Here is a 99,814-nt window from a genome sequence, read left to right as displayed (position 1 = left end):
TTACTTAGATCAACCTAAGAGATTAACGACGAAGCAGCCATTTTTTGTTACGGCATCAAGTGCCAAAAAGAACCTCGGCTTTGCTTCGCTACCACTTTATCAAAAAAATGGTGAATCCTAGCTCCGTTGAGTTTTGGATTCACCATTTATCTTAGTAAGTTTTTGTTGACGATGAGTTTGATTTCAGTCAGACTGATGATAAGAAATCGAGTGAAAGAGGGATATGTATGGGACTCACAGTTGATTTATTCAATGATATTTCATCACGAAAAAAGGGAGCCAAAAATTTAATTACGGATGTACCAGGTGTAAAAGTCGGCCAGATAACCTACGACGACGGAACGACTCATACTGGAGTAACGACAATTATTCCGGCACCAGGTAATTTATTTCGGGAAAAATTACCAGCAGCATCTTATGTCATTAACGGGTTTGGTAAGAGTATTGGTTTGGTGCAAATTGATGAACTTGGAACGCTGGAAACCCCAATTATATTAACGAACACGTTCGCCGTTGGAACGGCGCTGAATTTTCTGACTAAACAAATGCTGGTTGAAAATCCGGAAATTGGTGATAGCACCAGTACTGTTAATCCAGTGGTTGCCGAGTGTAATGATGGCGATGTGTCTAGCATTAGAGATATGAAACTCACTGAAAAGCAGTTTTCTGAAAGCATGGCAAACGTGGCTGATACGTTTGAAGAGGGAGCTGTCGGAGCTGGTAGAGGGATGATGTGCTACGACCTCAAGGGTGGTATCGGGTCATCTTCTAGACTGGTGGAGTTTGGTGATAAACAATTTACGGTCGGCACGCTCACAATGACTAACTACGGGTTCCTCACGGATCTGATTATCAAGGGGATCCCAATCGGCGAACCATTAGCAAAAATGATCAAAGCGGATAAAGAGAAAGAGGAGAAAGGATCAATTATCACCGTTATTGCTACGGATGCCCCACTTAACTCTCGCCAGCTTAAGCGTCTTGCCAAACGGGCGACGGTTGGAATTAACAGAACGGGTGGTTATATCGGCAACGGTAGCGGAGAAATCGTCTTTGCCTTTTCAACTGCTAATCGAGTTGCTCACTTTACTAAGGACGATTTTGACACGGTTACTCGGTTCAACGACAACAATATTGATAAGTTTTTCCGAGCGGTCAGTGCCTGTGTTGATGAATCAGTTCTTAGTTCGCTGGTTCATGCTGATTCTGTGGTTGATCGCAAGTGTAGAAATCGACTATCATTCATCGATGCTTGCAATAAGTTGGTTAAAGACCAGCCTGAGTATCAAGAGATGGTTAATCAAGTATTTCAAGAACTTGGGGTGAGCCAATGATTTTACCAACGCCACATATTGATCAAAATGCGTGGGGAGCAATTAACGGTTGTGAGGCGGCAAGCTTATTGATGGGATTGCATTTCAGGCAAGCAACGACGTTAAATTATGGCCAGTTTTTAAAATTGATGCCAATTAGCGAAAATGCAAATCCAAACGAAGGTTTTGGTGGCTCGCCTTATAAAAACCAACACGGCAAATTTGAAGCGATTTTTATTGACCCATTATCACAGTGGGCAGCTAAATACGTAAATGTAAGGAAATATTCCACTTCCGAAAAAAACTTTAGCTTTAACTCACTTTACGCCGACGTGGCAGCTGGAAATCCGGTGGTTGTCTTTGTGACCGTTCATTTCGAAGAACCAGAGTACGAAGTGTATCCCTTTGGTAACGTGGCAATCAATAATCATGCCGTATTACTAGACGGGGTCGATGATGACTGGGTTCATGTTAATGATCCAATTGATGGATGTTACAAATTGCCAAAGGAAAAGTTCGAGCGAATCGCTGGCGCCAGGGGGATGGCTCTTGCTCTGACTGAGTGACACTGAACCGTCAACTTATTATTACAAAGCGATTAAAAAATGGTTAGAATAATAGTGACGTTTTCTCATTCTTGTGATAGATTATCTAACATAAACAAAATCTATTGGGATATTGGAGTGAGAGTTTATGAGAAAATGGCATTTTATTTCTTTGACGGCGTTACTGGCTTTGTCAGTGGCGGGATTAGCTGGTTGTAGTAATCCATCGGGCAGTGCGAAAAAGCAGGTCTTGAACACGGAAACTGATACGGATCTTTCAACCGTGACTTATCCAAAACGACCGCTGTTGCTTCGTTCAATGTTTTGAATAACGTTGATGAAGGGTTAGTTCGACTGGGTAAGAATAGTAAAGTTGAACCTGGAATCTCTAAAAATTATACGGTTTCCAAAGATGGTAAACAGTACACCTTCAATTTGCGTCATGATGCTAAATGGAGCAATGGTGACAAAGTTACTGCCCATGATTTCGTATATTCATGGCAACGGACCCTTGATCCTAAGACTGCATCTCAGTATGGCTACTTATTCTCGGGCATCAAAAATGCAGATAAGATCCAGGCGAAGAAGGCAAAGGTTAGTTCGCTTGGTATCAAAGCTGATGGCGATTACAAATTGGTCGTTACTCTCGAACAACGAATCCCTTATTTCAAGTTATTGATGGGATTCCCGGTGTTCTTCCCACAAAATCAAAAAGTGGTAGAAAAGTATGGCAGCAAGTACGCTACTACCGCAAAAACGCAAGTATATAACGGTCCGTTTGCGCTTAAAAACTGGAACGGTACCAATACCACGTTTGACCTGGTAAAGAACAGTGATTACTGGGATAAGAAGAGCGTTAAGCTAGACAAAATCAATTTCCAAGTTATCAAGGATCAGTCAACTGGATTTAATATGTATCAGGATAAAAAGCTTGATATGACTGGTTTGTCGGCATCTCAAGCTAAACAAATGGTGAACAACAAGGATCTCGTTTCACGACCACAATCTTCAGCGTTTTATCTAGCCCTGAACCAAAAGATGAAGGTTTTCCAAAACAAGAAAATCAGACAAGCAATTTCAATGGCTATTGACCGGAATATGATGGTCAAGAAGGTTGTTGGTGGTGGGGCAATTGCCAATACTAAGTTTGTGTCTGAAGGGCTGGCCAAGTCGCCGATCAACGGGAATGACTTTACAAAGGATGTAACCGCACCCGATACGATGAGCTATAATCCAACTGAGGCCAAGAAGTTGTTTAAAGAAGGGCTGAAGGAAGTTGGTAAGAGTTCGCTTAGCTTTACGATTATGGGTGGCGATACCTATGATTCAAAGCAGCTAGGTGAATACCTTCAAAGCACGCTTGAAAAGAACCTTCCGGGATTGAAAGTGTCATTGACGAATATTCCAGCTCGGGTTGTGTTGTCACGGCAGACTGATCACCAATTCCAGGCAACGGTTGCGGACTGGTTCGCTGATTTTTCAGACCCAATCACATTCTTGAACATTTTGCAGTCTGATAACCCATCGAACAATTCGGTTTGGAAGAATAAGAGTTACGATGAGCTGATCAAGAAGTCTAACACTACGGATTCAAGTGATCCTGATAAGCGGTGGGATGATATGGTTAAGGCTCAGAATATTGCGTTGAAGGAACAAGCAATTGTGCCGCTGTTCCAGTCAAGTGAGCAATGGTTGATAAATCCAAAGGTTAAGGGGATCGTTTACAATTCAGCTGGTCCTAACTATAACTACAAGGAAGCATATATTAAGTAACATTTGAATAATGGTTATCTCTTTAGCATGATATTTACAGGGATGGGTGACAAAAGTGTATTTAGTAGCTTTGCCCCAACCGTTAAATATCATGCTTTTTAGGTGGAGATCTCTAAATAGGCGCTTTTTACGATCGAATATGAAATGAGCATTAAAATCAGCATAGCTAGATTCTCATTTTTATGCTAAATTAGAATGTATAAGTAATAAATATTTTCATTGGGAGTGAACAAATATGGGGATTTCACGCAAAACTGCGTTATCTACTGGAATTGCAATGACCGCACTATTATTAGCAGGGTGTGGTAGTTCCGGTAATAGTTCCAAAAAACAAGTGTTAACTACTTCAACTGATACAGAGCTATCGACCGTTGATTTGTCTAAAACAACTTCGGTCAGTGCTTTTAATGTGTTGAACAACGTTGATGAGGGGTTATTTAGATTAGGAAAGAATAGTAAGGTAGAACCAGGAATTGCTAAGTCGTCTACGGTTTCAAAGGATGGTAAAACATACACATTCAACTTACGAAAGAATGCAAAGTGGAGTAACGGTGATCCAGTAACCGCTCAGGACTTTGTCTATTCATGGCGGCGAACGCTTGACCCTAAGACCGCATCACAATATGGCTACTTATTCTCTGGGGTTAAGAATGCTGATAAAATCCAAGCTAAAAAAGCTAAACCAAGTACGCTTGGGATTAAGGCAGATGGCAAGTACAAATTAGTAGTTAACTTGGAACAACGGATTCCTTACTTCAAGCTATTATTAGGATTCCCAGTATTCTTCCCACAAGATTCTAAGGCTGTTTCTAAGTATGGCAGTGATTACGGAACTACATCCAGCAAACAAGTTTATAACGGTCCATTCACTTTGACTAAGTGGAACGGGACTAACTTGAACTGGACACTGAAGAAGAACAAAGATTATTGGGACAAGAGCAATGTTAAACTCGACGAAATCAAGTTTAGCGTTGTTAAGGATCCATCAACAGGGCTCAATCTTTATGATCAAAAGAAACTCAACATGGTTCAATTGTCAGCAACTCAATCCAAGCAGATGAAGAATAGTAAGGATCGGGTCAACCGCCCACAATCGTCTGCTTATTACTTAGCTTTCAACCAAAAGAAGAAGGCGTTTGCTAACGAAAACATCCGTAAGGCTATTTCGATGGCAATTAACCGACCAACAATGACTAACAAAGTTGTTGGTGGTGGTGCTGTCCTTAACGATAAGTTCGTTTCAAAGGGATTAGCTTACTCGCCATCTGGAAATAAGGACTTTACCAGTGAAGTAAAAGCCCCATCAAGTTTGGATTACAACCCAACAGAGGCTAAGAAGTTATTCAAGAAGGGACTTCAGGAAATCGGTAAGAAGTCATTGAGCTTCACGTTACTAAACGTTGATACTTATGACCAAAAACAATTAAGTGAATATCTCCAAAGTACCCTTGAAAAGAACTTGCCTGGGTTGAAAGTATCTCTTAATAACATCCCTGGCCGGACGGTACTATCACGTCAAGCTGACCATGAGTTCCAAGTTACGGTTGCTAACTGGTTTGCTGATTTCTCTGATCCAGTAACGTTCCTTAACATTTTGACTAGTGATAATCCAAGTAACATTTCCCAGTGGAAGAATTCTGAGTATGATTCACTCATCAAGAAGTCGAATGGATCAGATGCTCAAAACGCTGACAAACGTTGGCAAGATATGGTTTCAGCTCAAGAGCTTGCCCTTAACAAACAAGCAATTGTTCCTCTTTATCAATCAGGTGAACAATGGTTGATCAATTCAAAAGTTAAGGGAGTCGTTTACAACTCAGCTGGTGCCAACTACAATTATAAAGACGCATCAATCAAGTAGGAGAGATATTTTTTGATTCCAAAAATCGAGAAAATTGAAACGTTCAAAGCCGCGGTACCACTAAAGGAACCGTTTAAAACAGCATTGAGAACTGTGACAACTGCAACAACCGTTATTGTTAAGGTGACTGCATCTAACGGAATGGTCGGATTTGGTGAGGCTGCCCCAACTCCAGTGATTACTGGTGATACAACGAGTAGTATTATCGAAGCGGTCGAGCAGATAATTGGTCCTAAAATCGTGGGGGAATCATTGCTCGCTGCTGATAATATCAAGCAAATTATTGATCAGGCGATGGTGCATAATTCTAGCCCCAAGGCAGCTTTGAACATTGCGGTAAATGACCTGCTTGGTCAAATTGCAGGGCTACCACTTTACCAATTGCTGGGTGGTGCTCGTGATCAAATTACGACTGACTATACGGTTAGTGTTGGAACAACCGATTCGATGATTAAGCATGCCAAGCGGTTAATTACTGATGGCTTTACGACCTTAAAAATCAAAGTGGGAAGTAAAAGTGAAGCGGAAGATCTCCAGACGGTCGTTGCTTTGCGGAAGGCGGTTGGACCTGACATTAATATTCGGTTGGATGCTAATCAAGGTTGGCATCCGAAACAGGCGATTGCTGCGATTAGAAAAATGGAACAACTTGATTTGAATATTGAATTGGTGGAGCAACCAGTGCCTGCTGCTGACTTTGATGGTTTGGCATCAGTTACCAATAATGTGCTCACACCAATCATGGCTGACGAGGGAGTTTTCTCAGTCGGTGATGCGTTGCGTTTGATTGAGATGAAGGGTTGTGACATTATCAACCTTAAGCTGATGAAGGCTGGCGGAATCGATAACGCGTTGAAGATCAATGCCATTGCAGAGGCTGCCGGAGTCAAGTGTATGGTTGGCAGTATGATTGAATCGTCAGTATCGGTCACGGCTGCTGCTCATTTAGCCGCTGCAAAGCAAAATATTCAATTCGTTGACCTTGATGCAGCAATGATGTTTACGAAAAATCCGGTTGATGGTGGAATTCTCAATGATGGAAATATCATTAAGTTTTCTGAAAAACCGGGATTAGGTTTCTAGGATAAAAGGGGAGTCGGATTGTCGGCTCTTTTTTTAATTCAATCATAATTTGGTGATTAACGTTTGCGGTTCGGCTAAATTAGGGAATGTTTTTAATGATTCATGTTAATATGTTTTTAGATAGAATAGAGGGTGAGCTAATGAATACAAAAAGAGTAATCGTTCCCGTTGCAACCGTCTGGTCAACTAATCATTCTAATCGGGATGTTGACAAAGCGGCTATTGACGGTGATGTTAAACAATGGGTTCAGGATATGAGTGACGAGCAGAGTGTTGATTTGAGCGACAATAGTCGAGTAGTAACTCAGGCTCTATTCAATGACGAAGTAATCGTTGATGATATTGTTGGTGACTGGGCCAAAGTATTTGTTCCAAGTCAGCGGGATGACTCTGATGGTCGGGGATATCCCGGGTGGATTCCCGTTAAATTGCTTAGTGATAAGGATACTAACTATTCAAACACTACTGCTACGGTCAGAATTGCAACTAAGTTTGCCACACTCTACGATGCGGACAAAAAACCAGTGATGGAGCTGAGCCTAGGGACAGTTTTGAATCAAATTGCCACTGAAGGTGACTGGATCAAGGTGATTACTCCGCTTGGTGAAAATTATATAAAGGCTGATGCAATCAAGATTCCGTTTGATGAACAAAACGCTGGCCAGGTAATGGTCGATATGGCCAAACAATATATGGGGATGCGTTATCTCTGGGCCGGCATTAGCTCGGACGGTTTCGATTGCTCTGGACTTGTGTACACGATGCATAGGGTGCTTGGTTTCGATATCCCTCGTGATGCGGATGACCAGCAGGCTTCCGGGATGCCAGTTGCTCCCGAAGATATTCAACCCGGTGATTTAGTTTTCTTTGCATATGACCATGGCGAAGGTTACGTTCATCACGTTGGTATGTATATTGGCAACGGTAAGATGATTGAGTCACGGACTCCTGGTAAACAAGTTGATATTGCTGACTTAACCGAATTGAAGTTTGCTTCAGAATTCGCTGGTTTTAGGAGATATTGGCGATGAAAGTAACGACGATCGATTCGATTAGGAGTCTGCTAGCAAATATCGATGCGGACGTTGCTTGCCTCGTGGAAGACGATGAAGGCAAAGAAGTGGCCGTTAATCCTAACGAAGAATTTCGTTCTGCTTCACTTATCAAACTGGCAATATACGACTACGCCTTTTCTAAAGGGGCTGATCTCACTAAGCAGATTGAGATTAACGAAAAAGATATTGTTGGTGGCGCTGGGGTCATCCAAACCTTATCTCAACGGATTTGGAGCCTTGGCGATTTGATGAGGCTGATGATCAGTGTTTCGGATAATACCGCGACTAATGCCGTTATTCGCGAATTTACGATGGCTAGCATTAATGACTGGTTACAAACTAACGGGTACAAGCAAACTAGGCTACAGCGCTTTTTAATGGATACTGAGGCACCGTTAAGGGGTAAGGATAATTTTATTTCTGCGTTGGAAGCGGTTAGACTTATGAACTTAGCAGTTGAGTATGACCGGACCCCGTTTATGAACCAGCAAGTTAGGTTTAAGTTGCCGGGGAGTTTTGATGAAACTAGGGATGACGTCCTGGTTGCAAACAAAACTGGTGAGGGTGCAAGCCTCGATCATGATGTTGCTAGGTTTGAAAAAAACGGTCGCTTTGTGAACATTGCTTTACTAACTGATAATGGCCCAGATAGGCCAAGGGTTTTAAATTCTTTTCAGAAAATTGGTCAGTTGATTTATGATGATCTTGCTGATAATTAACAAATGTTAAAGATTGTTGGTAATTATTAAATAAAGCTACTTCAAAATGAAGTGGCTTTTTTTTAATGGTAAAATGACGTTAGAACATGAAAAGGGGTATTTAAAAATGAAAATCAAACGGTTGTTAGTATTCGGATTACTCTGTTTCGCTGCAATCTTTGGCCTTGGAGCAGTGGCGTCACATGCTGCTGGAACTGACGATGGTTCGGTCCAATCAAAAGCATTATCAAAACCATATGTAGTGTACGGTGCTGGTTTGGCAAGCGAGGATAAGAATCAAATCAACCAGACGCTAGGCGTTAAGTCAAACTATGAATCACTGACTGTTGGCGGTCAGGATTATGCTCAGTACATCAATTCAGCTGGAACGTCAGATGCAAGTATGATCAGTTGTGTGGCATTAGCACCAGCTGACCCAGGTACTGGGGTTAAGGTTAACATTGAGAATTACGATGGTAAGAATAATATTACTCAAGTAACCTCACAGCAATATTCAATGGTTGCCACGATGGCCGGAGTTAAGGACGTTATCATTACGGTTACGGCTGACAAGGCCGTTTCCGGTGAATCAGCCCTTACTGGAGTATACAAGGCTTTGGCAACTGATGGCATTACTCTTAATCAGCAAAATACTCAAGCTGCTAACGGGGTTCTTGATGCAACCCAACCTGCCATCAATGAAAATAGCGATGACAAGAGCTATCCAGGTAAGTTAATGGCTGCAATCGGTGATGTTTCGTCACAGCTTGCTGAACTGAAACAGAAACAAGATCAACTTGCTACTAAAGAAGATATCCAAAATATGCTTAACGAAGCACTACAAAAGCAGGGGATTGATGGCAAGACTTCTCAAACGGTCATCAATAATATCGTTATCTCGTTAAGCCAGGTTCAAAAGGCGCCAATTTCTGATGCAAGTTCTTATATTGATAATGCTAAATCAATGGCTAGTGACTTAGCGGATTCAGTTGGTGATAAGATGGCTGATTTAAAGGACTTTGCAAAAAGTGCAGATGCAAAAAAGGCAGAAGGATTCTTTGCAAAGATTTGGCAGGCAATTGTGGACTTTTTCTCTAATTTATTTTAACTAGCAAAGTAAAAACACCAGCGAATCTCAAATGAGAATCGTTGGTGTTTTTGTCTGTCATTATGCCCCGAGCAGCATTCGAACCTGCACACGATTGCTTAATTGCTTTCGTTATACTTATCAAGCTTACTTTCAATTGATGCTACTTGCTCAAAACAAGTTGCTTTCTCTTCATCAGTTAAACCAAGCACATCCATACAGCTGTTTACTCGGTTGAATACCTCGTTTTTTGTGTTCTTTGCTTTATTAGTCAGGTCGATTTGTACCGAGCGCTCATCGCTTTCGCTGCGTTCGCGAGTAATCCATTCGTTTGCTTCAAGGCGCTTGAGTAGAGGAGTTAAAGTCCCACTATCAAGGTTTAAATAGCTACCCAACTGTTTGACGGAAAGGGGAGCGTACTCCCAAAGGGTCAGTAATGCGATATACTGAGGGTATGTTAATGAGTATGGTCTTAGTGCATCTTGGTAGAAATGATTGAATTTTTTATTAGCTGAATAGACTTGAAAACAAAGCTGATCCTCTAGTCTGATTGGTGTAGTTTTTTCCATGTATGAAAACCTCGTTTTTAAAATTACGTTAAATCCATCGTTGTTTAAATTGCGTATAATGATATTGTAAGATAATGAAAAGTAAAAGCAAGTTTTATAAAAGTGCAGGTCATGTCATGCTTTTACAATTGGAGGGGGAAACTTATGAAATTAAGGCAGTTACGGTTTAGCACCTGGCTATGTATTATTAACGTGATATCAATGATAGCCTATCTGGGCTATTTTGGGTACTTATATTTTAGCGGCAAGCCAGCATTTAAAGACCAGGCACTACTGTTGATTGAAGTTGCATCAGGAATCATATTAGTATTGTTACCGTTTTTGATTGAAAAAATTGGTAACTTTTACTTCCCGCAGATTGAACTCATCTTCTACTATATTTTTATCTTTATGGCCATCTTTCTCGGATCTGGTTTGCAGATGTACGGCGTTCCACTTTGGGATAAGTATGAACATGTGCTTGCGGGCTTAATGTTGGCTGGCCTTGGATTTTCAATCTTTGAAGGCTTATCAGTTAGTCGGGACAACGAGAGAACTAATCCCGGGTTAATGTCACTATTTTCATTTTGTTTCGGAATGACTTGCGGTGTTTTCTGGGAGTTTTACGAATTTTTAGCTGATACGTTTGCAGGCCTAAATCTTCAGCGGTATATGCAGGCTGGCCATATGCTAGTTGGTCGGGCAGCCCTTTACGATACGATGGGAGATTTATGTGCGGATTTTATTGGTGCATTATTAATGGCTCTCATTGCCTACCTAATGATGAGAAGTAATCCTAACCTCAGTAAATACTTAGTTTTTAAGTCAAAACGGAAAACGTACTTTTCAGGAATGTATTTTTAGTGTAAAATAACATGTGTTGCATGCTGTTGCCCCGATGGCGGAACTGGCAGACGCGCAGCGTTCAGGTCGCTGTTCAAGCAATTGAGTACAGGTTCGAATCCTGCTCGGGGCATGAAGACAGACAAAAAACACCAACGATTCTCATTTGAGATTCGCTGGTGTTTTTTAGTCGTTAACTAAAATTTTAATTCCAATTACCAAATTATAGATAAACAATACAAAGTCCACTAAAAGTAGCACAGATACCAGACCGATTGTCACAAATCCAGTTGCAGCACCACTATTTGTTAGTAATCCAGTCGTCCCGATAATAAACAGGGCAATAATCGTAAGAATTACCGGAGCAATGTGTAGAAACGTCGCCTTGCGGGCGTTTTGTATGGTGCTATCATCATTACTCAGAATCCAAACGATAATTGGAAAAATAATTGGGGCAAAGAATATTGAGAGGTATGATAATGAGCTCAATATTTTTTTATCCATGAGACATCCCACCTTATATTGTCGAATTGATAATTGCTAAATTTTACTTACCAAAGATACCCTTGATTTTATCAACGATACCGTCAGCACCACCACCAAGCATATCCTTTGCTTTGTCGTAGTAATCTCCCAGATCATCCTTGTGGTCTTCGATGAATTGTTTTGCGTCGTCCATCTTACCATCACCAACAAGCCCCTTGATCTTTTCGATAATTTCGTCTTTATTCATAAAAAATCCTCCCCATAAAAATTTTGGAGCCGATAAAACTCCAACTCAAGTATAGCAAAGAATGAAAAATAGGTAATTTTAAAGCTTTGATTTACAAACATTTTGTTTGCAATTATGTGAAATTTTTACCATTATTAAGACATACAGACAAAGGGGGAATTATTATGTTCAAGAAGATTTTGGTGCCGATGGACGGTAGTGAACGTTCAAAAGAGGCACTAGACATGGCAATCGATTTGGCACTGCAATTCAAGTCAGAAATCCACATCGTGTCGGTCGTTAACGAGGCTGGTATCTACTTTATGAGTGGTCGCCCGGGAGTTACAGCCAACTTCCTCGAAGAACAGCGAGAAGCCGCTTCGAAAATTGTTGAAGACGCTAAAACATACGCAGGAATGAAAGGGGTTACAGCCACAACTGAAGTTACCAAGGGAATGGCTAAACAAGTTATTGCTGAGGATTATACGCGTGAAAATGGCTATGATTTAATAGTCATTGGTAAATCAGGTGCTGATGCGATTAACCGGATCATGATGGGTTCAACAACGGCGTATGTTGTTAGAAACGCAAAAACGAGTGTGTTTGTTGTTTAATCAACAATATGTATTAAAAAAGCTAGTAGCCGAGAAAATCGGTTACTAGCTTTTTGTTATAGTTTGTCAGAAACCTCATACGGTTCTGATCCCTTTTCATTATCGTGGCTGACTTTGTCGTCTTCGAAGAAGATATCAAAGGTTTTGTTATCTTTTCCGTGAACCACTAAGACATTCTTATTTTCAGTGTCTTTTTCTTTATAAATTTGGGCTGTTTTAACCGCCTCATTATGATCATGGAACTTGCCGATCGAATCCCCCGGGTTGAAAAATACAGTGTCATCCATTGATATCATTCCTCTCAATCTTTTCTATAAATTTAGTATAGTCCAAACAATAGTTAAAACAAAATAAGAAGGTCCCAGACTCGCAAAGTAGCGGGATTTGTTAAGAAAACGTTATGGGTACTGGTCGGGGTCTTATTAATCTGCTAAAATATAAATCGTTATGTTTAACTATAACTAGGTTAAGCAACTGAAAAATGGATTTTCGTCAAAGAGGGGAAATTTTATGTGTGGATTTGTTGGTTTTGTAAACCAAAAAGATGTTCCTGCTGACACAATTAATAATATGGCTGATCGTATCAAGCATCGTGGTCCTGATGACGAAGCTTATTTCAGCGACGACAAGGTTTCAATGGGATTCCGACGTCTATCGATTATTGACTTGGCTCACGGCCGTCAGCCGATGAAAAATACCGATGGGTCAAAAGTGTTGACCTTTAACGGTGAAATTTACAATTACAAAGAAATTCGTGAAGAATTAAAAGAATTAGGTTATGAATTCAGAACTGACGTAGACTCCGAAGTTTTGATCCATGGTTATGATGCATGGGGTCCAGATTTGCTGCAAAAGCTTCGTGGAATGTTTGCTTTCGCTATTTACGATAGCAAAACGGGTGAAGTCTTTGGTGCCAGAGACCACTTTGGAATTAAGCCACTTTATTACTATGACGACGGTGACACATTCTTATGGGCATCAGAAATCAAAGCCTTTTTGGAGCATCCAAACTTTAAAAAGCAATTGAACGTTGCGTTATTACCAATTCACTTGAGTTTTGAGTTTATTCCATCTCGGGAAACTATGTTCAAGAACGTATTCAAGTTACTCCCAGGTCAGTACTTCCTTCACAAAAACGGTAAGACTGAGACCCACTTGTATTACAAATTCAACTACGATCACATTGATGAAAGCCAAACAATTGAGGAAGATGCTGACAAGATTGAAAAGTTAGTTGATGATTCAGTTAGTGCTCACATGATTGCCGATGTTGAAGTTGGTAGTTTCTTATCCAGTGGTATCGATTCAAGTTATGTGTTGAATGAAGCCGCTAAATTAAAACCAATTCAATCATTCTCAATTGGATTTAAGCATTCAAAATATAGTGAGTTAAGTTGGTCAACTGAGTTTGCCAAGGAAATCAAACAAAAGAACACACCAATCTACATGAATGGTGATGATTACTTTGATATTTTGCCAACCATGATGTACTACATGGATGAACCACTTTCAAACCCAGCCGCAATTCAACTTTACTACCTAACTAAGAGAACTTCTCAAAGCGTTAAGGTTGCATTGTCTGGTGAAGGTGCGGATGAGTTCTTCGGTGGTTACAATACTTACCTTGAAGCAATTCCGTTTGATCGTTACCAAAAATTTGTGCCAAAGCCAATCCGAAAGGGACTGGCTGCCGTTGCTAGAAGAATGCCTCGTTTCCACGGTAAACGATTCTTAGTTCGTGGTGCTCAGCCATTGAGCGAAAGATATTACCGGGTAAATTACGTATTTAACTACGATGACAGAAATAAAGTATTGAAGGATCCAACTATTAACCGTGATTCTGGTGCCTACACTCAGCACATCTTTGATGATGTTAAGGGTAAGGACGAGATGACTCAAATGCAGTACTTCGATATCAACACATGGTTACCTTATGATATTTTGCATAAGGCTGATCGAATGAGTATGGCTAATTCCCTTGAAGTTCGGGTGCCATTGGTTGATAAGAAGGTAGCTGAGTTTGCTTCAACTATGCCAGTTAAGACTAGAATTACAACCGATGAAACGAAAATCTCACTTAGAACTGCCGCTCAAAGACAATTGCCTAAGAAGACAGCTCTTAAAGAGAAGCTCGGATTCCCATCCCCAATTGCTAGCTGGATCAACGACCCTAAGTATCACGAAAGAATTGTTAATACATTCCATTCGGATACAGGTCGTAAGTTCTTCAACGTCGATGAACTTGATCGTTTGCTCGAGGAACACGCAAACGGTAAATCTAACATGCAAAAAATCTTTACCATTTACACATTCATTCTCTGGTACCAGGTCTACTTCCCAGAAGATACTCAAGAAAAGACCGTCGAATTAGTTCACAGAACTCAAATCTAACTAAAGGAAGGTGCATATTTTGGCAAGAATTTCAATTGCAGAAATTATGCAGTTATTATCGGAACATAACTTGCTTGTGTCGGTTGATAATACCGTTAGCCCTTCTTTAACGTTTGATGGGATCTCCTATAATTCGAAGGCTGTGTCTGATAATTCACTCTTCTTTTGTAAGGGGAATTTCAAGGCTGAGTATTTAGGCGAGGCGGAGAAAAATGGTGCGATTGCCTACATGGCGGAAGAACACTATTCTCATGCTGAATTACCTGGCATCATCGTTATTAATATCCAAAAATCAATGTCGCTCATTAGTGCGGCATTTTTTGGCTTTCCACAAAACAAGTTAGCAACAATTGCTTTTACAGGAACTAAGGGGAAGACAACTTCCTCATACTTAACTAAGTCGATTTTGGATAAGCAGTTCAACGGCCAAGTTGGTCTGTTTTCAACTATCAATACTGTCGTTGGTCCGAACCCAGACGAAGACTTTAAATCTCACTTAACAACCCCTGAATCATTGGACTTATTTACTAATATGGACAGGGTGGCAAGTAATGGTTGGCAACATCTAGTGATGGAGGTCTCGTCACAAGCTTATAAGAAAAACCGGGTTTATGGCCTTCACTATGATATTGGAGTGTTTCTAAACATCTCACCCGATCACATTGGTAGAAATGAACACCCAACGTTTGCGGATTACTTACTGTGTAAGGAACAACTAATCGTTAATTCTGATCAGGTGATTTTGAACGCTGACGACGATCACATTCTGGATACTTTTATGACTGCCAAAGCCACGACTCAACCTGAAAAGATTTATTTGATGGGTCGTAAGGGTGTCGATCGGACTGATAGTCTGGAGATTGATTTCGAATTTGAAACCTTATCCGATACCCTAAAGGAAAACCGAATCTCGTTAGCTGCCGTTTCTGATAAGGCTAAAAAGTTATCAATTGATGGTGAATACGAGATTGGTATTAGTGGCGACTATAACGAGTACAATGGCGTAGCTGCTGCTATCGCTAGTTCACTATTGGGAGTTAATAAAACCAATATCAGTTCGGGGTTAGCTAATATCGTTATTCCTGGCCGGATGGAAAGCTATCAGGCTGCTAATCACGGGGACGTTTATGTTGACTATGCCCACAACTATGCAAGCATGGATGCTGTCCTTAAGTTTTTAAAAACGCAGGATAGCAATGGTAAGGTATTTGTTGTTACAGGTAGTGCGGGTGATAAGGGAATCGATCGCCGACCTGGACTTGGAAAGGCGATTTCAGAAGGTGCAGATATTGCGTACTTAACCTCGGATGATCCAGGATTTGAGAATCCTGAGGATATTGCTGCTACAATTAGGGACAACATCGATGAAATGAAAGTAACTGTTAACTACATTGAAGATAGAGAAACGGCAATTAAAGCGGCCATTGATGCCAGTCACCCTGGTGATATTGTGCTTGTAGCAGGTAAGGGACGTGACCCTTACCAAAAAATCAAAGGTGTCGACACCCACTATGATGGGGATTCAAAAATTGTTGAAAATTATACTAAGGGGATGGAGTAATGAGCGACAGTAAGACTGAGTTCACTCCAATATTATTGGGAAGTGACTTTAACGCATATGGGATGGCAAGATCCTTATACGAGGTTTATGGTCGGCCGGTAAAAGCAATTGCTGAGGCTGAGCTTGCACCAACTAGGTTTACTAAAATCGTTGATCTTGAACTAATTGACGGCTTCAGTGAGGACCCTACATGGATTGAATCAATGCGCAAAATTAAGGAACGCTACCGGAACCATGATAAACCAGTTATCTTAATTGGTTGTGGTGATGGATATGCTGAATTGATTTCCAAACATAAAGCGGAACTAGAGGACGTTTTTGTCTGCCCATACATTGACTACGATTTATTAAAGCAGTTAAACGACAAAGAAAACTTTTACAAGATGTGTGACAAGTACGATCTACCTTATCCAAGTACTCGGATTATTACTAAGGATGAGTACGGGTCTGGTGAGCAAATTGAACAACCATTTGACTATCCAGTTGCTTTAAAACCAGCTAATAGTGTTGAGTGGCTCGATATTCACTTTGAGGGGCGTAAAAAAGCCTTCACGATTCACGATGAAGCCGAGTTTAGAGACATAGTGGGTAAAATTTATGACAACGGCTATACATCTGATTTAATTTTGCAGGACTTCATTCCTGGCGATGACAGTAACATGCGGGTGCTTAACGCATACGTTGATAAGAATCATAAAGTTAAATTGATGTGCATGGGTCACCCATTACTTGAGGACCCAGCTCCATCTGCCATTGGTAACTACGTTGCTATCATTCCTGAATACAATCAGGACATTTACGACCGAATCAAGACTTTTTTGGAAGAAATCAACTTTACTGGCTATGCAAACTTTGATATTAAGTTTGACACTCGTGATAATTCATATAAGCTGTTTGAAATCAATCTAAGAACTGGTAGAAGTAGTTTCTTCGTTACCCTTAATGGGCACAAGTTGGCCGATTGGGTAGTTCAAGACTATGTATTTGATTCTTTGAAGGATCAACCAACTGAGTTTGCTAATAAGGACACCAGTAACTACTTCTTGTGGTTAGGGGTGACCCCACAAATCTTCAAGAAGTACGCTAAGGACAACGATATAAAGCGGAAAGCTGAAGAACTCATTAACGAACACCGGTACGGGGATACTTTCTGGTATGATCAGGATAAGAACGTTAAGCGGTTTGCTCTCTACAAGTGGATGATGCATAATTACGCTAAGAACTTTAAGAAGTACTTTGTTGAAAAGTAAGGGGATTTAACATGGATCACTTTTTCACGATTATCGGCGGAATGGGAACTGAAGCCACCGAGACATTTGTGCACATTTTAAATGAACACACTGATGCAAGTAAGGATCAGGATTATTTAAATTACGTTTTGGTTAATGACGCAGCGGTTCCAGATAGAACGGACTATATTTTGGATCACTCTAAACCAAATCCGTTTGTTCCACTCAAAAAAGATATTGAGATGTATTCGAACATGAATCCGGATTTCTTTGTGATTCCATGTAACACGGCCCACTATTTCTATGATGATCTAGTCAAGTTAACAACAAAACCAATTTTGCATATGCCCAGAATGACGGTGGCCGCTATTCCAAAATATATCAAAAAGGCTCGTAAAATCGGCTTGATTGCTACTAGAGGGACGCTCCATGACGGAATCTACGATAAGGAAATCTTGGATGTTGGGTATGATTTAGTCAAACCTACAGAAGAGATTGCGGATGAGACAATGGAGCTGATTTACGATGACATCAAGGAAAAGAATTATGTCGATGCCGATTTGTACCACAAGATTCTTGATCAAATGGTTAATGAACTTGGGTGCGATGTTGTGATTTTAGGGTGTACTGAATTATCCGTTGCAGAACAAAGGGCATCTAACCACGATTATCCCGTGATTGATGCCCAAACGGTGTTAGCTGATGAAACAATTAAGTTAGCTCGAGAAACCCAGCCTAAAAATTAATCAAGGTCTGGCCTAAAGCGCCAGCGATAATAAAAAATATTAAAACAAGTGAGTCGGCATCAAACCTGGTGCCGTCTTGTTTTTTACCCAGAACAACTTCAAACAATACGATTGCTACAAAAGTAATAATTGCAGCTCCGATAGTGTACCCAGGGTGGCGACTGATTGACCTGATTGAGATAACGGCCTGAGAAATAATTATTAGGAAGTACAGGAGTCGTCCCCACATCATTGATTGGATGACGCGTTTTTTAGTTTCTCTTGTAATCCCAATAAGTGCAACGATTAAATATAATAGCCATACTATGTAATTAAATGTGACCCACATGAATTTCACCTCTATAAATAAGTATCAGTTAGGCCGTTTTAAAATGCAATTAAAAATAACTACTAAAATTTGTAGTTGCTGAAACGTTAGGAAGCGTTGTATAATACTAACGTTGTGCGGGTATAGTTTAGTGGTAAAATCCAAGCTCCCCAAGCTTGTGTCGCGGGTCCGATTCCCGTTACCCGCTTCCCGACGATTAGTCGGCGAACAATTCAATGATAAAAGAGTAGTAGTTAGAGCAATTGCTTAACAGCGATTCCGGGATGGTGGTAGCCGGAAAGGTAATTCTAACGAACGTGCTTTTTAGAATAACTAATATTAATAATGAGCGGATATTTGATATCAACTAGAGTGGTACCGCGGGTTTTCTCGTCTCTTGCCTTTATTGAGCAAGAGTTTTTTTATACATTTTTTTACGGAGGAATACAGAATGGACTATAAAGCACAGGTAACAAACGCACTATACACTGCACTAGACGGCGAACTTTCTTCAGCTGAAATTTATCAAAAATTGGAAAGACCGAAGGACTTTTCAATGGGTGATCTCGCATTTCCTGCCTTTACCTTAGCAAAGATGATGCACAAGGCCCCAAATATCATTGCTGCAGAGTTAGTAGAAAAAATTGATAAATCATCATTCGAAAATGTAGAGGTTAAGGGTGCTTACGTTAACTTCTTCCTTGACAAAATGGCAGTTAGCAACGAGGTGTTAACTACTATTCTTGAAGAAGGCGCAGCATATGGTCAAAATGATTCTGGTAAGGGTGGCAATGTACCAATCGACATGTCATCTCCTAACATCGCTAAGCCAATCTCAATGGGTCATTTGCGGTCAACCGTTATTGGTAACTCCATTGCTAAAATTTTGGAGAAGAATGGTTACCATCCAATCAAAGATAATCATTTGGGTGATTGGGGAACTCAATTTGGTAAGCTGATCACTGCATACAAACTTTGGGGTAATGAGGATGATGTTAAGGCTGATCCAATCAATAACCTAGTTAAATACTACGTTAAGTTCCATAAGGAAGACGTGGAGCATCCTGAACTTGACGACGAAGCCCGCGAGTGGTTTAAAAAACTTGAAGATGGTGATGAAGAAGCAACCAGTCTTTGGAAATGGTTCAGAGATGAGTCTTTGAAAGCCTTCAACAAGATTTATGACAAACTTGGAGTTTCATTTGATACTTACAATGGTGAAGCTTTCTACAATGATAAGATGCAGGAAGGTATCGATATCCTTAAGGAGAAGAATCTTCTACAAGAATCTCAGGGAGCTCAAGTTGTTATGCTCGATAAGTATAATTTGAATCCTGCATTGATCTTAAAGAGTGATGGTGCCACTTTATACATCACGCGGGATATCGCAACCGCTATTTATCGGGATAAGACTTACAAGCCTGCTATGAACCTATATGTAGTTGGTTCTGAACAAACCAACTATTTTGAGCAACTTAAGGCAGTATTACTTGAGATGGGCGTTAATTCAGCTAATGATTTACATCACATTCCATTTGGCTTAATTACCGTTAACGGTAAGAAATTGTCAACTCGTTCTGGCCGAATCATCTTGCTTGATGAGGTTCTTGATGATGCAATCGAACTTGCTCAAAAACAAATTGAAGAAAAGAACCCTGATTTACCTAATAAAGACGAAGTTGCTAACCAGGTTGGGGTAGGAGCAATCATTTTCGGTGACCTTAAGAACGAACGGATCAACAACATTGATTTTGTTCTTGAAGATCAGTTGAAATTTGAAGGTGAAACTGGCCCATACGTTCAATACTCACATGCTAGAGCTGAAAGTATTTTACGAAAAGCTGGTAAGCAAGAGCTCAAGCCGACAGACAAGCATTTGGACGATTCTGCTGCATGGGAAACTATTAGAATGCTTCAAGACTTCCCAGAAATCGTCAAGAGTGCATGCCAAGACTTTGAACCATCAGAAATAGCTAAATACTCGTTGCGGCTTGCTAAGGCATTTAACAAGTATTACGCACACTCAAAGATTTTGGTTGAGGATGAGAACTTAAGCGCAAGACTTTCATTAGTCAAATCAGTTTCAATCGTATTAAAAGAATCATTGAATCTTTTGGGTGTTCAGGCACCGGATGAGATGTAGTTCATAACAAATTAAATAAATTTGAAAAAAGCCCTCAAAATCGTGGTTGGTATTCCGCGGTTTTAAGGCTTTTTGTGAATTTTTTATGAATTTTTTTAGGCATAATTGTGTTCCAACCGTAAGGTGTATGTTAGTATGTTTAAGGGATACATATGCTAATAAGTTATTCAGAATTGTGACTGAAGCTCTAGATTACTGCATTACTTATTTATTTCTGAGCATGGTATCACATTCTAACGTTCGGTGATTAGGGTGAAAATCATAGGACTTTGATTAGTATGTGTAAACCAATACATTTATTTATTTTATTTGGAGGGATTTTTTTATGAAGAGAAATACAATAAAGAAGGCAGCCTCAATGCTTATTGCATCAGCTGCACTCGCTGGCTTTGCTACTTTGGGGTCGGCACAGCCCGCTAAAGCATTTGGTAGTTACGCACCACAATCAACAACTTCAATAGCAAGTCAAAAGATTGGTACTAACTTATCTTCTGGTACTACAAATTTAAGCAGTGCTACTGATACTGCTGGCCAAGATGGGACTAACGCTGTTGCTTACAAGAACTTTACACCTAAAACTTCTACTGGTACTTCAAAATTCAACAGTGAAGGTTATGCAGCATTAACTCAAGGTTCAAAGAATGAAGTTGGATATGTCACTTCAAACCAAAAATTAAACTTTGAACACGATTGGACAATTACTGGAAATGCTTATTTTGGATCACGTGACGGATCGTATCCTAACTTAAAGGGTGGTCCCGCTGGTGATGGATTTAACTTCTTGTTTAGTTCAGAAAACCCGCAAGAAGTGTTTGCTGGTCGTGAAAGTTCAGCGGCTGGTGGCTACCTTGGCATGCAAGGATTAAGTAACGCATTTGGACTTGCATTTGATGAACATTACAACACTCAAGACCAAATGGGAGACTTCCGTAATCAGCTCTTTGGTCCAGGGATGGTGAGAACACCGACAGGCGTTACATCTTGGAGGACCACTAGTCCAGAAGGAAACTTGAATTCAAACGCACGTATCCTTAACTGGGGTCTAGTTGATGCTGCACGTTCGAAAGATCCTAACGCTCAAGTAGTTTCAATGAATCCTAGCTTGATGGATGGTAAGGGACACATGTTCGTCATAAACTACAATGCCGAAACAAGCACTATTACTGTTACCGTTCCTGACAACCTTTATAATTTTGGATGGAAGTGGAACGCCCAAAACATTTATAAGAATACTGGTGCTATCAACGGTGGTACTTGGACTCGTACTGTATCCAGTCAAGACAAGAAAGATGGTCTTTACCTTTCATTCACTGGTACAACTGGTGACAAAGCTTACAACAACTTTGGCGTTCAAGTTAGAACCGCAGCTAACATTTACTAAAAGCACACTAAATAAAAAAACATCTTAGAGATAGGATGCTTTTTTTGTAATTTTTTGTAAATGCTGTGTTTCTTTTTTTGACAGTGAGTAGCCTTTAACCTATAACAAATAAGCGTGTAAAATTAAAAGTTGAAATGCAAGTTTTATGATTTTATATGCTTTCTTTATATTAGTTGTGTGTTATAATAAAATTCGTACTAAGGTTACATTTGAAACAAATAGGGGGAAATATAAATGAAGAAAGACTCTTCGAACAATAAGAATGAAAACAATTCTTCTAAGAGATACTCAAAGAAGGTTGCTTCTATGCTTTTGTTTTCTGCTGGTCTAGCTGCAACTACATCAGTTGGTGTTTCGGAAGTTAATGTTCCAAATACCAATAACGGTGTAGATGCTCACGCTGCTGTGATTGAAGGCATTGATTGGGATAAAGTTGGTGACGTTAGTGGTATTAGCAGTACCGCTAGAAATGATTTTACTAACCAAACTAATACTGGTACTTCATCAATTAATGATGAAGGTTACGCAGCCTTAACTCAAGGCTCACCTAACACATATGGCTATTTGACGTCTAAATACAAGATGGACTTTAAGCACGATTTCTCGTTTACTGGTAATGCTAAATTTGGTAGTCAAAAGAACGGAATTCTTAATAACAATAAAGCAGGGGATGCATTTAACTTCCTGTTTAGTTCAACTCGTCCTGGTGATAGCTTTCCAGGAATGAAGCCAGATGGTGGATTTCTTGGTATGAATGGTTTGGCTAATGCCTTTGGATTGGTATTTGATGAACACTACAACGATAACCAGTTATATGGTGATTTCAGGAACCAATTGCTCGGTCCTGGCCAAATTAACGTTCCGTCTGAGGTTGTTAGCTGGAGAACAACTAGTCCTGAAGGTAATTTAAATTCTAATGAACGAGTTCCTCAGTGGGGTATTGTTGATGCTGCTGGTTCTAAAGATCCAAATGCCCAAGTTGTTTCGATGAATACTGACTTGATGGATGGTAAAGAACATACTTATCGTGTTGATTATAATGCAGAGACAAGTGTTCTTACCGTTACCGTTGATGACAACGCTTATGGTCCATCATTAAGTCATCCATATCCACAAAACATTTACAAGAACACTGGTGCATTTAGCGGTTCTCAGTGGACACGTCAAATCACGGGTGCTGATAAGGCCAATGGTGGTATGTACCTTACACTTGCTGGTGTTTCTGGTGATACTGCAACCAATGATTTTGGTGCTCGAGTTCGTGAATACCACTACAACTCAATTGAAAAGACTAAAGACTACGCTAACAATTTAATTGATAACTTACCTAACTTGACTAATTCTCAAAAGAATGATTACAAGGACAAGGTAAATAACCAAACGACTAGCGATGGTGTCGGTCAAGTTTATAGCGATGCTAAGAAACAAAGTGATAAACAAGCGGTTGATCTTACTCAAGCTAAGAAAGACGCAAAGAACACCATTGATAAGTTGGAAAACTTAACTCCAGCTCAAAAGACCGCTTTCGAGAAGGATGTTGACAATGCCAACACCAAGGAAGCAATCGATCAAGTTGTTTCTAACGCCATCGCCCAAGACGCAATCAACAAAGCCAACAAAGATACACAAGCTTTGCAAGATGCTAAGGACAAGGCTAAAGATGCAATTGACGACATGACTGACCTTACTGATCAACAAAAAGATGATTATAAGAAGGCTATTGATGAAGCAACGTCAGGTAGCGAGATTCAAAACGTTATCGACCAAGCTAACGCTCAAAATGAAATTAACAAGGCAAACAACGATAAGGGCAACCAAGACGCCCTAAATGATGCTAAAGATGCTGGTAAGAAAGCTATCGATAGTATGCCTTACCTATCACAGGATCAAAAGAATGCCTACAAGAAGGGCGTTGACGCAGCTACTGATGCTGATGGAGTTAAAGCAGTTGTTGACCAAGCAAACGCTCAAAACGAAATTAACAAGGCAAACCAGAATCCTACTGATACTTCATTGCAAAAGGCTAAGGATGCTGCTAAGAAGGCAGTTGATAGCTTAACTCACCTTAGCCAAGCCGCAAAAGACAATTACAAAGACCTTATTGCCAAGTCAGCTGACGTGCCAGAGGTTAATGAACATCTCAATGACGCCTATTTGGAAGATATGTATCAAGCTACCAAAGATGGAGATGCTAAGGCATTACAAGCTCTTAAGGATCAAGCTATTCAAGGCATTAAAGATATGTCGTATCTTACAGCTGCAGGCAAGCAAAATGCTATTAACAACGTAAATGCTGCAACTGATAGAGATGGTGTATCTCAAGCATTTGGGGAAGCTAATACACTAAATAATCAGAACAGGCAAAACTTAGAAAAGGCCAAGGCTAACGCTAAGGACATTGTTAATGGTTTGACTGACCTTACTGATGCCCAAAAAGATGCTTATAATGGAATGATTGATGCATCAACTAGTCAACCTGAAATTGATTCAGCTGTTGCTAAGGCTAGAGCACAAGATGCTGTCAACAAAGCTTCTAAGAACCCAACTTCTGACACATTGCGTCAAGCTAAGGATAGTGCCAAGGAAGCAATCAATGCATTGCCTTACTTGAGTGATGCTGAAAAAGCTAAATTCAACGATGCTGTTGAAAGTGCAACTACTACTGCTGGTATTGCTGACGCATTGAACCAAGCAAATGCTCAAAACGCAATCAACAAAGCAAAGCAAGATTCTTCAGCAAGTGCGCTTAACGATGCTAAGCAAAATGCTAAGAACGCTATTGACAGCATGCAAGGTTTGACACCTAGTCAAAAAGCTGACTACAAGTCACAAGTTGACGCTGCAGATACACCAGAAGAAGTTGCTGATGCATTTAAGGCTGCTCAAGATCAAGCTGCTAAGAACCAAGAAGGTTTGGCACAAGCTAAGAAAGATGCCATTAATACTATTAATGACCTCAAAGATCTTACTCAAACCCAAAAAGATGCATTCCAGAAGCAAGTTCAAGCAGCAAACACTACTGACGAAGTAGCAAATGTTGTTAAACAAGCTCAAGCACAAGATGCAGTTAATAAGGCTGGTAAGGATGCTTCTCAACTTAACAATGCCAAGAATGCTGCTAAGGAATTCATCAACACATTGCCTAACTTATCAGCTGATGAAAAAGCTCAATTTATCGCTGATGTAAACAATGCTAAGACTGCTCCTGAAGTTCAAAATGCAATTGATCAAGCTAAGGCCCAAGATACGATCAACAAGGCTAAGAATGATGCTACAGCATTGCAAGATGCTAAGAATGCTGCTAAAGACGCTGTTGATAGCATGAGCAACCTTACTGATGCTCAAAAGGATGCCTATAAGAAGGGTATCGATGCTGCTACTAACGGTGCTGGTGTTCAAGCGGTTCTTGATCAAGCTAAGGCTCAAGATGCAATCAACAAGTCAAACGCTGATGCTAACAGTTCACAAGCTTTAACTGATGCTAAGAACTCTGCCAAGAAGGCAGTTGACAGCATGGAAAACTTGACTCAAGCTCAAAAGGACGCATACAAGAACCAAATCGATGCTGCCAAAGATGGTAAAGAAGTTCAAGCTATCCTTAATGATGCTAAGACTCAAGACGCTGTTAATAAGGCAAACAACTCAACTGGAGACGAACAGGCTAAGGCTCTTCAAGATGCCAAGAACGCTGCTAAAGATACAGTTGATAGTTTGACTCACTTAACAAATGATGAGAAGAAAGACTTCAACCAAAAGATTGACGATGCTAAAGATGCTAATTCAGTTATGAGTGTTGTTACTGATGCTAAGGCTCAAGATAGTATCAACGAAAAGACTCTTGCAAAGAACAAGCAAGATGCTAAGAACACTATCGATAGTTTGGCATACTTGACTGATCAACAAAAGACTGATGCTAAGAATGCAATTGACTCAGCAACTAACCAGAGTCAAATTGATTCCGTAGTTAAGACAGCAACTACTCAAAACGAAATCAACAAGTACAATAGCGACAATTCTTCTACTACTCTCAAAAACATTAAAGACAAGGCTAAAGACGCAGTTAACTCAATGAACTTAACTGACGAACAAAAGGCCGCATACGAGAAACAAATCGATAATGCTAAGAGTGTTAGTGAAGTTCAAGACGTCTTGTCAGATGCTAAGTCGCAGAGTTCTACTAATGACGCTAAGACTGACAGTTCTAAGCTTAACGAAGCTAAAGAAGATGCCAAGAACGCCGTTGAGAACATGTCTTCATTGACTGACGCTCAAAAGAAGGATTACCAGAACCAAATCAACAATGCTAAGAACGCAAACGACGTTCAAAACATTGTTGACCAAGCTCGAGTTCAAGACGCTATCAACAAGGCTGTTAATACTAACAACCAAGCAAACTTTGATAACGCTAAGAACACTGCTAAGAATGCTGTCGATAACATGACAACTCTTACTGATAAAGAAAAGCAAGACTACAAAGACCGAATTGACGAAGCTAAGACCACTGATGATATTCAGAATATTATCAACGAAGCTACTCAAAAAGATCTTTCTAACAAGTACAACAACAACACTAGTGATAACAACATTCTTGACCAACTTAAAGACATCACCAAGAAGATTATTGATCAAATGACTTCATTGACTGATGCTCAAAAGGAAGCATACAAGAAGGCTATCGATAGTGCCACTAATACTGACACTCTTGATAAGATCACTACTGATGCTAACAACCAAAACACAACCAACAAGGAAAATGTTGATAAGTCTAAGAGCGACAGTCAGAGTCAAATCGATCGGATGGACAGTCTTACTCAAGAACAAAAAGAGTATTACAAGAAGTTAATCGAGAACTCTACTACTACTGAAGAAATTAATAGAATTATCAACGAAGCTACGACTCAGAACAAGATCAACGAGTCGAAGAACGATTCTACTAATACTCAAAAGCTCAATGACGCTAAGAACAGTGCCAAGAACTCTGTAAGTGACATGAGTGACTTGACTGATCAACAAAAGAAGGATTACCAAAACAGAATTGATAACGCTAAGAGTGCTGAAGAAGTTCAACAAATCATTGACGAAGCACGTACTCAAAACGCTGTCAACAATGCAAAGAACAATTCTACAAGTTCTGAAGCCTTCAAGAACGCTCAAGACACTGCAACTAATGTTGTTAATGGTCTTGACAGTTTGACTAAGGAACAACGTGATGAGTACAACAAGCGTATTGCAGATGCCAAGTCCGCTGATGAAATTAGCAACATTGTTAAGGACGCCGTTAACCAAAACGCCATTAACAAGTCAACTAACAACACCAGCAGCACTGAGTATCTTAACAACGCTAAGTCAACTGCCAACAATGTTGTTGATACTTTGAGTAACTTGTCGAGTTCAGAGAAGAGTGATTACAAGAACCGAATCAACAATGCTAAGACTGCTGAAGAAGTTCAATCAATCATCAATGAAGCCAAGACAACTGATGCTCTTAACGCATTGAAGAAGGAAAACACTGAAGAAACCCTTAACAATGCTAAGAACACTGCCAAGAACTCAGTTGACGATATGAATTACTTGACTGATCAACAAAAGAAAGATTACAAGGATCGTCTTGACAAAGCTACGAATGCTTCAGATATTGAAAACATCATGAAGGAAGCTAACCAGACTAACAATTCTGTTAAGAACGAGCTTACTAACACCAAGACTGATGCTAAGAAGACCGTTAATAATCTTTCAGACTTGACTACTGAGCAGAAGAACGACTTCAACAGTCGAATTGATAACGCCAAGAGCAAGGAAGAGGTTCAATCAATTATTGATCAAGCCCAAGCTCAAAATGCAATCAACAAGGCTAAGAATGATCAGACTTCAACTACCTTGACTGAAGCTAAGAACTCTGCAAAGAATGCTGTTAACAACATGAGCAGTTTGTCACAAACTGAAAAGGATAACTTTAACAAGTTGATCGATTCAGCTACGACTGCTGAACAAGTTGAAGACGCATTGAGTCAAGCAAGAGCTCAAAACGATATCAACAAGTCAAAGAATGATTCTCGTGCATTGCAAGATGCTAAGAACTCAGCTAAGAACGCTGTTGATGGTTTGGACTACTTGTCACAAACTGAAAAGGATAACTTCAAGAAGCAAATTGATAACGCCAGTGATACTGCCGGTGTTCAAAATGCTCTTGATCAAGCCAATACTCAAAACGCAGTTAACAAGGCTAACCAAGCATCTGACGCTGACAAGGCTAAGGCATTGCAAGATGCTAAGGATGAAGCTAACAAAGCAATTGATAATTTAGCTAACTTGAGTAATGCTGAAAAAGAAGCTGCTAAGAACAAAGTTAACAGCGCAACAAACGCTAACGATGTTCAATCAGCTCTTAATGATGCAAAGGCATTGGATGCTATCAACAAAGCAACTAATGACAAGAGTGCTCAAGCATTGCAAGATGCTAAGAACGCTGCTAACGACGCCATTGATAAGTTGGCATACTTGACTCCTGCACAAAAGGACGCTGCTAAGAAAGAAGTTAATGCTGCAACTGATGCTGCCGGTGTTAAGGATGCATTGACTAAGGCACAAGATGCTAACAATACTGGTAAGCAAGCTCTTGATCAACAAAAGACAAACGCTAAGAACACTATTAGTGGACTTAACGACTTGACTCCAGAACAAAAGACTAACTACATTAATCAAATTGATGCAGCTACTAATAAAGCTCAAATCGATTCAACTGTTGCCAACGCTCAAGCTCAGAACGATTTAAACGCTGCTGCTAAGGATCCTCAGAACCCTGATAGTTTGGCCAAGGCTAAGACTGCTGCTAATAATGCAATCGATGCTATGACTGGTTTGTCAGCAACTGAAAAGAGCGACTTCAAGGCACAAGTTAACAAGCAAACATCTGTTGATGGTGTAATCACTGTATTGAACAATGCAAGATTACAAGATGCTATCAACCGTGCTAAGACTGATTCTTCAGCATTGCCTGACGTTAAGGATGCCGGAAAAGACGTTGTTGATACCACTCCTGGTTTTACAGACGGTGATAAAGACAACATCAAGAAGGATATCGATAATGCTAAGACTCCTGATGAAGTTCAAAAGATTATCGACGATGCTAAGGCACTTGGTGACGCCAAGACTGATGGTAAGAAGACAGTTGATGGACTTGACAACTTAACTCCAGATCAAAAGAACGAATACAAGAATAGAATCGACAACGCTTCTACTCCTGACGCTGTTCAAAAGATCGTTGATGAAGCTAAGAAGGAAAGTAGCACACCAACAGACTTGACTGCTGCTAAGAAGACTGCTAAGGAAACTATTGATAACTTAGCTAACCTTTCTAACGCACAAAAGGATGCCTACAAGCAATCTGTTGACGCTTCAACTAGTCAAGCACAAATTGACGCTGCTGTTGCTGCTGCCAAGGCTCAAGATGCAATCGAAGCTGCAAACAAAGATAACGGCAAGTTACCAGCTGCCAAGACTGCTGCTAAGGATGCTATCGACAAGTTAGTAAATCTTTCTTCAGATCAAAAGGCCGCTTACAAGAAGGCTGTTGATGCCGCTACTGATGCTGACGGTGTTGAAAATGCATTGAAGCAAGCCCAAGCACAAGATGCAATCAACAAGGAAAACAGTGACAAGCAAAACGCTGAAGCATTACAAAAAGCTAAGAATGCTGGTCGTGATGCCATCGACGCTATGCCTTACTTGACTGACGCACAGAAGAAAGCATATAAGGATGCTCTTGACAATGCCAAGACCCCTGATGATGTTGCAACTGTCGTTAACGAAGCTGCTGCTAGAGATGCAATCAACAAGGCTAACGCAGATCAAGATGCTGCAAGTCTTGCTGCTGCTAAGGACGCTGCAACTAAGGCAATTAACGCATTACCTAACTTAACTGATGCTCACAAGGCGGACTTTGTAAACAAGGTTAAGGATGCTAAGACCTCTGGTGATGTTCAAGCAATTCTCATCCAAGCTATCGCTCAAGATGCCTTGGACAAGAAGGATCCTTCAGCAGACGATTTGGCTAAGGCTAAGGAAAGTGCAAAGAACGCTATCGATGCAATGCCTTACTTGACCCAAACTGATAAGGATGCTGCCAAGAAGGCTGTTGATGACGCTAAGGATGCTGCCGGTGTAACTACTGCCTTGGAAAACGCAGCTGCTAAGAACGAAGCCAACAAGAATGGTTCAGCTCTTACAGACGCCAAGACTAAGGGTAAAGCTGACATTGCTGAATTAGGTAACTTGACTCAAGATCAGCGAGATGCATACAACAAGTTAATTGATGCTGCTACAACTCCTGCTCAAATTGACTCGATCGTTGCTAACGCCAAGGCTCAAGATGCTGTTGAAGCACAGAAGAAGAACCCAAGTTCAGATAACTTGAAGAAGGCTAAGGACGCTGTTGTTGATGCAATCAACAAGTTGACTGGATTATCAGCTGACGAAAAGGCTAAGTTTGGTAAGCAAGCTAACGATGCTACTAACATCGATGGTGTTCTTCAAGCACTTAGTGATGCTAGATTACAAGATGCTTTGAACCGTGCCGGTAAGGGTGATTCAAGTGCCTTGAATGACGCTAAGGATGCTGGTAAAGACGCTATTGATGCAAATCCTAACTTGACTCCTGATCAAAAGGAAGATATCAAGAAGGACATTGACAACGCTAAGACTCCTGAAGAAGTTGACCAAATCGTTAAGGATGCTCAAGACTTCAACAAGACTAAGCAAGAAGCCAAGGATACCATTGATGGCCTTGATAACTTGACTAACAGTCAAAAACAAGGTTACAAGGATAGAATTGACAAAGCTAAGACTCCTAGTGATGTTAAGGCAATCGTTGACGAAGCTACAAAGGCTAACGATGATGCTCAAGCAACAACTCTTGATGAAATCAAGAAGGACGCTAAGAACACCATCAACAACTTGAAGAACTTAAGCGATGCTGAGAAGCAAACTTATCTCGATAGGGTTGATGCTGCTACAACTAAGGCTGATGTAAACAAGGCGGTTGCTGATGCTAAGACTGCTGATGCCAACAAGGGTCAAGCTGACTTAGCTGCTGCTAAGAAGGACGCTAAGGATACTGTTAACGCCTTGACTGACTTGAGTGACGCTGAGAAGAAGGCATTTAACGATAAGATTGATGCCGCTACTGACAAAGATCAAGTTAACCAAGTTGTAACTCAAGCTCAAGCTCAAGACGCAGCAAACAAGGCTGATAATGACGCTAGTCAACTTCAAGCAGCTAAGGATGCTGGTAAAAAAGCCATCGACGCAATGCCTTACTTGAGTACTGCTGAGAAGGATGCTTACAAGACTGCTATTGACAGTGCCAAGGATGGTAAAGATGTTGCAAGTATCGTTAAGAATGCTACCGCTATTAACGATGCTAACAAGGCTGCTCAAGACGCAACTGACGCAGCTCTTAAGACTGCTAAGGACTCCGCTAAGGATGCCGTTAACGGTTTGAAGAGCTTGAGTGACAGTCAGAAAGAAGACTTCCTCAAGCAAATTGATGATGCTTCAACTCCTAAGGAAGTTGCCGCAATTGCTAAGCAAGCTCAAGCACAGGATGCTTTGGAATACGCTAAGCAAAACGCTTCTGATAAGGAAGCCCTTCAAAAGGCTAAAGACGATGCTAAGGCAGCTATCGATGCAATGCCTAACTTGACTAAGAAAGACAAAGATGACGCCAAGACTGCTGTTGACCAATCTCAAACTGTCAATGATGTCAAAACTGCTTTGGATAACGCAAAGCAGAAGAACGATGACAACGCCAAGACTCTTGACACTGCCAAGAAGGACGCTACCGACAAGGTTGATAATCTTACTAACTTATCAACTGACGAAAAGAACGCCTTCAAGGATAAGATCAACAAGGCAACAAGCACTGATCAGATTGACTCAATCGTTGCTAACGCTACAGCTCAAGACTCAGCTAATGCTTCTAAGAAGGATCCAACCGATACTTCTAAGTTAGACAAGGCTAAGGAAGATGCTAAGAAGGCTGTTGACGCAATGCCTAACTTGACTGACAAGCAAAAGACAGACTTCAAGGCTGATATCGATAGTGCCAAGGATGCCGCTGAAGTTCAAAACATTGTTGATCAAGCTAAGGTTCAAGATGCTGCCAACCGTGGTACTAGCGACCCTGATGCAACTAATGATGCTAAGGAAGCTGGTAAAGACGTAGTTGATAACACCCCAGGTCTTACTGATAATGACAAGAAGGATATCAACGACAAGATTAACGATGCCAAGACTCCTGACGAAGTTAACAAGATTGTTGAAGAGGCTAAGGAATTAGGTAAAGATAAGACTGACGGCAAAGAAACAGTTAATAACACTGACGGTCTTACTGATCAAGATAAGAAGGACATCAATAGCAAGATTGATGATGCCAAGACTTCTGATGAAGTTAAGGAAATCATCAAGGAAGCTCAAGACTTAGGTGAATCTAAAGTCAAGGGTAAGGATACCATTGATGACCTCAACAACTTGACACCTAGTCAAAAGCAAGAATACAAGGACAGAATCGACAATGCTAAGACTGCCGACGAAGTTCAGTCTATTCTTACTGAAGCAACTAACGCTAACGGTGGTTCAGGTAACCAAGGTGGTAACACTACTGGTAACGGAACTGTTTCTGGCGGAAGCTCATTAGTAAGTGTTGTTCCTGGTGGTTCTTCAGATACTAACTCAGGTTCTGGATCAAACACTGGTAACACTGGTAATGAAACTAAACCAGATGCCGCAGTTGGTGAAGTTGTTTACGCAACCAACAAGATCTACTTGTACGAGAACCCAACATTCAACAAGTCACAACGTCTTGCAGGATACAGCAAGAAGCCTAGAATCAACAGACCAATGTTTGTTGTTACTGGCACTGACAAGTCGAAGAATGGTGTTCTTAGATACAAGGTTCGTGATGTAAACCACAAGAGTGCTACTGCTGGTAAGACTGGTTACATTACAGCCAACGACAAGTACGTTGTTCCTGTATACTACAAGAGCGTTCCAAGCAACAAGACAATTACTGTTATTGCTGCCAAGGGTGCAAATGGATACAGAACTTCAGGCTTGACTGGCAAGATCAAGAACTACAAGCAAGGTACTGTTCTTAAGATTAAGGGTGTTGAGAAGCGCGGTATGGCTTACAGATACATTCTTAACGACGGTAGCTACATTACCGCCAACAAGAAGCTTGTGGCTGTTGGTAAGTTAGTACAACCAGTAACTATCAAGACTAAGAAGGGTATCAAGCTCTACAAGGATGTTAACTTGAGTAAAGTTAAGTCAAACATCAAGAAGGGCAAGACTCTCAAGGTTAAGTACTACGCATACTCAAGAGAAAACTCAAACACTACCCACGGTACTAAGCGTTACGCTGTTGCAGGTGGATTCGTAACTGGAAACAGTAAATTCGTATCAATCACTAAGACAGCTAACTAACATTTGAATTTTTGAATGATGATGTTTAGTCAGAAAAAGGCAATCCTAACAGGGTTGCCTTTTTTGTACATAATTTTAAAGCGATAGTTAAGATTCGTGTGGTATGCGATTGCTAAACAATGCATATGGTACAATGATTGGGAACTTATAAAGGAGATTTTGTATGAAAAGCAATTCTTCCGGTTTTTGGAAGTCATTTCTTAACTGGTACCGACCAATAAGAAAAAAGATGAAAAGATTCAACCGAAAACATCATATTGTCAAAATATTATTTATATTAATGTTGTTCTTTGGTCTATTATTGAGTGGTTATCTAACATATGTAGCCAAAACCTCTCACGTTAAGAACTTGGAGTCCTCGTTAGCTAAGACAACTGAGATATTTGATCAGAGTAACAATAAAGCAGGAGAACTCTACGCCCAAAAGGGGACCTACGTTGGCCTCAGTAAAATTTCCAGTAATGTTCCTAAAGCGGTGTTGTCTACTGAGGACCGTAATTTTTACCATGAATACGGGTTTTCAGTGAAGGGTATCGCAAGAGCATTTGTTCTATTGCTGAAAAATAAATTATTGGGTCGTGACTACATCAGTGGTGGTGGTAGTACCTTAACGCAACAGTTGGTTAAGAATGCGTATCTGTCACAAGAGCAAACTGTCTCTCGAAAGCTGAAGGAATTGTTCCTTTCAATTCAGGTAGAGAATGATTATTCGAAGAATGAGATTCTGACCATGTATCTAAATAATGCCTACTTTGGAAATGGTGTTTGGGGTGTTCAAGATGCAGCCAGAAAGTACTTTGGGGTGGATGCTGTGAACTTGACGGTACCGGATTCTGCGGTGCTAGCAGGAATGTTGACTAACCCTAGTGGTTTCAACCCAATCGATCACCCAGTTGCGGCCAAGGAACGACGCAATGTGGTGTTGCAACTAATGGTCGAAAACGGGAAGTTGACGCAATCACAGGCAAATTACTACAAGTCAACACCAATCAACGTTCAAGACACATACGTTCGTAAGGATGGGTATCGATACCCTTATTACTTTGACGCGGTAATCGACGAAGCCATTAGTAAGTATGGGTTAACCGAATCAGAGATTATGAACAAAGGTTACCGAATTTATACCAACCTTAATCAAAATCAACAGCAAGCAATGCAACAGAACTTTGATAATGATTCATTGTTCCCAGCAAACGCGTCTGACGGCACCAAGGTCCAAGCATCATCAATCGCGGTCTCGCCATCAACGGGTGGTGTAAGTGCAGTTGTCGGTGGTCGTGGTCAACATGTGTTCCGGGGTTATAATCGGGCTACTCAAATCAAGAGACAACCAGGATCCACTATGAAACCCTTGGCTGTTTATACACCGGCCTTAAAAGCAGGGTATAAGTATGATTCGATGCTTGTAGACAAAAAGAAGTCCTACGGAACAAATGGTTATACACCAAAGAACTACAACAACCAATACCAAGGTAGTGTTCCAATGTACGAGGCACTCGCACAGTCAATGAATGCCCCAGCGGTTTGGCTGTTGAACCAAATTGGAGTTGACGAGGGTTATAACTCAGTTAAAAACTTCAATATTCCGGTAAGCAAAAAGGATAAGAACTTGGCCCTTGCTTTAGGTGGCCTTTCGTCCGGAGTTTCTCCTCAGCAAATGGCTGGTGCTTATACCGCGTTTGCAAACGGTGGTAAGGTGATGAAGCCATTCTATATCAGAAAAATTGTCGATTCGACTGGTAAAGTCCTTGTCGATAACACTGAGAAACAGAATGGTCGCCAGATTATGTCTAAGTCAGTCGCTAACCAGATGACTTCAATGATGCTCGGAGTATTTAACAGTGGTACGGGTGTTGATGCTAAGCCTTATGGTTATCAAGTAGCCGGTAAGACTGGTAGTACGGAGGCAGATAACACTGGATCAGCTGACGCAACGAAGGATAAGTGGATCATTGGGTACACGCCAGACTTGGTGGTTGCGACTTGGGAAGGCTTTGATAGTACCAACAAGGCTCACCATTTGGAAAATCTGAGTGGTACTGGGGTTGGCAGCCTGTTTAGGAATGAAATGCAGACAATGCTGCCATATACTAAGAACGATAGCTTTGATACTCAAGATGCCCAGACGTTGGCTCAGGGCAAGAAGAGTGATTCTGGTAGTGATGTTTGGAATCAGATTGAAGATAAAGCTAGTGAAGCTGGTGATTACATCAAGAAGAAGGCGTCTGACTTAATTGACGATGCAAAGAGTCTCTTCGGTGATTAATCGTATTGTTAGCTGGTCATTTATGTTAAACTTTAAATAGCTTAATAATAAGGAGATTTTTATGGCTGACAAAATTACAGATTTAGCAAACGAATTACAAGCTGAAGTTCAAAAAACAAATGAATTTGACGCTCTTAAGGAAGCATATGGCAAGTTGAAAGCAGACAAGGAAGCATTTGAATTGTTTGAAAACTTCCAACAAGCCCAAGTTTCATTGCAACAAAAGCAAATGACTGGTGAACAACCAACTGAAGATGAAATCAACAGTGCCCAGTCAATGGCCCAACAAATGGGAAGCAACGAAATTATCGGTGACCTTATGACAAAAGAGCGCGATTTAAACCAAGTGCTTTCAAACGTAAATCAAATTGTAACTCAACCAATCGTTGAATTATATAGAAACTAAGATGAGCGCCGAAATTAGTGGAGACTAATCTTCGGTGCTTTTTCGTACATAAATATTAGGGGCGATAAAATGAAATTTATTCATGCTGCGGACATCCATTTGGATAGTCCGTTTAGTGGGCTGTTGGCTGGTGATACTCTGCCTGCAGAACTAACTAAAAAAATTACCGATTCAACATTTGATTCGTTTAAGAATGTTGTTAATACAGCAATTGATGATAGAGTCGATTTTGTCCTATTAGCAGGGGATCTATTTGACCGAAATGAAAAGAGTGTCTCGGCCGCTGCGTTTTTAACTGATCAGTTAAACCGTCTGAATGATGCAAATATCAAAGTGTTCATTATTTTTGGTAATCATGATTATTTAAGTATGAATCAAGATAGCTCGAGTTTGGGATATCCAGATAATGTATATGTATTTCCAAACGATGTGACAACCACTCAGTTTACCCTGGAAGAAGGAAAAACGGTTGCCATAACCGGATTTAGCTTTGGTACTCAGTGGATAAATGATTCCGTAATCAACGATTATCCTACTAGAACTAGTGCTGATTTCCAAATTGGAATGCTTCATGGGAGTGCTGATTCGGTGGATTCACCCGAAGCTAACTACGCTCCGTTTACATTATCAGATCTAAAGGCAAAGAATTATGATTACTGGGCGTTGGGGCATATTCACAAACGACAAGATTTGGATGATAGCGGAGTTATCAACTATTCTGGTAATACTCAGGGAAGAAGTATCAATGAATCAGGAGATAAGGGATTCTATGAGGTTACTGAGCAAGCTGGTAAGTTAACCAAGAACTTTATTGCTTCTTCAGTAATTAACTGGGAGCGCATGGCAATTGATTTATCGGGAACGTCAATTAGCAATGTTAATGACGTTGTTTTTGGTGAGTTACAGAACGCTCAATTTAATAAACTGACATTGGTTAGGTTGATGGTTACAGTTGATGGCAACACTGATAGTGAAGTGCTTGATGCCCTCAATAGTGGAGAGCTGTTGGCAACGGTTCAGAGCCGTTTAGCCAGGAATTGGCAGGAATTGAATGCTTATGTAACGTCCCTGAAGGTTACCATGAAGCAGTCTAAAATCAATAGCCCACTTGATCAGGCATTCTTTGACCAAGCAAGTGACGAAATCCTGAATCCCGAAATGGTTGCCCAATTTGCTTCAGAACTACGGGGCAAAGATTTTATTACGGAAAGTCTCCACGACGAAGAATTTGCAAATCAAATTATCGAGCAGGCAAAGTTGGCACTGAGTGAGAAACTAAATTACGGTAACGGGAGTGACGAACAATGAGAATTACGAAACTGAATATCTATGGTTTTGGAAAGTGGGTCGACCAGTCATTTGATATTGATGATCACCTGCAAATCGTTACCGGAGCCAACGAAGCTGGTAAAACAACGATTATTGAGTTTATCAAGTCAGTTTTCTTTGGCTTTCTCGACAAACGGCAAGCTCGCCACGGTCAGTACGTACCAAAAGAAACGAGTTCCTACGGTGGTGAAATCGAATTTACTCATGATGGGAAGCACTATCGGGTAAAAAGAACGGAATTGACTAAGGGCGGAAAGGTTGAATTGTTTGACCTTGACTCTGACACTCAGTTAACTCGGGAAGATTTTGAAACACTAATTTCGCCAATGGACCGGCAGACGTTTGATAATTTGTATTACTTCTCCAAATTCAATGAGGATAGTTTTTACAAACTGAGTGAAGAAGAATTACGCCAGCAAATCCAACAAGTCGGTGTCATTGGAGCAGACAAGTTATTTGCGCTGTCAAAGGACTATGAGAAGCAAGCAAGCGCTTATTATCTTCCCCGTGGTCGGAAGCAAGTGATCATTAAGCAATTGCATGAGTATGATGATTTGGCGGCTAGAGTTGATGATGCTAAGAACAATTTTGGTGAATATCAAGAGCTAAGTAGTAGGGAATTAGAATTACAAACTAGCAAGAAACAAATTGATGATAAACTAAAAAAAGTTCAGACAAATCATCAGCAATTGAGTGATCAAGCAGGGGTAATCCCGCTGATCAATAGTCTAAATGAGTTGCCAAAATATACGGAAGCTGATTTTCGGGAGGGATTTCAGCAAGCAGATATGGAAAAAATGACTGCTTTACGAACCGAAGTTAGTCACACAAGCACTGAAGTGGAAAATAGCCGTCAAAAATTGGCAGGGATGACTGTTGAGGAAACACCCGCTGCGAAATTTTATAATCAAAATCAGGATCAGATCGTTCAGCTACTTGATAAATTACCATCAGTTGAGCAACAAGCTAATCGAGTTGATTATTTAAATAGCGATGTCGCTCAGTTGACTGAACAGAGGGGCCAAATTCTAAGTGAATTGAATTTGGGTGAAACTTCCCCAGCTCCTATCGCATTTAATAACGATGATATAAACCGAGTTAATCAATTGCTCAATCAACGGGAATTAGCGAAGCAGGCTGAAGAACGAAAACGGAGTCAACCAGAACCTGATGTCAAACCCGCAAAAACAGTTAAAAGTCCAATATTGCTCGGGGTTGGTGCGGTTGCGTTGATCCTGGGAATTGTCATGACAAAGTGGTGGTTAGCTGGAATTGCTTTGGTACCGATTATCGCTGCGTTTCTTATCGAGTTTCCTAGTCAACCTGAGCAACAGGCAGAGCCTCAAAATGTTGAACCAGAAATTGATTTAGGTTCAGTAGAGCGTCAGTTAGCTGAAATCAGGGAACAATATCACCTTGATTCGATTCCAGCTGAAGAATGGATTCAAGCTCAATCATCTATTTCGCGGTTGAAAGACACGACTGCTAAGTTACAGCAAACCCGTACTGATGCAGAGCAGACCGTTAATGGGGTTATCGAATATTTAAATCAGTGGCAATTTGCGGCTGATTGGATTCCGATGAAGAAGACGACTTCTAGTTTGACCAGTGACCTTGATGGAATCAAGAGCAGAACGAACAAATGGCACGATGAGTCAATCAAAGTGCAGGAGCAGAAGAAACAATTGGTTGATCGCCAAACTTCATTAAGTGAGAAAACTGACCGATTGAAAAAGTTGCAACAGCAACTAAGTCAATTCTTGGCTGATCGCCAGCTAGTGAAGGAAGCTGATTTTCAGACTGTTTATGAAGAACAAAATAAGATTCATAATGTTGTGAACCAACGCCAAATGTTAGAACAGCGAATCAAATCCACCAACGTGGTAGTGCCAAAGGATGCAAGGCTAGAAGAAATCCAAGCCAAGATGAATGAAGACAAGATTGAAATCAGTAAATTACAGTCTGAATCTCATCAAGTCGACAGCGAATTGACTAACACCGGAATTAGAATCAAGCAATTGATCAAAAATGGTGAGTACCATGATTTACGCCAGCAGCAGGCAAACTTGAAATCAGAAATTTTGGATAGTGTCTCACGTTATGTAGCCCTTAGTCTTAGTCAAAAGTTTATTATCAAGGTGCTGGATATTGCGTCAAAGGGCAGACTGCCAAGGGTTTTGAATGACGCCCAAAAGTATTTTGCAATTTTGACTAATCACAATTACAAAGAAATTAAATTCGGCGATAAAAAAATCACGGTAACTAGGTCTGATAACACAAAGTTTGAAATCAATGAGTTATCTAGAGGGACGTTAGCTCAGTTGTACATGGCTTTGGTCCTAGCACTGGCAATTAACTTTAGTGACCAGTACCCAATGCCAATGATTATTGACGATGGGTTTGTTGACTTTGATCAAAGTAGAACTAAGGCAGCCTATGAATTGATTTCTGAGCTGGCAAAGTCCACACAGGTTCTGTACTTTACAACTCGAACGATTGAGAATGAATTTACCCAACAAACTTTAAATTTAGATGAATTACAGGAAGAAAATTAGGAGGATTGATTATGGTCAAAACGTTAGCAGAGCTTGGTGAGAACGAAGATTTTGAGATGTTTTTACTACTAAAAAAGTCCGAAAAGCGGGTTGCAAAAAATGGTAAACCATTTTTAGCGATGTCGTTTGCGGATAAGTCTACTGAAATCGGAGGAATGTTATGGGATACCAACGATAACGATGTTGAGAAGTTTAAACCAGGGGTGGTTGTGGATGTAAAAGGAAAACGCGAAAGCTATCTCAATCGGCCCCAAATTAAAATTTCGTCTATCCGACTGGCAGTTGAGGGCGAGCCAAACGATCCTGCCGACTATGTTAAGCGTGCTCCAATGAAGGCAGATGAGATGAAAGCTGAACTTGACCAAGTAATCTTTCAAATTACCAATGCTACGTACAGTAGAATCGTGAGAGCGCTGCTTGCTAAACATGCCACTGAGTTTTTTGATTTTCCGGCTGCCAAATCAAATCACCATGATTTTGAAGGGGGCCTTGCATTCCATACTCTTTCGATCATCAGACTTGCGGAGCACATTGTTGACCAATATGATGGCATAGATGCCCCGTTATTGTACGCAGGAGCCATTTTGCATGACTTGGGTAAAACGATAGAGTTAAGTGGTCCAATAGGCACTACGTACACGGTAGAGGGTAATTTACTAGGCCATTTAAGCATCATTGACGCTGAGATTGTTGAGGCGGCTGATAAACTAGGCATTGATAAGGAATCAGAAGAAGTGATCTTATTGAGACATATGGTATTGGCTCATCATGGGCTTCTAGAGTATGGCTCGCCAGAACGGCCACAGTTGCTTGAAGCTGAGATTTTGCATGATCTTGATGAACTTGATGCATCAATCATGATGATTCAAGGTGGTTTGAAGAACGTAGCGCCAGGTGAATTTTCAGATCGAATCTTCGGTTTGGATAATCGAAGATTTTATAAGCCAGAGGACAACGAATAAGTAATTGATAGCATAACAAAAAGCCAACCACGCTTGTGGTTGGCTTTTTTACTCTTAATGAGTAATTAGATTACTTCTTGCTTGAGCTTGATGAAAGGTAATCAGAAAGAACGTTTTGAAGATCCTTATCTTGGATGTTAACGTTACCCTTCTTAAGAACCTTAGATACTACTGAACGAACAGTTGAACTATCTTGGAGCTTATCAGTAACGATTTGATCCTTAAGTTCTGACTTGTGGTCCTTGTAAGTACCCTTGTCTGGGTGGTTTACCATTTGAATAACTTGGTAACCGTATTGAGTCTTAACAGGTTTCTTAGTGTATTCACCGTTCTTCAACTTGAAGGCAGCTTCCTTGAAGTCTGAATCCAATGAGGTGTTTGTGTTATCGAATGGTGAAATTCGACCACCCTTGTTCTTAGTAGCAGAATCAGTTGAGTACTTCTTAGCTAGGCTTGAGAAACTCTTGCCTTTCTTAAGTTGACTAATAACGGTTTCTGCAGTTGATTTCTTAGATACTAAGATTTGGTTAACAGTAACTTTTGGTTGGTAAGACTTGAATTGTTTTTGAAGATCCTTGTCAGTTACCTTGATATTATCTCTAACGGCTTCTTGAAGAAGGAGGTTAGAACGAATATCTTTCTTAAGTCCTGCGGCAGTCATACCATTTTGTTGCAATACTGAGTTAAATGATGAACCGTATTGCTTCTTGTACTTGTTGAACTCAGCGTTAACCTTTGAGTCCTTAACTTTCTTTCCGTATTGATCTTGAAGCACAGTGTTCAAAATCATTTGTTGGAGAACTTGCTTACCAGATGAAGTACTCTTCAAGCTGCTGTAATAAGCACTCTCCGTAATCTTACCACCATCAGTTGTGGCAACAGTTTTGCTACCACAAGCAACTAAGGTAAAACTTAGTAATACACCGGCTAAAGCGATTAGCCATTTCTTCATATCGAAAACACATCCATTTCTCTGTAGTTTGTTCACAAAAATGTAAACTTTCTATTTAATAATAACATACAATCTCATAACGTCAGTAATGAGCACTAATCTTTATTAAAAATTCAGAAGTTTGTTAGTGTTCTTTTGTGATATCATCCGCAAATTTCTTGATTTCATCTAGTCGAGGGTTGATTTGGAACATGGCTTCCTCAACGTCACGTTGAATTCCGTTAACGACCTTATTAACCTCAGGTAACTGCTCTTTGAGGTTTGCTAAACTAGTTTGAAAATTTTCGTAAGCTTCCTTTGTGCTTTCAACGGCATGCTTCTTTTCGAGAAACTTTTCTTTGGTTTCATCAAAAAATTCTTTTGGCGTTTGTTTTCTGCTTGCCAGAAAAATGCCACCCAGGGCAGCTGTTCCCGCAATAACTTTAAAAAATGACTTCATAAAATTAATCTCCCATCTTTGCAACGATTGATTCTTGAATAGCTTTTAATTGATCAGCATCATACTTGTTTGAGTTGTCTTTAAAGGTCATGCCGAAGTCGTCGTTAGCGGTATAGCGGGGAACTAAGTGGAAGTGAGAGTGGAAAACCGACTGGTATGCGATTTGGCCATTATTGTTAACAATGTTCATTCCCTGAATATCTGGATTGGATTCTTTAACCGCCCGGGCAATTTTAGGAATCCGGGAGAATACTTGAGCAGCTAGTTCTTCGTCGTATTCAAAGATGTTAGGCACATGCTTCTTTGGTATAACAAGCGTATGGCCTGGGGTTCCCTGTGAAATATCAAGGAAGGCCTTTACAACATCGTCTTCATATACTGTGTAACTTGGAATCTCACCAGCAACGATTTTACAAAAAATACAATCTTTCATGAAAGTTCCTTCTTTCGCTATTTTTATGATAATTATACCATTCATCTGGGTGATGACTAATTCAAACATTTGTTTCCTATGTTATAATCTTCATGTAAATTTTGAACGATTGGAAGTGGCAAGGTGACTCTTAAAGTCAAAAATTTAGTTGGCGGTTATTCCGCCGTGCCAGTATTAAAGGATGTAAATTTCGATATTAAAGATGGCGAATTGGTTGGCCTAATTGGGCTCAACGGTGCCGGAAAATCGACAACGATCAATCACATTATTGGACTGCTCCAACCTTTTTCAGGTTCGATTGCAATTAACGAAACAACGATTGACCAAGATGTCAAAAAATATAAGGGCCAAATCGCATATATCCCAGAATCACCAATTGTTTATAAAGAACTTACCTTAAAGGAACATTTGGAGATGACGATGCTTGCCTATGATTTAGATTTAGATAAAGCATGGGAACGGGCAAATAAATTATTAACAACATTTAGGCTTGATAACAAACTGGATTGGTTCCCTGATAACTTTTCAAAGGGGATGCGCCAAAAGGTAATGATTGTGTGTGCATTCTTAACTGATGCAAAACTGTTTATTATCGATGAACCTTTTTTGGGATTGGATCCACTGGCAGTTAACGATTTGTTGGATCTAATTACAGAACGAAAAAAACAGGGAGCAAGTATTCTGATGTCAACTCACGTCCTTGACACCGCTCAGCGCTATTGTGACCGGTTTGTTCTTCTACATGATGGTCAAGTTAGAACAGAAGGAACTTTGTCAGAATTAAAGGCTGAATTTCCTGAAGCAGGTGATTCACTTAACGACATTTATCTATCCCTGGCAAGGCAGGGTGGTCGGAAATGACGGATTTATTCAAAAAAAGACTTTCATCGCACCTAGCAGAGATGCTAAAGTATTTAAGACTAGTTTTTACTGACTATTTTGTTTTGGCTATCTTATTTATGATTGGTGCTGTTGGATATTATTATTCACAAAATCTAAATCGGCTTCAAATGCATATTTGGTGGGCACCCATTGTTGCTACCATCTATTTTGTATTGGTAAGTCAGCTTGGAAGGTTAGCCACATTAGTTGCTGATCCGGATGCCGTGTTTTTACTCCCACGAGAAGCTGAAATGCCGGCATATTTCATGCGGGGATTTAGATATAGCATAATTTTAGCTGAGGTAATTCAAATTGTCCTTTGGTTTGTTAGTATTCCATTTCTTCAAAGGACACTGGGCTTTGGTCAAATTGATTTTGGAGCTCTGTTGGTGGCGGTTATTGCTACTAAAGTTTTCTGGTTACTAGGTGATGTAATCAGAAAATTTAGGCTTAGTTCGTTTGGCTTCGAAAAACGAGTCGTGCATCGATTCTGTTTACCGCTACTGATTTTTGCCGTTATATTTTGGGGTAATTCAGTAGTTGGGGCAGCTGGTGCGATTTTCTTACTGGCCATTTTTGCTGTGTTGGTAAGAAATATTAATAACCACCCAGTTGTCAATTGGCATATTGCAATTGATGATGAGAATTCGCGGATGCACAGTTTATACACGTTTTTCAATCTATTTACAGATGTGCCAATGATTCAAAGCACGGTTAAACGCCGGCGTTATCTAGATATCATTACTGACAGAATTCAACTTAAATCTAAAAATAGTTTTTTGTTCCTGTACGCTCACGGCCTTAGTCGGGATACTGAAATGAGCGGCCTGTTTATTAGGCTTACCGTATTAGGAGCGGTGGTTCTTGCATTCATCAAGAATGGCTGGCTACCAATTGTCTTGCCGTTGGTATTCATATATCTGATTGGTTTTCAATTGATTCCGTTCTATTTTCATTTTGATGATAATGCTTTTGTTCACATTTATCCGTTTGATAATCGGAACCAAGTGGTTAGTTTTCAAAAGGTGATCTTGATGATGTTGATTTTTGTCGCGGTTATAATGGCCGTCGTGGTCACAATCGTCAACTTCAACAATTTGGCAACGGTAGGCATTTTAATTGTCCTAGAAGCAGTCGAAATTTGGTTGTTTGTTTATGGGTATCTACCACGAAGAATTAACAAATCCATCAATAGTCGTAACTAATTATTTAAGGAGAAACATATATGAGAGTAAGAAAAAAGCCTTGGGCTAGACCATACATTGAGGACCACCAAGACTATATCGTTACCGACCCTGACAGCTACCTGGGAAAGTGGCAGGAGCGATTTGTTAAGGAACAGCCACTTCACGTGGAGATTGGGACTGGTAAGGGCCAATTTATCATTCAGATGGCAAAAAAATATCCCGATGTTAATTTCATCGGGATCGAATTGCAAGAGTCTGTTATTGCTACGGCTCTTAGGACGTTCATGGAAGAACCGCTACCTAATCTTCAGTTTGTTTTGACTGATGGAGCTGATGTGGATGAGTTTTTCAAACCCCATGAGTTGGCCAAAATATACCTTAACTTTTCTGATCCATGGCCCAAGACTCGTCATGAGAAGAGGAGACTAACCTCAAAACGGTTCTTAGAAACGTATCAAAAAGTATTATCAGAAGACGGGACAATCGAATTTAAGACGGACAACCGTGGCTTGTTTGAATTCAGCCTGATCAGTTTTAATAACTACCCAATGGAATTTGAGTACGTTAGTCTAGATCTTCATAACTCGCCAGAGAATGAGGACAATATCGAAACTGAATATGAGCACAAATTTAGCCCTAAAGGCCCAATTTATAAGTTGATTGCTCACTTTATCAATGAGTAATTACTTGATGACTGGTGATTTGGCCAGTGTTGTCAGCAAAAAATTCATGAATTAGCGTCTGTTTATCCTTGTTTTCGTAGTCAAGTCCAAAGTGAAAGGCGTTAGGTTGCTTATCATTTCGCTCAAACCAACTTCCGATAAAGGACAATTCAGATTCGTCAATTGTTGGCTTTACCTTATTGATTAGTCGGTTTTCAAGCTCCGTGGTCAGTTCAGCCTCTTTTTGAGAATTTCCGCGCCTGTTTGCGATAAAAATTGCAAATGACAGGGCTGCAAGTGATAAACTATAAAAAAGAGATTTAGTTTGCATCTTTTTCCCCCGTGTGTATTATTGATATTTATATTATAGCTTTTGATTTGCTAATGTAAATTTAGAAGCCCATTTAATTTTAGATTGGAGACATTGCTATGCAAATGTTAGAAAAGACAAGTTACGACAAGATGATTGAAAATTATAGCGATGGCAAATACATGCTGTTCTTTACTGCCGACTGGTGCCCAGATTGCCGGTTTATCAAACCAGTCATGCCTGAAATTGAGAAGGAATTCTCCGATTACACTTGGGTCACTGTTGACCGTGACGAAAACATTGATTTGGTAATGGAAATGGGAATCATGGGAATTCCTAGTTTTGTTGCTCTTGATAATGGTAAAGAAATTGGTCGTTTTAATAACGGCGACCGGAAGACACGAAAAGAAGTAGAGGATTTTGTTAATTCTCTGAACTAAATTATTGTTGCGGAAAGGTTTTTTAGAATGTTAATTGCAAGTTATAACCCCAAAGGAACTGGTGACACGCTTGTTGTCATTTTGGGCCAAGATGTTGATGATCAGAGTACTGAGGTCCATGATGGCGTTGCCAGAATCTTTGATGATAAGACTGGAAACACCTTAGGCTACAACTTTTTAAAGGCAAGTAGTCTTATCAATCGGTTGAAGTCCGAGAATGGTCAGGTATTTCTAACCAGTCATGAAGTAGCCACCCTAAATGACTACTTAGCTGCTAACGGATTTCCAGCTGATTTGTCCGTTGATGATACCCCAAAGTTTGTTATCGGATATGTTGAGAAAATGGAGGACCATCCAAACTCAGATCATTTGAAGGTGACAACGACGAAAGTTGATGATGGTAACAAACTTCAAATTGTTTCGGGGTCACCTAACATGCAGGCAGACATCAAGGTGGTTGTTGCAAAGATTGGGGCAATGATGCCTGATGGCTTGATTATTTGGCCAGGAGCCTTGCGGGGAGTTGAAAGTGATGGGATGATCGTATCTGGTCGCGAATTACACCTTAAGAATGCTCCTCAAAAGAAAGGGGCATTGATTTTACCAGATGATTTTGGTGAGGTCGGTGAACCATTTGACTTTGAAAAGGGTCAACACATCTTTGATTAATTACAGTAAAGTGGGATTACGTTATGAAAGATTATGATGGACCAGCCTTTTACAAACGACGGCGGTCAGAAAAAGAACAGAATACTGAACGGAAGAATGTCAAGAAGCCAGTCATCCAAAAGGCAACTAAGCGAGGAGTGGCCTCTATTGTTCGCCAAAATTCTAAAGATTCCGTTCATGCACCAAAAGTGTCGATTTCTGAAGACCTTCATAATCGGTTAATCAAAAGGCAAAACGTTTCCCGAAATTACTTTATCAGTCAACGAAAACGACGAGCAACGTACTACGGCATTTTAAAAGCAGAACTCAAAATTAGTGATAATGATTTGATTTTGCTAGCAAATGATGACGGTACGACTATGCGGTCAGAGCAAGAATCAGCTCAAAAAGCTGACTTTGTTGAATTATCGACTAGTGGGGACTCGCCGGTTGATAATGTTGCCAAAAAAGATGAGAATGGAAACGAGGATTTTTCCTTGCAGACCATTCTTACATACATAGCGGGTCAAAAGTATTTTTCCGAGTCAATTGTTAAGCAAAAATTTGGCCTTGCAGATGATGAATTTAGCGAATTAGAGGATTTTTTGGTAAAAAAACGCTATATCTCTAAAAAACATGGTGCAAAACCACAAGTAGTTTATTACCATGAAAGTAAGTAAATAATTTTTAGTTAGGAAGAGTAATATGGATTCAGAAACGACATACCATTTTGTTGGGATTAAGGGAACAGGGATGAGTGCTATGGCACTTATCCTCTCAGATAGAGGCTTAAAGGTTCAAGGTTCAGATATTGAACAATACACCTTTACGCAACGGGGATTGGAAAAGGCTGGAATTAAAGTGATGCCTTTTGATGAAAGTAACATTCATGAGGGATTAACGGTAATTGCAGGAAACTCATTCAATGACGATCATCCTGAAATCAAGAAAGCTCGGGAAATGGGACTCACGGTTTATCGTTATCATGATTTTCTTGGTAAGATGATCAAAGGTAAGACTAGCATTGGAGTTGCGGGTGCCCATGGTAAGACTAGTACCACTGGATTATTAGCTCATGTGTTATCTGAAATCGCTCCAAGTGACTATCTGATTGGTGACGGTACCGGTAAGGGGGTTCCTAACGCCCGGTTCTTCGTTTACGAAGCTGATGAATACAGAAGACATTTCTTGGCCACTCACCCAGATTACGCCATTATGACTAACATCGATTTTGATCACCCTGATTATTACGAAAGTATTGACGATGTATTTGATGCATTTGAAACTTTCGCTCACCAAGTTCAAAAAGGAATTTTTGCTTGGGGTGACGATAAAAACTTGAAGCGCCTAAAAGCCGATGTCCCAATTTATTACTATGGTCTTAACGAAAGTGATGACTTTAGGGCGGTCGACGTAAAGAGAACGACTAGTGGGTCGACGTTCAGAGTTACTTATCACGACGAAGATCTCGGCGAGTTTAGTGTGCCACTGTTTGGTGAGCATAACGTCTTGAATTCACTTGCAGTTATCGCTGTGTCGTACTTTGAAAAGGTTGATTTGGCAGAAATCAGACGTGAGTTAATGACGTTTAAGGGAGTTAAGCGTCGGTTCTCAGAGCGAAAAGTTGCCGATATGACAATCATTGATGACTACGCTCATCATCCATCAGAGATCAAAGCTACGCTGGATGCAGCTAGACAGGAGTACCCAAGTAAACAAATCGTGGTTGTATTCCAACCACATACGTTTAGTAGAACGATTGCCTTAATGGATGACTTTGTTAAGAGCCTAGACTTAGCTGATAAAGTATTCTTAACTGATATTTACAGTTCGCCGCGTGAGCATTCGGGTGACGTTTCTAGTCAAGATATGGCTAATAAGTTAACTAAGGGTGGAGAAATCCTTAAAGTTGAGAACATGTCACCACTGTTAGACTATGATAATGACGTTGTGATTTTCATGGGAGCTGGGGACATTCAAAAGTACGAGCAAGCGTATGAAGATCTCTTGAGTCACTTAAGTAACAAAATTAATTAATAAAATCTTATAATTGCCGTTAGTTAAGCATTAGTGCTTGATTAATGGCTTTTATTTGTTACAATTATCTAAACTAAAAGAAAAAGGGGACCATAAATGAACAATTATCCAAATGAGCAAAGTGCTCGAAAAGTTGTTAATGATGTCGCTGGTTTGAACTCGTTTCTAACTAAAATGTACGGTTGGATGACACTTGCTGTTTTAGTGTCAGCTGGGGTAGCTTACTTCACGATTACTGCAGGCAATGGTTTGTTTGTCCAATCAGTTCTTCAAAATCCTCTTCTGTACTGGGGATCATTTATTGTTTGGTTCATCGTTCCATTCGTTGTTACATTCCAAGCACTTAAGCGACCAACAGCTAGTTTCGTAATGCTGATGTTGTACGCTGCTTTGACGGGTTTTGTATTTTCAACAATCGTTATCCGTTATACTGGCGCTCAAGTCACAGCTGCTTTCCTAAGTGCAGCAATTGTCTTTATAACAATGGCAATCATTGGAATTACCACTAAGCGCAACATGGATAAGATTGGAACCCACGCCACTGCTGCATTGATTGGATTAATCGTGGCAATGGTAATTAATATGTTTCTTCACAGTAGTGCAATTACATTCTTCTTGTCGGCTGCTGCTGTTATTATTTTCTCAATTTTAACTGCTTACGACTCAGCCAAGATGAAGCAATTGTATATGCAAAACTCCGGTGAGTTATCAATTACTGGACTTGCAGTTTTTGGAGCAATGCAATTGTACTTGGATTTTGTTAATTTGTTCTTGCAATTACTACAATTGTTTGGATTCAGTGATAACAATTAATAGCAAATATCGCTTTAAGGTTCAGATATCAATTAAAGATATTTGAACTTTTTTTGTTTTTTCACAAGTTTCAAAAAATGATCAAATGATTTTGAGTTCTGTCGTTAACGCTGACGTGTTAAAATTAATAGTAGAATTCAATTTACCGTTTTAGGAGAAAAACATGCCAAAAAAATTAGTCTTGATAGATGGAAACAGTATCGCGTTTAAAGCCTTCTATGCACTTTATCAATCAATGGATAGATTTGTTAACTCCCAAGGATTGCATACAAGCGCTATTTTCGGGTTTAATCGCATGCTTGACAAAGTACTTGAAACTGAAAAGCCAACTAACGTGCTGGTTGCTTTTGATGCGGGGAAAACCACGTTTAGAACAAAGATGTACGATGATTACAAGGGTGGTCGGTCAAAGACACCAACAGAGCTTTCAGAACAATTTCCGCATTTGAAGGACTTACTGACAGCTAGAGGGATCAAATCATATGATCTTCCCGATTATGAGGCTGATGATATCATTGGGACTATGGCAAGAAAAGCTGAGCAATCTGGCGATTATAAAGTCGTTGTGGTTACCGGTGATCGTGATTTGACCCAATTAACTTCAGATAAGACAACTGTTCAGGTTTCAAAGAAAGGGGTTACCGAGCTTGAAACTTATACCCCAAAGTATGTAGAGGAAAAGCTCGGCGTTAAACCGGATCAAATTATCGAAATAAAAGGCCTCCGGGGTGATAATTCTGATAATTATCCAGGAGTTCAAAAGGTCGGTGAGAAAACGGCTCTCAAACTCATTCAAGAGTATGGAACGATTGACAATTTGTACGACAATCTTGATAAGGTTTCTGGCAAAAAATTGAAGGAACACCTTGTTGAGGATAAAGATAAGGCGATGCTTGCTAGGACATTAGCAACTATCAATCGGGATGCACCAATTACGATTGGTTTGGAGGACGTCATCTATGATGGGGATGATAGTGACAAACTGATTGCGTTTTACGAAAGCATGAACTTTAAATCATTTCTTGAAGACGTTGAGGACAGCAAGCAGGTCAGTACGCCGATTGAATACACAACATTGACTGAGGATAATCTAAGTGAATTGTCACAGTTTACGGATGAGGTGTCAGTTCACGTTGAGATGGATGGGGACAATTACCATACTGCTGAAATTGTGGGTTTTGCCTTAGGTTCGGGTGATAAGTGGTATGCATCAAATAACGCGGATCTTTTAATTAGTCCAGAAGTCAAGAGCATTCTAGAAAGTGAATCGATTTCAAAAAATGTATTCGATGTTAAGAAGACTGTTGTCCTTTTAAACCGGGTTGGGATTGAACTAGCTAACGTTGATTTCGATATGTTGTTAGTATCCTATTTGCTTAATACAAGTAACAATAGTAATGATGTTGCCACATTGGCTAAAACGTATGGTTATCGAAACGTTAAGACTGATGAAGAAGTATATGGTAAGGGTGCCAAGCGTTCTATCCCAGTTGATAAGCCCGAGTTTTTGGCACATCTAGTTCATAAAGTTAGTGCAATTGATCAACTGCATGACAAAATGTTCGAACAGTTAGAAGAGCATAACCAGACTAAGTTGTATCGTGAAATTGAAATAAAATTGGCATTTGTATTAGCCAAGATGGAAATTGCTGGAATCAAAGTTAGTCCTGATAAACTAGAACAGATGGGCAGTAAGTTCAAAGAACGGCTTAGTGAACTTGAATTGGAGATTTTTAATCAAGCAGGCGAAGAATTTAATATTGGCTCACCAAAGCAGCTCGGCAAAATTTTATTTGAAAAGATGAAGTTACCAGTTATCAAGAAGACCAAGACGGGTTATTCAACTTCAGTTGACGTTTTGGAAAAATTGGCACCGGATGCCCCGATTGTCCAATATATTTTAGATTATCGGCAACTATCAAAGCTGCTATCAACTTATGTTGATGGGTTACTTAAGGTTATCCATAAGGACGATTCAAAGGTTCACACGAGGTATTTGCAAACCTTGACGGCAACTGGTCGACTCTCGTCAGTGGATCCTAATTTGCAGAACATTCCAGTTAGGACTGAAGAGGGTAAGCGTATTCGAGAAGCGTTTGTTCCTAGTCAACCGGGGTGGCAGATGTTTTCGTCTGATTACTCTCAAATTGAATTGAGAGTCCTAGCCTCCGTAACTGGTGATAAGAATATGCAGGCGGCCTTTAAGGCAGGCGAGGATATTCATGCTGAAACTGCCCGGAGAATATTCCATCTTGATTCAAACGAAGATGTTACGCCAAATTTACGGCGCCAGGCAAAGGCAGTCAACTTTGGAATTGTCTACGGTATTTCATCTTACGGGTTAGCCAATAACACTGGGATCAGTCGGAAACAAGCGGCTGAGTTCATCGACCGGTATTTTGAAGAATACCCAGGAGTAAAGAAGTATACTGAAGACATTGTTAAATTTGCCCGTGAAAACGGTTATGTTGAAACGGTTTCTAACCGTCGTCGCTATTTACCGGATATTAATTCTAAGAGCTTTAATCTGAGATCATTTGCGGAGCGAACTGCCATGAATACTCCGATTCAAGGAAGCGCTGCTGATATAATTAAAATTGCCATGATTCGGATGGATGAAGCGCTGAAAGCAATGAAAACTAAGATGTTACTCCAAGTTCACGATGAATTGATTTTCGAAGTGCCGGATGATGAGCTGGAGGAAGTTCAACAATTGATTCCAAAAATAATGGATTCGGCCTTCAAACTAGAGGTACCGTTGAAGGTTGAAAGTCACTACGGCAAGACGTGGTTTGACGCAAAATAAACGGGATAAAGGAATGAGTGAAAATGCCTGAATTACCAGAAGTTGAAACAGTTCGCAGAGGGTTGACCGAGCTTGTTCAAAACAGCAAGATTACTAAGGTCGACGTTTTATACCCAAAAATGATTAACCTTGATCCCGATGATTTCAAAAAAGGGGTCGAGAATACGACCCTTGAGGAAATTGGTCGTCGCGGAAAGTATTTGTTTTTACGGTTAAGTAATGGCTTGACTATCGTTTCTCACTTGAGAATGGAAGGCAATTATGATGTTGTGGCTGAAGGGGATGCTCTCAGTAAGCATACCCACATTGTGTTCCACTTATCAGATGGTCGAATGCTTAGATATAACGATACTCGTAAGTTTGGCAGGATGAATCTAGTTGATCGTAAGGATGAGCTCAGTGTAGCTGGATTAAAAACGATTGGTCCTGAGCCCACCGAAGATGGGTTGAAGCTGGATTACATGGTTAAAATATTTGCTAAGAGTAAAAAAGAAATCAAACCATTTTTACTAGACCAAAGTAAAATTGCTGGTCTTGGCAACATTTACGTTGACGAAGTGCTGTGGATGAGTAAAATTCACCCAACGCAACCAGCCAATACATTAGCGGAATCTGAGTTAAAAGAGCTTAGAAAAAATATCATTTTAGAGATTAAAAAGGCGATTGCCGGTCACGGGACAACAGTACATTCGTATTCAAACGCCTATGGGGAGGCAGGTAGTTTTCAAAACCACCTCAATGTCTATGGCCGTAAGGGAGAACCTTGTCTTAGGTGTGGGACGCCAATTGAAAAAATTAAGCTTGCCCAGCGGGGAACCCATTTTTGTCCACATTGCCAGGTACTTAGAGAAGGGTGATTTAGATGCCAAAAGTAATCGGGTTGACCGGAGGGATTGCAACTGGAAAATCAACAGTTTCAGATTACTTAGCCCAAAAAGGAATTCGAATAATTGACGCTGACCTTGTAACCCGAAAAGTCCAATCAAAAGGTACGCCGGGGCTAACAGCCATTGAGAATGCTTTTGGGGCTGAAGTTATCAACGATGAAGGCGAGTTGAATCGAAAAAGGCTGGGAAACATTGTTTTTGGTGACAATGAACAACTTACAAAGCTGGTTCGGATAATTAACCCATTTATTTCTAATGAAGTGTATAATCAAATTAATTTAGCAAGCAATGAGGAGCTAGTCGTATTCGATGCTCCAACGTTGTTTGAAAATGGATTTGCTAATATGGTTGATGAAATTGTGATGGTTACGACAGATAGTCGTACTCAAATGACTAGACTAATCAATAGAAATAGTCTCGACGTAGCAACTGCTAGCAAGAGGATTGGCAGTCAGTGGCCACTTAGAGTTAAGCAAGAATTATCAAATTATATTATTTACAATAATTCCAACTTAGTCGGCTTGTATTATCAAGTTGATAAATGGTTGGAGAAAGAGAAGAACGGCGAGGTGTAAGCATGCATTGTCCACATTGTGGTCATAACGGCTCCAAGGTTATTGATAGTCGGCCGACTGATGATAATCGGGTGATTAGAAGACGGCGTGAGTGTGAAAATTGTGGTTTTAGATTTACAACGTTTGAGCGGATTGAAATGACCCCACTTTTGGTCATCAAAAAGAACGGCACCCGTCAAGAATTTAACCGGGAAAAGCTGTTAAAGGGAATCGTTAGGTCTGCTGAGAAACGACCGGTTTCAATGAATTCCATTACCAACTTGGTGGATAAGGTTGAAAACCGACTCAGGTCAACGGGAGATAGTGAAGTGACAAGTCGCCAGATTGGGGAATATGTCATGGAAGAGCTAGTCTCACTTGATCAAATTGCGTATATTCGGTTTGCTTCCGTTTATCGTCAATTTAAAGATATGTCCGTCTTTTACAAAGAATTAAAGGAAATGATGGAAAAGGGTACCAATTCAAAGAACGAGGATGATTAATATTGGCTATTGATAAATTAACTGCTGATACTAAGTTTGTGGTGACGGCAGATGAAATCAATCAAGAAGTTAATATCGGTGTGCTGACTAATTTGTATTTACCAATAATTGGTCGGGACGCTTTTTCGTTGTATAACGTAATCTATCGACTTGCGGAAGCTGATTTGAACAATTTAGAAGTTCATCAACATTACGAACTTCAGAGTATTCTCAGTATCTCCCCTGCTGAGTTACATAAAGCCCGCCAAAAGTTGGAGGCGGTTGACCTTTTAAACACCACCGTGTCTAAAAACATTAAAGAAACGCTGATTTATTTGGTTCACCAGCCGCTTTCGGTTAACGAATTCTTGAAAACTGATTTGTTAGCAGTGATGTTGTTGGGAAAAGTTGGTCAAAAAACATTTGATCAAATAATGCGAAGAGTCGGCAATAAACGGGAGGTTCTCGCTAACCAAACTGATATTTCTTCGTCATTATTAGCGGTTTATGATATTCCTAGCCATTTGGTGACTGACACTCCGACTGATGTGAAGAAAGCTCAAAATGGAATTAAATCGACGGATGATAACCTGGTTAAAGCAATGGATGAGGGAAACAGTAGTTTTGATTTCAACTTACTGTTAAATTTGCTTGGTAATAGTTTTGTTGATCAAAAAAGCGTCAAAGCTGCGGTTGAGTTAATTACTTCGGAGCACATGATGTATGGAATCGATGAGATTCAAATGAGTACTCTGATTTCTAAGGCTACTAACCTAGCCACTAATCAACTGGATCAAAAACTATTAAAACAGCTGATTGCAAAAGAATTTAGTCTTAGGCCAATAAAGACTGAAAGTGTGAATGTTGAAACTGGTTCAGATGAATCAGCGACAGTTAATTCTAAACAAACTGGTCAAAAGGCAACTTTATTGGATATTGTTAAAAGCACACCACCAATGCTGTTTTTGGGCCAAATTAAATCACAGAAAAAAGGATTTGTTTCTTCTTCAGAGCAGAGAAATGTGGATGAGCTTATTGGTCGCCATATTTTTCCAAGTGAAGTGATCAACATCATGGTTTACTACATTTTGGTAGTTCAGAAACTGGGGACCATCAATAAGAATTTCCTTGATGCTATTGCTAACGACTGGGCGCAAAGAGGAGTAAATACTGTCGAGAAAGCGTTGGCAGCTATTGAAGATCGAAAAAAAGAAGCAAATACCCCTAAAAAGCGCGCCCCTCAGCGTAATTCAAATTACAGACGCAAAACGATTAAGGAAACATTGCCTGATTGGGCAAAGGAAGAAAACCAGATTAAGAAGGACAAAGCAATGAGTCCTGAACAGAAAAAGATATTAGATGAAAAAATGAAAAAATTAAATGAAGGAAAGTAGGTGAGTATAGTGAGTGATTCAGAATCTGGAATGGAGAACATTTCTAAATCATTTCGTGAGATGATGGCAGATAGAAATTGGAACAAAAATTTCAGTACGATTATCGGTACGTTAAAGCGAGATCGAGATATCCGTTCGTTTTTCGTAAAGAATAAGGACAAACTTGATGCAAATGCCTTTGAAAAATCAATCTCTAAATTGTACGAATTTCATAATGTCAAAAAGATGATGAAAGATGGCAAGAAGACGTTTGCTCCGGGGTATCAACCCAGGCTGGTCGTCAATGGTGGATTGGTCGATATCTCATATCAACCATCTCCGGAGACCATAGCTGCTCAAGAGTTAAAAGCCCAGGAGAAAATGATTCGAACGATATCGATGCCCAAAGATATTCGTAGTGCCGATATGGACAAGGTTGATAGAGTTGATGGCCGGTTTGATGCTATGGCAATGGCATATGATTTCTTATCGAGGATAGGTGATGAGGACTTTACACCAGGACTATATCTTAGTGGACCTCTTGGTGTGGGGAAAACGTATATGTTGGGGGCAATTGCTAATCGGTTAGCTGGAAAAAAGATTCAGACAATTATGGTTCATTTTCCAACTTTCTCTGTTGAAATGAAGAATTCCATCGCCGATAACTCAGTGAGTCGGAAAATCGATTCGGTAAAAAAGACACCTGTTCTGATGCTAGATGACATCGGAGCAGAGTCGATGTCGCCTTGGGTCAGGGATGAAGTGTTAGGAGTTATTCTTGAATATCGGATGCAGCAACAGTTACCAACTTTCTTTAGTTCTAATCTAACGATGGACAAATTTGAAGAACATCTCATATTTAGTAAGCAGGGTGACGAAGAACCCCTAAAAGCAAAGCGGATTATGGAACGAGTCAAATTTTTATCTCGTGAAGTTGAAATGAGCGGGGCTAATCGAAGGCCAAAATAAAGTGCCAGCAAGTGTTGACTTTCAGTAGACACGTGTTTATACTGAGTTTGTTATCAAAAAGACATGATCATTATGATTCATCACAGGGAGAGCTGCTCTAGCCTGGAAGGCAGTTTGTTAGGATTGTAGTTGGTTACCACTTTTTGAATCGGATTGCGGAAATGCTTTCCCGGACTGGTCCCGTTAGCAACCACTTGAGTGCTCGAAGCATTTATTTTGTTTTGGGTAAAATGGGTGGAACCGCGCTAAATGCGTCCCTAGTGTACTGTTATTTGTACACTAGGGACTTTTTTTGTGGTTTCGAATAAAAAAGGAGAATAGAGATATGTCAGAACTTTCATTTGAATTTCCAGACGGTAGCGTAAAGCAATTTGCTGACGCTTCAACTGGTGAAGATATTGCAAAATCAATTTCAATTAGTTTAGCCAAGAAATCAGTAGCTGCTAAGATTGATGGGGAAATGCTATCATTAACAGAACCATTACATAAGGGTGGCAAGGTAGAAATTGTTACCAAGGATAGCGAAGACGGGTTAAAAGTTCTCCGTCAGACTGCTTCTCAAGTTTTGAAAAAAGCAATCAGTCAAGAATTCAAAAACGTTAAATTTGGTGAAGCAACCGCTGATGAGGATGGTTTCTTTATTGACACTGACAAGCCAGATACTCAAATTAGCGTTGATGAGCTTGAAGGTTTGGAAAAAGCCATGAAGAAAATTATTTCTGATGCTGAACCAATTGAAATCGTTGAACTTTCAGTTGCTGATGCTAAGAAGGAAGTTGGCGAGGATCCATACCAAAGCCAACTTATCGATGAAAAAGCCGTTGATGGCAAGGTTAAATTCAACCAAATCGGAGAATTCAAATCATTGAACGAAGGCGCTGTTCTGGCTAAGACTAGTGGCGTTAAGATTTTCAAATTGATCTCTGTTGCTGGTGCTTATTGGGAAGGAAAGTCATCAAACCCAATGCTTCAAAGAATTTACGCAACTGCGTTTGAAAAGCAAGCTGAACTTGATGAAGATCTCAAGAAACGTCAAGAAGCTAAAGAACGTGATCACCGAGTTATCGGTAACCAACTTGACTTATTCTTTGTTGATCCTAAGGTTGGTGCTGGTTTACCATACTGGATGCCAAACGGTGCCACTATCAGAAGAACGATTGAACGTTACATCATTGACCGTGAAGTAGCAAACGGTTACCAACACGTCTACACACCAGTGTTAGCAAACCTAGATCTTTATAAGCAATCAGGTCACTGGGATCACTACCGTGAGGATATGTTCCCACCAATGGACATGGGTGACGGTGAAATGCTTGAATTACGGCCAATGAACTGTCCTTCACATATTCAAGTTTACAAGCATCACATTCGTTCATACCGTGAATTACCACTTAGAATTGCTGAACTTGGTATGATGCACCGTTATGAAAAATCTGGTGCCCTTTCCGGTTTGCAACGAGTTCGTGAAATGACCCTTAATGATGGTCACACATTCGTAACTCTTGACCAAATCCAAGAGGAATTCCAAAATATTTTGAAGCTCATGGTTTCTGTATACCACGATTTTGATATTAACGATTACACATTCAGATTGAGTTATCGTGATCCTGAAAATACTGAAAAGTACTTCGATGATGATGAAATGTGGAACAGAGCTCAATCAATGTTGAAGGGTGCCATGGATGAACTTGGATTGGATTACGTTGAGGCAGAAGGTGAAGCCGCATTCTACGGTCCAAAGCTTGATGTTCAAACTAAGACAGCCCTTGGTAACGAAGAAACATTGTCAACTATTCAATTAGACTTCATGTTGCCAGAAAGATTTGACCTTCACTATGTTGGTGAAGATGGTAAGGAACACCGTCCAGTTATGATTCACCGTGGTTTGGTTTCTACTATGGAAAGATTTACTGCTTACCTTACTGAAATTTATAAGGGAGCATTCCCAACTTGGTTAGCACCAAAGCAAGTTAAAATCATTCCAGTCAGCCAGGATAAGCATGGCGAATACGCTGAAAAGGTTAACCAAAAACTTCGTAATCTTAATATTCGTTCAGAAGTTGATGAAAGAGCTGAAAAGATGGGTTACTTAATCCGGGATGCTCAAACTCATAAGATTCCATACACTCTTGTTGTTGGTGATGACGAAGTTAATGGTAACAGCGTTTCCGTTCGTAAGTACGGTGAGGATGATACCAATTCTAAGTCAGTTGATGAATTTGTTGATCAAATTGAGAAGGATATCCAATCATACTCACGCGAAGAGAACTAAGTTTAATAGAACTCTTGACAGTAGTTTATCTGGATGGTATTCTTTAATAGTTGTGAAATTAAAGCAGGAGCACCCGCTTCTCGCCTAAGGAAATTTCTAAATTTGCTGGGCATGATATCGAGTAGGTTCACTTAGGTGAATCTTTAAACGAGCGGGCACTGTTGTGTCCGCTTTTTTCTGCTTTTTGACTAATCTTGGAGGTGAAGTACCATAGCTAAAGATATGATGGTTAATGATGGAATCCGAGCTCGTGAAGTACGTCTGATCGGTGCTAACGGTGACCAATTGGGTGTTAAGACAAAGTCCGAAGCGTTACAGCTTGCTGAAGATGCTGATCTTGACTTAGTTTTAGTCGCACCGAAAGCAAAACCACCAGTTGCTAAGATTCTAGATTACGGAAAGTACCGGTTTGAACAACAAAAGAAGGACCGGGAATCACGCAAGAAACAAAAAGTTGTTAACGTTAAGGAAGTTAGACTTAGTCCAACAATTGATGTTAATGATTTCAACACTAAGCTTAAGAACGCTAAAAAGTTCTTGGCAAAGGGTGAAAAAGTTCGGGTATCAATTCGGTTTAAGGGTCGTGCCATTACTCATAAGGATATTGGTCGCGAAGTTCTTGAACGAATGGCTAAAGAAACAGAAGATGTTGCTACTGTTGAACAACGTCCAAAGATGGACGGTAGAAGCATGTTCTTGATGTTAGCGCCAAAAGAAGAAAACAAATAGTTTTTAATACTTTAGGAGGAACAATAATGCCAAAACAAAAAACAAACCGCGCTGCTGCAAAGCGTTTTAAGAAGACAGCAAACGGCGGATTCAAGAGTGGAGCTGCTTACACTAGTCACCGTTTCCACGGTAAGACTAAGAAGCAACGTCGTCAACTTCGTGGTACTCACATGATGGACGCAACTAACGTTAAGAATTACAAGAAGTTATTACCTTACATTTAATTTAAAACTTTTCATAATCATTAGGAGGAATTCAACATGCCACGAGTAAAAGGCGGAACAGTCACACATGCACGTCGTAAACGTGTTTTAAAATTAGCTAAGGGATACCGCGGTGGAAAGCACGCATTATTCAAGACAGCTAAAGATCAAGTAATGAAGTCACAAACATATGCTTTCCGTGACCGTCGTGCAAACAAGGGTAACTTCAGAAAGCTCTGGATTGCCAGAATCAATGCTGCTGCTAGATTGAATGATATTTCATATAGCCAATTAATGCATGGTTTAAAGCTTGCTAACATTGACATGAACAGAAAGATGCTTGCAGACTTGGCCGTAAACGATGCTGATGCATTTAAGTCACTTACTGACGAAGCCAAAAAAGCTCTTAAGTAATTCACATTTAAAACGACTTTCACTGTAAAAGGTGGAAGTTTTTTTAAAATAGAAAACAATTAAGGAGTTCCAATGTTAGCAAAGTTTAAACCTACGTGGTTACGTAATAGCATCTATGATGTTACCCCAGCTTTTCTGCTGGCAAACCACATCACTCATATCTTTACAGACCTTGATAACACATTGATGCCTTGGAACCTATCTGAGGGAGACGCGAAACTTCAGTCATGGATCAATGAAATGAAGAAGAACGGAATCAAAGTTGTTGTTGTTTCAAATAATAGTGAGAAACGAATAAAAAAGGCAGTTAGCAGTCTCAACGTTCCTTTTGTTTCGAGAGCACTAAAGCCCTTGACAGTTGGGATTGATAAGACACGGCGCCAATTCCACGTTGATCGTGAGTCAGTAGTGATGATTGGCGATCAATTAATGACCGATGTGTTTGGTGCAAATAATGCACGAGTTCGTAGTATACTGGTAAAGCCAATTGTGACGAATGATGCTTGGAACACTAAATTGAATCGATTGTTAGAAAAGGGTATTTTTAATCAACTTTCAAAGAAATATCCTGACACGAAATGGCACTAGGAGGAATTTATGGTACAAAATGAAGTTATGGTTGATGGTGAAGTATTACATTGTATTGGCTGTGGAGCAGCGATTCAGACCGAGGATAAAACCGCACCTGGTTACACACCCCAGTCAGCTCTTGATAAGGGGATTGAAAGTGGTGAGGTGTATTGCCAACGTTGCTTTAGATTACGACACTACAATGAAATCGTTCCTGTCGGCTTAACTGATGATGACTTTTTAAAGTTATTATCTAGTATATCCGCAACTGATTCTCTGATTGTTTACGTTGTTGATATTTTCGACGTAAATGGTAGCATGATTCCTGGATTACACCGACTTGTCGGTGATAATAAGGTTCTGTTGGTGGGAAATAAGGTGGATGTTCTTCCTGCATCACTCAAAAAGAAGAAGGTGGCGGATTGGCTTCGACAAAGGGCCAACGCTGCTGGCATTCGGCCAGTTGATGTTCAATTAGTGTCTGCAAAAACTAATCAGGATGTGGACAGTTTATTAGTAAATATCGACAAGCTGCGTAAGGGTAAAGACGTTTACGTAGTTGGAGTCACTAACGTTGGTAAGTCAACGCTGATCAATCAAATTATTCGTCAGTCAACTGGGGTTAAGGACCTGATTACAACGTCACGGTTTCCTGGTACGACATTGGATAAAATCGAAATCCCTCTTGATGATGATAAGAAATTGACCGACACTCCAGGAATCATTCAGCCGGAGCAAATGGCTCATTGGTTGGAGGGCAAAGAATTAAAACTAGTTACGCCTCAAAAAACAATCAAACCAAAATCTTATCAACTAAATGAAGGACAAACCCTTTTCTTTGGTGGGGTTGGTCGGTTTGATTACGTTACTGGTGAGGATAAGCAGGGATTCACCGTTTACTGTGAGAATAATTTATATCTTCACAGGTCTAAAACGGAAAATGCGGATGAGTTTTACGCAAAGCACGTTGGTGGTTTGTTAACGCCACCCGCAGCAGAAAACGTGGACTCGTTCCCAGAATTGGTCGCTCATGAGTTTAAGACAACTGAAAAGAGTGACTTAGTTATTGAAGGACTCGGCTGGGTTACTGTCCCGGCTGGGGTCGTGGTCAAAGGTTGGGCACCAAAGGGTGTTGCAGTTATTACCAGACCAGCGATGATTTAAGAGAGGAATTTTTATGAAATTAACCGGAAAACAACGTCGCTTTTTGCGCGCAAAGGCTAATCATTTTAGACCAGTATTTTCAATTGGGAAAAACGGTCTTTCTGAAGTCTGGCTTGAAGAGGTTGGCAATGCATTGGACAACCGAGAGCTAATGAAGATTAATATTCTTCAGAACTCTGACGTGACAACTGATGACGTTAGAAATTACATTGAATCGAAGTCGGATATTCAAGTAATCCAAGTGATTGGGAGAATCTTATTGTTATTCAAGATTTCGAACGACCCCGACAAACAAATTATCTTTAATGAGGTAAAGGCAATTTAGGTGATTTAGTTATGGCAAACGTACTCCAAAATGTGCAAACTTTTCCAAGAACAAAAGTAAAGTTGAATAGCCAAAGAAAGAAAATTGGAATTCTTGGTGGAACTTTCAACCCGATTCACAATGGTCATTTGATTATTGCGGAGCAGGTTTTTGATCAGTTAGGGTTAGATGAAATTAGGTTTATGCCGGATTCCACACCGCCTCACGTTGACCAAAAGCTTGCCATTGATGCGTTTGATCGGGTTAATATGATCAATGGTGCCATTAGGGGTAACTCCCACTTTGTGATTGAGATGGAAGAAATTGCTCGTGGTGGGGTTAGTTACACCTATGACACAATGTTAAAGCTGAAGAGAAACCATCCAAACAATGATTATTACTTTATAATCGGTGGTGATATGGTTGAATACCTACCTAAATGGCATAAAATCAAAGAACTATCGAAGTTGGTAACTTTTGTTGGCGTTAAACGGGAAGGTTTCAAACGAGACGGTAAATATCCAATTATTTGGGTTGACGTCCCTTATATTGATATCTCATCGACGCTCATTCGTTCAAAGATTCGTGCTAGGAACTCTATCAGATACCTAGTGCCGGAATTTGTTGAGCGCTATATAAAGGAGAAACATTTATATGAAGGCTAAAGATTTAGTGTATTCTAATAAATATATTTCGATGAGTAGAGATGATTTAGTTGGTAAGCTAAATGATGCTCTTACTACAAGTCGGTTTAACCACGTTTTGAGAGTTGAACAAACGGCAATTGAACTCGCTGAAGCTAACGGTGTGGATCCTGAGCGAGCTAGTATCGCTGGCCTTGTCCATGATTATGCCAAACAACGACCAGACATTGATTTTATTAACGCAATCAAAGAGTATCATCTTGATCCAGTGCTATTGGATTACGGAAATGCAATTTGGCATGGCGTGGTTGGGTGGCTATTTGTGAAAAATGAACTCGGAATCAATGATATTGAAATTCTAAATGCGGTTAAATACCATACGGTTGGCCATGAGGTCATGACTAAATTAGAACAAATTGTTTACATGGCCGACTACATTGAACCTGGACGTGACTTTCCTGAAGTTGAAACAGCTCGGCGGGTCACCAAGAAAAGCCTCCAGGACGGTGTGGCCTTTCAAGCAAAGCAAACTTTAAGCTACTTAATTGAGAATAATAAACCAGTTTTCCCGCAAACAATCATCACTTATAATAGCTGGGTGCCAGGGAATACTGATTAAAAGGAGAATTTATGGATAGTAGAGAAATTGCTCAAATCGCGGTTAGAGCCGCTGATAGTAAACGAGCATCTGATATTGTAGTTTTGGATATGCAGAATGTTAGTCTAATGGCTGACTACTTTATGATCGCAGATGCCAATTCTAATCGACAGGTAAAGGCAATCGCTGATGAGGTGATTGATCAACTTCATGCTTCTAAAGTTAAGGTCTACAAGGTTTCTGGTAAGGAAACCGCTAAGTGGATCTTGATTGATTTAGGCGAAGTTATTGTTCACATCTTCCAAAAGGATGAACGCGAATTTTATAACTTGGAGAAATTGTGGTCTGATGCTCCAATGATTGACATTCGTGATTGGGTAGAGGCATGATTTATCAAGCATTTGCCGAATTTTATGATGAGCTGTTTGATAACACTTTGTACGGTAAATGGGCGGATTATAGTGAGGCTAGGTTGGGGAATGGAAAACAGATCCTCGATTTAGCCTGTGGGACCGGTCGGTTTATCATTGAGATGGCCAAGCGCGGGTATGAATGTGAAGGAGCTGATCTTTCCTATGATATGCTATCACTCGCTGCTCAACACGCAGAAGAATCTGGAGTTGCGGTGGGACTTAATCAAATTGATATCACTGATTTAAGTGGTATTGAAAAGTACTCGACGATAACTTGTTTTGATGATTCTTTATGTTATTTTGTAAAAAAACGGGACCTAGAGCAGGTGTTTTCAGAGGTTAGTAACCATTTAAATGAAGACGGTAAGTTTTTATTTGATGTTATTTCACCTTACCAAACAGATGAAGTATATCCTGGTTATATGTACAATTACCGTGATGACGATTCTGCGTTCATGTGGACATCATATGAGGGCGAATTTGCTCCTCACAGTGTTGAACATGACCTAGTGTTTTTTAAGTATAATCCTGATACTGAAGCATACGATGCATATAATGAATTACATCAAGAACGGACTTATAATCTTGATGAATATCAACAAATGCTGGCGAAGGCTGGGCTAGACCTGGTTTCGGTAACAACTGATTTTGGTAACCAACCGTTCGACCCTAAAGCTAAGCGCTGGTTCTTTGAGTGTAAGAAGGGACAATAGTGCTATCTTCTGTTGCAATTATTTCGGAATTTAATCCGTTTCATAATGGCCATTTGTACTTACTTAATGAAGCTAAGCAAGTGACTCACGCAGACGTTTCGATTGCCATTTTGAGTGGCAATTGGGTTCAACGAGGCGAGCCAGCGATGTTTGATAAGTGGGTTAGAGCCAAAGCAGCGATTGATTCGGGAGTTGATCTAGTAATTGAACTTCCGTTTTTTTATGCTGTCCAACCATCGCATATCTTTGCCAAGGGGGCGGTTAAACTTGCCACTGCTATTAGGTCGAATTGGCTTGCGTTTGGGGTAGAAACCCCAGGAATGGACTATCGCCGGTTAGTAGAAAATCAGCCTAAGCGAAGCTCATCGTTCAAACGGTTTGATCAACCTTATGCATCTTTGTTTCAAGAATACTTGTATGAGAACACAGGGGTTAGAGTTAATCAACCTAACGATATCTTGGCTTTTGGATATGCAGACGCAAATCACCAACTTGGAAGTCCACTGGACTTAGTAGCTATCAAACGGATAGGCAGTGCCCATAACCAGGAATCAATTGCTACTGAAGGAACGGTCAGTAGCGCTACTTCAATTAGAAAAGCGATAGAGCAAGGTAATCAAGATTCCATTGAGAATTATTTGCCAGTCCCTAGTTTTACAGCAATTTCAGGGGAACCGAGATACAGTTGGGATGATTTTTGGCCGATGCTCCGTTATGAATTAATCGTGAGTTCACCTGAACGATTACGGTTAATTTATCAAATGACAGAGGGCATTGAGTGCCGATTGAAAGATGCTGCCAGACAGGCGACGTCATTTCCTGAATTTCTAGGGTTAGTGAAGACCAAGCGCTACACGTATACCAGAATCCAGAGGTTATGCTGTTATGTACTTATGCATGCTCAAACTGATGAGATGACAGGTAATCCAGATTTTTTGAGGATTCTAGGCTTAAGTCCGGCGGGCAGAAAATACTTAAACGAGAATAAAAAGCTGGTTGAGTTACCAATACTTAATAAAGTTACGGATGAAACCGTTGAAGATTATCTTCGAATTGACGAACGAGCAGGGGCACTGTTTGAAATGAATAGTGGGATATCCCAGGATTTTTATCGTCATCCGTACATTGGGAAGTAAAGACTGGCGTATCAAGGATTTTACCTTGACAACCTATTTACATGCCAGTATAATGAATCATGTTGCATTGGAGGTATCGCTGTGGAATTATTATTTAGGGAACTTCAAAAGTATCCCGGCAGTGCACCGTTTCAATTTAGTGAAAAGATGGATATTAAAGCTGACCTACTTGATCGCTATCCAGATCAAGTAATTGATGCAAGTAGTTTTCAGGTATCTGGAATCACTTTTGCTGATAATGGTGACGTTACCCTTTCTCTAGACATAAAGGGAAAGCTGGTAGTACCATCGTCAAGGTCATTAACGCCAGTTGACTTGCCGCTAGATTTTAACGTAACCGAGTTTTATGTTCCATCCAAAGCCGCTGAGGCTAAGTACGAAGACGACGATGTTGTTTTTGTTCTAGATGAATCGGACGAAGTTGATTTAAAGACATCAGTTATTGATAACGTGATTCTTCAAATTCCGATGCAAGTCTTGTCACCTGAAGAAAAGTCTGGTGCTACATTACCTTCTGGTAAAGATTGGAATGTCGTTACCGCAGACGACTTTGAACGGGAAAAGGCAGACACTAAAAAAGTTGATCCACGTCTCGCTAAGCTAAAGGACTTCTTTAAAGAAGATAAATAGTAAAGCAGACTTAATAATTCACTAGTGGATATTAATTACCAAAGGAGGGATAGCAATGGCTACACCTGCACGTAGAACCTCAAAGGCTAGAAAAGGTATGCGCCGTGGTCACATCAAGTTAAAGCAACCAAATCTTAGTTTTGATCCTAAGACTGGCGAATACAGATTACCACATCGCGTTTCACCATCTGGTTACTACAATGGCCGTAAGGTCCTTGACAACAAGTAGAGTATCATTTAACTAGTATAGAACACCATGGATTCTTACTGGTTAACAAAAAGAGTGAATCATTCGATTCACTCTTTTTTGTTCGGTCAATTGTTAATGACTATTTTTTGGAGAAGTCAACTACCATTCGGCCGGTAATCTTACCATCTTTCATTTCTTGGATAATATCGTTGATTTCGTCTAATCGACGGGTGTGAACAATTGGTTTAACTTTTCCTTCCTTACCAAACTGGAAGGCTTCAGCTAAGTCTTGCCTGGTTCCCACTAGTGACCCCGCAACTTGAATTCCGTCCAACACGGTTTTAGCAATGTTTAACGCCATGTCTCCCTGTGGGAGGGCCATTGCAACTAATCGACCATCTGGGCGGAGTGAATTTACCGCATCGGTAAATGCCGCTGCAGAAACGGCTGTAATTTGCGCTGTGTGAACACCACCAACATTTTTTTGAATTTCTTCGGCAGTCTTGGTTGTTCTAAAATCAATGGTTTTTTCTGCTCCAACTTCCTTGGCTGCGTTTAGTTTGTCATCGTTACCATCAACGGCGATTACGTGAGCCCCAAAGACGTTGTGAGCAAATTGAATTGATAAGTTACCTAAACCACCAGCGCCAACGACTTCAACCCACTGTCCTGGCTTAGTATTACCTACTTTTAGACCTTTATAAGTAGTAACTCCAGCGCAGGTGAGGGAAGTTGCTTCAACTGGATCCAGACCGTCTGGTACCTTAACCGCGTAGTCAGCAGCAACGATACATTCTTCTGCCATTGCACCGTCAACTGAGAAGCCGGCGTTTTGAACGTTTCGGCAAAGGGTTTCGCGACCAGTTGTGCAGTATTCACAATGGCCACACCCACGGTAGAACCATGCGACTGAAACCCGATCACCAACTTTGAGTGAGGTCACGTCATCAGCAATTTGAATCACTTTACCCACACCTTCGTGGCCGATAATTCTTCCTGGGACTTTACCGAAGTCGCCAGCGGCAACATGAAGATCAGTGTGACACAGGCCACAATACTCCATTTTCACAAGCGCTTCACCATTGTGAATTGGGCGAAGCGTAACATCTTTAACATCAACAAATCCATCGCTATTTTCACGTACAACTGCTGCTCTCATAGTTAATCCACCTTAATAATGAAAAAAGTAATACCTTAACTTGAACCCGTTTTCATTATATAAAATCGAGAGAATTTTCACAAGAAACTAGGCTATAAAAAAAGTGCCCTTAAACGAGGCCACTAGGAACAACGTTTAAAGGCACTGATCAATCTTATTGAGTTTGTTATTTAGTGAAATCAACAACCATTCGACCAACAATCTTGTTAGCTTTCATTTCGTCAATGATGTCATTTACTTCATCGAGGCGACGAGTTTGAACGATTGGCTTTACTTTATGATCAGCACCAAAGCTAAATGTTTCTGCAAGGTCTTGACGGGTACCAACTAATGAACCGGCAACTTGGATACCATCAAGAACTGTTTTAGCGATATTCAATGCCATGTCTCCTTGAGGGAGAGCAACAGCTACTAATCTACCATCTGGTCTCAATGCATTTACAGAAGTTGTAAATGCGTCTGCGTTAACGGCCGTGATTTGAGCATTGTGAACACCACCAACTTTTGATTGGATTTGTTCTGCAACGTCTGAGTCATGACGGTTGATGAGAAGATCAGCACCGTTTGCCTTTGCAGCGGCTAGTTTGTCTTCGTTACCATCAACGGCAACTACGTGAGCGCCAAAAACATTATGAGCAAATTGAATAGCAAGGTTTCCAAGACCGCCGGCACCAACGACTTCAACCCATTGACCTGGGCGAGTTTCACCAACTTTAAGTGCTTTGTACATAGTAACTCCGGCACAAGTTAGTGAAGTTGCTTCGACAGGGTCAAGTCCTTCAGGTACTTTCACAGCATAATTAGCATCAACGATACATTCTTCTGCCATTGCACCATCAACGGTGAAACCGGCATTTTGAACGTTCCGGCAAAGGGTTTCACGACCTGTGGTACAGTACTCACAATGGCCACAACCTTTGAAGAACCAAGCGATTGAAACCCGGTCACCAATCTTCAAATTATCAACATCATCAGCAACTTGAATTACTCGGCCGACACCCTCGTGTCCAATAATTCTTCCTGGTACTTTACCAAAGTCACCAGCAGCAACGTGTAAATCTGTGTGACAAAGGCCACAATATTCCATTTTGACCAATGCTTCACCATTTTTAATTGGACGAAGGGTAACGTCCTTAATATCAACATATCCATCTACAGGATCTCTAACAACAGCAGCTTTCACAATCAATTACCTTCCTTTGTTTGTAAATTATTTTCTTCACAAACTTAATTGTAATAGATTGAATCCAGATTGCAAGTGATTTCGTTCACAAAAAGTGAAAATAATTTTAAGCTAATTGTAAAAGTTACTGTTAGGTTTTACTTAAATGAAACACGAACTGCTCATTATATGTTAAAATTAGAGCAGTATTAAAAAAGAGAAAGATTTTAGGAGAGCATAAAAAATGAATCGAGTTTTAATTATTGAAGATGAAAAAAATTTAGCAAGGTTTGTGGAGCTTGAGCTGCAACACGAAGGGTACGAAACCCAGGTTGAGCTCAATGGACGCAAAGGTTTGGAAGCTGCCATCAATGATAACTTTGATGTCATTCTTTTAGACTTAATGTTGCCTGAACTTAATGGTATGGAAGTTGCTAGACGATTAAGAGAAAAGAAAAATACGCCAATTATCATGATGACAGCCCGTGATTCAGTTATTGATCGGGTTTCTGGTTTTGATCACGGTGCAGATGACTATATCGTTAAACCATTTGCAATCGAGGAATTATTAGCGCGGATTCGGGCATTACTTCGGAGAATCCAAATCGAAAATGACCAGCAAAAAGATGGTAAGAAGACGGTTACGTTTAAAGATCTTACTATCGAAAAAGAAAGTCGTATCGTCCGTCGTGGGGACGAGGTGATCAACTTAACCAAGCGGGAATACGAATTACTACTAGCATTGATGGAAAACGTTGATGTTGTATTGGCTCGTGATGTTTTACTTACCAAGGTTTGGGGCTATGACTCTGAAGTTGAGACTAACGTTGTGGATGTTTACATTCGTTACTTAAGAAACAAGATTGATCGCCCAGGCGAAAACAGCTACATTCAAACTGTTAGAGGAACGGGATACGTGATGCGTTCATGATTGATGATACCAAGCCAAAAAAGAGAAGATCGCTCAAGTTAAAATGGGCTTTTTTTACCTCAATCGGGGTCTTAGCTATTGTCTTGGGATTTTCACTTTTGATATTCAACCGTTTTACTAACGTTTTATTACAACAGGAGCAGTACTACATTACAAATACGATGGATACTGTTTCTAATCGACTCTCGAATTATGACTCTCCTATAACTGAAAAAAATGTTAACGAAGATCTGCAACCGGATTTAAGATCGGAGAAAAATCGTGATGGCTTAGTTGATAAAAAAACAAATCAGACGATCTATTCTGATTCCCTGATTGTTAATTTATCAAGGGATAGTATGGTTGTTAACGTGTTTAGCACTAACAATAAAAAGCTGTTTCAGTCAAAAGCCGCTTCATTTAGATTTAAGCCAACGGATAAGACAAAAATCAAACTGATTAAGCAGGATGGTAAGCAGGTCCTTCGAGGAACTAAGCCTGTGTTATCCAAGAAAAACGGCTCTTTGGTTGGATATGTGCAGGTGGTGGATACGTTAGATAATTACCATCGAACCGTTAGCAAGCTATTAACAATTATTTTAATTTTGATTATGTTAGCTGTTTTGATCACGGTGGTACTTGCTTATTTGCTGGCTTTTGAGCTACTTAAGCCAATCAATCAGATTTCAAAGACAATTACCAAGATCAAGGAAGAACCGGATTCTGACGTTAGGGTTCCTGAAATCAAGACTAATGATGAATTGGCGGATTTGGGTCAATTATTCAATAGTATGCTTGATCAGACTCAAAGATACATGAACCAGCAATCCCAGTTCGTAGAGGACGTTTCGCATGAATTGAGAACTCCAGTTGCTGTGATTCAGGGCCACATGGATATGCTCCTAAGATGGGGAAAGGATGACCCTGAAGTTCTCAATGAGTCTTTAAAAGCATCCCTTCAGGAAACCAAGCGGATGCAGAGTTTGGTTGCTGAAATGCTTGATTTGTCTAGAGCTGAACAAATTGAAATTAACTATGCTGACGAAGTAACTAACGTGAATGAAGTTTTTGATCAGGTTAACAATGACTTTAAGATGATTCACCCTGAGTTTACTTTCATAGTCGATGATGATACTAGGGAACCGATTTCTGCTAAGATTTATCGAAATCATTTGGAACAAGTATTGGTTATTCTTATTGACAATGCGATTAAATATTCTAAAGATCGAAAGGAAATCCATACTTCGATTTCGACAACGATGAATACGGTTAATATAGCAGTCCAAGACTTCGGTGAAGGAATTGCTCCGGATGATGTTTCGAAGGTCTTTAATCGTTTCTATCGAGTTGATAAGGCCCGCTCTAGAGATAAGGGTGGTAATGGTCTGGGACTATCGATTGCCAAACGATTGATGGAAGCCTACCATGGTGATATTTCAATTGAAAGTTCGCTTGGATACGGTTCGATTTTCCAAATAAAACTACCAATTTATCATCAACCAGTGGAGAAAGTTGCTGATGAGGATGACGAATTAGATTCTAACGAGTAGTAAAAAAGCAACCAAACATTTTTGTTTGGTTGCTTTTGATTTGCAAAAATTTATTTATTTCTTCTTTGCTGTTTGCCGGCATTTCGCTGTCTACCAGCATTTCGATTCTGGTTATTATCGTTATGATTTTTAGGAGTAGTGGAGTTGTTGGCAGGTTCAGCCGGAGTGGACTTGGGCAGTAGGTCATCAACGGTGACCTGCTTAACACCCTCCATTTCCTTTGCAATATCTTTTCTGATTTTTGGTCGGTAAAGATTGATAATAATTGTTTGCAAACAAGCAAACAATCCACCAATGAAGAAGTATAGTCCCAAACCTGCTGGGGCGTTAACCGTCACGAAGAAAATCATCACCGGACTAATTAACATCATCGTCATCATTTGCTTTCGCTGGTCCTTAGGAGTTCCGAGCATGCTTAGATATGCTTGGAGTAGGTATGAAAGCAAGGATAAAATAGCGAGCAACATACTAGTTTGGCCAAGCTTTATTCCCATAAACATATCATGTGATAGTTCAGGAGAATACCGAATCGCGTAGTATAGAGCTGAGAAAATCGGCATCTGAATTAGCAATGGAAGACAGCCAATTCCACCAGTCATTGAGATGTTGTTTTGCTTATAGATTTTCATCATCGCTTGACTGACCGCTTGCTGTTCTTCTGGTGTCTTTGCTTCTTTTTGACGTTTTTGAATCTCAGCAAGTTGTGGCCGAACTAATTGCATTTTTTCTTGTTGGATGGTTGTGTTTCTCATTTGCTTAACCATCATAGGCAACAGTACCATTCTAACGATTACCGTAAGAACGATGATTGCCCAACCGTAACTACCTACGAACTGAGCAATCCACTCCATCACTGATTGTCCTGGTTTTGCAAGATAGTCGTAGACCATCCCATAAGGCTTTCCGGATTTAGTTGTGCGGACACAACCACTTAAGACGATTCCTAACGTACCCAATAAACCAAGGGTAACGATTGGCTTTATTTTTTTCATAAATGAACCCTTTCCAATGTGTGTTAATATGATAATCAGACAAAAGTAATAATACTTTACTTTCGCTTGGTTTTCAATTTAATATTTAGCGTCAAAGCCAAATCCGGGATTAATTGACGTCTCGGTAATATCGACATTAGTCACTTTTCCGTAAGGCGTGGGTGATTTTTTGACAGCTGAAATAAAGGATTGAAGGGATGGCTCATCTCCATTTGCAAGGATTTCAACGCTACCGTCAAGGTTGTTTTTTACCCAGCCATTGATTTTTAGGCGATTAGCTAATTTGATAGTTGCATAGCGAAAGCCAACCCCTTGTACCCGACCCGAAACAATAATATTTACAGTTTTTGTTGCCATACAGATTACCACCAATCAAATAAAATAATGTAGGAGTTACAAATGAAAATAATTAATTCTAAACAGAATAATCATGTCAAAGAATGGAAGAAATTGCAAACCAAGAAGGAGCGGACAAAGACTGGCCAGTACATGATTGAAGGGTGGCACTTAATTAATGAAGCCCTTCAAAATGATAAGCACATTTTGGCAGCAATCGTTACCGACGAGAACGATGCAGATAAGTTTGAAACTCGGGCTGATGATGTATTTCTCGTTTCAGAGGAGATTGGCGAAACGATTTCTGACACTAAGACTCCCCAAGGTGTATTTGCTGTTATGGAAGCGGAAGATTATCACGAAACGATTCCTGACAACCTTGATGGCCAGTGGTTATTATTAGATGGGGTTCAAGATCCAGGTAATATCGGCACAATAGTTAGAACTGCAGATGCAGCCGGGATCAATGGGGTTGTGTTCGGTAAGGGTTCTGTTGATATCTACAATCCAAAGCTGATTCGGTCAATGCAGGGGAGCCATTTCCATATCCAACTATTTCAAGGAGAGTTAACCGAATGGATCGAGAAGCTTCATGAGAGTGGAATCAAGGTCTACGGAACAGAATTAAACAAGGATGCCCTTCCTTATAATGAAGTTCAAGGAATCGACAGGTTTGCCTTTATTGTTGGTAATGAAGGTAATGGAGTATCTGACGAAGTATTATCACTTACTGATAATAATCTTTATATTCCAATGCCTGGTAAGGCTGAATCTTTAAACGTCGCAGTTGCGACTGGAATTGTTCTATTTCACTTGGTAAATAATAGTGCGATTTGATTGAATTTTTTTCAGAAAGCATGTATTATGCACATTAGATAAATGAAAAGGGGAATTCCATGCAAAATAACGATTGGAAAAATGACGAGTTGTACGTATCGTTAGTTGAGGACCTATTGGCCACTGATATGGTCAAAAACCTTGCCAATTACACGCAACACCATCACTCTACTAGACTAGAGCATTCCATTTCAGTTTCATACGATAGTTATAAGATTGCTAGACGGGCAGGATTAGACTACCGAGCTGTCGCAAGAGCTGGGTTGTTGCATGACCTATTTTTCTATGACTGGAGAACCACCAAGTTTGACCTCGGTTCCCATGCTTTTATTCACCCACGGGTTGCCCTTAGAAACGCGGAGAAGATTACTGATCTATCACCAATTGAAAAGGACATTATTTTGAAGCATATGTGGGGTCTCACTTTGGCAAGACCTAAGTATAAGGAAAGTGTAATTGTTTCCTTAGTGGATGATCTTGAAGCAGTCAGAGAATTTTCGAGTCCTCTAAAAGAAAAGTTATCAACAAAATTGAGTAAGGTATTTTAGAATCGTAGTTGGGGGTGACATTATGACTACAGCAAGTGTAAATAAATCATTAGATTATTATCTTTGTCCTAAGTTTGAAAAGACTTTTTCATTCTTAGGCAAGAAGTGGAATGGCTTGATTATTGATGTTCTTCGCCAAGAAGGTACGTTAAGATTCCGAGAGATTGCCCGCCAGATTCAAAAGTGCTCAGATCGAGTACTAGTTGAACGTTTGCGTGAACTCGAAGAGGATGGCGTTATCGTTAGAACGTGTCACGAAGATTCATCGTTGATTGAATATTCGTTAACTGATCAAGGTAAAGAATTAGCACCAATCATGGAAGCAATCCATAACTGGTCAGAAAAATGGTATCCTGGTTTTGAGTGTCAAGACTAGCTTGACCATTTTTTTATTTTGGCTTATAGTTTCATAGTAATGCAAATTAAGTGGGAGTAGTAAGTTGGTACCACTCTTCAGAGACCTCGTGGTTGGTGGAAACGAGGGAGTGGAAATTCTGAATTCACCCGCTTAGCTGATATTGGGAGTTATACTTAATAACAAAAAATATCCCGGTGATCGCCGTTATCGATTTGAGAGTACAGGCCGTCTGGCTTGTAAACTAGGGTGGTACCGCGATGCTTCGTCCCTTTTTGGGGATGAAGCTTTTTTTGTGCCAAAAATATGGAGGGATTACATGTCATTAAAGGATGAATTAACACAAATTCGTGACGAAGGTCTTGAGCAGATCAGTCACACGGATGATTTAAAGGAACTCAATGATATTCGAGTTCACTTACTTGGTAAAAAGGGGCCAATCACTACTGCCCTTAGATCAATTAAAGAATTACCAGTTGAAGAACGACCAGGGGTTGGTAGTTATGCCAACGAAATTCGGGATGACTTAACGAACGGTTTGACTGCTCGTAAAGAACAACTTGAAGATGCAAAACTTGAAGCTCAGTTAGAAAGTGAACAAATCGACGTTACTTTGCCAGCTGCTCCTGTTGTGCAGGGTCAACCTCACGTTATTCAACAGATTATTGACGAAGTGGTTGATTTGTTCTTAGGAATGGGTTATCAAGTTTTGACTGGCCCTGAAGTTGAAGAAGAGAAGTATAACTTCGAAATGATGAACTTGCCCAAAGATCATCCAGCTCGGGACATGCAAGATACGTTCTACATAACTAACGATATATTGATGAGAACGCAAACTTCACCTATGCAAGCCAGAACCCTTGAGAAGCATAACTTTGAAGAAGGACCATTGAAGATGATTTCACCAGGGATCGTCTATCGTCGTGATACTGATGATCCAACCCATTCACATCAATTCCACCAAATCGAAGGATTGGTAATTGATAAGAATATTACGATGGCTGATTTGAAGGGGACATTGGTAACGATGACCCATGAGATCTTTGGTGATAAATTTGATATTCGTTTAAGACCAAGTTTCTTCCCATTCACGGAGCCTTCAGTTGAAGTTGACGTTACGTGCTTTAATTGTATGGGTAAGGGCTGTGACGTATGTAAGCACACTGGTTGGATCGAAGTACTTGGTGCTGGAATGGTTCATCCTAATGTTCTCAACATGGCAGGGGTTGACTCTGAAACTTACGGTGGATTTGCCTTTGGGTTAGGTCCTGATCGATTTGCGATGTTGAAATACGGTGTCGATGACATTCGTGACTTCTATCTAGACGATGTCAGATTCTTAAATCAATTCGTTAAGAGAGGTATCTAAAATGAAATTATCTTACAAATGGGTCAAGGAATACTTAGATCTAAACATTCCAGCAAAAGATTTAGCTGAAAAAATTGAACGAACTGCAGTTGAGGTTGATTCGGTTGTAACACCATCTGATAGTTTGAAAAAAATTGTCGTCGGTAAAGTGCTCAGCATGGAAAACCATCCGGATTCAGATCATCTTCACGTATGTCAGGTTGACGTTGGCGAGGAAGAGCCACTACAAATTGTTTGTGGAGCTCCTAACGTTGCTGAAGACCAAAAAGTTATTGTTGCCTTACCCGGTTCACGAATTGGTGGTAACGTTAAAATCAAACGGTCAAAGATGCGTGGAGTTGTTTCAAACGGGATGATCTGTGGCTTGGATGAAATTGGAATTTCAAAGGACTTAGTACCAAAGGAATGGGCCGATGGAATCTACGTTTTTGAAGATGACGCTAAAATTGGCGATGACGTATATTCATACCTTGGGTTAGACGATCCTGTCATTGATCTTGATGTTACTCCAAACCGCGGTGACATGCTTAGTGTTATGGGTTCACTCCATGAACTGGCAGCAATTTACGATAAACCATTGACGATTGAACAGCCAAAGGTCGAAGAAGCTGGCAGTGCGATTGAGAATGATATCCAAGCAGAAGCTGATCCAACTCTTGCCCCGGTTTACAAATTAAGGGTTGTTAAGGGAGTAACGGTTAAACCAAGTCCGGCTTGGTTGCAAGTTCGGTTATGGACCTCTGGAATCAGACCCATCAATAATATTGTCGATGTTACAAACTATATCTTGTTGAAGTATGGCCAACCATTGCATGCTTTTGATAGAGGTAAAATCAACGGGAATATTAAAGTTAGGACGGCTACTGAAGGCGAAACAATCGTTACGTTGGATGAAGAAGAGAGAGAACTTAAGGATACAGATATTGTCATCGCTGATAACGATAAGCCAATTGCCATTGCTGGTGTGATGGGTGGCTTAAATAGCGAAATTGACGATGACACAACCGATGTTGCAATTGAATCAGCAATCTTTGACTCAATCAAAATTAGAAAGACTGCCAGACGCCTTGTACTGCATTCTGAGGCATCCCAACGGTTTGAACGGGGAATTAACTATGACACTGTTCAGGACGCTGTAGACGAAGCAGCAGCCCTTATGGTTGAGCTTGGTGGTGGAACTGTCGACAAGGGAACAGTTAGTGCCAGTGATACCGAACGAGAATTGCCAGTTGTAAACACTTCAAGTTCCAGAATTAACAAAGTTCTTGGAACCAATTTGACTAGTGATGAAATTCAAGCGATTTTTAATCGGCTTGGCTTTGATTCCAAACAATCTGGTGATGAATTTGTAGTTACAATTCCTGCTCGTCGGTGGGATATTTCGATTCCAGCTGATTTAAATGAAGAAATTGCTAGAATTTACGGGTATGATAATTTACCAGCAACGTTGCCAACTGGTCGGACTGCTGTTGGTGCTTTGACCGCCAGGCAAAAACGTGAACGTGCACTTCGTCATTCTCTAGAGGGGCTTGGATTAACCCAAGCAATCTCTTACTCGTTAACCACTGCTGAAAAAGCAAAGATGTACATGACTCGGGATAGTTTTGAAACTAAGCTAAGTTTTCCAATGACTCAAGACCATGCCGCCTTACGAATGAACCTTATGTCAGGGTTGGTCGATGATGTGGCCTATAACAAGGCTCACAAAGTATCTGATGTCGCACTCTATGAATTTGGTCGGGTATTCTTTAAGGATGATGCAGACCAAGTTCGGCCGAGTGAAGTTGCCCACGTTGCTGCCGTTTTGACTGGTAATTTTACAGATCGAAACTGGGATCAAAAGGCAAAACCAGTCGATTTCTACCTGGTCAAGGGAATTGTTGATCACTTGATCAGTAACCTTGGAATCTTGGGACAAGTTACTTATGTTGCTAACTCGGATATTAAAGAAATGCATCCTGGTCGAACTGCTGATATTTTGATTGGTGGTAAGAAGGTTGGATTTGTTGGCCAAGTTCATCCTAAGATTCAAAAACAGTTTAAGATAAATGATACTTATGGCTTTGAATTGGACTTTGACTTGCTCGATCATTTACCACAAGTCGAAAGTCAATATCAATCAATTTCCAAATACCCTGCAGTCACTCGTGATATTGCGGTCGAGGTTAACGATGAAGTTACTAATACCGCTATCGAGGACATTATTAGTAAACGCGGTGGAGCTTACCTAAAGAGTATTGAGTTGTTTGATGTTTACAATGGTGATAATATTGCTGACGGTAGGAAGTCTATGGCATACTCATTGACGTTTAACAATCCAAATGACACTCTTAAAGATGAAGAAGTCAATGAAACATTCGAAAAAATTAAGAAACATTTAACTGACGAACTAAGTGCAGAAATTAGGTAGTTTCCTAATTATAATTAGGTTGACAGTTGATAGGAGGAGCTACTAATGAACGACAGTCCGCAGCCTAAGCCTAATAGAGGATTAGGTAGAAAAATCATTATTTCCGTGATAACGATTCTGGTGTTGTTACTTGTTTTGACCGGGATTCTAGGGTATCGGTATTTTCAAAATGCACTAAAACCACTTGATCCTCATAATAAGAACGTAAAGCAGGTTCACATTCCACTTGGTGCTTCAAATAAGCAAATTGGCTCCATTTTACAAAATAAAAAAATTGTTACGAGCGGGATGGTTTTCGATTACTATGTTAAATCGAATAATCTTTCTAACTTCAGAGCTGGTTATTATCAATTGAAGCCATCGATGAGCTTGAAGCAAATTGCTAAAAACCTGCAAAAGGGTGGTAGTGATGAGCCAATTCAAAGTGCAAAGGGAAAGGTTTTAGTTGCTGAAGGAGCTAACGTTCAACAAATTGGCCAACGAATCGCTATGACTACTGATTTTTCTCAGGCTGATTTTATTAAGTTGATGAAGAATGATCGGTTTGCTAACCAATTAGCAAAGAAATACCCTCAGCTTTTGACCTCAGCAGTGAAATCAAAAGGGACTAGGTATCCACTTGAGGGATATTTGTTCCCAGCAACTTATGAAGTTAAGAAGAATATGTCACTTCAACAGTTAGTTGATCAGATGGTTGCGAAAACTAATCAAGTTATGACGCCTTACTACAGTCAAATCAAGAAAAAGAAGATGACTGTTCAACACTTTATGACATTGGCATCTTTGGTTGAAAAGGAAGGTTCCAAGCAGGCTGACAGGCGGAAGATGGCTGGGGTGTTCTTAAACCGAATTGCTATTAACATGCCACTTCAATCTGATATTTCGGTTCTCTATGCAATCAATAAGGAATCAAAGACGTTAACAAATAAAGATTTAAAGGTAAATTCACCTTATAATCTCTATAAAAACACCGGGTATGGCCCTGGACCATTTGCCAACCCAAGCCTTAGTTCGATTAAGGCTGTCCTGAATCCAGCCCAAAGATCGAAAAAGTATCTATATTTTGTTGCGGACACTAAGTCTGGTAAGATATACTATTCGAGAACTTATGTTGAGCATCAACAAAAGACCGCTAAGTACATGCAGTAATCCTAAGGAGTAAGACACAGTGAGTGAAACAAGAAAGCCTGTCGTTATTGGTGTGACCGGTGGGTCTGGAAGTGGTAAGACTACAGTTAGCCGAAAGATTTTTAATGAATTATCCCATAATTCAATCATGATCCTTCAGCAAGACTCTTATTATAATGACCAGACGGACATGCCGATGGCCGAGAGAAAAAAGTTAATTATGATCATCCGCTTGCGTTTGATACCGATTTACTGATTAAACAGCTAAAACAACTCCTTGACTACAAGGCAATTGATAAACCAGTTTATGACTACGACCAGTACACTCGAAGTACTGATACTATTAGACAAGAACCACGAGAAGTTATCATTCTTGAAGGAGTTCTGATTTTAGATGATAAGCGGCTTCGTGATTTGATGGATATCAAAGTTTTCGTTGATACAGATGACGACATTCGAATCATTCGTCGAATTGAACGAGACACGAAAGAACGTGGTCGGAGTCTTGACGGAATTATCAAACAGTATTTAAATACTGTTAAGCCGATGTACCATCAATTTGTTGAACCGACAAAAAGGTATGCAGACATAATTGTTCCAGAGGGTGGAGAAAACCAAGTCGCGGTTGACTTGCTAACTACCAAAATCAAATCAATTCTCCTTAAGCGGGGCTCAAAGAGAATCGATAATAATTCAGATTCTACAATCTAAGAAGGGAAGAACAACAATGGCAGAAGATTCATATCCAATGACAGCCGAAGGTAAACAAAAACTTGAAGAGGAACTTGAGGACTTAAAGGTAAACCAACGTCCTAAGGTAGTGGAGCGAATTAAGATTGCTCGTTCCTACGGTGATTTGTCTGAAAACTCAGAGTACGAATCAGCTAAGGATGAGCAAAGTATGCTTGAAAGTAGAATTCAAACCATTGAGCACATGATTCAGTACGCTCAAATCATTGATTCTAACTCATCAGATAAGGACGAGGTTACCGTTGGTAAAAAGGTTACTTTCCAAGAATTACCTGACGAAGATCCCGAAACATACCAAATTGTTGGGGCAGCCGAGGCAGACCCAATGTCTGGCAAGATTTCAAATGACTCGCCAATTGCAAAGGGGCTTCTTGGGCACAGATTGAACGAAGTAGTTACAATTCCAATTCCAGCTGGAAGTATGGAAGTCAAAATCACAAGCGTTGAATAATTGTAGTTGATAATGGGCCACCGCTAATCATTGAATAGCGGTGGTTTTTCTATTGCCGTTTTTATAAAAATGCATTATCGAGGATAGTTTGTGAAAGTGTAATTGTTTTGTTAGCTAAGGGATAATGATATAATAATGTAAGCGATGACAAATAGTTAAGGAGCGTGACAGTATGAAAATTACAGTGACGGATTCGGCCAGCAAATGGTTTGAAGATGAAATGGGTCTGAGTGAAGGTAATGGGGTAAGGTTTTACGGCAAGGTCTATGGTAAGACCCCCGTTCATGACGGCTTCTCCTTAGCTCTAACGCGTGATGATAATCCACGAGACATCTACGCTGAAACGGTTAAAGATGGCGTCACGTACTATGTAGGTGAGGGTGACGAGTGGTTCTTCAAGGGGTATGACCTAATCGTGAACTATGATCCTGCTATTAGCGAGGATCTCACGTTTGGATATAGGGAAAACGGCGAACTAGATAAAAATTAACGATGAATAGTAAAGGGCTTCAGCCATCTCGTTACAGAGATGATGCTGAAGCCCTTTTTGATGGGTTATTTAGTTTTATGCTTCTTGATTATAATTAGACCAATTGCACCGATTAACGTAATTAGCGAAATTGCTATTCCAAGTTTAAATCCTTTGGGGAAGTAAGTTAGCTTTAATGTACCGTCGGTTGGATTGTCGATTGCGATAAAGTAGTTTGACCATTTTGAAATCGGAACCTTCTTACCATTGATCTCAGCAGTCCACCCTTTGTCATAAGGTATCGTAGTTTTGATTTCGTCACTATTTTCAGTATTAATTAGCTTAGTGGTAACGCTATTAGCTCTGGCTTTAGTAACGGGTAAGGCTGATTTATTTAACTTCGTCATCAATTTATCTAAGTTATCATTGTTTAAGCTATAGAAATTGATTTTTGAAGTCCAAACGTTGGCCTTCTTTATCTTAAAACTAACGTGAATTGGTTGGTCCGCATTACCGTTATTCCCTAAGTTGATTACCGCCAGCTTTTTAAATGGGCGATACTGGTTGTATGGTTGACCGTTGATAGAAAGTGATATTTCGTCCGATGAAAATTCAGGATTGAATGTCATGTACGTGGAACTGTTTTTAGAGGTAGGAACGTCGACACTTATTGTTGCAGGTTTTAACAAACTAGCCTTACTGATCAACGTATTATTTAAAGAACCAATTGGGTTGGTATTCGTTGTTTTTAGGTTAGTTGGTTGAATCAAGCTGAAGATATCGTTGTTTGCCCCAAGCGAGTTGGCAAGAGCACTTTGATACTGAATTGGATCGTTATTTTTAGCCAGATTTTCCATTGGTAGAGAATCAGTACTAAATATTAACGGTAACGCATTCGGGTTTTTATAGATTGAATAATCCTTGGTAGTATCGATTAGTTGATACTCCCGCAAATCCGCTCTTGAGACCGAATAATTTGATAATGTGGCTAAGGTACTCTTTTGACCATTCTCTTTATTTCCATCTTGAGAAATAACGTACTTCATTGATAACAGATCATCAGTAAATGTTGTGGGGTTGGTGTAAACAACGAATGAATCCCCGTTTGGAGTCCCGATATTACCGAAGAAGTTGGATGTCGATTGTTCAAGTGTTGAAGAGAAGCTTGATGCACCGTTAAAGTCGGAGGTCATTGGGTCATCCTTAGACCGCATGAATGTGGTTCCAACTCTGGTGAACTTGCTGGAACTATCGGCACTTTTAACTTTACCAACCGCCTCATCAAGCTTTCTAGCGTAGTTATTGTATTCATTATTTGAAACGTATGAAATACTGTTTAGCGAATTGATTAAGTTAAGGCCCATTTCACTAACTACTAGTAAGGATAGGGTCAAACTTAGCAATTTAACTTGTTTTCCTCTGGAAATCAGTAAAATTAGCGCTGCAGTTGCAACGAAGAACGCTACACCAAATAGGTATTTCTTAAGATCCATGTATTCGTATTTCTTCATTCTAAAGGCGATATAGATTAGGCCGACAACCATTATTCCAATAGAAATAAAGAACGGTTTTACTTCTAGGTCAGTCAGTGATGTGTGAGTCAGCGCTTCGCCAGCGATTAGAATCATCCAGAAACTGACAACAAATGAAAATCTGTATGGGTACCAAACGGGCATTTGAAATCCATGCCATAGAAGATCCAATGGATTGAAGCAGAGTGATAGGGCCAAAAAGGCAGTAAATATCAAGCTTCTAACCTTTAGATTTCGAGAGATTGACTTTGAAAAGAAATAGTACAGGAAGAAAATAATTACCAAACTAGCAACGAATAAATTTGGGGTTCCACTTGGCAACTGTTTGAAATCATACGAACCATTGATGAATTTTCCAATCATGTCTAGTGGGTTGTAATCAAATTTGAATTTGAGCTGTTTAGTAGCTGTGGCAACCTTGCTTCCCAGCAGTGAGTAATAAGTCGGAATGGTTACCCAGGCACTAAGAAGGATACCAATCAGAGTTGGCTTTAAGATTGACCATGCTCGAATAACATTTTTCTTGATACCAGCCTTGGGTTCAAGCCAGAATACGAGGACGTAAACAGCGGTAAACAAAAGAATCATGTATGCCATATAGTAGTTAAAAATCAGCATTAATGCTAATGAAATTGTGTATAGTTTAGCTGAATTTTCACTTTTGATCTTATATAAACCAAGGAAAATGAGTGGTAACATGTAAAGGGCGTCAAGCCAAATCAAGTTAAGTTGGTTTGCGACCATCCAGCCCATAAGTGAATACACAGTGGCGAGGACCGGAAGTAATAGGTTTGTTCGTTTGAATACTTTTGAGCCCATGATGGAGAAAGTAAGCCCACTTAATCCATATTTAAGTAAGGTAACAAAGGTTACAACAGATGGCAGCATACTTTTTGGAAAAATAACAAAAAGTAAATTTAATGGACTCATCAAATAGTAAGCCCAGGTACCAAACATGTCACCACCAAGGGCTTTTTGGAATGAATAGAATATTCCAGTTGGGTCAGTTAAAAGTACGTGCCTAAAATATGCGTAAAAATCTATGTATTGTTGTCCCATGTCCACCGTCAGTAATGATGATGAGCCAAACGGGGTGAACCCTCTAAAGATAAAGTACGCTGTGACGATAATCACGGGCACTATGAAGCTAAGTACGTGAGTTACTCTATTGTTTTTCATTGTCTAAATCAACCTTATCTTTTTAAAATTAACAGGTTTAAGGATAGCATAAATATCTTAAAGAATGGATAAGTGTTCTAGTTTTTAAAGAAAAAATTTGATAAAATTGAATTCACGTGAGGAGTTTGACACATTGAAAATTTTTAGAAAAAGAAACAAACGAAAAAAGAAATCTAGATCATCGTCACTTCCATTCCGAATCAACGTTATTTTTGCGGTGGTTGGGGTGTTGTTTATTGCATTGGTAGTTCAGCTTGCATATCTGCAAGTTCTATATGGTAGCAAGTTCAAGGCCGAAGTTAACCGCTCGGATTCATCGGTCGTTAGTGCCAACGTTCAGCGGGGGATGATTTACGATTCTGACGGCAAAGTGTTAGTAGGAAATTCAGCTCATCCGGCTATTACCTACACCAAAAGTGTTAACGCGCTGTCATCAGATATTTACGATACGGCAACCAAGTTGGCTAAGTACGTTAGCATTTCCACTAGGACTTTGACTAAGGGGCAGTTGGCTGAGTATTATTTGTCTAATACAAATAACCTATCAAACGTGCTGAAAAAAATTCCAAATGCGTCTTCTTATAGCTCTGATGCTAGATACCAGAAAGCACTTGATTATGTTCAATCACATTCGGTTAACTTTAGTAGGCAGACGAAAAATGCAGCGGCCATATTTGAAAAGATGGCTGGCGCTTATCAGCTATCAACGGTCAACATTAAGGATGATGGCGTTACTCAAAGAGAAATTGCTGCCGTTGGGGAGCATTTAGCTGATTTATCCGGAATTAACGTCGGCACTAGTTGGCGAAGAAACTATCCTGATGGTGAATCGATTCAAAACATTGCCGGAACCGTTTCAAATGAAAAAACGGGATTACCATCTGATCGGGTAAATGAATTGCTCGCTGAAGGATATTCGAGAAATGACAGTGTTGGTCAAAGTTATCTTGAACAAGAATACGAACCAGTTCTTCGGGGAACTAAGTCTCAAACCCAAGTGTTTTTGAATAGTGATAACGAAATCACAAAAGAAGTAAAGAAGTATGGTGGTCAAAAGGGAGACAACTTGCAACTGACCATCAATGCTAAATTCCAGAAGAAACTTCAATCACTTGTTACGAGTGCTGAGAAGGGGGCTGGTGGGTACTCGACCGGAACCTATGCCGTGGTTATGAACCCGAATAATGGTGAAATTATTGGAATGGCGGGTGTTAATCGCGATCCAGAAACCCAGAAGATAACGTCCAATGTTCTTGGAACTATTAATAGTTCTATTGTTATGGGATCTGTTGTCAAAGGGGCAATGGTATCTGGAGCCCTACAGGATGGGGTTATTACGCCAGGCAATAGTACTCTTACTGATAAACCAATCAACGTTGGTGGTGTTAAGAAGTCTTCTTGGTTTAATAAAAAAGGGAGTGCCGATATATCAGTCGATGCTGCTGGTGCGCTAGAAGTATCCTCTAACTCATACATGATGCAGTTAGCGATGAAAGAAGCTAAATTCAACTATGTTGATGGTGGCGCCCTCAACATGAGCACAAGTATTTTCCCTAAACTGCGTGCCCATTTTCAACAATTTGGGTTAGGAGTGAAGACGGGAATTGATATTCCTGGTGAAACAACAGGGATTCAAGGTGAAAGCGACTTTACCCATATTGGTAGTGCTCTTGATCTTTCTTTCGGAAACTACGATGCCTATACTATGATTCAAGTTGCACAATACATGTCTACAATAGCCAACGGTGGCTATAGAATTGAACCCCATGTTGTTAAGGCTATTCGGGGGACAACAAAGTCCGGAAAGTTAGGGGCTGTTAAAGAAACGGTGATGCCTAAGGTTCTGAACTACGTAAGTATGACTCCTGCCCAACGTGCGCTTGTCAAACGTGGATTGTACCAGGTTGTTCACGGCTCTAACCAATACAAGACTGGTGGAGAACTAGATACTATCAAGCCGGGAATTTCAGCTAAAACAGGTACGGCCCAGACATTCTACAACGGTAAGGAAACTGTTACTTTGAGTTTGGGTTCATATGCACCATCTAAACATCCAAAGGTTGTTGTGGCGCTTGCAATGCCAAACCTTGATGTTGACGCTGAAAGTAACAATATGCAATTGGCTAAGAAAATATATTCTGCTTACTGGAGTACAGTTGAAGCTAGGTCATCAGCCAATAATCAGTAAGTCGAGGCTGGTAACTGATTAGCGTAGATGATAAAATTACTGTCGTTGATAAAAACTAATTGGAGGGTCGATAATGAAAAAGCAAAGTTTGTTCGTTAATGACTCTCTCAATATTAAAAAGGCTTGGGCAAGTGTGCCCAAACCTTTTTTAATTTAACTGGATGGAGTGTTAGCCTTGGATAAAAAACCAGCGGTTCGAAAAATGATTCTGACAAAGTTAACGGAGTTAAGAAATGATGGCGCGTTTGACTCTCAGAGTAGTAGATTGGTTAAGCAGCTTATTGATTCACCTGAATATAAAAACAGCAATGTTATTGGCGTTACCATGAGTATGCCCGGCGAGTTAGTTACCACCCCAATAATTGAGGATGCTTGGCGGGAAGGAAAAACGGTGGTCGTGCCAAGAACACTTTCAGATTGGCAAATGGAGTTTGTTCAGTATGATTCTAGTACGGTTATGGAAAAGTCCTACTTTGGCGCTGATGAGCCCAAGGGAGGAAAGGTTTATCATAAGCGTGACATTGATTTGATTATTGTGCCTGGATTGGCATACACCAAACTTGGTAATCGCCTTGGGTTTGGTGGCGGATATTATGATCGTTACCTTGCAGATTATGAAGGAAATACAATTTCGTTAGCTTTGCCGCCACAATTTTACAAGGAGCCAATTTGGCCGGTTAGGGACCATGATGTTACCATAAAGAAAATTATTTATTAGTTAAGAGGATAAGTTGTGAATAATATAAAAGATAAACCGTTTATAACGTACGGCCTACTGGCAATTATGGTCGTTGTGTTTGGAATTATGACCATTAGCGGTGGGACTACTGATCCGACTAACTTAGTTAGGTTTGGTGCTAAGTTTAATCCGTTGATTGTTCAAGGTGAATACTGGCGACTGTTTACGCCAATGTTCATTCATATTGGATTCACTCATATTTTGATGAATGGAATTACTCTTTACTTTATCGGCCAGTACGTTGAACAAATATTTGGCCACACAAGATTCTTAGTATTGTTTATTGTATCTGGAATTGTTGGGAACTTAGCCAGTTTTGCATTTAGCATCAGCGTTTCCGCTGGAGCAAGTACAGCGATATTTGGATTATTTGGAGCATTCATGATGTTAGGTGAAAGTTTTTCTGACAATCCGGTAATTTCTTCCATGGCAAAAACATTTTTGCTGTTTATTGTGTTAAACATTGGGATGAGTCTTGCAACATCCGGAATTGACATTGCTGGGCACATTGGTGGCTTAGTTTCTGGATTCCTAGCAGCTTATGTTGTAGGAGTTCCGTTTGGAAAAGTAAGCCCTTTAAAAAGAGTAATTGGATTAGTTATGCTAATCGTTATCATTGTTGCCCTATTCAGCATGGGGTTAAGTAAAAATATGTAAAAAACTTTCTTAAATTGAACCAAATTTGGACTAGGATGTGAGATAATGAAAACGCTATATGATGTTCAACAGCTTTTAAAGAAGTTTGATATTTATGTGTATGTAGGGAAGAGAATGTGGGATATAGAGGTCATGGCGCTCGAACTTGATCATTTGCATAAGGCAAAACTAATCACTCATGATGAGTTTTTGAAAGCTAAAATGGTCTTAACGCATGAGCATCGTGTAGAAGAAAAAAAGCAAAAGTAGGAGGCAGTTTTTAATGGCCAAGAAGTTAATTGGAATTGATTTAGGTGGAACGACTACTAAATTCGCGTTTCTAGATAGCGAGGGTAATATTCTATCTAAGTGGCGGATTCCAACCGAAATTAGGGATGGGGGACAACACATTGTTCCTAATATGATCAAATCAATTACGGATCAAATGAGAAAAGAAGATTATAGTTCCGGTGATTTTATTGGAATTGGAATGGGAACCCCTGGTGCAGTTAACCGTGAAAAAGGAACTGTCGTTGGGGCATACAATTTAAACTGGACGGAGATTCAGCCTGTTGGTCAGTTGATTCAAGAAGGACTTCACTTACCAATTATTATTGATAATGATGCTAATTCAGCAGCATTGGGTGAATTCTGGAAGGGTGCTGGTAATCAGGCACAAGACGTTGTGTTTGTTACCTTAGGAACTGGTGTTGGTGGCGGAGTCGTTACTAATGGTAAATTAGTTCACGGTATCAATGGTGGTGCCGGCGAAATCGGTCATATCACTGTTCAACCAAACGGATTCCTCTGTACTTGTGGTAAGCGTGGCTGTCTTGAACAATACGCATCAGCAACTGGGGTAGTCAACGTAGCTAAGGATATAGCTCAAAAGTTTACTGGCAAATCTAGACTACTTGATATTATCGATAACGATGAAGAGTTAACTTCAAAGATGGTTTTCTTTTTGGCGGACAACGGTGATATTTTAGCTAATCAAATTGTTGATAGAGTATGTAGTTACTTGGGATTAGCACTTTCTCATCTTGGAAACACGCTTAATCCTGAAAATATTATCATCGGTGGCGGAGTTTCAAATGCAGGAAATACATTATTACAGCCAACAACTCGTTGTTTTCAAGAAAATGCCTTTCCTTCAGTGAGAGATTCGACTAGAATTAAACTAGCTCAGTTAGGAAACGACGCTGGGGTCATTGGAGCTGCATCGTTGGCGTTGCAGTTTAGAAAAAATGGGCCAATTGGTCTGTAAATTTATTAGGTAAAGGAGATTGTTGTAGTGAATCTTGGCGTAAGTATTGCAAACATGGTATCTTGGGGGATTTTAATTTCTCTGTTGTTGGGATGGTTGATTTATGACCTCATTCAAAACTATCGGGCGAGAAATGCCGCAACATATTTATCGAATGAAGATTTTAGAGCTGGGATGAGAAAGGCTCAAGTTATTGACCTTAGAGAAAAGAACAACTTTAAAGCTGGCCACATCTTAGGTGCTCGTAATATGCCATACTCGACCATTAGAAACTTTTATGGTCAACTTCGAACTGATCTACCTGTGTATCTTTATGATCAAGGAAAAGCAATGAGTAAGAGAGCTGCAATTTTCTTGAAGAAGAAGGGCTACAAAGAAATCTATTTGCTTAAAACTGGTTATCAGAACTGGGACGGTAAGGAAAAGAAGAGTGATTTCTAGCCTTTTGATATTGGATTCTTTAATCCAGATAAAAACCGGTGCCTATTCATTAAGAATGGACACCGGTTTTGTGTGAAATAACATTTAATTATTAACCGTTATGAGCGGAGCGACTTTTACGCATAGCCTTTTTACGGTTTTCTTCGAATTTTTGTTCTTCATCTTCAATGGGATCAACAACAGTCTTTTTAAATGTAAATAGGCCACCAAAAAGTGCTGCTAATGTTCCTAAAATTCCTACAAATAATCCGCCTGTAAATTTTTTCATACTTAACTACCTCCCTATTTATGTACCTTATACTTTTCATTATGCTTTATTTAGGGATAATAATCTAGTTTAATGAATAATTTTCTGAAAGAAATTATCAAATGATTTACATAGCAGTCAGAATAAAAGGAGGGAAGCAGCTATGCTAAAAGTTATTGCAATTGTTGGCCCAACTGCGGTCGGAAAAACAGATCTATCAATCAGATTGGCTCAACAGTTTAATGGTGAGGTCATTTCTGGTGACTCGATGCAAGTATATCGAGGATTAGATATAGGGACCGCTAAAGTTACGAAGGATGAGCGCCAAGGCATCGTTCATCATCTAATCGACATCTGTGATGTTTCGGAACAGTATACGGCTGCAAGGTTTGCTACTGAAGCATCGAATGCTATAAACGAAATTCATAGCCGTGGTCATTTGCCAATTATTGCTGGTGGAACTGGCTTTTATTTACAAGCACTTGCTGAGGGGCTTAATCTTGGTGGCCAACAAAGCACCGATAACCCAGAAGTCGCCTCGAAAATTGACAAAATCTATTTGGAGCAAGGCAAAGATGGCCTCCATGAATGGCTACAGCAATTAGATCCAGCATCAGGGGCGAAAATTCCAGCAAATAATGTGCGCCGCGTTAAGCGAGCCCTAAATGTGATTTTGAATACGAATCAGTTGTTTTCAGTGCAAGTTGACGAGGAACCAGAATTGGACATTTACTATATAGGCCTAACAACCGATCGCACACTGTTATATGAGCGCATTAATAAGCGAGTTGACTTAATGATTGATGCCGGTTTGGAAAACGAAGCTCATTGGCTTTATGACCAAGGGGGAAATAGCCTCCCGGCAGCTAAGGGAATTGGTTATCATGAGCTGTTTGAGTATTTTGATGGTGAAACCAGCTTTGAAGATGCTGTGGAATTAATCAAAAAAGATTCTCGGCATTATGCAAAACGACAACTTACATGGTTTAGAAATAAAGTAAGTCCAAATTGGTATAACTTGGTTGAACATCCAGACACGATTGAAAATGTTATTCATGACGTTGATAGTTGGCTTAAATAAAAGAATTTTAAAATTCATGTCATGTTTTATAACATTAACTATTGACTTAATATCTATCAATGGTATTATTAAACCATGTTTTGGAGGTGAACAATGTCAGAGAAGGAATTAAGACGTTCGTTGGCAGTTTTGCCAATTGGAACGGTAATGAAGCTAACTGATTTGTCAGCGAGACAAATTCGTTACTACGAGCAGCAAGAGTTGATTAAGCCCGAGCGAAACGAAGGTAATCGAAGAATGTACTCGCTGAAAGATATCGATCGTCTGCTTGAAATTAAGGATTACCTTGATGAAGGATTGAATATTTCTGGAATTAAGGAAGTCTATAAGAAGCAGAACCAGATTGAAATCGAGAAGAAGAAAAGTCGAGAAAAGCAGCTTACTGATAGCGATGTCAGGCGGATACTTGAGGATGAATTCTTGCATATCGGGGGTCTTGTTCCTCCTACTTCGTCATTGCAGAACCCTCAAAACCCTAAAATTTAGCTGAAGAGGATAAGGATAGGAGATTAACGATGGCTACTAAACATGACTACACTAAAGATGACATTCGGCGTATGGTTAAAGACGAAGACGTTAAGTTTCTTCGTTTAATGTTCACTGATTTATTTGGAACAATCAAAAACGTTGAGGTGCCAATTACTCAACTTGATAAGTTACTAGACAATAAACTGATGTTTGACGGTTCTTCAATTGAGGGATTTGTTAGAATTGAAGAAAGTGACATGTATCTTTACCCAGACCTTTCAACTTGGATGGTCTTCCCTTGGAGTTCTGAGAGAGGGAAAATTGCCAGAGTTATTTGTGAAGTCTACACTCCAGATGGCAAACCATTTGAAGGAGACCCTCGTAACAACTTGATTAGAGTTCTGGAAGATATGAAGAAGGCTGGATTTACAAGCTTCAATATTGGACCAGAACCTGAATTCTTCCTCTTCAAGATGAATGATAAGGGCGAACCTACTCTCCACCTTAACGATAAGGGTAGTTACTTTGACATGGCCCCAATGGATCTTGGTGAAAATTGTCGCCGGGAAATTGTTTTAACCCTTGAAGAAATGGGATTTGATGTTGAAGCTGCCCATCATGAAGTTGCTCCAGGCCAACATGAAATTGACTTTAAGTATGCTGATGCGTTAGCAGCTGCTGATAATATCCAGACTTTCAAACTAGTTGTTAAGACAATTGCCCGCAAGTATGGTTTGTATGCTACATTCATGCCAAAGCCATTAAGTGGAATCAACGGTTCAGGAATGCATCTTAACATGTCATTGTTTACTGAAAGTGGAAATTCATTCTTTGATGAGAAGGGTGAAATGGAACTTTCCCAAGATGCATATTACTTCTTGGGTGGATTGTTAAAGCACGCTCGTGCATTTACTGCGGTATGTAATCCAATCGTAAACTCATATAAGCGATTAGTTCCTGGCTATGAAGCTCCAGTTTATGTTGCCTGGTCAGGTTCAAACAGATCACCACTAATTAGAATTCCTAGTGCTCGGGGCAACTCGACTCGTTTGGAAGTAAGAAGTGTTGATCCAACTGCTAACCCATACTTGGCAATTGCTAGTGTGCTTGAAGCTGGTCTTGACGGGTTAAAGAACAAGATTGAGCCTGAAGACAGTGTCGATCGCAACATCTATAGAATGGACGCTGAGGAAAGACAAGAGAGCCATATTAAGAACTTACCCGACACTCTTCACAATGCTTTGAAAGACTTAGCGGCTGACGAAGTTATGAAGAATGCCCTTGGCCCACGTTTGTACCAAAGCTTTATTGAAGCTAAGAATCTTGAGTATGATTCATACAGAACTCAAGTTTCAGGTTGGGAACGTGACCAATACCTCGAAAAATATTAATAAATGAACAATAAAATATTCTAATTTTATAAGAAGTTGGTTAGCTTTTATAGCTGCCAACTTTTTTGTTTTAAAAATCGGATAAAAACCTTTATTTATCAGTCTTTTTTAGATAACATGAACTTATGAAATAAAAAAATAATGAGGAAGCAATATGGATATGAATGAAACTAATGATCAATTTGGACAAAACGATAGTATTTTGTCAAAAGCTGTTGATCAGAAGGTCGACTATTTAAACCAATTAAATGAGTCAATCAACAATGGGGACGATCTGAAGATATACGAGCTAATTGACAAGAATCGCTATTTAACTGAATTTATGAAGCAGGAAGAGTCAATGGAACCGGATTATTTTAATCTGGTATCTGATTTGCATGATGAATTAAGTCATCACTTGAGTAATCGCTTGATTGACTACTTAGGCAAAACATACCCGTTCTTTTATTATCATGAGTACCAATTGGGGCAGTTTAAAATTTATTTCGGTAATTGGTGGGATCACCGAATGTTGGGGGAATTGGACTCGATCAACGTCAAGTTCATGTTCGATGAAGATGAATTTAATCGCTTGGCAGATTCTTTCAAACTCGAACTTGATAATCGTCGCGTCAATGATGCCACTATGAAGAGTTTGGCGGATGAAAATGAAAATCTAACTCAGTTGTTGGAACAACAGGATCAACGTGATGCTCAAAAGGACGAGTTGCGTCAGAAGCTCCAAGAAAACGAAGAGAAGTCACCAATGCCTTGGGAAGCAGCTAAAATCAAGGAAGAAAAGGAACGCTTGAACAGTCAGCTACTTGAACTCACAAATCTTGATGAAAAGGCGGCAGGTGGTCGTCAACAAATCAAAGAAAATGAGAACAAGATTCTAGCACTGTCTAAAGAAGAAACCATTTTAACGCTTGAGAAGCAAAACATTCGGTCAACGTTTGGTAGCTTTGAGGCTTTCAATGATAATAATGCTCACTTATACGAAAAATACCTAGAGTATCTTCAAAATGAATCGCAGGTGAGTGACCATGAGTAATAATCAAGAGAATAATTCAAAAAATAACATTTTCTCGACATACACTGACTCGATTCAGTTCGGTCTTGATAAGGGGCTTCAATACGTAAAGTATTTTAAGCAGTTAGTCACGACTAAAGACCCTGCAGAACTTTTGGAATCAACGGAGATGTTGACAAAGTCTACTTTAGACTCTCAATATGTTACTTTTCCTCACCAATTTAGTAATGAGGACGTTCAGTTGATTTTTATGACCAGACTATTAAAACTGACTGGATTAGCTGATAATTTTAAGATTAAGGATTCTGAATACGTTCAAAAATTATATGGTGTATTTGATTCGGTTGAGGATGAAACTTTCTCGTTTGCAAAGTCACAGGTATCAACCACTGGTTATTATTTAAATGCATCTAGTGGTAATCAACCATTGATGTACTTGAACATTCCAACTAAGGAATTGCTGTTTAATGGGCCTGCTATCATTGACTTCTTCGTAGTGGAATTAAAGGATACGGAAGCAGATAAAATCAAGGCTGCTTTGACCACCCTTATTAATTTTGGTAAGGTACTAAAGGAAAAAGCTGGGTTCAAGACCGATTTCAATGTGCTGGATGGTGTCAATGAGGAATTCTATGAGTTTGCTGCGGGTAATATCGCAGAGGAGATCATGGACGAATTGTTTGTTAAATCAGCTGAAGAAAACTACATATTGATGGCTGATGAGGACAATAACGCCTTTCTTACTTTGAATGCCAAGACAAAGTTGATAATTGCTGATAAGGGTAATGAAGATCAGCACAAGTACGGAGCCTTTGTTCAGGATGATGACCAGACTGAGAACTGGGTATTTCTACTACTTGATTATCCATTTATCAGGGATTGGTACCTCGCAAATAGTCGGCAACTTGAAATCATGGCTGATCAAATTGTATTTGGATAGGAGTTTAGTTTAAAAGATGGATTTACAAAACATGCTGGCAGCATCGGTTTATCTTAATCGAATGATTGAAAGCAAAAAGCAACTGCACTGGGTGCAACAGTCTAGGGTAGCTAACGCTTTTGTGGCGTTAGATGTTGAGTTGGCTGAGGTTGCTAATACCTCCGAGTGGTTCAAAGTTTGGAAAACTAATCGGGGGAAGAGTGATTCAGATAAGACTCCAAGGGAAACTTTGTTGTTTGAATACGTCGACGCAATGGATTTCTTTCTACTAATTAGTAATCTAAAGAACTGGAATCATATTGTTTTGAATATGCAAGATGAGATTGATGACATCAAGCAACTAAGGGCTGAAAAGAATTTAGATAAGCAATACTTAGCTTTAAAGCGAATGTTGTTCAATAGTTACTTTGAAAAAAGTGAATCTGATTTTAGACATGCTTTCAAACTGTTCTTGAAATTTGGTTTAGTCGATTTTGGCTATGCTGAGGATGAAATTGAAAAGGCGTTCATGGATAAGAACGAAGTTAATAAACAAAGACAAGATAGTAATTATTAATATAGAGCACCCCGAATAGCCACTAAGCTAGCGGGGGCCTTTTTAGTTGCTGATGCATAAAAAATCGACCATCAAATTTAATTGATGGTCGATCTATTATCATTCGATTTACTATTTATGTCACAGGAGAGATTCGAACTCTCGACCTACGGTTTAGAAGACCGTTGCTCTATCCAGCTGAGCTACTGTGACAAATCAACAAAAACTATTATATGGGAATCTGAGGCTTGAGTCAATGATAAATTGGTATTTAACCTTGATTCATCTGGATTAGTTACGATTTTATTAAGATGGTTTAGATTTTGTTAAGTGATGAGCTTTATAAAACTTATTGTTTGCCGTTCCGCGTGGTTGTAATCATAATAGATACTAGACGGAGAGAAAACCGTCTGTCTATATCTTTAGGAGGTGGAAGTTGTGGGATTCGTATTATTTATTCTACTTATGTTTGTCGTGTGTGCTCTAGTGCAATACCATATCGATACTTCAACTGCCATTAAGGGGAGCAAGCATCTTGCAAAGAAATAACAATTTCTGAATCAATCGACCGAGGGGGTCGGTTGATTTTTTTATTACGGATTCTGTTTGGTAAATTAAGATTCAACTAAAAAAGAGAACTGAAAAATCCGTGGTAATAGATTTTTCTGCTCTCAAGTTGATTTGATCTTAATTTTTTGATTCCAATTATTTAGAATCTAAAGTTGATAGATGGTTAGCGTGTAAAATTGACTGTGGGTTATTGTTTTTGACCATTTTTCCTAATACCCGTTTATATTTAGGGTTACAAGTTGAATATGATGATGATTGGTTTTGACATGTTGTCTTTGATGAGTTATCGTATAAGTTCATAGATTAGACCTACTTTCATTGATTTACCAATTAGTTTGTCATAACCAAGACTAGATGACCAAATTATATGCCTACAAATTTGCGTATAGTTTGGTTGTCAATCTTTTATTGACGAGGTTGGTATCTTTATGTATAATTAGTCTGTTGTAATTGTGGCTTCCACAGCTACAACCGCTCGATTTAAGCTTTAAAGTCTTCTTAGCAATAAGAGGCGCTTTATCTCGGCGAGTCTAAGCAAAAATACAAGGAGGTGCACAAGATGTACGCAGTTATTACTACAGGCGGCAAGCAATACAAGGTTTCTGAAGGCGACGCAATTTACGTTGAAAAGCTCAACGCAAACGAAGGCGACAAAGTTACTTTTGATCAAGTTGTTATGGTCGGTGGCGACTCAGCTAAGTTTGGTACTCCATTAGTTGATGGTGCTTCTGTATCAGGAACAGTTGAAAAGCAAGGCCGTGAAAAGAAGGTAACGATTTTCCGTTACAAGCCAAAGAAGGGCTCACGCTCAAAGAAGGGTCATCGTCAACCATACACTAAGGTTGTTATTGATTCTATCAAGGCATAATTAACTGAGGTGGCAAAATGATCAAAGCAACAATTAACCATTTTAAAAATCACGTAAGTGGTTTTACAATTACTGGCCATGCTGATGCGGGCGAATACGGGCAAGACATTGTATGTTCTGCTGTTTCAGTTCTTAGCATCACCACGGTCAACGGTCTGCAAGAAGTTGCGGGGGTTGACGTGGATGTGGACAGTGACGATGAGAATGGTGGTTATCTTTCAATTAAGGTGCCAGTGTTGAATGATTCACGAAAGTCGCTACAGTCGGATGCAATTCTCTCAACTTTCGAAAACGGAATGCGAGACATTGCAGATAGTTATGAAAAGTATATTAAATTACAAGTAAAATAAACGTCTCGGAGGTGAATCTCATGTTGAAAATGAACTTACAATTTTTCTCTCACCATAAAGGTGGTGGATCAACTGCTAACGGTCGTAACTCTGCTGGTCGTCGTTTAGGCGCTAAGGCTGCGGATGGTTCAACCGTAACAAGTGGTTCAATTATTTTCCGTCAACGCGGTACTCATATTTATCCAGGTGCTAATGTTGGTTGTGGAAATGATGACACATTATTTGCACTCGTTGACGGTGTCGTACGTTTCGAACGTAAGGGCCGTGACAAGCGTCAAGTATCAGTTTACCCAGTAGAACAAGCTGCTGCTAAATAATGAATCCAGGAAGGGGCCGTTCGGCCTCTTTTTTTATTTCCATCCAATTAAAGTTGGATATTTAATGACCGTTTAGTATATAATTAGATTTGTTATAAACATTTAGGAGGATTCGAAATGGCAATTTCAACTGCTGATTTTAAAAACGGATTGACTATTGAAGTCGATGGCGCAATCTGGAGAATTATTAGTTTTCAACACGTTAAGCCTGGTAAAGGTGGCGCATTTGTTCGTTCAAAGCTTAAGAACTTAAGAACTGGTGCAGTCCAAGAAAAGACTTTCCGTGCCGGTGCTAAGATGGAACAAGCACAAATTGATACTAAGAAAATGCAGTATCTATATGCCGATGGTAGTGATCACGTATTTATGGATATGGATACTTACGATCAAATTTCTATCCCTGGCGACCAAATCAAGTCTGAATTAAACTACCTTCAAGAAAACATGGAAGTTAGTGTTGTTCAATTTGGTTCAGAAACTCTTGGAGTTGAACTTCCAAATACAGTTACTCTAGAAGTTGCAGAAACTGAACCAGGCATTAAGGGTGATACTGCTTCAGGTGGTTCAAAACCAGCCACTATGACTACTGGTTTGACGCTCCAGGTACCTTTCTTTGTTAACCAAGGAGACAAGTTAGTTATCAACACAACTGACGGCACATACATTTCTAGAGCTTAATTTTAGTTTGAATGAAACGGAGGCATTTAAATGGCTGAAGAAAACAATATTGTCCTTCAAACAGATGACCCAGAGTTAGGGAAAATTGAAATTACTCCAAGCGTCCTTGAAATAATTGCTGGCGTGGCCACAGCCGAGGTAGACGGTGTTAACCGGATGAGAAGTTCGATTGCTACTAGTCTTAATGAACTGTTAGGTCGAAAGACTGAGCATGGTAAGGGAGTTAAGGTTTCTTACAACGACAATCGTGAACTACTAGTTGATATATTTGTTTACCTGAATTACGGAGTTTCAGTACCAAAGGTCGCTTTAGAAATTCAACAGCAAGTTGAACAACAGTTGTTGTTCATGACTGAGCTGACGGTTTCTGAAGTCAATGTACACGTTCAGGGCGTTGTTCCTGAAAAGACTGCTAGTACTGTTGATCCTAACAATCCTTTTGCAGAAGAAAGCGGAGAAGAATAGTGGACTTAAATCGACATCAAATTCGAGAACTTGCTTTCCAAACTTTGTTTGCTATGAATACAAATGAAGAAACGGATCGGAAGGAATTTTTTACAGTTTTAACTGATGGGAAGTTTGGCGATAAGTATCCAGAGTACTTGCAAACCCTAATTAGTGGGGTGTTGGAGCACAAGACGGAACTTGATGAAATCATTGAAAAGTATCTTACTGACAAATGGTCAATCAGTCGAATCGCTAAAACAGACCTCATTATCCTTGAGATTGCACTGTTTGAAATGATATATGTTGATGATATGCCATCTAAAGCTGCCATTAACGAAGCAATTGAATTGGCTAAGAAGTTCAGTGATGATCGTTCCCGTAAATTTGTTAACGGGATTTTATCTCATGCCCATTCAGAACTGTTAAAATAGATTTACGAGTCTGTAAATCTATTTTTTTGTACATAAATATTTAAATGAGGTGGTTATCACATGACAACAATTATTAATGGAAAAGAATTAGCCAAGAAAATTAACGAACAAACTAAGCAACGAGTAGAACAACTTAGCAAGACCGGTAATGTTCCTGGTTTAGTTGTTGTAATTGTTGGTGATGATCAGGCTAGTCAACGTTATGTTAGAAATAAAAATAAAACCGCTCAGCGATTGGGGATCAATTCGATTGTTAAACAACTTCCGGAAGAAACTACGGAGGCAGAATTATTAGCCTTGATCGATGAGTATAATAGCGATGATTCAATTCACGGCATTTTGGTTCAAGATCCCTTACCCGCCCAAATCGATGAGAAAAAAGTGACTCACCATATTCTTCCGTCTAAGGACGTAGACGGATTTCACCCGGTGAATGTTGGTAAGCTATACTTGAACGATAGCTCTAATTATCCAGTTGCATGTACTCCCAAGGGAATCATGACGATGTTTTCAGAGTACGGAATAGATCTTAATGGTAAAAACGTGGTTATGATTGGTCGAAGCTCAATCGTGGGTAAGCCAATGGCAGCTTTGATGCTTAATGCTGGTGCTACGGTAACGATTATTCATCGGAATACTCGCCAGCCAAGAAATTTCACGCAAAAGGCGGATGTAATCGTATCGGCTACGGGAAGTTTGCATACCCTTGGGGTTGATGATGTTAAAGAAGGTGCTGTAGTTATTGATGTTGGCCAAAATATGAACGAAGATGGTCACTTAGTGGGTGATGTTGACTATGAGGATATGTTAGATAAAGTTGGCTATATTACTCCAGTTCCGGGTGGAGTAGGACCAATGACGATTGCCACGTTAATGCAGCAGACAGTAGATTTGTGTGAATGGGGAGCCAAAGACAGTGAGTAACGAATATTTAACCGTTTCGGCATTAACTAAATATTTAAAGAGAAAATTTGATTTTGATCCGTATTTATCCAAGGTATACCTTACGGGAGAAATTTCAAACTTCAGACTTAGGCCAAATGCCCATCAGTATTTTAGTTTGAAGGATGACAATGCAAAAATAAGCGCCATTATGTTCAAATCGGCCTTCAGTAAAATTAAGTTTACTCCCGAAGAGGGAATGAAGGTTTTGGTTGTTGGTCACATATCTGTTTATGAACCGTCAGGAAGTTATCAGATTTACGTGGAACGAATGGAACCTGACGGAATCGGGCAACTATATCAAGCTTATGAGCAGTTAAAGAAGAAGTTGGCGACCGAAGGGCTGTTCACTCGTCCTAAAAGACCGCTTATCAAATACCCCAAGC

The 99,814-nt window shown here is 39.9% G+C and carries 94 protein-coding genes, 3 tRNA genes, 2 pseudogenes and 3 other annotated features (1 of these 102 running past the window's edge); of the genes and pseudogenes, 83 read left to right on the top strand and 16 right to left on the bottom strand.

Translation table 11 applies throughout. From position 1 onward, the window contains the following. Nucleotides 1-227: 227 nt before the first annotated feature. From QOW94_RS01635 to QOW94_RS01600, 8 genes and pseudogenes are all read left to right on the top strand, one after another. Nucleotides 228-1,334: a P1 family peptidase gene (locus QOW94_RS01635; RefSeq protein ID WP_283678321.1), complete on the top strand. Its 1,107-nt coding sequence runs from the start codon at nt 228-230 to the stop codon at nt 1,332-1,334. Further along, the gene (locus QOW94_RS01630; RefSeq protein WP_283678320.1) at nt 1,331-1,879 is read left to right on the top strand and encodes a C39 family peptidase; all 549 of its coding nucleotides are present in this window, start codon (nt 1,331-1,333) and stop codon (nt 1,877-1,879) included. The genes QOW94_RS01635 and QOW94_RS01630 overlap by 4 nt, the downstream gene beginning before the upstream one ends. A gap of 127 nt (nt 1,880-2,006) precedes the next feature. Continuing rightward, a pseudogene (locus QOW94_RS01625) lies at nt 2,007-3,631 on the top strand (peptide ABC transporter substrate-binding protein). A 235-nt stretch (nt 3,632-3,866) separates the two neighbouring features. Then, on the top strand, nt 3,867-5,492 hold the full coding sequence (locus tag QOW94_RS01620; protein ID WP_283678319.1) for a peptide ABC transporter substrate-binding protein: 1,626 nt from the start codon (nt 3,867-3,869) through the stop codon (nt 5,490-5,492). Between the two features lie 12 nt (nt 5,493-5,504). After that, nucleotides 5,505-6,575, top strand: a complete 1,071-nt coding sequence (locus QOW94_RS01615) for a mandelate racemase/muconate lactonizing enzyme family protein (RefSeq protein WP_283678318.1) — start codon at nt 5,505-5,507, stop codon at nt 6,573-6,575. Nucleotides 6,576-6,715: 140 nt separating this feature from the next. Further along, nucleotides 6,716-7,606 (top strand): C40 family peptidase, encoded by an 891-nt coding sequence (locus QOW94_RS01610; RefSeq protein ID WP_283678317.1) that lies wholly within the window; start codon nt 6,716-6,718, stop codon nt 7,604-7,606. Further along, nucleotides 7,603-8,349, top strand: coding sequence for a serine hydrolase (locus QOW94_RS01605; RefSeq protein WP_283678316.1), 747 nt, complete (start codon nt 7,603-7,605; stop codon nt 8,347-8,349). The genes QOW94_RS01610 and QOW94_RS01605 overlap by 4 nt, the downstream gene beginning before the upstream one ends. Before the next feature lie 106 nt (nt 8,350-8,455). Then, nucleotides 8,456-9,436 carry a DUF1002 domain-containing protein gene (locus QOW94_RS01600; RefSeq protein ID WP_283678315.1) on the top strand — a complete coding sequence of 327 codons (981 nt, stop codon included), beginning with the start codon at nt 8,456-8,458 and terminating at the stop codon, nt 9,434-9,436. 98 nt (nt 9,437-9,534) lie between these two features. Here QOW94_RS01600 and QOW94_RS01595 read toward each other — a convergent pair whose 3' ends face one another. Continuing rightward, complete coding sequence (locus QOW94_RS01595) at nt 9,535-9,984, bottom strand: MarR family winged helix-turn-helix transcriptional regulator (protein ID WP_283678314.1); 450 nt, start codon at nt 9,982-9,984, stop codon at nt 9,535-9,537. A 144-nt stretch (nt 9,985-10,128) separates the two neighbouring features. On the opposite strand from QOW94_RS01595, the gene QOW94_RS01590 reads away from it, so the two are divergent. Beyond that, nucleotides 10,129-10,827: a DUF2238 domain-containing protein gene (locus QOW94_RS01590; protein WP_283678313.1), complete on the top strand. Its 699-nt coding sequence runs from the start codon at nt 10,129-10,131 to the stop codon at nt 10,825-10,827. 28 nt (nt 10,828-10,855) lie between these two features. Beyond that, nucleotides 10,856-10,939: transfer RNA gene (locus tag QOW94_RS01585), tRNA-Leu, on the top strand. 53 nt (nt 10,940-10,992) lie between these two features. On the opposite strand, the gene QOW94_RS01580 is transcribed toward QOW94_RS01585, so the two are convergent. Continuing rightward, entirely contained in the window at nt 10,993-11,310 is a 318-nt protein-coding gene (locus QOW94_RS01580; RefSeq protein WP_283678312.1) for a magnetosome magnetite crystal formation protein family, read from the bottom strand. A gap of 43 nt (nt 11,311-11,353) precedes the next feature. Next, nucleotides 11,354-11,539 (bottom strand): hypothetical protein, encoded by a 186-nt coding sequence (locus tag QOW94_RS01575; protein ID WP_283678311.1) that lies wholly within the window; start codon nt 11,537-11,539, stop codon nt 11,354-11,356. A gap of 164 nt (nt 11,540-11,703) precedes the next feature. On the opposite strand from QOW94_RS01575, the gene QOW94_RS01570 reads away from it, so the two are divergent. Continuing rightward, nucleotides 11,704-12,132 carry a universal stress protein gene (locus tag QOW94_RS01570; RefSeq protein WP_283678310.1) on the top strand — a complete coding sequence of 143 codons (429 nt, stop codon included), beginning with the start codon at nt 11,704-11,706 and terminating at the stop codon, nt 12,130-12,132. A gap of 56 nt (nt 12,133-12,188) precedes the next feature. Here the strand turns inward: QOW94_RS01570 and QOW94_RS01565 are convergent, their stop codons facing one another. Next, the gene (locus tag QOW94_RS01565; protein ID WP_283678309.1) at nt 12,189-12,419 is read right to left on the bottom strand and encodes a hypothetical protein; all 231 of its coding nucleotides are present in this window, start codon (nt 12,417-12,419) and stop codon (nt 12,189-12,191) included. A gap of 223 nt (nt 12,420-12,642) precedes the next feature. On the opposite strand from QOW94_RS01565, the gene asnB reads away from it, so the two are divergent. From asnB to QOW94_RS01545, 4 genes are read left to right on the top strand one after another with little or no spacing between them, the layout of a single operon-like run. Then, nucleotides 12,643-14,523: an asparagine synthase (glutamine-hydrolyzing) gene (asnB, locus tag QOW94_RS01560; RefSeq protein ID WP_283678307.1), complete on the top strand. Its 1,881-nt coding sequence runs from the start codon at nt 12,643-12,645 to the stop codon at nt 14,521-14,523. A gap of 19 nt (nt 14,524-14,542) precedes the next feature. After that, on the top strand, nt 14,543-16,084 hold the full coding sequence (locus QOW94_RS01555; protein ID WP_283678306.1) for a UDP-N-acetylmuramoyl-L-alanyl-D-glutamate--2,6-diaminopimelate ligase: 1,542 nt from the start codon (nt 14,543-14,545) through the stop codon (nt 16,082-16,084). Continuing rightward, the gene (locus QOW94_RS01550) at nt 16,084-17,334 is read left to right on the top strand and encodes a carboxylate--amine ligase (RefSeq protein ID WP_283678305.1); all 1,251 of its coding nucleotides are present in this window, start codon (nt 16,084-16,086) and stop codon (nt 17,332-17,334) included. The genes QOW94_RS01555 and QOW94_RS01550 overlap by 1 nt, the downstream gene beginning before the upstream one ends. Nucleotides 17,335-17,345: 11 nt before the next feature. Continuing rightward, nucleotides 17,346-18,059, top strand: a complete 714-nt coding sequence (locus tag QOW94_RS01545; protein ID WP_283678304.1) for an aspartate/glutamate racemase family protein — start codon at nt 17,346-17,348, stop codon at nt 18,057-18,059. On the opposite strand, the gene QOW94_RS01540 is transcribed toward QOW94_RS01545, so the two are convergent. Further along, complete coding sequence (locus tag QOW94_RS01540) at nt 18,049-18,387, bottom strand: DUF1516 family protein (RefSeq protein WP_283678303.1); 339 nt, start codon at nt 18,385-18,387, stop codon at nt 18,049-18,051. The two genes, QOW94_RS01545 and QOW94_RS01540, sit on opposite strands and share 11 nt — an antisense overlap. A 116-nt stretch (nt 18,388-18,503) precedes the next feature. On the opposite strand from QOW94_RS01540, the gene QOW94_RS01535 reads away from it, so the two are divergent. From QOW94_RS01535 to QOW94_RS01495, 9 genes are all read left to right on the top strand, one after another. Then, nucleotides 18,504-18,574: transfer RNA gene (locus QOW94_RS01535), tRNA-Gly, on the top strand. 243 nt (nt 18,575-18,817) lie between these two features. Continuing rightward, a complete protein-coding gene (gene argS, locus QOW94_RS01530; RefSeq protein WP_283678301.1) occupies nt 18,818-20,509 on the top strand; it encodes an arginine--tRNA ligase in 1,692 nt (563 codons plus the stop codon). A gap of 325 nt (nt 20,510-20,834) precedes the next feature. After that, a complete protein-coding gene (locus QOW94_RS01525) occupies nt 20,835-21,890 on the top strand; it encodes a lectin-like domain-containing protein (RefSeq protein ID WP_283678300.1) in 1,056 nt (351 codons plus the stop codon). Nucleotides 21,891-22,124: 234 nt separating this feature from the next. Beyond that, nucleotides 22,125-33,371, top strand: a complete 11,247-nt coding sequence (locus tag QOW94_RS01520; RefSeq protein WP_283678299.1) for a DUF5776 domain-containing protein — start codon at nt 22,125-22,127, stop codon at nt 33,369-33,371. A 163-nt stretch (nt 33,372-33,534) separates the two neighbouring features. Further along, on the top strand, nt 33,535-35,637 hold the full coding sequence (locus QOW94_RS01515; RefSeq protein WP_283678298.1) for a PBP1A family penicillin-binding protein: 2,103 nt from the start codon (nt 33,535-33,537) through the stop codon (nt 35,635-35,637). Between the two features lie 61 nt (nt 35,638-35,698). Continuing rightward, nucleotides 35,699-36,043: a YlbF family regulator gene (locus tag QOW94_RS01510; protein WP_283678297.1), complete on the top strand. Its 345-nt coding sequence runs from the start codon at nt 35,699-35,701 to the stop codon at nt 36,041-36,043. Nucleotides 36,044-36,112: 69 nt separating this feature from the next. After that, entirely contained in the window at nt 36,113-37,351 is a 1,239-nt protein-coding gene (locus QOW94_RS01505) for a metallophosphoesterase family protein (RefSeq protein WP_283678296.1), read from the top strand. Further along, nucleotides 37,348-39,927: an AAA family ATPase gene (locus QOW94_RS01500; RefSeq protein ID WP_283678295.1), complete on the top strand. Its 2,580-nt coding sequence runs from the start codon at nt 37,348-37,350 to the stop codon at nt 39,925-39,927. Before QOW94_RS01505 ends, QOW94_RS01500 begins: the two co-directional genes overlap by 4 nt. Before the next feature lie 11 nt (nt 39,928-39,938). Further along, nucleotides 39,939-40,889 carry a 3'-5' exoribonuclease YhaM family protein gene (locus QOW94_RS01495; protein ID WP_283678294.1) on the top strand — a complete coding sequence of 317 codons (951 nt, stop codon included), beginning with the start codon at nt 39,939-39,941 and terminating at the stop codon, nt 40,887-40,889. 70 nt (nt 40,890-40,959) lie between these two features. On the opposite strand, the gene QOW94_RS01490 is transcribed toward QOW94_RS01495, so the two are convergent. The 3 genes from QOW94_RS01490 to QOW94_RS01480 all read right to left on the bottom strand — a co-directional run bounded on the left by QOW94_RS01490 (nt 40,960) and on the right by QOW94_RS01480 (nt 42,713). Next, a complete protein-coding gene (locus QOW94_RS01490) occupies nt 40,960-41,841 on the bottom strand; it encodes a peptidylprolyl isomerase PrsA (protein WP_283678293.1) in 882 nt (293 codons plus the stop codon). A gap of 124 nt (nt 41,842-41,965) precedes the next feature. Beyond that, entirely contained in the window at nt 41,966-42,280 is a 315-nt protein-coding gene (locus tag QOW94_RS01485; protein WP_283678292.1) for a hypothetical protein, read from the bottom strand. 4 nt (nt 42,281-42,284) lie between these two features. Further along, nucleotides 42,285-42,713 carry an HIT family protein gene (locus QOW94_RS01480; protein WP_283678291.1) on the bottom strand — a complete coding sequence of 143 codons (429 nt, stop codon included), beginning with the start codon at nt 42,711-42,713 and terminating at the stop codon, nt 42,285-42,287. A 123-nt stretch (nt 42,714-42,836) separates the two neighbouring features. Between QOW94_RS01480 and QOW94_RS01475 the strand changes: the two genes are divergently transcribed. The 3 genes from QOW94_RS01475 to trmB are packed head-to-tail and all read left to right on the top strand — an operon-like array spanning nt 42,837 to nt 45,465. Further along, entirely contained in the window at nt 42,837-43,574 is a 738-nt protein-coding gene (locus QOW94_RS01475) for an ABC transporter ATP-binding protein (protein ID WP_283678290.1), read from the top strand. After that, nucleotides 43,571-44,800 carry an ABC transporter permease gene (locus tag QOW94_RS01470; RefSeq protein WP_283678289.1) on the top strand — a complete coding sequence of 410 codons (1,230 nt, stop codon included), beginning with the start codon at nt 43,571-43,573 and terminating at the stop codon, nt 44,798-44,800. Before QOW94_RS01475 ends, QOW94_RS01470 begins: the two co-directional genes overlap by 4 nt. 20 nt (nt 44,801-44,820) lie before the next feature. After that, entirely contained in the window at nt 44,821-45,465 is a 645-nt protein-coding gene (trmB, locus tag QOW94_RS01465; RefSeq protein ID WP_283678288.1) for a tRNA (guanosine(46)-N7)-methyltransferase TrmB, read from the top strand. Here the strand turns inward: trmB and QOW94_RS01460 are convergent. Further along, the gene (locus QOW94_RS01460; protein ID WP_283678286.1) at nt 45,455-45,775 is read right to left on the bottom strand and encodes a hypothetical protein; all 321 of its coding nucleotides are present in this window, start codon (nt 45,773-45,775) and stop codon (nt 45,455-45,457) included. The genes trmB and QOW94_RS01460 overlap by 11 nt on opposite strands. 98 nt (nt 45,776-45,873) lie before the next feature. On the opposite strand from QOW94_RS01460, the gene QOW94_RS01455 reads away from it, so the two are divergent. The 25 genes from QOW94_RS01455 to rpmF all read left to right on the top strand — a co-directional run bounded on the left by QOW94_RS01455 (nt 45,874) and on the right by rpmF (nt 66,782). Beyond that, nucleotides 45,874-46,194: a thioredoxin family protein gene (locus QOW94_RS01455; protein WP_283678285.1), complete on the top strand. Its 321-nt coding sequence runs from the start codon at nt 45,874-45,876 to the stop codon at nt 46,192-46,194. Nucleotides 46,195-46,221: 27 nt separating this feature from the next. Then, nucleotides 46,222-46,863: a YtpR family tRNA-binding protein gene (ytpR, locus tag QOW94_RS01450; protein WP_283678284.1), complete on the top strand. Its 642-nt coding sequence runs from the start codon at nt 46,222-46,224 to the stop codon at nt 46,861-46,863. Between the two features lie 23 nt (nt 46,864-46,886). Next, nucleotides 46,887-47,522, top strand: coding sequence for a hypothetical protein (locus tag QOW94_RS01445; RefSeq protein WP_283678283.1), 636 nt, complete (start codon nt 46,887-46,889; stop codon nt 47,520-47,522). 25 nt (nt 47,523-47,547) lie between these two features. Continuing rightward, entirely contained in the window at nt 47,548-48,879 is a 1,332-nt protein-coding gene (gene murC / locus QOW94_RS01440) for a UDP-N-acetylmuramate--L-alanine ligase (protein ID WP_283678282.1), read from the top strand. A gap of 96 nt (nt 48,880-48,975) precedes the next feature. Beyond that, complete coding sequence (locus QOW94_RS01435) at nt 48,976-49,692, top strand: Bax inhibitor-1/YccA family protein (protein ID WP_283678280.1); 717 nt, start codon at nt 48,976-48,978, stop codon at nt 49,690-49,692. Between the two features lie 163 nt (nt 49,693-49,855). Beyond that, nucleotides 49,856-52,498, top strand: coding sequence for a DNA polymerase I (polA, locus tag QOW94_RS01430; RefSeq protein ID WP_283678279.1), 2,643 nt, complete (start codon nt 49,856-49,858; stop codon nt 52,496-52,498). 23 nt (nt 52,499-52,521) lie between these two features. After that, nucleotides 52,522-53,355: a DNA-formamidopyrimidine glycosylase gene (gene mutM, locus QOW94_RS01425; protein ID WP_283678278.1), complete on the top strand. Its 834-nt coding sequence runs from the start codon at nt 52,522-52,524 to the stop codon at nt 53,353-53,355. Nucleotides 53,356-53,360: 5 nt separating this feature from the next. After that, on the top strand, nt 53,361-53,960 hold the full coding sequence (gene coaE, locus QOW94_RS01420; RefSeq protein ID WP_283678277.1) for a dephospho-CoA kinase: 600 nt from the start codon (nt 53,361-53,363) through the stop codon (nt 53,958-53,960). Between the two features lie 2 nt (nt 53,961-53,962). After that, nucleotides 53,963-54,442: a transcriptional regulator NrdR gene (gene nrdR / locus QOW94_RS01415; RefSeq protein WP_283678276.1), complete on the top strand. Its 480-nt coding sequence runs from the start codon at nt 53,963-53,965 to the stop codon at nt 54,440-54,442. Nucleotides 54,443-54,444: 2 nt separating this feature from the next. Next, a complete protein-coding gene (locus tag QOW94_RS01410) occupies nt 54,445-55,815 on the top strand; it encodes a DnaD domain protein (protein WP_283678274.1) in 1,371 nt (456 codons plus the stop codon). A 9-nt stretch (nt 55,816-55,824) separates the two neighbouring features. Beyond that, nucleotides 55,825-56,763 (top strand): primosomal protein DnaI, encoded by a 939-nt coding sequence (gene dnaI, locus QOW94_RS01405; protein WP_283678273.1) that lies wholly within the window; start codon nt 55,825-55,827, stop codon nt 56,761-56,763. Between the two features lie 325 nt (nt 56,764-57,088). Then, nucleotides 57,089-59,035 (top strand): threonine--tRNA ligase, encoded by a 1,947-nt coding sequence (gene thrS / locus QOW94_RS01400; protein ID WP_283678272.1) that lies wholly within the window; start codon nt 57,089-57,091, stop codon nt 59,033-59,035. Nucleotides 59,036-59,090: 55 nt separating this feature from the next. After that, nucleotides 59,091-59,220: a sequence feature (ribosomal protein L20 leader region), on the top strand. Between the two features lie 37 nt (nt 59,221-59,257). Beyond that, nucleotides 59,258-59,764 (top strand): translation initiation factor IF-3, encoded by a 507-nt coding sequence (gene infC, locus QOW94_RS01395; protein WP_283678271.1) that lies wholly within the window; start codon nt 59,258-59,260, stop codon nt 59,762-59,764. A gap of 26 nt (nt 59,765-59,790) precedes the next feature. Further along, nucleotides 59,791-59,988, top strand: a complete 198-nt coding sequence (gene rpmI, locus QOW94_RS01390) for a 50S ribosomal protein L35 (protein WP_283678270.1) — start codon at nt 59,791-59,793, stop codon at nt 59,986-59,988. 36 nt (nt 59,989-60,024) lie between these two features. Continuing rightward, the gene (gene rplT / locus QOW94_RS01385; protein ID WP_283678269.1) at nt 60,025-60,381 is read left to right on the top strand and encodes a 50S ribosomal protein L20; all 357 of its coding nucleotides are present in this window, start codon (nt 60,025-60,027) and stop codon (nt 60,379-60,381) included. 72 nt (nt 60,382-60,453) lie between these two features. Next, nucleotides 60,454-60,969 (top strand): YqeG family HAD IIIA-type phosphatase, encoded by a 516-nt coding sequence (locus QOW94_RS01380; protein WP_283678267.1) that lies wholly within the window; start codon nt 60,454-60,456, stop codon nt 60,967-60,969. Between the two features lie 9 nt (nt 60,970-60,978). Next, nucleotides 60,979-62,115, top strand: coding sequence for a ribosome biogenesis GTPase YqeH (yqeH, locus tag QOW94_RS01375; RefSeq protein ID WP_283678266.1), 1,137 nt, complete (start codon nt 60,979-60,981; stop codon nt 62,113-62,115). 13 nt (nt 62,116-62,128) lie between these two features. Continuing rightward, nucleotides 62,129-62,440 carry a ribosome assembly RNA-binding protein YhbY gene (yhbY, locus tag QOW94_RS01370; RefSeq protein ID WP_283678265.1) on the top strand — a complete coding sequence of 104 codons (312 nt, stop codon included), beginning with the start codon at nt 62,129-62,131 and terminating at the stop codon, nt 62,438-62,440. An 11-nt stretch (nt 62,441-62,451) separates the two neighbouring features. After that, nucleotides 62,452-63,084: a nicotinate-nucleotide adenylyltransferase gene (locus QOW94_RS01365; RefSeq protein ID WP_283678264.1), complete on the top strand. Its 633-nt coding sequence runs from the start codon at nt 62,452-62,454 to the stop codon at nt 63,082-63,084. Continuing rightward, complete coding sequence (gene yqeK / locus QOW94_RS01360; protein ID WP_283678262.1) at nt 63,074-63,682, top strand: bis(5'-nucleosyl)-tetraphosphatase (symmetrical) YqeK; 609 nt, start codon at nt 63,074-63,076, stop codon at nt 63,680-63,682. The genes QOW94_RS01365 and yqeK overlap by 11 nt, the downstream gene beginning before the upstream one ends. 11 nt (nt 63,683-63,693) lie before the next feature. Further along, complete coding sequence (gene rsfS / locus QOW94_RS01355) at nt 63,694-64,050, top strand: ribosome silencing factor (protein WP_283678261.1); 357 nt, start codon at nt 63,694-63,696, stop codon at nt 64,048-64,050. Further along, nucleotides 64,047-64,787: a class I SAM-dependent DNA methyltransferase gene (locus QOW94_RS01350; RefSeq protein WP_283678260.1), complete on the top strand. Its 741-nt coding sequence runs from the start codon at nt 64,047-64,049 to the stop codon at nt 64,785-64,787. The genes rsfS and QOW94_RS01350 overlap by 4 nt, the downstream gene beginning before the upstream one ends. Further along, nucleotides 64,787-65,923 (top strand): nucleotidyltransferase, encoded by a 1,137-nt coding sequence (locus QOW94_RS01345; protein ID WP_283678259.1) that lies wholly within the window; start codon nt 64,787-64,789, stop codon nt 65,921-65,923. The genes QOW94_RS01350 and QOW94_RS01345 overlap by 1 nt, the downstream gene beginning before the upstream one ends. Nucleotides 65,924-66,004: 81 nt before the next feature. Further along, nucleotides 66,005-66,553, top strand: coding sequence for a YceD family protein (locus tag QOW94_RS01340; protein WP_283678258.1), 549 nt, complete (start codon nt 66,005-66,007; stop codon nt 66,551-66,553). Between the two features lie 55 nt (nt 66,554-66,608). Next, nucleotides 66,609-66,782 (top strand): 50S ribosomal protein L32, encoded by a 174-nt coding sequence (gene rpmF / locus QOW94_RS01335; protein WP_283678257.1) that lies wholly within the window; start codon nt 66,609-66,611, stop codon nt 66,780-66,782. Between the two features lie 100 nt (nt 66,783-66,882). On the opposite strand, the gene adhP (QOW94_RS01330) is transcribed toward rpmF, so the two are convergent. Together adhP (QOW94_RS01330) and adhP (QOW94_RS01325) are read right to left on the bottom strand one after the other, a co-directional pair. Further along, a complete protein-coding gene (adhP, locus tag QOW94_RS01330; RefSeq protein WP_283678256.1) occupies nt 66,883-67,902 on the bottom strand; it encodes an alcohol dehydrogenase AdhP in 1,020 nt (339 codons plus the stop codon). 166 nt (nt 67,903-68,068) lie between these two features. Further along, a complete protein-coding gene (gene adhP / locus QOW94_RS01325) occupies nt 68,069-69,085 on the bottom strand; it encodes an alcohol dehydrogenase AdhP (RefSeq protein ID WP_283678254.1) in 1,017 nt (338 codons plus the stop codon). 223 nt (nt 69,086-69,308) lie between these two features. Here adhP (QOW94_RS01325) and QOW94_RS01320 point away from each other — a divergent pair, with 223 nt between their 5' ends. Then, nucleotides 69,309-69,995: a response regulator transcription factor gene (locus tag QOW94_RS01320; RefSeq protein WP_283678253.1), complete on the top strand. Its 687-nt coding sequence runs from the start codon at nt 69,309-69,311 to the stop codon at nt 69,993-69,995. Then, nucleotides 69,992-71,524 carry a sensor histidine kinase gene (locus QOW94_RS01315; protein ID WP_283678252.1) on the top strand — a complete coding sequence of 511 codons (1,533 nt, stop codon included), beginning with the start codon at nt 69,992-69,994 and terminating at the stop codon, nt 71,522-71,524. Before QOW94_RS01320 ends, QOW94_RS01315 begins: the two co-directional genes overlap by 4 nt. Before the next feature lie 50 nt (nt 71,525-71,574). On the opposite strand, the gene yidC is transcribed toward QOW94_RS01315, so the two are convergent. Next, nucleotides 71,575-72,516, bottom strand: a complete 942-nt coding sequence (gene yidC / locus QOW94_RS01310) for a membrane protein insertase YidC (protein WP_283678251.1) — start codon at nt 72,514-72,516, stop codon at nt 71,575-71,577. 78 nt (nt 72,517-72,594) lie between these two features. Then, entirely contained in the window at nt 72,595-72,873 is a 279-nt protein-coding gene (locus QOW94_RS01305; protein WP_283678250.1) for an acylphosphatase, read from the bottom strand. A 42-nt stretch (nt 72,874-72,915) separates the two neighbouring features. Here QOW94_RS01305 and QOW94_RS01300 point away from each other — a divergent pair, with 42 nt between their 5' ends. The 9 genes and pseudogenes from QOW94_RS01300 (at nt 72,916) to QOW94_RS01260 (ending at nt 81,190) form a co-directional block, all read left to right on the top strand. Continuing rightward, entirely contained in the window at nt 72,916-73,689 is a 774-nt protein-coding gene (locus QOW94_RS01300) for a TrmH family RNA methyltransferase (RefSeq protein ID WP_283678249.1), read from the top strand. Nucleotides 73,690-73,748: 59 nt separating this feature from the next. Continuing rightward, on the top strand, nt 73,749-74,237 hold the full coding sequence (locus QOW94_RS01295) for an HD domain-containing protein (RefSeq protein WP_283678248.1): 489 nt from the start codon (nt 73,749-73,751) through the stop codon (nt 74,235-74,237). Nucleotides 74,238-74,259: 22 nt separating this feature from the next. Further along, the gene (locus QOW94_RS01290; RefSeq protein WP_283678247.1) at nt 74,260-74,613 is read left to right on the top strand and encodes a winged helix-turn-helix transcriptional regulator; all 354 of its coding nucleotides are present in this window, start codon (nt 74,260-74,262) and stop codon (nt 74,611-74,613) included. A 35-nt stretch (nt 74,614-74,648) separates the two neighbouring features. Further along, nucleotides 74,649-74,868, top strand: a binding site (T-box leader). Nucleotides 74,869-74,911: 43 nt separating this feature from the next. Next, the gene (pheS, locus tag QOW94_RS01285) at nt 74,912-75,961 is read left to right on the top strand and encodes a phenylalanine--tRNA ligase subunit alpha (RefSeq protein ID WP_283678246.1); all 1,050 of its coding nucleotides are present in this window, start codon (nt 74,912-74,914) and stop codon (nt 75,959-75,961) included. A gap of 1 nt (nt 75,962) precedes the next feature. Continuing rightward, the gene (gene pheT, locus QOW94_RS01280) at nt 75,963-78,371 is read left to right on the top strand and encodes a phenylalanine--tRNA ligase subunit beta (RefSeq protein ID WP_283678245.1); all 2,409 of its coding nucleotides are present in this window, start codon (nt 75,963-75,965) and stop codon (nt 78,369-78,371) included. Nucleotides 78,372-78,416: 45 nt separating this feature from the next. Then, nucleotides 78,417-79,520 (top strand): endolytic transglycosylase MltG, encoded by a 1,104-nt coding sequence (gene mltG / locus QOW94_RS01275; RefSeq protein WP_283678244.1) that lies wholly within the window; start codon nt 78,417-78,419, stop codon nt 79,518-79,520. A gap of 19 nt (nt 79,521-79,539) precedes the next feature. Further along, nucleotides 79,540-80,210: pseudogene (gene udk / locus QOW94_RS01270) on the top strand (uridine kinase). A gap of 16 nt (nt 80,211-80,226) precedes the next feature. Further along, nucleotides 80,227-80,700 (top strand): transcription elongation factor GreA, encoded by a 474-nt coding sequence (gene greA / locus QOW94_RS01265; protein WP_283678243.1) that lies wholly within the window; start codon nt 80,227-80,229, stop codon nt 80,698-80,700. A 172-nt stretch (nt 80,701-80,872) separates the two neighbouring features. Beyond that, nucleotides 80,873-81,190 carry a HesB/YadR/YfhF family protein gene (locus QOW94_RS01260; RefSeq protein ID WP_283678242.1) on the top strand — a complete coding sequence of 106 codons (318 nt, stop codon included), beginning with the start codon at nt 80,873-80,875 and terminating at the stop codon, nt 81,188-81,190. Nucleotides 81,191-81,255: 65 nt separating this feature from the next. On the opposite strand, the gene QOW94_RS01255 is transcribed toward QOW94_RS01260, so the two are convergent. Further along, entirely contained in the window at nt 81,256-83,880 is a 2,625-nt protein-coding gene (locus QOW94_RS01255; RefSeq protein ID WP_283678241.1) for a YfhO family protein, read from the bottom strand. A 133-nt stretch (nt 83,881-84,013) separates the two neighbouring features. Here QOW94_RS01255 and QOW94_RS01250 point away from each other — a divergent pair, with 133 nt between their 5' ends. The 6 genes from QOW94_RS01250 to QOW94_RS01225 all read left to right on the top strand — a co-directional run bounded on the left by QOW94_RS01250 (nt 84,014) and on the right by QOW94_RS01225 (nt 89,151). Then, nucleotides 84,014-86,068, top strand: a complete 2,055-nt coding sequence (locus QOW94_RS01250) for a peptidoglycan D,D-transpeptidase FtsI family protein (RefSeq protein ID WP_283678240.1) — start codon at nt 84,014-84,016, stop codon at nt 86,066-86,068. A 175-nt stretch (nt 86,069-86,243) separates the two neighbouring features. After that, nucleotides 86,244-86,786 carry a 5-formyltetrahydrofolate cyclo-ligase gene (locus QOW94_RS01245; protein ID WP_283678238.1) on the top strand — a complete coding sequence of 181 codons (543 nt, stop codon included), beginning with the start codon at nt 86,244-86,246 and terminating at the stop codon, nt 86,784-86,786. Nucleotides 86,787-86,801: 15 nt separating this feature from the next. Continuing rightward, on the top strand, nt 86,802-87,464 hold the full coding sequence (locus tag QOW94_RS01240; RefSeq protein WP_283678237.1) for a rhomboid family intramembrane serine protease: 663 nt from the start codon (nt 86,802-86,804) through the stop codon (nt 87,462-87,464). Between the two features lie 45 nt (nt 87,465-87,509). Then, complete coding sequence (locus tag QOW94_RS01235) at nt 87,510-87,713, top strand: YqgQ family protein (protein ID WP_283678235.1); 204 nt, start codon at nt 87,510-87,512, stop codon at nt 87,711-87,713. A 13-nt stretch (nt 87,714-87,726) separates the two neighbouring features. Continuing rightward, the gene (locus QOW94_RS01230; RefSeq protein WP_283678234.1) at nt 87,727-88,710 is read left to right on the top strand and encodes an ROK family glucokinase; all 984 of its coding nucleotides are present in this window, start codon (nt 87,727-87,729) and stop codon (nt 88,708-88,710) included. A 54-nt stretch (nt 88,711-88,764) separates the two neighbouring features. Further along, complete coding sequence (locus QOW94_RS01225) at nt 88,765-89,151, top strand: rhodanese-like domain-containing protein (RefSeq protein ID WP_283678325.1); 387 nt, start codon at nt 88,765-88,767, stop codon at nt 89,149-89,151. 91 nt (nt 89,152-89,242) lie between these two features. Here QOW94_RS01225 and QOW94_RS01220 read toward each other — a convergent pair whose 3' ends face one another. Then, a complete protein-coding gene (locus QOW94_RS01220; protein WP_283678233.1) occupies nt 89,243-89,419 on the bottom strand; it encodes a DUF3042 family protein in 177 nt (58 codons plus the stop codon). Between the two features lie 142 nt (nt 89,420-89,561). On the opposite strand from QOW94_RS01220, the gene miaA reads away from it, so the two are divergent. The 6 genes from miaA (at nt 89,562) to QOW94_RS01190 (ending at nt 94,846) form a co-directional block, all read left to right on the top strand. Beyond that, entirely contained in the window at nt 89,562-90,479 is a 918-nt protein-coding gene (miaA, locus tag QOW94_RS01215; protein ID WP_283678232.1) for a tRNA (adenosine(37)-N6)-dimethylallyltransferase MiaA, read from the top strand. A 93-nt stretch (nt 90,480-90,572) separates the two neighbouring features. Continuing rightward, nucleotides 90,573-90,965, top strand: a complete 393-nt coding sequence (locus QOW94_RS01210) for a MerR family transcriptional regulator (protein WP_283678231.1) — start codon at nt 90,573-90,575, stop codon at nt 90,963-90,965. Between the two features lie 29 nt (nt 90,966-90,994). After that, nucleotides 90,995-92,338: a type I glutamate--ammonia ligase gene (gene glnA / locus QOW94_RS01205; RefSeq protein WP_283678230.1), complete on the top strand. Its 1,344-nt coding sequence runs from the start codon at nt 90,995-90,997 to the stop codon at nt 92,336-92,338. Nucleotides 92,339-92,492: 154 nt separating this feature from the next. Beyond that, the gene (locus tag QOW94_RS01200; RefSeq protein WP_283678229.1) at nt 92,493-93,371 is read left to right on the top strand and encodes a hypothetical protein; all 879 of its coding nucleotides are present in this window, start codon (nt 92,493-92,495) and stop codon (nt 93,369-93,371) included. Next, nucleotides 93,364-94,290 (top strand): hypothetical protein, encoded by a 927-nt coding sequence (locus tag QOW94_RS01195; RefSeq protein WP_283678228.1) that lies wholly within the window; start codon nt 93,364-93,366, stop codon nt 94,288-94,290. Before QOW94_RS01200 ends, QOW94_RS01195 begins: the two co-directional genes overlap by 8 nt. Before the next feature lie 16 nt (nt 94,291-94,306). Next, a complete protein-coding gene (locus QOW94_RS01190; protein ID WP_283678227.1) occupies nt 94,307-94,846 on the top strand; it encodes a dUTP diphosphatase in 540 nt (179 codons plus the stop codon). A gap of 118 nt (nt 94,847-94,964) precedes the next feature. Here QOW94_RS01190 and QOW94_RS01185 read toward each other — a convergent pair. After that, nucleotides 94,965-95,038: transfer RNA gene (locus QOW94_RS01185), tRNA-Arg, on the bottom strand. An 816-nt stretch (nt 95,039-95,854) separates the two neighbouring features. Further along, nucleotides 95,855-95,937: a sequence feature (ribosomal protein L21 leader region), on the top strand. A gap of 17 nt (nt 95,938-95,954) precedes the next feature. On the opposite strand from QOW94_RS01185, the gene rplU reads away from it, so the two are divergent. The 8 genes from rplU to xseA all read left to right on the top strand — a co-directional run. Next, complete coding sequence (gene rplU / locus QOW94_RS01180) at nt 95,955-96,263, top strand: 50S ribosomal protein L21 (protein ID WP_283678226.1); 309 nt, start codon at nt 95,955-95,957, stop codon at nt 96,261-96,263. A 17-nt stretch (nt 96,264-96,280) separates the two neighbouring features. Then, the gene (locus QOW94_RS01175; protein ID WP_283678224.1) at nt 96,281-96,613 is read left to right on the top strand and encodes a ribosomal-processing cysteine protease Prp; all 333 of its coding nucleotides are present in this window, start codon (nt 96,281-96,283) and stop codon (nt 96,611-96,613) included. A 23-nt stretch (nt 96,614-96,636) separates the two neighbouring features. After that, nucleotides 96,637-96,930 carry a 50S ribosomal protein L27 gene (rpmA, locus tag QOW94_RS01170; RefSeq protein WP_283678324.1) on the top strand — a complete coding sequence of 98 codons (294 nt, stop codon included), beginning with the start codon at nt 96,637-96,639 and terminating at the stop codon, nt 96,928-96,930. 117 nt (nt 96,931-97,047) lie between these two features. Beyond that, nucleotides 97,048-97,608 (top strand): elongation factor P, encoded by a 561-nt coding sequence (efp, locus tag QOW94_RS01165; protein WP_283678222.1) that lies wholly within the window; start codon nt 97,048-97,050, stop codon nt 97,606-97,608. A gap of 30 nt (nt 97,609-97,638) precedes the next feature. Beyond that, a complete protein-coding gene (locus QOW94_RS01160; RefSeq protein WP_283678221.1) occupies nt 97,639-98,073 on the top strand; it encodes an Asp23/Gls24 family envelope stress response protein in 435 nt (144 codons plus the stop codon). Continuing rightward, complete coding sequence (gene nusB / locus QOW94_RS01155) at nt 98,073-98,486, top strand: transcription antitermination factor NusB (RefSeq protein WP_283678220.1); 414 nt, start codon at nt 98,073-98,075, stop codon at nt 98,484-98,486. Before QOW94_RS01160 ends, nusB begins: the two co-directional genes overlap by 1 nt. Before the next feature lie 60 nt (nt 98,487-98,546). After that, nucleotides 98,547-99,410, top strand: coding sequence for a bifunctional 5,10-methylenetetrahydrofolate dehydrogenase/5,10-methenyltetrahydrofolate cyclohydrolase (locus QOW94_RS01150; protein WP_283678219.1), 864 nt, complete (start codon nt 98,547-98,549; stop codon nt 99,408-99,410). Further along, a protein-coding gene (gene xseA, locus QOW94_RS01145) for an exodeoxyribonuclease VII large subunit (RefSeq protein ID WP_283678218.1) crosses the window boundary here: on the top strand, nt 99,403-99,814 show its 5' portion. It continues 935 nt past the right edge of the window; 412 of the gene's 1,347 nt are visible here — the first part of the coding sequence; it begins with the start codon at nt 99,403-99,405; the stop codon falls past the right edge of the window. The genes QOW94_RS01150 and xseA overlap by 8 nt, the downstream gene beginning before the upstream one ends.

It is taken from the genome of Lentilactobacillus sp. Marseille-Q4993, assembly GCF_951230165.1.
Classification (GTDB): domain Bacteria; phylum Bacillota; class Bacilli; order Lactobacillales; family Lactobacillaceae; genus Lentilactobacillus.
This window is presented reverse-complemented; position numbering and strand designations above follow the sequence as displayed.

What these genes read in the sequence shown, in the direction of transcription:
- adhP (WP_283678256.1), bottom strand. Translation starts at nt 67,902, where the DNA reads ATGAGAGCAGCAGTTGTACGTGAAAATAGCGATGGATTTGTTGATGTT.
- QOW94_RS01255 (WP_283678241.1), bottom strand. Translation starts at nt 83,880, where the DNA reads ATGAAAAACAATAGAGTAACTCACGTACTTAGCTTCATAGTGCCCGTG.
- murC (WP_283678282.1), top strand. Translation starts at nt 47,548, where the DNA reads ATGGATTCAGAAACGACATACCATTTTGTTGGGATTAAGGGAACAGGG.
- QOW94_RS01470 (WP_283678289.1), top strand. Translation starts at nt 43,571, where the DNA reads ATGACGGATTTATTCAAAAAAAGACTTTCATCGCACCTAGCAGAGATG.
- QOW94_RS01520 (WP_283678299.1), top strand. Translation starts at nt 22,125, where the DNA reads ATGAAGAAAGACTCTTCGAACAATAAGAATGAAAACAATTCTTCTAAG.
- QOW94_RS01635 (WP_283678321.1), top strand. Translation starts at nt 228, where the DNA reads ATGGGACTCACAGTTGATTTATTCAATGATATTTCATCACGAAAAAAG.
- efp (WP_283678222.1), top strand. Translation starts at nt 97,048, where the DNA reads ATGGCAATTTCAACTGCTGATTTTAAAAACGGATTGACTATTGAAGTC.
- QOW94_RS01350 (WP_283678260.1), top strand. Translation starts at nt 64,047, where the DNA reads ATGATTTATCAAGCATTTGCCGAATTTTATGATGAGCTGTTTGATAAC.
- QOW94_RS01365 (WP_283678264.1), top strand. Translation starts at nt 62,452, where the DNA reads ATGGCAAACGTACTCCAAAATGTGCAAACTTTTCCAAGAACAAAAGTA.
- QOW94_RS01175 (WP_283678224.1), top strand. Translation starts at nt 96,281, where the DNA reads ATGATCAAAGCAACAATTAACCATTTTAAAAATCACGTAAGTGGTTTT.
- QOW94_RS01460 (WP_283678286.1), bottom strand. Translation starts at nt 45,775, where the DNA reads ATGCAAACTAAATCTCTTTTTTATAGTTTATCACTTGCAGCCCTGTCA.
- nrdR (WP_283678276.1), top strand. Translation starts at nt 53,963, where the DNA reads ATGCATTGTCCACATTGTGGTCATAACGGCTCCAAGGTTATTGATAGT.
- QOW94_RS01630 (WP_283678320.1), top strand. Translation starts at nt 1,331, where the DNA reads ATGATTTTACCAACGCCACATATTGATCAAAATGCGTGGGGAGCAATT.
- QOW94_RS01490 (WP_283678293.1), bottom strand. Translation starts at nt 41,841, where the DNA reads ATGAAGAAATGGCTAATCGCTTTAGCCGGTGTATTACTAAGTTTTACC.
- asnB (WP_283678307.1), top strand. Translation starts at nt 12,643, where the DNA reads ATGTGTGGATTTGTTGGTTTTGTAAACCAAAAAGATGTTCCTGCTGAC.
- QOW94_RS01605 (WP_283678316.1), top strand. Translation starts at nt 7,603, where the DNA reads ATGAAAGTAACGACGATCGATTCGATTAGGAGTCTGCTAGCAAATATC.
- QOW94_RS01305 (WP_283678250.1), bottom strand. Translation starts at nt 72,873, where the DNA reads ATGGCAACAAAAACTGTAAATATTATTGTTTCGGGTCGGGTACAAGGG.
- QOW94_RS01510 (WP_283678297.1), top strand. Translation starts at nt 35,699, where the DNA reads ATGGCTGACAAAATTACAGATTTAGCAAACGAATTACAAGCTGAAGTT.
- QOW94_RS01575 (WP_283678311.1), bottom strand. Translation starts at nt 11,539, where the DNA reads ATGAATAAAGACGAAATTATCGAAAAGATCAAGGGGCTTGTTGGTGAT.
- QOW94_RS01195 (WP_283678228.1), top strand. Translation starts at nt 93,364, where the DNA reads ATGAGTAATAATCAAGAGAATAATTCAAAAAATAACATTTTCTCGACA.
- yqeH (WP_283678266.1), top strand. Translation starts at nt 60,979, where the DNA reads ATGGTACAAAATGAAGTTATGGTTGATGGTGAAGTATTACATTGTATT.
- QOW94_RS01500 (WP_283678295.1), top strand. Translation starts at nt 37,348, where the DNA reads ATGAGAATTACGAAACTGAATATCTATGGTTTTGGAAAGTGGGTCGAC.
- miaA (WP_283678232.1), top strand. Translation starts at nt 89,562, where the DNA reads ATGCTAAAAGTTATTGCAATTGTTGGCCCAACTGCGGTCGGAAAAACA.
- QOW94_RS01380 (WP_283678267.1), top strand. Translation starts at nt 60,454, where the DNA reads ATGTTAGCAAAGTTTAAACCTACGTGGTTACGTAATAGCATCTATGAT.
- QOW94_RS01230 (WP_283678234.1), top strand. Translation starts at nt 87,727, where the DNA reads ATGGCCAAGAAGTTAATTGGAATTGATTTAGGTGGAACGACTACTAAA.
- QOW94_RS01210 (WP_283678231.1), top strand. Translation starts at nt 90,573, where the DNA reads ATGTCAGAGAAGGAATTAAGACGTTCGTTGGCAGTTTTGCCAATTGGA.
- QOW94_RS01600 (WP_283678315.1), top strand. Translation starts at nt 8,456, where the DNA reads ATGAAAATCAAACGGTTGTTAGTATTCGGATTACTCTGTTTCGCTGCA.
- yidC (WP_283678251.1), bottom strand. Translation starts at nt 72,516, where the DNA reads ATGAAAAAAATAAAGCCAATCGTTACCCTTGGTTTATTGGGTACGTTA.
- pheT (WP_283678245.1), top strand. Translation starts at nt 75,963, where the DNA reads ATGAAATTATCTTACAAATGGGTCAAGGAATACTTAGATCTAAACATT.
- QOW94_RS01580 (WP_283678312.1), bottom strand. Translation starts at nt 11,310, where the DNA reads ATGGATAAAAAAATATTGAGCTCATTATCATACCTCTCAATATTCTTT.
- QOW94_RS01225 (WP_283678325.1), top strand. Translation starts at nt 88,765, where the DNA reads ATGGTATCTTGGGGGATTTTAATTTCTCTGTTGTTGGGATGGTTGATT.
- thrS (WP_283678272.1), top strand. Translation starts at nt 57,089, where the DNA reads ATGTCAGAACTTTCATTTGAATTTCCAGACGGTAGCGTAAAGCAATTT.
- rsfS (WP_283678261.1), top strand. Translation starts at nt 63,694, where the DNA reads ATGGATAGTAGAGAAATTGCTCAAATCGCGGTTAGAGCCGCTGATAGT.
- QOW94_RS01295 (WP_283678248.1), top strand. Translation starts at nt 73,749, where the DNA reads ATGCAAAATAACGATTGGAAAAATGACGAGTTGTACGTATCGTTAGTT.
- ytpR (WP_283678284.1), top strand. Translation starts at nt 46,222, where the DNA reads ATGTTAATTGCAAGTTATAACCCCAAAGGAACTGGTGACACGCTTGTT.
- rpmI (WP_283678270.1), top strand. Translation starts at nt 59,791, where the DNA reads ATGCCAAAACAAAAAACAAACCGCGCTGCTGCAAAGCGTTTTAAGAAG.
- rplU (WP_283678226.1), top strand. Translation starts at nt 95,955, where the DNA reads ATGTACGCAGTTATTACTACAGGCGGCAAGCAATACAAGGTTTCTGAA.
- QOW94_RS01610 (WP_283678317.1), top strand. Translation starts at nt 6,716, where the DNA reads ATGAATACAAAAAGAGTAATCGTTCCCGTTGCAACCGTCTGGTCAACT.
- QOW94_RS01550 (WP_283678305.1), top strand. Translation starts at nt 16,084, where the DNA reads ATGAGCGACAGTAAGACTGAGTTCACTCCAATATTATTGGGAAGTGAC.
- yqeK (WP_283678262.1), top strand. Translation starts at nt 63,074, where the DNA reads ATGAAGGCTAAAGATTTAGTGTATTCTAATAAATATATTTCGATGAGT.
- mutM (WP_283678278.1), top strand. Translation starts at nt 52,522, where the DNA reads ATGCCTGAATTACCAGAAGTTGAAACAGTTCGCAGAGGGTTGACCGAG.
- QOW94_RS01505 (WP_283678296.1), top strand. Translation starts at nt 36,113, where the DNA reads ATGAAATTTATTCATGCTGCGGACATCCATTTGGATAGTCCGTTTAGT.
- QOW94_RS01200 (WP_283678229.1), top strand. Translation starts at nt 92,493, where the DNA reads ATGGATATGAATGAAACTAATGATCAATTTGGACAAAACGATAGTATT.
- QOW94_RS01480 (WP_283678291.1), bottom strand. Translation starts at nt 42,713, where the DNA reads ATGAAAGATTGTATTTTTTGTAAAATCGTTGCTGGTGAGATTCCAAGT.
- QOW94_RS01595 (WP_283678314.1), bottom strand. Translation starts at nt 9,984, where the DNA reads ATGGAAAAAACTACACCAATCAGACTAGAGGATCAGCTTTGTTTTCAA.
- QOW94_RS01320 (WP_283678253.1), top strand. Translation starts at nt 69,309, where the DNA reads ATGAATCGAGTTTTAATTATTGAAGATGAAAAAAATTTAGCAAGGTTT.
- QOW94_RS01190 (WP_283678227.1), top strand. Translation starts at nt 94,307, where the DNA reads ATGGATTTACAAAACATGCTGGCAGCATCGGTTTATCTTAATCGAATG.
- QOW94_RS01260 (WP_283678242.1), top strand. Translation starts at nt 80,873, where the DNA reads ATGAAAATTACAGTGACGGATTCGGCCAGCAAATGGTTTGAAGATGAA.
- greA (WP_283678243.1), top strand. Translation starts at nt 80,227, where the DNA reads ATGGCAGAAGATTCATATCCAATGACAGCCGAAGGTAAACAAAAACTT.
- QOW94_RS01290 (WP_283678247.1), top strand. Translation starts at nt 74,260, where the DNA reads ATGACTACAGCAAGTGTAAATAAATCATTAGATTATTATCTTTGTCCT.
- mltG (WP_283678244.1), top strand. Translation starts at nt 78,417, where the DNA reads ATGAACGACAGTCCGCAGCCTAAGCCTAATAGAGGATTAGGTAGAAAA.
- QOW94_RS01300 (WP_283678249.1), top strand. Translation starts at nt 72,916, where the DNA reads ATGAAAATAATTAATTCTAAACAGAATAATCATGTCAAAGAATGGAAG.
- QOW94_RS01160 (WP_283678221.1), top strand. Translation starts at nt 97,639, where the DNA reads ATGGCTGAAGAAAACAATATTGTCCTTCAAACAGATGACCCAGAGTTA.
- QOW94_RS01485 (WP_283678292.1), bottom strand. Translation starts at nt 42,280, where the DNA reads ATGAAGTCATTTTTTAAAGTTATTGCGGGAACAGCTGCCCTGGGTGGC.
- QOW94_RS01565 (WP_283678309.1), bottom strand. Translation starts at nt 12,419, where the DNA reads ATGGATGACACTGTATTTTTCAACCCGGGGGATTCGATCGGCAAGTTC.
- QOW94_RS01590 (WP_283678313.1), top strand. Translation starts at nt 10,129, where the DNA reads ATGAAATTAAGGCAGTTACGGTTTAGCACCTGGCTATGTATTATTAAC.
- trmB (WP_283678288.1), top strand. Translation starts at nt 44,821, where the DNA reads ATGAGAGTAAGAAAAAAGCCTTGGGCTAGACCATACATTGAGGACCAC.
- glnA (WP_283678230.1), top strand. Translation starts at nt 90,995, where the DNA reads ATGGCTACTAAACATGACTACACTAAAGATGACATTCGGCGTATGGTT.
- QOW94_RS01570 (WP_283678310.1), top strand. Translation starts at nt 11,704, where the DNA reads ATGTTCAAGAAGATTTTGGTGCCGATGGACGGTAGTGAACGTTCAAAA.
- QOW94_RS01455 (WP_283678285.1), top strand. Translation starts at nt 45,874, where the DNA reads ATGCAAATGTTAGAAAAGACAAGTTACGACAAGATGATTGAAAATTAT.
- rplT (WP_283678269.1), top strand. Translation starts at nt 60,025, where the DNA reads ATGCCACGAGTAAAAGGCGGAACAGTCACACATGCACGTCGTAAACGT.
- QOW94_RS01445 (WP_283678283.1), top strand. Translation starts at nt 46,887, where the DNA reads ATGAAAGATTATGATGGACCAGCCTTTTACAAACGACGGCGGTCAGAA.
- pheS (WP_283678246.1), top strand. Translation starts at nt 74,912, where the DNA reads ATGTCATTAAAGGATGAATTAACACAAATTCGTGACGAAGGTCTTGAG.
- QOW94_RS01150 (WP_283678219.1), top strand. Translation starts at nt 98,547, where the DNA reads ATGACAACAATTATTAATGGAAAAGAATTAGCCAAGAAAATTAACGAA.
- polA (WP_283678279.1), top strand. Translation starts at nt 49,856, where the DNA reads ATGCCAAAAAAATTAGTCTTGATAGATGGAAACAGTATCGCGTTTAAA.
- QOW94_RS01515 (WP_283678298.1), top strand. Translation starts at nt 33,535, where the DNA reads ATGAAAAGCAATTCTTCCGGTTTTTGGAAGTCATTTCTTAACTGGTAC.
- QOW94_RS01435 (WP_283678280.1), top strand. Translation starts at nt 48,976, where the DNA reads ATGAACAATTATCCAAATGAGCAAAGTGCTCGAAAAGTTGTTAATGAT.
- QOW94_RS01540 (WP_283678303.1), bottom strand. Translation starts at nt 18,387, where the DNA reads ATGTGGGTCACATTTAATTACATAGTATGGCTATTATATTTAATCGTT.
- QOW94_RS01315 (WP_283678252.1), top strand. Translation starts at nt 69,992, where the DNA reads ATGATTGATGATACCAAGCCAAAAAAGAGAAGATCGCTCAAGTTAAAA.
- infC (WP_283678271.1), top strand. Translation starts at nt 59,258, where the DNA reads ATGATGGTTAATGATGGAATCCGAGCTCGTGAAGTACGTCTGATCGGT.
- QOW94_RS01525 (WP_283678300.1), top strand. Translation starts at nt 20,835, where the DNA reads ATGAAGAGAAATACAATAAAGAAGGCAGCCTCAATGCTTATTGCATCA.
- QOW94_RS01235 (WP_283678235.1), top strand. Translation starts at nt 87,510, where the DNA reads ATGAAAACGCTATATGATGTTCAACAGCTTTTAAAGAAGTTTGATATT.
- QOW94_RS01495 (WP_283678294.1), top strand. Translation starts at nt 39,939, where the DNA reads ATGGTCAAAACGTTAGCAGAGCTTGGTGAGAACGAAGATTTTGAGATG.
- QOW94_RS01220 (WP_283678233.1), bottom strand. Translation starts at nt 89,419, where the DNA reads ATGAAAAAATTTACAGGCGGATTATTTGTAGGAATTTTAGGAACATTA.
- coaE (WP_283678277.1), top strand. Translation starts at nt 53,361, where the DNA reads ATGCCAAAAGTAATCGGGTTGACCGGAGGGATTGCAACTGGAAAATCA.
- QOW94_RS01545 (WP_283678304.1), top strand. Translation starts at nt 17,346, where the DNA reads ATGGATCACTTTTTCACGATTATCGGCGGAATGGGAACTGAAGCCACC.
- yhbY (WP_283678265.1), top strand. Translation starts at nt 62,129, where the DNA reads ATGAAATTAACCGGAAAACAACGTCGCTTTTTGCGCGCAAAGGCTAAT.
- rpmF (WP_283678257.1), top strand. Translation starts at nt 66,609, where the DNA reads ATGGCTACACCTGCACGTAGAACCTCAAAGGCTAGAAAAGGTATGCGC.
- QOW94_RS01620 (WP_283678319.1), top strand. Translation starts at nt 3,867, where the DNA reads ATGGGGATTTCACGCAAAACTGCGTTATCTACTGGAATTGCAATGACC.
- argS (WP_283678301.1), top strand. Translation starts at nt 18,818, where the DNA reads ATGGACTATAAAGCACAGGTAACAAACGCACTATACACTGCACTAGAC.